This is a genomic window from Nocardioides sp. URHA0032, from assembly GCF_000620645.1.
In the GTDB taxonomy this organism is placed as follows: Bacteria; Actinomycetota; Actinomycetes; order Propionibacteriales; family Nocardioidaceae; genus Nocardioides.
Genome location: NZ_JIAV01000014.1, coordinates 280169 through 392962 on the forward strand (window position 1 = coordinate 280169; position 112794 = coordinate 392962).

The following is a 112794-nucleotide window of genomic DNA, read 5'->3' on the forward strand; positions in this document are numbered from 1 at the left end:
GGTGCGCAGCGGCGTCATCAGCGTCGGCAGCAGCGCGCCGACCAGCTCGTCGCGCTGGCCGGCCGGGAGGTCGGTCATCTCCGCTGGGTCGTCGGTCAGCCGGGCGAAGTAGTGGGTGGCGAGCTGCTTGGCCCGGAAGCCCGGCAGGCCGAGCTCCTTGACCCACTCGACCCGCTCGTCGGGTGTGCAGCCGGCCAGGTGCCGCGGCGGCTTCCGCCGCCCGACGGGCTCGTCGAAGACCAGGGGAAGGGGGGTGCGCTCGTCGTCGGACATCAGACGCCGATCATCCCATCCGGGGGGCGGTGCGCCCTAACTCTGGCGGTTGACCAGGTACCAGAGCACGAGACCCGCCACGCCGCCGATGACCAGGCCGGTCGTGACCATGCCGATCAGCATGTACGCCCCGAACCGCCGGGTGCGGGGTGCGATCACCAGCCCGAACGGGATCACCAGCGTCACGAGCACGAACGGGAAGAGGTCCTCGGCCGTGTGGGACTCGAAGACCAGGCCCAGCACCGCCGCGAACAGCCCCGGCACCACGATCACGAAGGCGAGGCCCGTGAAGAACCCGGTGAGCGCGGTGAACGTCGGGTGGTCGCGGTGCCACCAGTCCGGGGCACGCGCGTCATCGGTCGCGGCCTGCTCGGCGTTCTCCTGCTCGGTCGACATCACCTCGATGCTATGTGTCCCACCCCCGAGCGGCCGTCGCGGCATGCCGTCGGAGGTGCAAGGTGTGACCGATCACGCGACCTCGATGACGTCGGGCATCCGCAGCGCCGCCCAGCGGTCGAGGTCGGGCTCGGAGCCCGTCAGCTCCGCGGCAAGCAAGGTCCACGCCGTGCCGTGGCCGACCAGGACCAGGTCCTCGCCCGGGTGCTCGTCGATGAGACCCCGCACGACGGTCACCACCCGGTCCCGGGTGTGTGCCAGCGGCTCCCAGCCGTCGTGGGCCGGTACGCCTGGCTCGGCGAACGCGCGACGAACGGTCGTCTCGACGTCGTCCAGCCAGTCGGAGGTCTCCCGGACCTGCTCGCGCAGGCCGTCCACGATCGCCACGTCGTCGTCGGTCAGCAGCTGCGCGGTCGCGATCGCCTTGGCCTCGGGCGAGGTGAACCACCGGGCGCGCCGCGGCAGTCGGCCGGACTCGCGCAGCGCCCAGATGTCGTCGAACCCGGCCGGGTCGAGCTCCCAGGCGCTGGCCAGCAGTCCCTCGTCGACGACGGGTCGGCCGTGCCGCACGAGGTACAGCATCAGAACACGAGGTAGTGCAGCAGCAGCCAGATCGGCGCGACTGTCGCGAGCAGCGAGTCCAGCCGGTCCATCAGGCCGCCGTGGCCCGGGATCACCTGGCTCATGTCCTTGATGCCGAGGTCGCGCTTGATGACCGACTCGCAGAGGTCGCCCAGGGTCGCCATCACGACCGCGATCAGGCCCAGGAGGAGCCCGACCCACCAGTCGCCGTCGAGCAGGTAGACGACGAGCGCCCAGCCGGCGGCGAGGCAGAACACCACGGAGCCGGCGAAGCCCTCCCAGGACTTCTTCGGCGAGATGACCGGAGCCATCGGGTGCCGCCCGAACAGCACGCCGGCGACGTACCCGCCGATGTCGGAGGCGATCGTGACGACGATGAACGCGATGATCCCCTGCACGCCGGCGTCGTCGAGGCCGTGGCCGTTCACGCCCCCGCCCTCGGACAGCAGCAGCGCGACGAACGAGCCGAGGAACGGGACGTAGACCAGGCTGAACACCGACGCCGTGGCGTCCTGGACGTAGCCCTCGACGCCGCGCCGGAGCAGCCACAGCATCGTCACCAGCGCGGTGACGGCCGTCGCGGTCACGAGCGCGGGGGCGCCCCAGAAGTAGGCGACGACGACCATGACGACGCCGCCGAGCATCAGCGGCTGCTCGGGCAGGTCGATGCCCTTCGCGGAGAAGCCGCGACCGAGCTCCCAGATCGCGACGACCACCGCGGCCGCGACGATGAACATGAACGCCGTCTTCCAGAACAGCAGCGACACCGCGATCGCCACGAGCAGCACGATCGCGCTCGCGAAGGCAGCGCGCAGGTCACGACCGGCGCGGCCGTGGTTCTTCACCTCGGTCATGGGTGTCGAGCGGCTCAGACCTCGAGCAGCTCGGACTCCTTGTTCTTCAGCATCTCGTCGATGGCGTCGGTGTGCTTCTTGGTCATGCCGTCGAGGCGCTTCTCGGCGCCCGTGACGTCGTCCTTGCCGACCTCGCCGTCCTTCTCGAGCTTCTCGAGCTGCTGCTTCGCCGTACGCCGGAGGTTGCGGACCGCCACCCGGCCGTCCTCCGCCTTCCCCCTGGCGACCTTGATGTACTCCTTGCGGCGCTCCTCGGTGAGCTCGGGGAACACGCAGCGGATCACCTTGCCGTCGTCGGCCGGGTTCACGCCCAGGTCCGACTCGCGGATCGCCTTCTCGATGTTCTGCATGGAGCCCTGGTCGAACGGCGCGATCAGGATGACGCGCGCCTCGGGCGCCGTGAACGACGCGAGCTGCTGGATCGGGGTGGGCGAGCCGTAGTAGTCGACGACGATCTTGCTGAACATGCTCGGGTGTGCCCGGCCGGCCCGGATCGCCGCGAACTCCTCGCGCGTCGACTCGACCGACTTGTCCATCTTGCTGTCGGCCTCGTTGAGGATGTCGTTGATCACGGCTTCTCCTGCTCAGTCACGCTGGGTCGCTGGTTGCTGGCTCGGGCGCGGGTCAGCCGGCGCTGACGAGCGTGCCAATCTTCTCACCCTGCACGACGCGCAGGATGTTGCCCTCGGGCTCCATGCCGAAGACGACCATCGGCAGCTTGTTCTCGCCGCACAGGGCGAACGCCGTCTGGTCCATGATCCGCAATCCGCGGCCGATCGCCTCGGCGTACGTGAGCTCGTCGAACTTGGTCGCGGTCGGGTCGAGGTGCGGGTCGGCGGTGTAGACGCCGTCCACGCCGCTCTTGGCGACGAGCACGACGTCGCACCTGCTCTCCAGCGCCCGCTGGACGGCGACGGTGTCCGTGGAGAAGAACGGCATGCCCATGCCGGCACCGAAGATGACCACGCGACCCTTCTCCATGTGCCGGATCGCGCGCCGCGGGATGTACGGCTCGGCGACCTGGCCCATCGTGATCGCGGTCTGGACACGCGTCTCGACGCCCATCTTCTCCAGGAAGTCCTGCAGGGCCAAGCAGTTCATGACGATGCCCAGCATGCCCATGTAGTCCGCGCGGACCCGGTCCATGCCGCGCTGGTGGAGCTCGGCGCCGCGGAAGAAGTTGCCACCTCCGGTCACGACCGCGATCTGCACCCCGGCCCGCGCGACCGCTGCGATCTCGCGGGCGACCGTCTGGACGACGTCGGGATCGACCCCGACCTTGCCACCCCCGAAGACCTCGCCGGACAGCTTGAGCAGGACGCGGTGGTAACCGGTCACGGGCGGCTCCTTCGTGGAGTGGGGCGCGGTCGGGGGACGAAGAAGGCCGGTCCGATGATCAGGTCTGCTGTCATCGAACCGGCCTCCTCGTGTCGTCTGGCTAGAACCTATCCGGTCAGGCCCCGACCTCGAAACGGGCGAACCGCTTCAGGGTGGTGCCGGCCTCGTCGAGGACCGTCTTGACCGACTTCTTGTTCTCGGTGACCGACGGCTGCTCCAGGAGGACGACGTCCTTGAAGAAGCCGTTCAGGCGGCCCTCGGTGATCTTGGCGATCGCCTGCTCCGGCTTGCCCTCCTCGCGCGAGGTGGCCTCCGCGATCTCGCGCTCCTTGGCGACGATGTCGGCGGGCACCTCCTCGCGGGTGAGGTACTGCGGGCGCATCGCCGCGATCTGCATCGCGGCGCCGCGGGCGGCGTCGGCGTCACCGTCGTACTCGACGAGCACCCCGACGGCCGGCGGCAGGTCGGCCGCACGCTTGTGCATGTAGGCCACGACCGGGCCGTCGAAGTGGACGTACTGACCGAGCTCGATCTTCTCGCCGATCGACACGGCCAGGCCCTCGACCACGTCGCCGACGGTCTGGTCGTCGAGCGGGACCCGCTTGAGCGCCTCGATGTCGGCCGGCTTGGCCTCCGCAGCGGCGTCCGCGATCTTCTGCGCCGTCGCGACGAAGTCCTCGCCCTTGGCCACGAAGTCGGTCTCGCACCGCAGCTCGACGAGCACGCCCGCCGAGTGGGCGACGAGGCCGGCCGTGGCCTCACGCTCGGCACCGCGCTTGGCGGCCTTGGCGGCGCCCTTGACGCGGAGCAGCTCGACGGCCTTGTCGAAGTCGCCGTCGGACTCCTCCAGCGCCTTCTTGCAGTCCATCATGCCGGCGCCGGTCAGCTCACGGAGCTTCTTGACGTCGGCGGCGGAGAAGTTAGCCATGGTCCTTCTTCCTCGAAGTTCTAACCGATGTGCGGTGGGGGTGGCTCAGGCCTGCTCGGCGGCCTCGGCGACCTCGGCAGCAGCCGGGGCCTCCTCGGTCGCCTCGGCGGCGGGAGCCTCGGTGGCCTCGGCAGCAGCCGGAGCCTCCTCGGTGGCCTCGGCAGCGGGGGCCTCGGTCACCTCGGCGGCGGCCTCGGTGGCCTCGGCAGCCTCGGTCGACGCGCCGGTCGACTCGGCCGCGGGGGCCTCGGCGGCCGCGGCGTCGCCACCGGTGGCCTCGACGGCGGCCTTCTCGGCATCGCCGCCCAGCAGCTCGCGCTCCCACTCGGCCAGCGGCTCCTCGGCGCCCACGGCCTCCGTGCCCTCGCTCGGCTTGGCGCCGGAGCGGGCGATCAGGCCCTCGGCGACGGCGTCCGCGACCACCCGGGTCAGCAGGCCGACGGCGCGGATCGCGTCGTCGTTGCCCGGGATCGGGAAGTCGACGACGTCCGGGTCGCAGTTGGAGTCGAGGATGCCGACGATCGGGATGTGCAGCTTGCGCGCCTCCTCGACGGCGAGGTGCTCCTTGTTGGTGTCGACGATCCAGACCGCGGAGGGGGTCCGGGTCATCTCGCGGATACCGCCGAGCGACTTGTTCAGCTTGTCGCGCTCGCGGCGCATCTGCAGCAGCTCCTTCTTGGTGCGGCTGCTGCCGGCGACGTCGTCGAAGTCGATCTCGTCGAGCTCCTTGAGGCGGTTGATCCGCTGGTGCACCGTCTGGAAGTTGGTGAGCATGCCGCCGAGCCAGCGCTGGTTGACGTAGGGCATGCCGACGCGGGTCGCCTGCTCGGCGATCGCCTCCTGGGCCTGCTTCTTCGTGCCGACGAACATGATCGTGCCGCCCTTGGCGACCGTGTCCTTGATGAAGGCGTACGAGCGGTCGATGTAGGCCAGCGACTGCTGCAGGTCGATGATGTAGATGCCGTTGCGCTCGGTCATGATGAAGCGCTTCATCTTCGGGTTCCAGCGCCGGGTCTGGTGTCCGAAGTGCACGCCGCTCTCGAGAAGCTGGCGCATGGTCACGACTGCCATGTGGATCTCCTGGTTTCGCGGAGCACACCGCCGTTCGAGCCGTCCTTGAGGCAGGTCCGGCCGGAGGTGTGATCCTGTTGTTTTCAGTTGCTGCCCCCGGCGGGTGCCGACGGCCCTGACGCTCGCGCGCGACCCCACCGGCGCCCCCATGCATTGCTGGGAACCGGACTGAGGGTCGTCGCCCACGGGTGGTCGGGTCCTCGGAGCTCCAGGGCCCGTCGCGGTCAGCGAGCGTGCGTAGTCAATCCGCAAGGATTGCGTCGTCCAGAGTAGTCGACGGACGGCGGAGCGGGCTAATCGCCGGTTGTCGTCCACAGACAGCCTGCAGCTCCCCGGTTCTCCCCAGGCTCCTCATCATCGTCCCGCTCGTCCCCGGCGCGGGGCAGGGTCGACGCATGGCCATCCGTCCCGCCCCGCTCGTCACGCTCCTCCTGACGCTGCTGACGCTGCTGGCGCCGGCGTCCGCCTCGGCCACCGACGCCGATCCGGTCGGCGTCTGGCCGCTGGTGCCCGAGCCCGAGGTGGTCCGCGGGTTCGACCCGCCCGACGATCCCTGGGGCGCCGGTCACCGGGGCGTCGACCTGCTCGGCTCTCCCGGCCAGCCGGTCCGGTCGGCGCTGCCCGGGACGGTGCGCTGGGCCGGCGTGCTCGCCGGCCGCGGCGTCGTGGTGGTCGACCACCACAGCACGCGCACGACCTACGAGCCGGTCGAGGCCACGGTCGCGGTCGGCACGCGCGTCGACGCGGGCGACCGGATCGGCCGCCTCTCCCCCGTCGGGTCGCACTGCCTGCCGCGCGCGTGCCTGCACTGGGGCTGGATCCGGGGCGCCGAGGAGTACCTCGACCCGCTGCGGCTGGTCGGCGCCGGTCCCGTGCGGCTGCTGCCGCTCTGGCGGGGGGAGCCGATGCCGGTGCCCTACGCCCGGTGGGTGCCGCCGCTCATGCTCTGGGGTGTGCCTGCTGGTAGGCCCGCCGTAGCCGGTCCGTGGTGACGTGCGTGTACAGCTGGGTGGTCGCGAGCGAGGCGTGACCGAGCAGCTCCTGGACCGAGCGGAGGTCGGCACCGCCCTCGAGCAGGTGCGTGGCGGCGGTGTGCCGGAGGCCGTGCGGACCGATGTCCGGTGCCCCGGGGACGTCCGCGATCCGCTGGTGCACCATGGTCCGCACCGCGCGCTGGTCGATCCGCCCGCCGCGGGCGCCGAGGAACACCGCGGGCCCGCTGCCGGGGACCGCCAGCTGCAGGCGGCCGTGCTTCAGCCAGAAGTCCAGTGCCCGGGCCGCCGGCCGGCCGAACGGCACGCTGCGCTCCTTGCGCCCCTTGCCGAACACGCGGACCACGTTCCGCTCGCGGTCGATGTCGTCGACGTCGAGCCCGACGAGCTCGCCGACCCGGATCCCGGTGGCGTAGAGCAGCTCGAGCATCGCGACGTCGCGCAGCCCGACCGGGCTACCGTCGTCCGCCCGCTCCGCGGCCGCACGGATCAGGTCGCTCGCCTCGTCCGCTCGCAGCACCGGGGGCAGCGTCTTGTGCCGCTTCGGGGAACCGAGGCTGGCGCCGGCGTCCAGCGGCGTGCGACCCGTGCGGGCCAGCCAGGCGGTGAACACCCGGGCGGCGGTGGCTCGCCGGGCGATCGTGGTGCGCGACTTGCCGAGCGTCTGCTGCTTCGCGAGCCAGCTGCGCAACGTGCGCAGGTCGACCGTCTCGACGGTGGTGTGGCCGAGCCGGGCGGCGTGGTCGAGCAGACCGCCGACATCGGAGAGGTAGGCGCGCACGGTGTGCGGGGTCAGGTCGCGTTCGGCGGAGAGGTGCCGCTCGTACTCGCCGAGCACCCGCGCCATCGGCTCTGGCAGCGGGTCCGGCTGCTCGCTCTGCTCCTGGACGCCCACGCACCGAGTCTAGGAACCGATCGGCCCCTCACTCGTGAGCGAGCGCGGCGAGCCGCCAGCCACCCTGCTCCTGCTCGACGAGTCCCAGCTCGGCGAGGACAGCGAGCATGCCGCGCACGTCGGCAAGGCCCAGGCCGGCGGTCCGGGCGATCGACGCCTCCGGCGCCGGCCGGACGGCCGGCACTGCGTCGAGGACCTGCTGCTGGCGGGTGCTGAGCCGGTCGCGGGCGCGGTCCCGGCCGCGCGGCTCGGCCGCGAGGTGCTCCCCCACCGCGCCGACGGCCTCCAGCACCTCGGCACCGGACGTGACCAGGGTCGCCGCGCCCGAGCGGATCAGCTGGTGCACGCCCTGGGACGGCCCGCTGGTGACCGGTCCGGGCACGCCGAGCAGGTGCCGGTTGAGCCGCGACGCCCAGTTCGCGGTGTTGAGCGCGCCGCTGCGGACCGCCGCCTCGACGACCACGGTCCCGGTCGTGAGGCCGGCGATGAGCCGGTTGCGGGCCAGGAACCGCAGTCGTGTCGGTGCCCAGCCGGGCAGCGCCTCGGAGACGACCGCGCCGTGCGCGGCGATGTGCTCGATCAGCTGGAGGTGGGCGGCCGGGTACGCGCGGTCGGCGCCGCAGGCGAGCACGGCGATCGTCGTCCCGCCGCCGGCGAGCGCGCCCCGGTGGCCGGCCTGGTCGATGCCGAACGCGGCGCCGGAGACGACCGCGCGGCCGGTCTCGGCGACCGTGGCGGCGACGTCGGCAGCGACGTCCGCGCCGTACGTCGTCGCGGAGCGCGAGCCCACCACCGCCACCGACGAGACGAGCTCGTCGAGCCGCGCCGGACCGCGTACCCAGAGCCCCAGGGGGACGCCACCGCGACGCTGCAGGGGCGCCGCGGCGGCCAGGTCATCGAGCTGGACCGGCCACTCGGGATCGCCCGGCACGAGGAAGCGCAGGCCGAGCCGCGCGGCATCGGCCAGCGTCCGCTGCGGATCCGTGGCCGAGCGCCGCGCGGCGGGGTCGGTCTGCAGGTCGTCGATCCCGTGGTCGCCGAGCAGCCGGTCGTGCACCGCGAGGGCGCCGTGGGCGGTCACCAGGTCGGCGAGGCGTGGGTCGCCGGGCTCGCCCACCGCGGAGAGCGCGATCCGGGCGAGGCGGTCGTCGTCGGCCGCGGTCACCCGGTGCGCTCCAGCATCGAGAGCAGCAGCGGCTCACCGGTGCGCAGCCGCAGAGCGGTCTCGACCTCGTCGATGCCCGGCCGCTCGAGGCCGCGCAGGTCGGCGACCGTCCAGGCCAGCCGGTGCGCGCGGGTAGCGCCCCGGCGGCTGAGCTTGCCGTCGTAGAGCTGGTTGTCGACGGCCTGCTGGCCGGCCTTCGTGAGCGGCCAGCGCTCCCGGAGCACCGGTCCGGGCGCGTGGCCGTTGAGCCGCCAGCTCTCCTCGGCGTACCGCTCGGCCTGCCGGCCCCGGGCCGCCTCGACCCGGCCGCGCACCGTGGCCGAGGACTCGGGCGGCTCGAGGTCGACGACGCCGTCGTGCTTCCGGAGCGGGGGCAGGTGCCGCACGATGTCGACCCGGTCGGCCACCGGACCGGTGACCTTGTTCCTGTAGTCGCGCCGCTGGACCTCGCGACAGGTGCACCGGTTGAACCGCACGTCGCCGCTGTAGTCCCCACACGGGCACGGGTTGCAGGCGAGGACGACCATGCCGCGGGCCGGCAGCGTCACCGACTCGTCCCTGCGGGCCACCGTGACGTCGCCGCTCTCGAGGGGCTGGCGCAGCGCCTCGATGACGTCCGAGCGGAACAGCGGGAACTCGTCCAGGAACAGGACTCCGGTGTGGGCGCGGCTGACCTCACCCGGCCTGACGATCCCCGAGCCGCCACCGATCAGGCTGGCCTTGCTGGCGTCGTGGTGCGGTGCGGAGAACGGGGGTCGGGTGAGCATGCCGCCCGCCGGGTCGAGCGTGCCCGCGAGCGAGTGGATCGCGCTCAGCTCCAGCGACTCCGCACTGCTGAGGTCGGGCAGGATGCCGGGGATCCGCTCCGCGAGGCTCGTCTTGCCGGAGCCCTTCGGACCGGAGAGCAGGAGGTGGTGGCCGCCGGCGGCGGCGACCTCGACGGCGTACCGGGCGTCCGCGACCCCGAGCAGGTCCTCGAGATCGAGCTCCTCCAGCCGCTCCTGACCGCGCCAGGCGAGCACCCGGGCGCCGGACGCCGGCGCCACGGGCGGCGCGTCCGGGGGCTCCTCGCCGCACAGCACGGCTACCACCTGGCCCAGCGAGCGGACGCCGAGCACGCTCATGTCGGGCACCATCGCGGCCTCGGCCGCCTGCGGCTCGGGCACGAACACCGCGCGGATCCCCCGCTCGGCCGCGGCCAGCACCATCGGCAGCACTCCCGTGACCGAGCGGAGGTTGCCGTCGAGGGTGAGCTCGCCGACGAACGCCGTCTGCTCGAGCGACTCGGCCCGCACCGTGCCGGCGGCGGCGAGCACCGAGACCGCGATGGCCAGGTCGAAGTGCGTGCCGCGCTTGAGCAGGTCCGCGGGCGAGAGCAGGATCGTGATCCGGCGGGTCGCCGGCCAGTCGAGATGGCTGTTGATGATCGCCATCCGGCACCGGTCGCGGGCCTCGTTGATGGTGGTGTCGGCGCGGCCGACCATCGTGACACCGACCTGACCCGGCGAGACGTCGGTCTGCACGTCGATCAGGTGGCCGACGGCGCCGTGCAGGGACACGGTGTGGGCGGTGGCGAAGGGCATCAGCCGATCCCCCGCACGTGCTCGAGCAGCGAGGCGCCCCGCCGCGGCCGGACGATGCCGACCAGGTCGATGCGGATGTCACGGGCGGCGACGCCGCGCTCCTCCAGCCAGCGGATCGCCAGCCGGCGCAGCCGGGCGACCTTGATGTCGGTGACGGCCTCGTGCGGGGTGCCGTACAGGGTGCTGCTGCGGGTCTTCACCTCGCAGACCACCAGCACGTCGCCGTCGCGCAGCACCAGGTCGATCTCGCCGGTCTCGCACCGCCAGTTGCGGTCGAGCAGCACCATGCCCTGCTCGACCAGGTGCCGGGCGGCGAGGACCTCGCCGTACGCACCGAGTGCCTGCTTGATCGCACCAGTCGTCGTTCGCGTCATGGCGCCAGCGTCTCCGGCAGCGGCGACGGGTGGCGGCACGGACGGGCGAGCCTGTGGAGCTGGCCGTACGGAGCCGATCCTGTGGACGGAAAGCGGTGCAAGGGCTGCGACTCGCCCCGAGAAACCTCATCAACGCATGGCAATCGAACAGATGTTCGACTAGAATCGGAGCATGGAGCCACTCGTCACCGACGACCTCGACCCGGCTGCCACGCTGGCCGCCGCCGAGGCCGCGGTGATGGAGAGGCGGGCCGCCGACGTGAAGGACCTGCTGCTGGCGCTGCGCTGGGCGGACCTCCACGGCAGCGATCCCCAGGCGGAGCCCGGTGCGATCCCCGTCCGCTACGGCGGCGACCGGCTGGTCGAGATCGGCGGCGAGGGGACTCCGCCGGTGCGCGACCTCTGTGTCCACGAGCTCGCCATCGCCCGGCGCTGCCACTCCCTGGCGGCGCGCTCGACGATGGCCGACGCCCTGGACCTGCGGCACCGCCTGCCCCGCACCTGGGCCCAGGTGCAGGGGCTGTCCTGCGAGCCGTGGGTGGCGGGCAAGGTCGCCCGGATGACCCGCCGTCTGGACCGCGACCGGGCGGCCCTGGTCGACACGGCCGTTGCCGACGCCATCGGCGGGTGCTCCCCGGGCCGGGTGCTCGCCCTCGCCGAGGCCAAGGTGATCGAGGCCGACACGGCGGCGCACGCCGCCCGCCTCGAGGAGGCCCGCCGCGCACGCGGCGTGTGGGTCGGCGAGACCAACGCCGAGACCGGCAACCGCGACGTCTTCGCCCGCACGGATCCCGCTGACGCCGCCGGCGTCGACGTGCTGCTGGAGCAGGTCGTCGACGTCTTCCGCGCCCGGCCCGACCTGCTGCGCGCCCACCACCGCGACCTGCCGGCCGAGCTCGACGACCTCACCCACCACGAGCTGCGTGCGCTCGCCTTCGGCTGGCTCGCCCGCCCCGAGGACCTCCAGGCCCTGCTCAGCGCTGCCGCACAGCCGGGCGACGGCGAGACCACGGGTCGGAACTCCCGGCAGACGGGCCGTCAGCGAGCCGTGATCTACCTGCACCTGCACGAGAGCGCGGTCACCGGGACCACCGACGGGGTCGCCCGGGTCGAGCACCACGGGCCGATGATCCTCGAGCAGATCGTCCGGCTCCTCGGCCACGCCCGGGTCACCGTCAAGCCGGTCATCGACCTGGACGAGCACACGCGCGTCGACGCGTACGAGTTCCCCACCGCGGTCCGCGAACGCACGCGGCTGCGATGCGGCGGCGACGTCTTCCCCCACGCCACCAACACCTCGACGATCACCGGTCGCTTCGACGACGACCACCCCGTCGCCTACGACCCCACCGGGCCGCCCGGCCAGACCGGGGACCACAACGACGCTCCCCTGTCCCGCGGTCACCATCGGGCGAAGACGCACCGTCGCTATCGCGCCAGACAGCTGGATGACGGCAGCTACGTCTGGACCAGCCCCCATGGCCTGACCCGTCTCGTCGATCCCACCGGCACCCACGACCTCGCCGCCAGCGAGGCCTGGAGGTACGAGCACGCCGAAAGGATCGACGCCGCCATCGAGCGGCTCCACGAAGGCCAGCTGGCTCCGTAGGCCGGTCAGCCGCGCAGCGCAGGCGTGGTGCAGCTGGGGTGGTCGAGCAGCAGGACGTCGGCGCCCGAGGTGCGCAGCCCGGCGAGGTCGGAGAGCGGTCCGATGACGTTCGCGTTCAGGGCGGTGGCCAGCGGCTGCACGATCGAGGACGCCACGGCGTTCAGGACGGTCTTGACCTGGGCGAGCGTGAGCGTCACGAGACCGGCGCTCACACCGGCCGTCGGGGTGTCGACGGTGACCGGGGACAGCTGGGCCCGCGAGCCGCCGTTCGAGTACGCCGTGTCGTAGGCCTGCGACGGCACGGTGATCGTCACGTTGCCCGGCGTCCCCGACGGGGTGAGCGTCGCGCGGATCGTCCCGTCCACGTCGACCGACCCCAGCACCACCGTCACCTTGACCCGGACCGGGACCACCAGCTGGGCGGAGAGCAGCCCGCCGGTCGTGTCGACCGTCGCCGACTTGCTGGACGCGTTGCACGAGATCGCGTCGAGCGTGGAGGTCGCCGACGCCGTCGTGACCGTCAGCGTGGTCGGCGACCCCGTGGGCGAGCTCACCGAGACACCCAGCAGGTTGGTGATGCCACTGATCAGCGAGCTCGCGACGGTCTGGTTCGAGGTGAGGGTCGTGCTCGACGAGACCGACGCCTGGTTGCTGGAGTTCGGCGTCGAGCCGACGAACCCGCAGGCCGTGCGCGCGGCCTGGATCAGCCCGACGGACGACGTGAACGATCCGACTCCCGGGAGGCCGGAGCCGAGGTCGACCGTGACGGCCGAGTTCCCGTCGGCGACCAGGATCCCGCCCACGACCAGGTCCGCGAGGTCGAGGGCGGCCGAGAGCCCGGAGCCGGCCCCCGACGCGACCGAGAAGAGGTTGGCGAGGCCGACCGGCTTGCTGCCGAGGGTGCCGAGATCGGCCTTGATCGTGTTCAGCGCAGCGATCTGGCCCGAGCTCGCGCCGTTCGTGCCGATCACCTGCGCCGTCGCCGTGAGCAGTGCCGACAGCGTCACGGACGCGGTGCCCAGGGCCTCCGGTGACGCCAGCCCCAGCGCGGTCGCGAGGTCCGCGGCGTCCACGTGGGCACCGACCAGGCCCTGGTACGTCGCCGCGCCGACCGAGGCTCCGATGCCGTGGGCAGCGAGGGCGCGGTACAGCAGGTTCGCGTTCGCGGAGGTGGAGAGCCGGGCGCCCCACGACCCGAGCTTGTAGCAACCCTGGGCCCGCGCGACGGCGACCGCCGTGCGGCTCGCGCCGCCGCTGCCCGAGGTGAAGTGGAACGCGACGCTCGTCGCGGCCGTCACGCGTACGGCGTCGGGCACGGTCGTGTCGCTGACCGTGCTGAACACCCCGTCCGCGTCGAGGGTCCCCAGCTCCGGGGTGACCGCGACGTCGTCGCCCATCGCGTCGGGGTTGCGCGCGAGTGCCCGGTCGGCGGCCGCCTGCAGCGTCGGCGAGATGGCCGACGCGGCGCGGCCGTCGAGCTCGCGGGACAGGTCGAGAGCGACCACGTCGGCCACCGACTGCATGTCCGTGCGCGCCACGCGCTGGAGTCCGATGTCGACGGTGAACGCGGTCATCGCCACCAGCACGGTCAGCATGACCGCGACGATGGGCACCACCGCGCCGCGCTCGTCCCGGCTGCGCACTAGCTCACCCGCGCGACGGCCGAGTAGTGCAGCGAGTCGGGCAGCGGCACGAACGGGAAGTCCGGCAGCAGCGGGTGGTCGGCGTACGCGTAGTCCACGTCGACGGTCGCACAGTCCGCGGTCGCGTCGTTCGCGCACGCGGCGATCGTCAGCGAGCAGGTCCCCACGGTCGTGGCGCCCTTGAGCAGGCTGCCGGCCGAGCAGGAGACGCCGTACAGGTCGAGGCTGTCGTTCAGCGACGCGAGGGCAGCCGCGGTCCGGCTCGCGTCGTCGTCGGCGACCGACACGGCCGCCGCGCGCGCGCCCTCGGCCGCGCCCTGGCTCAGCGCCTGGCGGAAGCTGAGCAGGTAGCCGTAGCTGATGATCCCGAACAGGATCAGCAGCAGGAACGGTACGACGAGCGCGAACTCCACTGCCGCGGCGCCCCGCTCCCCTCTGCGAGTGCGCCGGGTCACCCCACCCCACATGGCAACGTCATACCCTGCCGGGGCCGGGCTGACGCGCTGGTCTGGTCCAGGCCGCGGGGTCCGGTCGCGCGGTCAGGCCTTGGGCGGGTCGATCTCCGCGGGGCTGAGCTCCTCGACGTTCACGTCCTTGAACGTGAGGACCTTGACGTTCTTGGCGAACCGGGCCGGGCGGTACATGTCCCACACCCAGGCGTCGGTCATGGACACCTCGAAGAACACGTCGCCGGCCTCGGTGCGGGCCTTCACGTCGACCTGGTTGCAGAGGTAGAAGCGGCGGTCGGTCTCCACGACGTACTTGAAGATCCCGACGACGTCCCGGTACTCCCGGTAGAGCGTCAGCTCCATCTCGGTCTCGTACTTCTCGAGGTCCTCGGCGCTCATGCTCGTTCGGGGTCCCCGCGGAAGCGTGCCTCCGCGCGCAGCGCCCCCATCGTGCGCTTTCGTGGGGTGTTCACGATGTTGACTCTATATCCGGCTGCAGCGGTTCGAGGCCCGCCGCACGGCGAACGTTCACGAACCGCATCCGGTGCACCGGCGACGGCCCGTGCTCGGTGAGTGCGGCCGCGTGGTCGTCGGTGATGTAGCCCTTGTGGGTCTTGAAGTCGTACGCCGGCCACTCGGCGTCGAGCTCGGTCATGATCCGGTCGCGGGTGACCTTCGCGAGCACCGAGGCGGCCGAGATGCAGGCCGCCACCCGGTCGCCCTTCCAGACCGCGAGCCCGGGCACGCCGAGGCCGTCCACCGGGAACCCGTCGGTGAGGACGTACGCCGGCGGCAGCTCGAGCAGCGCGACGGCCCGGCGCAGCGCCTCGACGTTCGCAACGTGCATGCCGAGCCGGTCGCATTCCTCGTGCGAGATGACCACCACCGACCAGGCCACCGCGCGCTTCACGACCTGCTCGTAGCAGCGCTCGCGGGCCCGCTCGGTGAGCAGCTTGGAGTCGGCCAGGCCGGGGACGATCCCGGCCTTGCCGGGCGGCAGGATCGCCGCGCCCGCGACCAGTGGTCCGGCACACGCGCCGCGGCCGGCCTCGTCGACCCCGGCGATCGGCTCGATCCCGTGCCGCCGGAGCGCTCGCTCGTAGCCGTAGAGGCCGGCGTCCTTCCGGACCGTGGACCCGCGGGGCAGCACACTCACGGCGATCGCCTCAGGACGCGTCCGGCACGTCCGCGAAGGTGTCCGGACGGTGCAGGAACGTGAAGTGGTCGCTGGGCCAGAGCAGCACGAACACCTTGCCGACCACGTCGTCGACGTCGACGTACGGGTTCTTCGTGCAGTCGCGGTCGGTCTTCAGGCACATGTGGACCGTCGAGTCCGCGGAGTTGTTGCGGTTGTCCCCCATCACGAACACGTGACCGGCCGGCACGGGACCGACCTGCCAGGAGCAGTGCGAGGTGCCGGAGGGCATCGGGCCGTAGCAGTCCGCGCCGCCGAGGCGGGCGTAGTCCTTCTCGTCGAGCGGCTGTCCGTTGACCATCAGCCGGCCCTGGCTGTCGCAGCACTTGATGGTGTCGCCGGCGACGCCGATGACCCGCTTCACCAGGTGGCCGCCCGAGGGGTAGAGCCCCACCTTGGACATCAGCTTCGCGACGCCGTTCGTCGGACCCGCCGACTCCTCGGCGTCGAGCCAGCCACCCGGGTCCTTGAAGACCACGACGTCACCGCGCTCGGGGCCGCCGCCGAACCAGTACGACATCTTCTGGACCAGGATCCGGTCGTTCTTGACCAGCCCCGGCTCCATCGACTGCGACGGGATGTAGAACGCCTGGACGAACAGCGCCTTGATGACGATGGCGAGCACCAGCGCGATCCCGAGCAGCAGGATCGTCTCCTGCCAGACCGGCAGGTGCTTCTTGGGCTTCCCGGCAGAGACGGACGACGACCGCGACACCGGCTCGTCGGGTTCAGCGACGGTGGTCGGGTCGCGGTCGTCGGAAGTCACGGGCAGAGGCTAACCACGAAGGCTGAGAAAGGCCCTCAGGCCTCCCGGCGCTCCTTGATCTTGGCCTTCTTGCCGCGGAGGTTGCGCAGGTAGTAGAGCTTCGCCCGGCGGACGTCGCCGCGGGTCACGACCTCGATCTCCTCGAAGATCGGGGAGTTCAGCGGGAAGGTCCGCTCGACGCCGACACCGAAGGAGACCTTGCGGACCGTGAAGCTGCGGCCGATGCCGGAGCCCTGGACGCGGATCACGACGCCCTGGAAGACCTGGATGCGGGAGCGGTTGCCCTCGACGACCTTGACGTGGACCTTGACGGTGTCGCCGGCGCGGAAGGCGGGGACGTCGTCGCGCTTGATGGCGTTGCCGAGCTCGGCAATGACGTTGCTCATTGTCTCTCCTCGCGAGTGCCACAGGTCAGCCGCGCTGCAGGAACTGGTGCGTTCGGTTGTGGGCCCAGCTGGTGTGGCCGGCGGCGCCGCGTTCCCCCTGTGGCAGGAAGCGGTGCGGGTCCCCTTCGGACGCGTCCTCGGGACGACCCTTGTTTGGCCGGCTGGGCCGAGGGTCAAGTCTGCCACAGCGGGGTCAGGGCCGACGAATCTGCTTGGTCATCCGCACGGTGCCCGGCGCGATCTCGCCGCGCAGCCGGTAGCCGGCCCTCTTGTACATCCGCTGGTTGCGCGCGCTCCCCGCGCCGGTGAACAGGGCGTACGTCGTCGCCTGCTCCGGCGCCAGCGCCTCGATCCGCTCGAGCAGCGTGCGTCCCAGGCCGCGCCCGGCCAGGTCGGGAGCGACCATCAGCCGGCCGACCTCCCACGACTCGCCGTCCAGCGACGCGCGCACCGCGCCGACCAGCCGGCCGGCGGACCGGGCCACGAGCACCGTGTCGCGCGCTGCCCAGGCGCGGGCGTCGTCGTACGTCTCGTGCAGCGCGGGGATCCGTATCCCGGGGTTGTCGTGCTGCTCCTGCACCCAGCAGGCGAGCTGGAGCACGTACAGCTCCCCTACGTCGGACGGCCGCACCGGGCGGATCTCGACGTCGTCCAGCAGGCTCGAGGCGGGCAGCAGGTCGGGTCGGCGCTCCGCCGTACGCCGGACCGCCCGGTCGTGACGCCACGACGCGATCGCGGCGTGGTCGCCGGACAGCAGCACGGGCGGCACGTCGTGGCCGCGCCAGGAGGCGGGCTTCGTGTAGACCGGGTACTCGAGCAGCCCGTCCTCGTGGGACTCCTCGACCAGCGAGTCGGCGTTGCCCATGAAGCCGGGCACGAGCCGCACCACGGCCTCGGTGATCGCCAGCGCGGCGACCTCGCCCCCGTTGAGCACGTAGTCACCGAGCGAGATCTCGTGCACCTCGGCACGCGCGGCCAGGTCGTCGAGGACCCGCTGGTCGATGCCCTCGTAGCGGCCGCACGCGAACACGATCCGCTCCCGGCTCGCGAGCTCGCGGGCGACGGCCTGGGTGAACGGCCGGCCGGACGGGGTCGTGAAGACCACCGTGACGGCCTCGGGGGCGTCCCGCAGCAGGTCGTCGAACGCCTCGCCCCACGGCTCGGGCTTCATCACCATGCCGGCGCCCCCGCCGTACGGCGTGTCGTCGACGGTGCGGTGGCGGTCGTGGGTCCACTGTCGGAGGTCGTGCACGCGGACGTCGATCAGGCCCTTGTCCCGTGCCTTGCCCGCGAGCGAGAGCTCCAGCGGGGCCAGGTAGTCGGGGAAGATGGTGACGACGTCGATCCTCACTCGTCGTCCTCCAGCGGCGTCACGAGCCCGGGTCGGTCCGCGACGACCACCCGGCGTCCGGGCAGGTCGACCTCGGGGACCAGCGCCTTGACGAACGGCACCAGTGCGTCCCGCCCGTCCGGGGTCCGGATCGTGAGCAGGTCCTGTGCACCGCCGTGCACGAGGCCGGTGACCGCGCCGAGGGCGCGGCCGTCGAGGTCGTACGCCGCGAGCCCGAGCAGCTGGTGGTCGTAGTACTCGTCGGGGTCGTCGGGCACGGCGTCGGCCGGGATGTCCGCGTGCAGCAGGATGCCGCGCGCCGCCTCGGCGGCGTTCCGGTCACCGATCTCCTCGAAGCGGACCAGCAGCGTGGACGTGTGCCACTTCGCGGCCGCGACGGTGAGGGTGCGCAGCGGCGAGTGGGATCCCCGCGGAGCCTCCACCCGGAGCACCGATCCGGCCGCGAACCGGCGGTCGGGCTCGTCGGTGCGGACGTCGACGGTCACCTCACCGCGGATGCCGTGCGGCTTGCCGATCCGCCCGACGAGGACCTCGATGGTCTCCACAGATCCCACTCTCTCGGAAATGACAGCAGGTCTCGACACACCGCTCGTCCCTCGCGGCCGGTCGACCAACGATGTCGTTGGTCGAGCAGCGATCGCGAGGGACGAGCGAACGCGTGTCGAGACCTAGCGGCGGCGGTCGGTGTCGACGAAGTCGACCCGCGCCCCGCCGCGGCCCGCGAGCGCGGAGACCACGGTGCGGAAGGCGGTCGCGGTGCGACCGTTCCGACCGATCACCTTCCCGAGGTCGTCGGGGTGGACCCTGACCTCGAGGATCGAGCCGCGACGAAGCTGCTTGTCGCGCACGCTCACGTCATCGGGGTGGTCGACGACTCCGCGCACCAGGTGCTCGAGCGCCTCGGCGAGCATGGCGCTCAGGACTCGGTCTTCTCCGCGTCGACCTGAGCGGTCTCCGCGGCCTCGGCCTGCTCGGCGGCGACCTCGGGGGTCTCGTCGGCGGGAACCGGAGCGGTCTCCTCGACAGGAGTCTCAGCAGGAGCCTCGGCGGCGGGGGCCTCCTCGGCGGGCGCCTCGACCTTCTTCTTCGCGGCGGCCTTCTTGGTCACGGCCTCGCCCCGGGGCTCGCTCTGCGCGTCCTTGAGGGCCTGGTTGAAGAGGTCGAGCTTGTCCGGCTTCGGAGTGGCGACCTTGAGGGTGCCCTCGGTGCCCGACATGCCCTTGAACTTCTGCCAGTCACCGGTGATCGTCAGGATCTTGGCGACCGCGTCGGACGGCTGTGCGCCGACGCCCAGCCAGTACTGCGCCCGCTCGGAGACGACGTCGATGTACGACGGGTCCTCCTTGGGGTGGTACTTGCCGATCTCCTCGATCACCCGGCCGTCGCGCTTCTTGCGCGAGTCGACGACGACGATGCGGTACTGCGGCACCCGGACCTTGCCCAGGCGCTTCAAACGGATCTTGACGGCCACGTCTGTGGTGTCTCCTCGAACTCGTGTGTGGGTGAAGTGTCCTGACCAGGTGGGGAAAGCACCGGCAGGGACCTTCGATGGGCACTGCGGCGTCCGGATGAGAGGGTCCGGGCGCGCAGGACTCAGCGGCCAAGTCTGCCAGACTCCCCGGCCGAGACCGAAATCGGGCAGAGTGGGCCCGTGAGCAGCGCTGCGCCACCCCCGCCGCCGCCCGGAGGCTACCCGGCGGCGTACCCGGCGCGGCCGCAGAAGTACCGCCCGAGCGGCTGGTGGTTCGTGCTCGGCAGTGGCCTGGTCGTCCTCGCCATCGGCATCGCGGTCGGGGTGTTCGTCTGGCTGCTGGCGGCGTTCCTGGACTTCGACGCGATCGTCGACGCCGACGGGCAGCCGCACAACGTCACGGTCGGCACCGACCGGGACCGGATGCTCTGGACCGACTCCACCGCCCAGAGCTGCCGGCTCATCGACCTCGACAGCGGGGAGCCGATCCCGCTGCACCGGGTGAGCGGCGACTTCTCCCGCTCCGACAGCCACGGAGACTTCGAGGGCTTCCTGCGCTTCTCACCGGGATCCGGGCACGTCGTGATCACCTGCGTGCAGACCGACGGCAGCTCCCCCGGCTCCGTGCTGATCGGGCCGATGCCCCGGATCGGCAGCCTCGTGGCCGGCGTGCTGATCGCGATCCTCGTGCCCGCGCTCCTCGGGCTGGCCGGACTGGTGATCATCATCGTCAACGGCATCCTCTGGTCCACGAGGCAGCCGAGGCCGAAGGGCGTCTGAGGGCCCGGGCCGTCGGCACCTGCTCGTCGCCCTCGGCGCACCGCCCGTCCGCGACCCCGGCCGGGCGCCGCCGGGCGCCGGACCGGGGTCGCGGTCGTGCGGGTCCTACAGGTGCGAGCGGATCAGGAAGTTGTCCTGCTGGGGAATCGGGAAGCCCTCGCCGAGCAGCTTGACCGAGCGGTAGTTGGCGTTGAAGTGCGTGAGCGCCACGTCGTGCCGGGCCAGCACCTCGAAGTAGTCGCCGATGAACGCCCCGCCGAGCAGGGGGTCAGCCTCGGTCTCGTTCGACACACGGGTGAGGCGCTGCCGGTCCACGACCCGGCCCTCCGGGGTCACCTCGGTGACCTCGACGTCCTGCCGGTTGTGGAACACCGGGTCGAAGCGGCTGGTGTACCAGGCGACCGCGAGATTCCGCCCGCCCTCGTTGGCCGAGATGGTCGGGAAGTAGTTGTCGCCGCCCGCGGACAACGTCCTCGTGCCGCTCCAGCTGACGCCCTGGTTGTCGGAGTACCGCATCCGGATCGCGGGCTCCTCGCAGACGCTGTCACCCAGTGCCCGTGCCCGGCACCCGTCCCAGACCACGAACACCCGTGTCTTCCCGTTCACGACCTTCACGTCGCTCTTCGGATACGTCGCCACCCGGAAGTCGTTGGCGTGCAGCGGTGCGATGCCGATGTTGAGAGGTTCCTCCGCCACCTGGCGCGGCGGGCCGAACGTGGTGCTGCCCGGCGGTGCGACCCGCAGCCAGAACGTCATGTGCTCCGGGGGCTCGAAACCGGTCTCCAGGTCGTTGTCCTGCTCCCACGTGATGTACGTCGACCCGTCGGGCGCGATCGTGACGTCGCCGAACTGGATGCTGGGCTGGTCACCGCTGATCAGCATCGGGTCGGTGCAGGCGAGGTCCAGGGTGCACCGGACCGCCATGATGCTGTTGGAGGTGTACACGCCGGTGCAGCCGACGTCGGGGCACCGGAACTCGCTGTAGACCACCCACACGTACTTGCCGTCGGTGTACGCCCACGGCTTGTCGAGCAGCACGTGCGGATCGGTCGACTGGGCCACGACCTCACGGTCGGGCCAGCACGACGGGTCGGTACCACCCGGGCAGCGGGCGAGCGTGGCCGCGTCCGAGCGGTAGATCCCGACGCCGTTGGGGAAGAAGTCCTCGGGGTCGTAGTTGAGGTCGACGGCGAGGAACGTGCAGTCGCGGGTCGAGATGTCGACCGGGTCGCCTCCGGACGGGACCATCGTGCCGCCGCCGAAGTCGATCGCCGGCAGGAGACCCTCGTTGCGCACGGACGACCCGCCGTTCGTCGAGAAGTGCCAGCCGGTGAAGTTCTCCTCCGGGTCGAGCAGTCCGCGGTAGTCGTTGGTACCGCCCAGGACGTTCTGCCCGTGGTGTCCGCAGGCAGCGATCGACTCCTCGTTCTGCGGCAGCCCCGTGTCGTCGTGGTTGAACACGGCCGACGACAGCGGCCCGGTCCCGGGACCGGAGCTCGTCGATGCCGCGCGGTGCTGCTCGATCAGCGCGCGCAGCTCCTCGTACCGTGGCCGGGCTCCTTCGGGCGCCGCTTCGGGATGCGCGATCAGGTAGCGGGTGACCGGAGCCGACGAGAGCTTGCCGGCCGCCGGTCCCAGCCCGTCGGGCGAGATGCTTCGCTGGTGCGGCGTCGCGCCCGCGAAGGGCGCGGCGACCAGCGCCACCACTGCTGCCAGGCCGACCGCCTTCGCGATCCGGGCCCGCCGTGACTGCCACACGAGAACCACCAACTCTCAAGCAGACGATGTGAGCGACGTCACGCTACGTCCGGCCGGTGGGGCTCGGCATGGTGCAGATTGGGGATGTCCGGTGCAGCTACGCCACGACGGCACCGCGCAGGACGACGGCCGACGGGCGCATCAGCACCGAGAGGTCCTCGAGCGGGTTGGCGTCGTAGACGACGAAGTCCGCGGGCGCCCCCTCCTCGAGGCCGGCGTTCCACCCGAGCCACTCCCGCGCGCGCCACGACGCAGCCCCGAGGGCGTACTCGGGCGGCATGCCGAACGCCGCCATCGCGACCACCTCACCGGCGATGTTGCCGTGCCGGCTGATGCCGCCGCCGTCGGAGCCGGCGTACAACGCCACCCCGGCCTCGTACGCCGCCATGATCGTGTCGCGCCGGCTCACGAACAGGTCGGTCATGGTGCGGCCGTAGTCGGGGAACTTCCCCGCGGCCGACGCCGCGTGCTCGGGGAACTTGTCGGTCTGCATGACGGTCGGCACCAGCGCCACCCCGCCCGCGACCATCGCCTCGACCTGGTCCTGGTGCAGGCCGGTGCCGTGCTCGATGCAGTCGATGCCGGCCTCGATGAGCCCGCTCAGCACCTCGTGACCGAAGCAGTGGGCGGTCACCCGGGCCCCGTGCTCGTGCGCGACCCGGATGGCCGCGGCGAACGCCTCGGGCGGGAACGACGGCCGGAGGTCCCCGTCCTCGCGCGAGATCCAGTCGCCGACCAGCTTCACCCAGCCGTCGCCGCGCTCGGCCTCCCGGGCGACGTACGCCGGGAGCTCGGCCGGTTCGACCTCGTGCGCGTAGCCGCGGATGTACCGCTTGGTCCGGGCGATGTGGCGGCCGGCCCGGATCAGCCGGGGCAGGTCGTCGCGATCGTGGATCCACGACGTGTCGGCGGCGGAGCCGCAGTCGCGGATCAGCAGCGCGCCGGCGTCGCGGTCCTCGATCGCCTGCTGCTCGGTCGCCTGGTCGGAGACCGCGCCGTCGTCGTCCAGGCCGAGGTGGCAGTGCGCGTCGACCAGTCCCGGGACGATCCAGCCGTCGACGCCACCCTCGGCCCCGGGCACGTGGTCGAAGGTGACGTGGCCGTCGGCGACGTACAGCGTGCGGGGCTCGCCGTCGGGCAGGACCGGACCGGAGAACCGCAGGGCGCGCATGTCCCCGGACGCTACCGGGTGCTGGTGCGCCCGCAGCCCGAGCCCGTACAGGTCCGCGGTCGAGTGCGATCGCGGATCCTCCGGGTCCATGCGGAAAGGCCGCTGGCGGAGCCGCCCATCCGTGCGAGGTCCGGATGAATCGGCGTACCGTCGCGGGATGCCGCACTCGAGCTCCCTGGAACGGCTCCGCGACGGCAACCGGCGCGCGATCACGGCGCTCCTCGCGGTGGAGGGACCGATGAGCCGCGCGAACCTGGTACGCGGCTCCGGGCTGTCCCGCACCACGGTCTCCAGCCTGGTCGGCGAGCTGATCGCGGCCGGTCACGTCGTCGAGACCAGCGACCGCGGCCGGCCGCACAAGGGCGGCAGCGGGCGGCCCCCGCTGCTCGTCGCGCTCGTGTCGCCCGGCGGCGGCGTCGCCGGGGTCGACATCGGGCACCGGCACGTCCGGGTCGCGGTCGCCGACCGGCGCGGCGTCGTGCTCACCGAGCAGAGCGAGGCGGTCGACGTCGACGAGGACGGGGTCGCGGCGCTGGACCGCGCGGCCCGGATGGTCCGCCAGGGCCTGCAGGCGGTCGGGCTGCCGGCGTCCGATCTCGCCGCCGCCGGCATGTGCGTACCGGCTCCGCTGGACCGGAGGTCCGCGCGCGTGCGCACCGGGATCCTGCCGGGCTGGCGGGAGATCTCGCCGGCCGAGGAGCTGCACCGCCGGCTCGGCGTGCCGGTGTTCGCCGACAACGACGCGAACCTCGGTGCGCTGGCGGAGCTCGGCCACGGCGCGGCCCGCGGCGCGAGCGACGTCGTCTACGTGAAGGTCGCGAGCGGCCTCGGCGCCGGCATCGTCCTCGGCGGCCGGCTGCACCGCGGCGCGAGCGGGATCGCCGGCGAGCTCGGGCACGTGCAGGTCGGCGAGGACGGCCAGGTGTGCCGGTGCGGCAACCGGGGCTGCCTCGAGACCCTGGTGTCGGCGCCCCGCCTGCTGGCCCTGCTGCAGCCGGCGTACGACGAGGAGCTGTCCGTCGAGCGGGTGCTCGAGCTCGAGCAGTCCGGTGACGCCGGGGTGCGCAGGGTGCTCTCGGACGGCGGCCGGGCGGTCGGCCGGGCGCTGGCCGACCTGTGCAACAGCCTCAACCCCGAGGTGGTGGTCGTGGGCGGCTCGCTCGGCGCGTCGGCGTCGCTCCACGACGGGATCCGCTCCTCGGTCGAGCGGTACGCCCAGCCCGACACCGCCGCCGTGCTCCGGATCGTGCCGGGCGAGCTCGGGGACCGGGCGGAGGTGGTCGGCGCCGTGTCGCTCGCCATCGCCCGGATCAGCGTCTAGAGGTGGTCGAGGAGCCAGGAGGGGCTGAGCGCCTGGGCACCCACGCCCCCGACCCGGGCCTGGAGCATCCGGTCCGCGGTGACCACGACGGTGCGCCCCTGCCCGGCAGCGACCCGGGCCTGCTCGACGATCGCCTCGTCGCCCTCGCCCTGCGCGTGCACGGTGCGGACATGGCCGTCGCGGCCGGCCCTGACCCCGCCCTTCGCCTGCCCCTCGAGCACCAGCACGACCTCGTCGTACGGCAGGTCGGCGACGAGCAGCTGCTCGTGCAGGCGCCGGGCCGCGCCGGCCCGGTCCTTCCACCACCCGTCCGGGCGGCTGCCGACGACGTTGGCGCCGTCGACGACGAGCGTCGTGGCCACTACTTCAGGAACTTGGAGAAGTCCTTCGGCAGGTTCAGCTGCGCGGCGGCCTTCTCGTAGTCGAGCTCCTCCTCGCCGGCTGGCTTGCCGAACGGGTTCGCCTTGGCGGCATCCGCCCGCTCCTTGTCCGCCGCGGCCTGCTGGGCGGCCTTCGCCGGGTTGCCGGAGACCCGCTTGCCCTTGCCCTTCTTGGGCGCCTGCTTGGCCTTGCCCCGCTTGCCCGTCCCCGGAATGCCCGGCATGCCGGGGATCCCGCCGCCCTGGGCGAAGGACATCATCATCTTCCGGGCCTCGAAGAACCGGTCGACGAGCTGGTTCACGTCAGACACCTGACGGCCGGAGCCGCGGGCGATGCGGGCCCGCCGGGAGCCGTCGATCAGCTTCGGGTTGGCCCGCTCGGCCGGCGTCATCGACTGGATGATCGCCTGGATCCGGTCGATCTCCCGCTCGTCGAAGTTCTCGAGCTGGTCGCGGAACTGGCCCATCCCGGGCAGCATCCCCATGATCTTCGACATCGAGCCGAGCTTGCGGACCTGCTGCATCTGCTCGAGGAAGTCGTCGAGGGTGAACTCGCCGCCCTGCCCGGTCAGCTTCGCCGCGGCCTTGGCCGCCTGCTCGGAGTCGAACGCCTTCTCGGCCTGCTCGATGAGCGTCATCACGTCGCCCATGTCGAGGATCCGCGAGGCCATCCGGTCGGGGTGGAACAGGTCGAAGTCGGTCAGCTTCTCGCCGTTCGAGGCGAACATGACCGGCTTGCCGGTGATCGAGGCGATCGAGAGCGCCGCACCACCGCGGGCGTCGCCGTCGAGCTTGGTGAGGACGACGCCGTCGTACCCCACCCCGTCGAGGAACGCCTGGGCGGTCGTGACCGCGTCCTGCCCGATCATCGCGTCGACCACGAACAGGATCTCGTCGGGCTGCACGGCATCGCGGATGTCCGCGGCCTGCTTCATCATCTCCGCGTCCACGCCCAGGCGGCCCGCGGTGTCGACGATGACGGTGTCGTGGAGGGTGCGCCGGGCCTCCTCGAGGGACTGGCGGGCCACCGCGACCGGGTCACCCACGCCGTTGCCCGGCTCCGGCGCGAACACCGGTACGCCGACGCGCTCGCCGTTGACCTGGAGCTGGTTGACGGCGTTGGGGCGCTGGAGGTCGGCGGCCACGAGCAGGGGCGTGCGGCCCTGCTCCTTGAGCCACAGCGCGAGCTTGGCGGCCAGCGTCGTCTTGCCGGCGCCCTGGAGGCCGGCGAGCATGATCACGGTCGGGCCGGTCTTGGCGTACCGCAGCCGGCGCGTCTCGCCACCGAGGATCGTGACGAGCTCCTCGTTGACGATCTTGACGACCTGCTGGGCGGGGTTCAGCGCCTGGCTGACCTCCTCGCCGCGGGCGCGCTCCTTGACCGCACCGACGAACTCCTTGACGACGGGCAGCGCGACGTCCGCCTCGAGCAGCGCGATCCGGATCTCGCGCGCGGTGGCGTCGATGTCGGCCTCGGAGAGCCGGCCCTTCCCCCGGAGGTTCTTGAAGGTGTCGGCGAGCCGGTCGGAGAGTGTGGCGAACAAGATCGTCCTCAGCAGTCGTTCGTGAGCGTCCGCCCAGCCTAACCGGGGGGCCTCGAACCACCCGAAAGCGCGGCGCGTACGGCGTGCGCGGCCTCGGCCGCCCGGGTGTCGGGGAGGGCACCGGCGCCCGGCTCCTGGAGGTAGAACACGTCCACGGCCTGCGGGCCGAGGGTGTCCACGTGCGCCGATCGGACGGCGACGTCGAGCGCGGCCAGTGCGGCGCAGACCAGGTAGACCACACCCGGCCGGTCCGCGGTCCGCACCTCCAGCACCGTCGCCTGGGCGGAGGCCTCGGGGCGTACGACGACCGTCGGCTCGAGCCCGGCGACGTCGGTCGGCCGCAGCCGCCGGCCCGCGTCGCGGCGGCCGTCGACCACCCCGTCGTACCGCTGCTTCAGCACGGCCGGGTCGAGCCCGGGCTCCCCCACCTCCCAGACGGACACGGCGTACTGGTCCTGCGACCACGCGCGCGCGGCACGCACGGGGATCCGCGCGAGCGCGAACGTCGCCGCGAGGTCGGCCAGCAGCCCGAGCCGGTCGAGCGCCACGACGGTGACCCGACAGCCGTCGGCAGCCGGTTCCACGGCGACCGAGGTGCCGCCCTGGCGGACCACCGTCGGCACCTCGACGTCGTCGGTCGCGATCGGCGGCAGCGTGGTGCCGGTGTCCAGCGCGACCCGCGCCCGGCGGGCCAGGTCGCGCACCAGCCCGGAGCGCCAGGAGGACCACGCCTTGGGCGCCGTGGCCCGCGCGTCGGCCTCGGTGAGCGCGAGCAGCAGGTCCAGGGCCTCGACCGACCCGAGCCGGGACACGACCAGGGCCACGGTCGCGGGGTCGTCGGGGTCCCGGGTGGTGGCGGTCTCGGCGAGCAGCAGGTGCCAGCGCACCAGGCTCGCCACGAGGTCCACCGCCTCCGCATCGAAGCCGATCCGGCGCGCGATCTCGCGGGCGATCGGCTCGCCCGCGACGCTGTGCTCGGTCAGGCCACCCTTGCCGATGTCGTGCAGCAGCGCGGCGACCATGAGCACGTCCGGCCGCCCGACCTGGCGGATCAGCGCGGACGCCTCGACGCAGGTCTCGACGACGTGCCGGTCGACGGTGAACCGGTGGATCGCGGACGCGTGCGGCAGCAGCCGGATCCGCTCCCACTCGGGCAGGACCGCCGGCAGCGCGCCGGTCTCCTCCAGTGTCTCCCAGACCGCCAGCAGCCCGCGACCGGAGGCGAGGAGCCGCACCAGCAGCCGCCGTGCCTCCGCGGGCCAGGGCTCAGGCATCGGTGCGGACTGGCGGGCCAGGCGGGCGGCCGTCGCGGGGGCGAGGACGACGTCGCGCTCGGCCGCCTCCGCGGCGGCGCGGAGCAGCAGCAGCGGGTCCTCGGCGGGCTTCGCGCGGGCGTCGAGGACGACCTCGCCCGCCGACAGCGCGACGCCGGGCGCCAGCGGCTCCAGCTGCGGGCGGCGCGGCCCGCGGAGCCGGGCCGGCTCGGCGAGCGCGGCGTCGGCCCGCCGCCAGGTCAGGTGGGAGAGGTGCGCGATCCGCCGGCCGAGCTCGCGGACGTGCACCTGGGCGGCGCGCGCGTCCGACAGGTAGAGCCGGTGCGCGACCTCGCTCCACAGCTCCGGGCCGATCCGGTCGGTCCCCCGCCCGGCCGCGACCTGCACGGCATCGCGCACGTCCAGCAGCGCCAGCCGGCTGCGCTCCAGCTCGACGTGCGGGACGTCGACCAGCCAGGTGGCGACCAGCGCCTTGAGCACGGTCGCGTCCCGGAGTCCGCCCTCGGCCTCCTTCACGTCCGGCACCGAGAGGTGGGCGAGCTCGCCGACCAGCTCGTGCCGGGTCCGCACCAGCTCACGCAGCGCCGGCAGCCGGTCGCGGGACCCGCGCCGCCAGTGCGCCAGCATCGTGGTCCGCAGCCGCATCGTCAGGCCGGTGTCACCGGCCAGGTGACGGGCGTCGAGCAGCCCGAGCGCCACCTTGAGGTCGGCATCCGCGGCCTCGACCATCTCGGCCATCGTCCGCACCGAGTGGTCGAGCCTGGTGCCCGAGTCCCACAGCGGGTACCAGACCTGCTGCGCGACCCCCGCCACGTCGACGCCGTCGTCGGAGACGAGCACGACGTCGAGGTCGGAGTACGGCGCGAGCTCGCCCCGGCCGTAGCCGCCCACGGCGACGAGGGCCGCGCCCGACTCCGGGCCGCCGCTCTGCTCGTAGGCCTTCGCGCACAGCGCGTCGGCGTCGGCCGTCCTGCTGGCCCGGTCGTCGGAGGTCATCGGGTGGTCAGATCGCCCTCTCGTCCCGGTCCCCCGTGCGGACCCGCACGACGGACGCCACCGGCGTGACCCAGACCTTGCCGTCGCCGATCTGGCCGGTGACGGCCGAGCGCACGATCGTGTCCACGATGTCCGCGGCGTCCTCGTCGGCGACCACGATCTCGATCCGGAGCTTCGGCACCAGGGTCACGTCGTACTCCGCCCCCCGGTAGACCTCCTTGTGGCCCTTCTGCCGCCCGTAGCCGTTGACCTCGCTGACGGTCATCCCGGACACGCCGGCGGCCTCGAGCGCCGTCCGGGCGTCCTCCCACTTGTGCGGCTTGATGACCGCGGTGACGAGCTTCATGGCCCGATCATGCCGGAGGGGCGCCGTGGCCCCGCCCCTGCGTGAGGAGCCGGGCCACGGTGTGCCCTCACAGCGCGGCGTCGTCCCGGTCGCCGGTGCGGACCCGCACCACGGTGTCGACGGGGCTGACCCACACCTTGCCGTCACCGATCCGGCCGGTCTGCGCGGTCTTCACCACGATGCCCACCACGTCGTCCGCGTCGTCGTCGCCGACGACGATCTCGATGCGGATCTTCGGCACCAGCGCGATGTCGTACTCCGCCCCGCGGTAGACCTCGGTGTGGCCCTTCTGCCGGCCGTAGCCGCTGACCTCGCTGACGGTCATGCCGGTGACGCCGAAGGTCTCCAGCGCCTCGCGCACGTCCTCCCACTTGTGCGGCTTGATCACCGCGGTCACGAGCTTCATGCGTTCACTCCTTCGGTCACGGTGCTCTTCGCGAGGATGGAACCGGCGCCGCCGGTGCTCCCGCCCAGGCCGGCGTGCAGGTCGTACGCCGACTCGCCGTGCTGGTCGGAGTCGATGCCCTCGACCTCGGCCTCCTCGCTGATCCGCCAGCCGAGCGTGAACTTGATGGCGTACGCGATGATCGTGGTCAGGACGCCGGTCCAGAGGATCGCCCACCCCGCCGCGGCCGCCTGGTCCCCGAGTGAACCGAGTCCGCCGCCGTAGAACAGGCCGTCGATGCCGCCGGGGGCGCTGGCGGTCGAGAAGAGGCCGATCAGCAGCGTGCCGACGAGGCCGCCGACGAGGTGCACACCGACGACGTCGAGCGAGTCGTCCATGCCGAGCTTGAACTTCAGGCCGACGGCCCAGGCGCAGAGCGCGCCGGCGACCAGGCCGATCACGATCGCGCCGGCGATGTCGACCGCGCCGCAGGAGGGTGTGATCGCGACCAGGCCGGCCACGATGCCGGACGCGGCGCCCAGCGAGGTGGCCTTGCCGTGCAGGACCCGCTCCATCACCAGCCAGGCCAGCATCGCGGCGCAGGTGGCGATCGTGGTGTTCAGGAACGTCACGCCGGTCTCGGACATGAACTGGGCGATGTCCTTCTCGCCGCCGTCACCCTCGAGGAAGACCATCGAGCCGACGTTGAAGCCGTACCAGCCGAACCACAGCAGGCCGGCCCCGATCATGGTCAGCGTCAGGTTGTGCGGCCGCATCGGCTCCTTGCCGAAGCCGACCCGCTTGCCGATCACCAGCGCGAGCACCAGGCCGGCGACGCCGGCGTTGATGTGCACGACCGTGCCACCGGCGTAGTCCTGCGCGCCGAAGTGCTTGGACACGAAGCCGACACCGGTGCTCCACACCTGGTGGGAGATCGGGAAGTAGCAGATCGTCACCCAGACCGGGACGAACACCACCCAGGCGGACAGCTTGACGCGGTCCGCGATCGCACCCGAGATCAGCGCCACCGTGATGGCCGCGAACGTCATCTGGAACATCACGCCGCCGATGTAGGACTCCCACGGCACGTCCTTGAGCGCCCAGGCGTCGAACGGGTTGCCGAACAGGCTGCCGACGTCGTCGCCGGCGAAGGCCATCGACCAGCCCCACAGCACGTAGACGATGCCGACGATGCCGAGCGCGACGTACGACATCATCATCATGTTCAGCACGGACTTGGAGCGGCTCATGCCGCCGTAGAACAGAGCCAGTGCCGGGGTCGTCATCATCAGGACGAGGGCGGTCGCCACGATCATCCAGGCGTAGTAGCCGTCCACTGAACCTCCAGGGATCACATCTCGGGAGGGCGAGCTCGGCCGCGACAGCGCTGTCGGCCCCGGGGTCCGCCCCATTGGGGAAGACCCTCGGCGGCGGAGGTTTCAGGACCGGTGGCCACTTGTTGCGGTCGTGCAACGAGTTCCCGCCGTGTGTAACTTCGGTGTTACGACAACCTCAAGGGCGTCCTCAGCCCAGGAGCGCGTCGACGAACGCACCGGCGTCGAACGGCGCCAGGTCGTCGGGACCCTCGCCGAGGCCGACCAGCTTCACGGGTACGCCGAGCTCACGCTGCACCTGCACCACGATGCCGCCCTTGGCGGAGCCGTCGAGCTTGGTGAGCACGATGCCGGTGACGTTCACGACCTCGCTGAAGACGCGTGCCTGGATCAGGCCGTTCTGGCCGGTGGTGGCGTCGAGGACGAGCAGCACCTCGGTGACCGGCGCCTGCTTCTCGATGACGCGCTTGACCTTGCCGAGCTCGTCCATCAGGCCGGCCTTGTTCTGCAGCCGGCCGGCGGTGTCGACGATGACGGTGTCGGCTCCGGTGGCGACGCCCTCCTTGACCGCCTCGAACGCGACGCTGGCGGGGTCGGTGCCCTCGGGGCCGCGGACCACGTCGACGCCCACGCGCTCGCCCCAGGTGGCGAGCTGCTCGACGGCGGCGGCGCGGAAGGTGTCGGCGGCGCCGAGCACGACCTTGCGGTCCTCCGCGACCAGGATCCGCGAGATCTTGCCGACGGTGGTGGTCTTGCCGGAGCCGTTCACGCCGACGACGAGGACGACGCCGGGGTTGCCGTCGGCACCGCTCACCTGCAGGCGTCGGTCCAGGTCCGGGCCGACCAGGTTCAGCAGCTCCTCGCGGAGCACCGTGCGGGCGTCCACGGGACCGCCCTCGACCCGCAGGCGGGTCCGCAGGTGCTCGACGAGCTCCTGGGTCGGCGCGACGCCGACGTCGGCGGTGAGCAGGGTGTCCTCGATCGACTCCCAGGTGTCCTCGTCGAGACGGTCGCGCGAGAGCAGCGCGAGCAGGCCGCGGCCGAGGCCACCCTGCGAGCCGGCCAGCCGCTGGCGCAGCCGGACCAGGCGGGACGCCGTACCCTCCGGGCGCTCGAGGACCGGCTCGGGTGCGGGCGCGACGGGCTCGACCTCGGTCGGCGCCTCGACCGCCACCGGCGGCGGCGGCGCGGCGACCTCGGCGGGCCCGCGGCCGCGCCGGGACGCGACCAGGCCGACGACGGACGCCACCGCGACGACCGCGATGGCGATGATCAGGTAGAGCCAGTCACCCATGGCTCAATCCAAGCAGAGCAGGGCTCAGAGGCGGTGCTCGGAGTCCTCGTACTCGAGCTCCAGGACCGGCACGGCGTCGGCCGCCCGGTTCATCATCTCGCCGAGCCACGGAGCGTTGGGGACCTCCTCGCCACGGTGCGGGAACGCAACGTAGACGACGACGAGTCCCGCCACGACCAGCACGACCAGCATGGCGACGACGACGAACAGCACGGACTACCTCCCGAGATCGGCTTCCTCCACCGTGCCACATACCCGGACGCGGACGAATTCAGGCACGCAGGAGCGGGGCGAGTGCGGCGCGCATCACGTCGGGGACGGGCGTCACGGGACGCGCGGGGTCGGTGTTGTCGACGTACACGTGCACGAAGGTGCCCTCGGCCGACGCCTCGTCGCCGTCCCCCTGGAAGATCCCGACCTTGTAGACGACCGAGGACCTGCCCAGGCGCTCGACGTACAGGCCGACGTCGACGGGGTCCGGGTAGCCGACCTCCGCGAAGTAGCGGCAGCCCACCTCGGCGACCACGGCGACGACCGGCAGCGTCCGGATGTCGACGCCCAGGGACCGGTCCATGTGGTTGTTGACGACGGTGTCGATGATCTCGAAGTAGCGGGCGTTGTTCATGTGCCCGTAGACGTCGATGTCGGCCCAGCGGGTGGTGACCCGTTCCCAGTGGACGTACCGGTCGCGGGTCGGTCGGTCGGCCGGCACTACGCCGGCTCGGCTTCCCTGAGCCGCTGGCTGATGACCGCGGACACGCCGTCGCCGCGCATCGTCACGCCGTACAGGGCGTCACCCACCTCCATGGTCCGCTTCTGGTGGGTGATGACGAGCAGCTGGGAGTTCTCGCGCAGCTCCTCGTAGATCTCCAGCAGCCGGCCCAGGTTCGTGTCGTCGAGCGCCGCCTCGACCTCGTCGAGGATGTAGAACGGCGACGGCCGCGCCTTGAACAGCGCCACCAGGAACGCCACCGCGACCAGCGACCGCTCACCGCCGGAGAGCAGCGAGAGGCGCTTGACCTTCTTGCCGGGCGGGCGGGCCTCGACCTCGACCCCGGTGGCGAGCATGTCGTCGGGGTCGGTGAGCACCAACCGGCCCTCACCTCCTGGGAACAGCCGAGCGAACGTTGCGTCGAACGCCTTGCTGACGTCGGCGTACGCCTCGGTGAAGACCTGCTCGACCCGCTGGTCGACCTCGCGGACGATGTCCAGGAGGTCCTTGCGGGTCTTGCGGAGGTCCTCGAGCTGCTCGGTGAGGAACTTGTGCCGCTCCTCCATCGCGGAGAACTCCTCGAGGGCGAGCGGGTTCACCCGGCCGAGCTCGCGCAGCGCACGCTCCGCGATCCGGAGCCGCTTCTGCTGCTCCTCGCGGACATAGGGCACGGGCTCCGGTGCCGCCTGGCCCTCCTCGGGCTCGCCACTGAACGGGACCAGCTGGTCGGGGCCGTAGTCGGCGACCAGCCCGTCGGCGTCCAGGCCGAGCTCCTCCAGCGCGCGCTCCTCGAGCTGCTCGATCCGCATCCGTTGCTGGGTGCGGGCCATCTCGTCGCGGTGGACGGAGTTGACCAGCTCGTCGTGCTCCTTGGCGAGGTCGCGCAGCGTGGCGCGGACGTCGCGGAGCTCCTGCTCGCGGCCGCTGCGCGACTGCTCGACCGCGGCGCGTGCCTCGGCGGCCCGGTGGACGGAGACCTCGAGCCGGGCCAGGACGAAGGCGACCGCGACGCCGACCGCCTCGGCGGCCCGGCCCTCGCGGACCAGCCGCTCCCGCCTCTCGGCCGCCCGGGCGCGGGCCTCCCGCTCGGCGTTCGCGGCGCGCACCAGCGCGTCGGCGCGGCCGTGCATCGCCCGGGCGCGCTCCTCCGACGTCCGCAGCGCGAGCCGGGCGTCGGTCTCGGACTGGCGCCCGTCCCGGGCCTCCTCGACCAGGCGCTCCCGGGTGCTGGTGTCGGGCTCCTCGTCGGGGGCGTCCTCCGCGGCGGCCAGCCGGGTCTCGAGGCCGGTGAGCCCGGCGACCGCCTGGGTGCGGGCCTCCTCGGCCTTCTCGATGGCCGCGGCGAGCCGGTCGGCCTCGCCGCGTGCGGCGCGGGCCTGGGAGCCGTACTGCCCGAGCTCCTCGGCGACCGCCGCGAGCGTGGCGTCGGACTCGTGCAGCTTGGCGAGTGCGACGTCGACCCGCTTCTGCGCGTCCAGCCGCTCCGCCTCGAGGCGCGACATGTCGAACCCGAGCCGCTCGGAGGAGGCGATCGCCTCGGCGAGCTGCTCCGCGGCCTCGTCGACCGCGGCCTGCACCTCGATCAGGCTGGGCTGGCTGGACGATCCGCCGGACGCGTAGTGGGCGCCGAGCACGTCGCCCTCGCGGGTCACCGCGGTGAGCGCCGGCAGGTCGCGGACCAGCGCCCGCGCGGCGTCGAGGTCGTCGACGACCGCGACCCGGTCCAGGAGGCGGGTCAGAGCCGGGAGCAGCGGCTCGGGGCACTCGACGACGTCGACGGCGTACGACGCGCCGGCGGGGAGGCCGGGCCAGTCGCGGTCGGCTCCGCCATTCAGGGGAGGGCCCGCGCCGAGGAGCATTCCGGCGCGGCCGAGGTCGTCGTCCTTGAGGTGGCCGATCGCGCGGACCGCGGCGTCGGCGTCGGTCACGGCGACGGCGTCCGCGGCCGCGCCCAGCGCCTGGGCGACGGCGGCCTCGAAGCCGCTGCGGACCGTGAGCAGGGCGGCGACCGACCCGAGCAGGCCGGAGACCTGGTCGGAGGCGGCCAGCAGCGCGCCGGCGCCGTCCTTGCGGTTGAGGCCCATCTCGAGGGCGTCCTTGCGGGCCGCGAGCGCGGTCCGGTCCCGGTCCGCCTGGCGTGCCTCGTCGCGGGCCTTGGCCAGCCGCTCCTCGACGTCGTCGAGGAGGGCGGTGGCGGCCTCGTGCTCCGCGTCGAGGCCCTCCTCGCCGGCGTCCAGGCCGGCGACCTTGGTCTCGAGCGCGGTGAAGTCGCGCTGGGCGCGGTCGGCTCGCGCGACCGCCTCCTCGCGGGCCAGGGTCAGGCGGCCCACCTCCTCGTCGGCGGCGGAGGCGCGGGACTTCATCGCGTTGACCTGGCCGTGCAGCCGGGCCAGCCCCTCGCGGCGATCGGCGGCGGCGCGCTGGAGGGCGACGATCTTCCGGTCCTCCTCCGCGGCGGCGTCCTCGGCGGCCCTGCGGGCCGTGACCGCGTGCTCGAGCGCCGTGCGGTGGGCGTCGACCTCGGCGGCGATCCGCTGCTCCTCCTCTCGGACCTGCGCCGCCTCGGCCTCGAGCTGCTCGGGGTCGCGGCCCGACCGGGCGGCCTCGACGTCGGCGGTGCCGGCGGCGTTGCGGACCCGCTCGGCGGCCAGCGACTGGGTGCCGCGCAGCCGCTCGCGCAGCCCGGAGAGCGCGAACCAGGTCTCCTGCGCCCGCGCCAGGGCCGGCAGGTCCTCACGGAGGGCCGCCTCGAGCTGCGCCTCGTGCTCACGGGCCGTCGCCGTCTGGGCCTCCACCTGCTCGCGGCGCGCGACCAGGATCGACTCGTCGGCCATCTCCTGCTCGAGCGCGGTGCGGGCGACGACCAGGTCGTCGGCCATCAGCCGGGCGCGGGCGTCGCGCACGTCGGCCTGCACGGTCTGCGCGCGGCGGGCCACCTCGGCCTGCCGGCCGAGCGGCTTGAGCTGGCGGCGGATCTCGCTGAGGAGGTCGTTGAGCCGGGTCAGGTTGCCCTCGGTGGAGTCGAGCTTGCGGAGCGCCTTCTCCTTGCGCTTGCGGTGCTTGAGGACGCCGGCGGCCTCCTCGATGAACCCGCGGCGGTCCTCGGGGGTCGCGTGCAGGATCGTGTCGAGCTGGCCCTGCCCGACGATCACGTGCATCTCCCGGCCGATGCCGGAGTCGGACAGGAGCTCCTGGACGTCGAGCAGCCGGCACGGGTTGCCGTTGATGGCGTACTCCGAGCCGCCGGAGCGGAACATGGTGCGGCTGATCGTGACCTCGGCGTACTCGATCGGCAGCGCGCCGTCGGCGTTGTCGATGGTCAGCACGACCTCGGCGCGGCCCAGCGGCGGGCGGCCCGAGGTGCCGGCGAAGATGACGTCCTCCATCTTGCCGCCGCGCAGCGACTTGGCGCCCTGCTCACCCATCACCCAGGCGAGCGCGTCGACGACGTTGGACTTGCCGGAGCCGTTCGGACCCACGATGCAGGTGATCCCGGGCTCGAGCTGCAGCGTGGTCGACGAGGCGAAGGACTTGAACCCCTTGAGGGTCAGGCTCTTCAGGTACAACGTGCGGCTCCCAGCTCATCGGTCGTCGGTTTCGTCACCGCTGAGGACGAAGGCTGCATCATCGCAGCAGGCCAAGGGGGAAGCTCAGCGAGCCTCACGATACCGGCAGCCACGCTCCAGGTGCCGCATCCGCGTCATCGCCGAGTCGTCCGGTACTTCAGGGCTCGCTCGCCTCGTCGGCGTGCGCGATGTGGGTGAGCTGCCCCCAGATCAGCACCACGAAGAGCGCGGAGCCGGCGAACGCGAACCAGAACGGAGCGGTCACGCCCCAGTGCTGGGCGAGCACGCCGCCGACGGCGGAGCCGATCACGAGGCCGCCGTACGTGCCGACCAGGTTCACGCTGCCGACCCGGCCCTGGAGCTCGGTCGGCACGGCGCGCTGGCGCACCGTCATCGACGTGGTCCCCCAGATGAACGCGTGGGCGCCGAACACGAAGAAGATGCCGAGCGCGACCCACGGGGTGCGGGTCAGCGCCAGGGCCAGGTGGGTGAAGGTCTCGAAGACGAGCCCGATCCGCATGATGTTGCCGAGGCTGAGCCGCCGGGTGATCCAGCCGTAGGAGAGGGTGCCGACCAGCCCGCCGACCGCCGAGAAGGTCGTGAGCAGGCCGAACCCGATCGCGCCCATCCCCAGCCGCTGCGTCGCGTAGAGGACGAGGATCGACCAGGCCGCGCCGAAGGTGATGTTGAAGACGAAGATCGTCAGGACCAGGGTCCGCACCGCCGCGTTGTGCAGCACCCAGCGGAACGCCTCGGCGATGTCACCGGACAGCGCGTGGCGCAGCTGCGTGTCGCGGGTCCGCTCGCGGCGGTGCGGCGGGAGGACCACTCTGGAGATGAGCACGGCGCCCAGTGCGACCACGCTCGCCTGGGCGGCGAACGGCACGGCGTGGCCGACCGCGAACAGCGCCGCCCCGATCGGCGGCCCGGCGAGCTGGTTGACGGTGATGAAGCCGGTCACCAGCCGCGAGTTCGCGATCGCCAGGTCGTCGCGGTGCACCAACATCGGCATCAGCGTCGAGGAGGTGTTGTCGGCGAACACCTCCGCCGTCCCGAGCAGGAACATCGCCAGGAGCACCAGCGCGATCGATGCGACGTCGGTGGCGACCGCGACGGTCAGCAGCACCAGGACGCCGGCGCGGAGCAGGTCGACGGTGACGATGATGAGCCGCCGGTCGAGCCGGTCGGCGAGCGCGCCCGCCAGGAGCCCGAAGACCAGCGGCGGCAGCCACTGGAGCAGCGCGCCGAGGGCGACGAGGAACGGGTCGTGCGTCATCGAGGCGACCAGCAGCGGGCCGGCGGCCAGCGCGATGCCGTCGCCGAGGTTCGAGACCCACGAGGACGCGAGCAGCCAGCGGAACCCGACGCCGAACCGGCGGGGCGCGACGATCTCGACCAGGCTGCTCACAAGGGAGCGAGACTAGTCGGCCGAGTCCTCGGGAGGCGACTCGATTTCGGGGATCAGGCGGGCTGCATCTCCTGGTGCATCGAGGCGGCCTCGATGTCGAGAAGCGTCGCGGCCTGTGCGGCCGTCAGCCTGTCGTTCTCCTCGCTGAGGCGCAGGACCAGCGCCTCGAGCTCGCCCACGCGCGCACGCAACCGGTCGTTCTCGGCTACGAGTCGGGCGGGGGTCCGCAGGTCGCTGTTCATGTATCCGATCAGCGCCTTGGCCATGGATGGACCTTCCGGGTCGTGAGGGGTCGCCCGCGGTGGCGGGCCGTCTTCAAGAGTCCCACCCGGGGCCCGCATGGTCAATCCGGGACGGCCGACGCCTCCGGGCGTGGCCGGCGCCGCCGCGGAGGGGGCTGGCAGACCGGGCAGAAGTACGACGAGCGGTTCATGAAGGCGACCCGCCGCACCGGTGCGCCGCACCGGTCGCACGGCTCTCCCTCACGGCCGTAGGCGTGTAGGGAGCGGTCGAAGTAGCCCGACTCACCGTTCACGTTCACGTACAGCGCGTCGAACGACGTCCCGCCCTCCCCCAGCGCGGCGACCATCACCGCGCGGGCGTGCCCGAGCAGCTCACGGACCTGGGTGGCGGTGAGCCGGTCGCCGGGCCGCTCGCCGTGCAGCCGGGCCCGCCAGAGCGCCTCGTCGGCGTAGATGTTGCCGACGCCGGACACGAGGTTCTGGTCGAGCAGCTGGCGCTTGATGCCGGAGGACCGCTTGCGGACCTTGCGGACGAAGAGGTCCTCGTCGAACTCCGGGTCGAGCGGGTCCCGGGCGATGTGTGCGATCTCCGGCGGCAGGTCGGCGCCGGCATCGGAGATCGAGAGCCCGCCGAACATGCGCTGGTCGACGAACCGCATCTCGCGGTCCTCGTCCGCCCCGTCGAGGGCGAACCGGACCCGGAGGTGCCGCTCGTCGGGAGCGTCGGCGGGCTGGACGAGGATCTGGCCGCTCATGCCGAGGTGGCCGAGCAGCGCGTCGCCGTTGTCGAGCGGGAGCCAGAGGTACTTGCCGCGCCGCCGGGCGGCCTCGACCCGGCGCCCGGCCAGGGCCGCGGCGAAGCCGTCGGGGCCGCGCAGGTCGCGACGCACCGGGCGCGGGTGGAGGACGTCGACGCGGGCGATCGTGGCGCCGACGACGTGGCGCTCGATGCCGGCCCGGACGACCTCGACCTCGGGCAGCTCAGGCACGGCGGCCGGGGATCAGCTCTTGCGGACGGCGTGGGCAGCGGCGTCGAGCGCCGGGTCCTCGACCCCGAGGTCCGTGGCGATCTCGCCGTACGCCGTCTCGGCGGCGGCCTGCTCGGCCTCCTTCTTGGAACGGCCCACGCCGTTGCCGTAGAGGCCGTCGCCGACCCGCACCTGCGCGGTGAACGTCTTCATGTGGTCGGGACCGTCGTCCTCGATGACGTACTCGGGGACACCGAGCCCGTGCTCGGCGGACAGCTCCTGGAGGGAGGTCTTCCAGTCGAGGCCGGCGCCCAGCGCGGACGCAGCCTCGATCAGGGGGTCGAAGAGGCGGTGGACGACGTCCGCGGAGGTCTCGAAGCCGCCGCTGAGGTGCACGGCGCCGATGACGGCCTCGACCGTGTCGGAGAGGATCGATGCCTTGTTGCGGCCGCCCGTCGACTCCTCGCCGCGGCCGAGCTTCACGTGGCCGCCGACGCCGATGTCACGACCGACCTCGGCCAGGGCACGAGCGTTCACGACGGCGGCGCGGAGCTTCGCGAGCCGACCCTCGGAGAGGTCCGGGTGGGTGCGGTACAGCGTCTCGGTGACGACCACGCCGAGCACGGAGTCCCCCAGGAACTCCAGCCGCTCGTTGGTCGGCAGGCCACCGTTCTCGTACGCGAAGGAACGGTGGGTGAGGGCACGCTCGAGGAGCTCGGGGTCCAGGACAGGATCCCCGAGCGCTGCTCGGAGCTCGGCGTAGTTGGTCAGCGGACCGGGTCCGGTCAGAGGACCTGACGACGGTCGGCGCGTGCGCCGTACTGACCGCACTCGCCGCACGCCCGGTGCGGCAGGTGCTTGGCACCGCAGGCGGGGTTCGCGCACGTCACCAGGGTCGGCGCGACGGCCTTCCAGGCCGAACGACGGTGGCGCGTGTTGCTGCGCGACATCTTCCGCTTCGGGACAGCCACTGTTTTCTCCTCTATCGAGACCGGGTCTCCGGTCCTGAACGTCAGTCTTGGTCCTGCTCGTCCTGCTTCAGGGCGGCCAGCCCTGCCCAACGGGGGTCCACCGGCTCCTCGTGCGAGTGGTCCGGGTCGTCCTTGAGCCGGGCCCCGCAGTCGGGGCACAGTCCGGGACAGTCGTCCTCGCACAAGGGCTGGAACGGTAGTGCGAGCACCACCGCGTCCCGCAGCAGGGTCTCGAGGTCGACCAGGTCTCCCTCGAGCATGCTGACCTCGTCGTCCTCCCCGGAGGAGTAGTCCTGGTCGTCGTACACGAACAGCTCCTGGAACCGGACCTCGATCTCGTCGTCGATCCGCTCCAGGCACCGCGCGCACTCACCGGCGAGCTCGGCCGAGGCCGAACCGGTGACCAGCACACCCTCCATGACCGCTTCCAGCCGCAGGTCGAGCTCGACCGGCGATCCTTCCGGGACATGGAGGACTTCGATGCCCAGATCTGCCGGTGCCGGAACCGTCCGCGTCACCTCGCGCTGGGACCCCGGGCGGCGGCCGAGCTCGCGGGTGTCGAGCACGAGCGGCGCTCTCGGGTCCAGGCTGCTCAGGTTTTCACTTCCGGATTCAGGCACAAACAGATCAGCGAGAAGCGTACCGGTCGGCCGGGCGCGCGGCCAAATGCGTCAGGACAGCCGCTCGAGCAGCCGGGTGTGCACGCCGGGCGGAACGAGGGCGGAGACGTCTCCACCGAGCGAGGCGACCTCCTTCACCAGGCTGGACGAGACGTACCCCCACGAGGCGTTCGTGGTGAGGAACACGGTCTCGACGCCGGTCAGGTGGGCGTTCATCTGGGCCATCGGCAGCTCGTACTCGTAGTCGCTGCCGCCGCGCAGGCCCTTCACGATCGCCTGGGCGCCGATCTCGCGGCAGAAGTCGACGATCAGGCCGCTGAAGCCGCTGACCGTCACGTTCGGGAGGCCGGAGCACACCTCGCGCAGCATCTCGAGCCGCTCGTCGGGCTGGAACAGCCGGGACTTGGACGGGTTCGTCCCCGTCGCGACGACGAGCTCGTCGAAGATCACGGCCGCGCGCCGGATGATGTCGAGGTGCCCGTTGGTCACCGGGTCGAAGGATCCGGGGCACACCGCGCGGGTCATGGCGTGGAGGCTATCGCTTCACGGAGTCGGACTCGGCGTACCACAGCGTCGTCTCGCCGTACCTCTTCGAGCGGGTGCCGGCGACGTGGGCCGGCCAGACCGGTTCCGGGCTCCGCGACGAGCGCTCGACGACCAGCATCGCGGCGGGCACCAGCCAGCCGCCGGCGGCCAGCCGGCCGAGGTCCTCCGCGACCGCGGCGTCGCCGAGCGGGTAGGGCGGGTCCATGAAGACCACGTCGTACGGCGCGGTCGGGGGCCGCGCCAGGGTGCTGCCGACGGGCGCGCACACGACGTCGGCCTTCGCGAACCCGAGCGTGCGGGCGTTGTCGGCGATCAGCGCGGCCGTGCGGCGGTCCGACTCGACCAACGTCACCACGCCCGCACCGCGCGACCAGGCTTCCAGGCCGATGGCGCCGGAGCCGGCGTACAGGTCGAGGAAGCGCAGGCCGTGCAGGGAACCGCACCACGACTCGATCGCCGAGAACAACGCCTCACGCACCCGGTCGCTGGTCGGACGGGTGGCCGCGCCTCGAGGCGTGTTGATGCGACGGCCACCGGCCGCTCCCCCGATGATGCGGGTCATGGCGTTCCGGCGTCCTCTGTCGGAACGGAGCCGAGCGAGCACGCGTCGGGCGGGATCACGACTTCTCCATGAAGCCGGACTGGACCGACTCCTCGAGGCGGGCCACCTCGGCGGCCAGGTCGGGCGCCTGGCGGAGCCGGGGGTCGGCGTCGAGGAGGGCGTTCGCGGCCTCGCGGGCCTGCAGGATCGTCTTCTCGTCACGTAGCACCCGGAGATTCTGCAACCCCGAGCGGTATCCCGACTGCGACTTCCCGAGAACGTCGCCCTCGCGGCGCTGCTCGAGGTCCACGCGGCTGAGCTCGAAGCCGTCGGTCGTCGCGGCGACGGCGTCCAGCCGGTCGCGTGCGGGCGAGCCGGGCTCGGCGTGGGAGACCAGCAGGCACAGGCCGGGCAGGCCGCCGCGTCCGACCCGGCCGCGGAGCTGGTGCAGCTGGGAGACGCCGAACCGCTCGGCGTCGAGCAGCACCATCGCGGTCGCGTTGGCGACGTCGACGCCGACCTCGATCACGGTCGTGGAGACCAGCACGTCGATCTCGCCGGCGGCGAACGCGCGCATCACGCGGTCCTTCTCGTCCGGCGGCATCCGGCCGTGCAGCTTCTCGACCCGCAGGCCGGCCAGCGGTCCCTCGGCGAGCTGGACCGCGACCTCCTCGACGGCGGCCAGTCCGCCGGCGGGGCTGGCGGCGGGCATGACGTCGCCGTCCTCGTCGAGGTCGAGCTGGTCGCTCTCGCCCTGCTCCTGCTCGTCGCCGGTGATCCGCGGGCACACGACGTACGCCTGGTGGCCCTTGCCGACCTCCTCGCGCACCCGCTCCCACACCCGGCCGAACCACGTGGGGCGCTCGGCCAGCGCCACGACGTTCGTCTGGATCGGTGCCCGGCCGGCCGGCAGCTCGGTGAGCGTCGAGGTCTCCAGGTCGCCGAAGACCGTCATCGCGACGGTGCGCGGGATCGGGGTCGCCGTCATCACGAGCACGTGCGGCGGGGTGCCGGCCTTGTCGGTGAGCGCGGCGCGCTGCTCGACGCCGAACCGGTGCTGCTCGTCGACGACCACCAGGCCGAGGTCGGCGAAGATCACCTTCTCCTCGAGCAGCGCGTGGGTGCCGATCACGATGCCGGCCTCGCCGGTGGCGATCCGCGACATCGGCCCGGTCCGCTGGGCCTTGGTCATCGAGCCGGTCAGCAGCTCGACGTTCGTGGCGTCGGCGGCGCCGCCGAGCATGCCCCCGGTGGCGAGGTCGCCGAGGAGCGCGGTGATCGAGCGGTGGTGCTGCTGGGCGAGCACCTCGGTGGGGGCGAGCAGTGCGGCCTGGCCCCCGGAGTCGACGACACGCAGCATCGCCCGGAGCGCGACCACGGTCTTGCCGGAGCCGACCTCGCCCTGGAGCAGGCGGTTCATCGGGTGCGGCTGCGCGAGGTCCTCCTCGAGCCGGGCCCCGATCTCGCGCTGGCCGTCGGTCAGCTCGAACGGCAGCCGCTCGTCGAAGGCGGCCAGCAGGCCGCCCTGGTCGCCGGTGCGTGCCCGAGCACCCTGCTCGCGCAGCACCCGGCGGCGCTTCGCGAGCACCAGCTGGGTGACCAGCGCCTCCTCGAACCGGAACCTCCGCTGCGCGCTGCTGATCTCGCCCTGGTCGTGCGGGTTGTGGACGCGCTCCAGCGCCGTGCGGACGTCGAGCAGGTCGTACTGCCGGCGTACTGCCTCCGGCACCACGTCGGGGACGTCCTCGAGGACCGTGAGCGCGAACGCGACCGCGCGCTGGAGGTCCCACGAGTCCACGCCCTTGGTCAGCGGGTAGATCGGGTAGAACTCGCCGATCGCGTCCAGCGAGAGCTGGGCCGCGTCCTCGTCCGGCGTCCCGAACAGCACGACCTGGGGGTGCGTGAGCTGCCACTCCCCCCGGAAGCTGCTGACCTTGCCGAGGAAGATGCCGCGCCGCCCCACCGGCATCCGCTGCTGCTGCTGCCAGCGGCCGACCTTCTCGTTCTTCGCGAACATCGAGATGCGGAACGACGGGCCGTCGGTGCGGACCGTGACGTCCACGCGGTACGCCGGGCGGCCGGTGCGGCGGTCCTTGTAGGTGGCCAGGTTGCTGCTGGCGATCTGGCCGACGACGGTGAGCACGTCGCCTTCGTGCAGCTCGTCGATGCGGGTCAGCTCGCCGGTCTTGACGTACCGGCGAGGGAAGTGGTGCAGCAGGTCGCCGACCGTGCGCAGGCCGAGCTTCTCCTCGATCGCCTCGCGCTTCTTCTTGTGGTCGCCGAGCACGGCGACCACCGGCGAGTCGAGATCGATCACCCCGTCACTCCGTCCGTCCGCTCACTCGACCGACACCAGGAGCGGGTACCGCTCCTGGCCACCGTCGTACACCACGACGTCGACAACGGGGTGGTGCTCCTCGACGTACGCCGCACACCGGGTGGCCAGCGAGCCCTCCGCGTCGTCCGCGCCGGCGACGACCGTGACCAGCTCGCCACCGCCCGCCAGCAGGCGGTCGAGCACGCTGGTCGCGACGTCGTAGAGCTCCTGCCCGACGACGACGAAGTCGCCCGACACCACCCCCAGCACGTCGCCGGGCTCGCACGGCCCGGCCATCGTCATCGCCTGCCGGGCGGCGACCGTCACCGCGCCCTGGCGGGCGTGCCGCGCGGTCGCGGTCATCTCGAGCACGTCCTGGTCGAACGCGCGCCCGGGCTCGTGCACGGCGACGGCGGCCAGGCCGGTGACCTGCGCGTGGGTCGGGATCACCGCGACCCGGATCGCGCCGCCGGAGTCGGCCTCCGCCGTCCGTGCCGCGATCTGCGCGACCCGCACCGTGTCCTGGTCGTTGGGCAGCACGATCACCTCCGCGGCGTTGCACGTGGTGATCGCCTCCAGGAGCTGCCCGGTGGACGGCCGTTGCCCGGGACCGCCGGTCACGACGACCGCACCGGCCTCCTCGAACAGCGCCGCGAGGCCGGGTCCGGCGGCGACCGCGACGACCCTGCGCCCGGTGCGGGTCGTGGTGCGGGGGCGCGCCTCGGCGACCTGCTCGGCGAAGTGGGTGACCCGGATCCGGTACGGCCGGCCGGCCGCGATGCCTGCCTCGACGGCTGCTCCGACGTCGTCGACGTGGACGTGGACGTTCCAGAGCCCCTCGCCGCCGACGACCACGAGGGAGTCGCCGAGGCCGGCGAGCGCCTCGCGGAGCGGGGGCACGGCGGAGTCCTCGGCGTCGAGGAGGTACATCACCTCGTAGGCGGGGCCTTCGGATGTGAGGTCTCCGCTCGGAGCGTGCGGGATCGGGATCTGATGGCTGCCGATGGGTGCCGTGACGGGCGTCGGACGGCGCCCGGTGAGGACGGTCTCCGCGGCGTCCAGGATCACGCAGACCCCGCGTCCCCCGGCGTCGACGACACCGGCGGCGCGGAGCGCGGGCAGCTGGTCCGGCGTCCGCGCCAGGGCCTCCCGGGCAGCTGCCGCAGCCCTGGTGAACACGTCCCGGGCGCGTGCGTCGGGCGCCTTCGCGGCCTCGGCTGCGGCCTCGGCCGCCGCGCGGCCGACCGTGAGCATGGTGCCCTCCACCGGGGTGCCGACCGCGGCGTAGCTGGCGTCGGAGGCGCGCCGGATCGCGTCGGCCATCACGTGGGCGTTCCGCTCCCCCGGATCCGCCTGCGCGATCCGCCGGCCGATCGCCCCGAGCATCTCGCTGAGGATCACGCCCGAGTTGCCCCGCGCCCCGAGGAGCGCACCGCGCGCGAACGCCGCCAGCGCCGTACCCGGGTCGGCGTCCGCGTCACCGCCCGCTGCGTCGCGGACGGCGTCCCGCGCGGCCGACATGGTCAGGTAGAGGTTCGTCCCCGTGTCGCCGTCCGGAACCGGGTAGACGTTCAGCGCGTCGATCTCCTCGCGCGCCGCGGCCAGCGCGTCCACCGCGATGTCGACGAACCGCAGCACGACCGCGAGCGTGATGCGTCCGCTGCGGGGAGTTTCCATCGTCGTCCTCGATCGGGGACACTGGCCGGGTGTTGATGAGTGCCACAGGCTAGTGGCTTCCGCTCGATTTCAGGCGGGGCGGGCGCATCGGATACTCTTGTGCGGTTGCCCGCCCTCGGGCCCCACGATTTCAGCTCAGTTCCCACATCATCGATTCGTTTCAGGAGTACACGGTGGCTGCCGTCTGCGACATCTGCGCCAAGAAGCCCGGCTTCGGCAACAACCGCCCGTGGTCGCGCAAGATCACGAAGCGCCGCTTCGACCCCAACATCCAGCGCGTCCGGGCCACCGTCAACGGCACCCCGAAGCGTCTGAACGTGTGCACCGGCTGCCTCAAGGCCGGCAAGGTCACCCGCTGACCCCACGCACTCTCCGCGGGGCCCCGACCTGGTGGTCGGGGTCTTCTGCATTTCGGGGTCCCGGCTCGGCTCAGAAGTGCGTCCAGCCCGTGGGCCCGTCGTACTCCGCACCGTCGACCGTGACTCCCGAGCCCTCCGCGACCGAGCCGACCACGGACCAGCCGTCGGGGACGGCGTCGAGGTCCTCGAACGTCGCGAGCAGGGCGTGGTCGTCTCCCCCGCCGAGGATGAACGAGATCGGCTCGGCCCCGGTGGCCGCGCCGACCGCCTCGAGCGGCTCCGGCACGTCGAAGGCCGCGGTGTGCACGTCGATCGCGACCCCGGAGCCCGACGCGAGGTGGCCGGCGTCGGCGAGCAGCCCGTCGGAGACGTCGATCATCGAGGTCGCGCCGGCCTCGGCGGCGATCGGGCCGGCGTCGTACGGCGGCTCGGGCCGGCGGTAGGCCTCGACCAGCACCCTCGGTGACCGGAAGCCGCGGCCGAGCACCGCAAGGCCGCCCGCGGCCCAGCCCTGCCGGCCGGTGATCGCCAGCACGTCGCCGGGCCGGGCGCCGGAGCGCAGCACCGGGGACCGGGTGCAGGCGCCGAGCACGGTCACCGCGATCACCACCTGGTCGGCGCGGGTCAGGTCGCCTCCGACGACCGAGGCGCCCACCAGGGCGCACTCCTCCGCGAACCCGCGCGCGAAGTCCAGCGCCCACTGCGCAGGGAGGTCGGCCGGCGCAGCCAGGCCGATCGTCAGCGACGTGGCGCGGCCGCCCATCGCGTTGATGTCGGAGAGGTTCTGCGCCGCGGCGCGGTGCCCCACGTCGGCCGCGCTGGCCCAGTCGCGGCGGAAGTGCCGGCCCTCGACGACGAGGTCGGTGGACACAACGACGTGCCCGGTCCGCACCCGCAGCACGGCCGCGTCGTCGCCCGGCCCGACGATCACCTGCTCGCCCTGCGGGAAGAGTCCGACGAGCTCGGCGATCAGTCCGAACTCGCCGACGTCGGCGAGCGTCGCATCTGGTGGGATCGGCATGGCCCCATCCCACCAGATGACGGGGTCTGTACCTCACGGTAGGTTGGCGCACGACACAGCCGCTGATCGCACGAGGAGACACTCGATGGTCGTCCAGGCGTACATCCTGATCCAGACCGATGTCGGCAAGGCCGCCGAGGTCGCTGCCGCCATCGCCCAGGTCAAGGGCGTGACCCTCGCCGAGGACGTCACCGGGCCCTACGACGTGATCGTCCGCGCCGAGGCCCGCAACGTCGACGAGCTCGGCAAGCTGGTGGTCTCGAAGGTGCAGAACCTCGACGGCATCACCCGCACGCTGACCTGCCCGGTCGTGCACATCTAGGTGCGTCCCGCAGTACGCCGGCGGCGCCCCGTGTCCCTGCGGACACGGGGCGTCGTCGCGTGCGCCCTCGTCCTGCTCGCCACCGGCTGCGACGACAGCTCGCCGGAGATCGACGCTCCCGACCTGTCCGCCGCCGATGCGAGCGCGTGCCGCGACCTCGTGGCCGCGCTGCCGAAGACGCTGGCCGGCCACGACGAGGTCGACGTCACCGGCGACGCGGGGTACGGCGCCGCCTGGGGAGATCCGGCGATCGTCCTGACCTGTGGCGTCGGCCGGCCCGACGGCTTCACCGACACCTCGACCTGCCTGCAGGTCGACAGCACGGGCTGGTTCGTGCCGGACATCGGCCGGGTCACCGACGACCAGGCGCTCGACGTCACGACGACCGAGCTGAACTACCGGCCCCGGGTGCAGCTGCTCGTCCCGGGCGAGTACCGCCCCGACGGCTTCACGAACGCCGTCGGGGAGATCGGCGCGGTGATCGCGCAGACGCTCCGGCGTACCGGGCACTGCGTCTAGCGCAGGCCGGTGTCCCGCTGCAGCGCGAGCTTCACGAGCCGGTCGACGAGCGCCGGGTAGTCGACCCCGGAGGCCGCCCACATCCGCGGGTACATCGAGGTCGGCGTGAAGCCCGGCATCGTGTTGATCTCGTTGACGACCACGCGGTCGCCCGGCAGCACGAAGAAGTCCACGCGCGCCAGGCCCTCGCCGCCGACCGCCTCGAACGCGCGCACCGACAGGTCGCGGATCTGCGCGGTCACGGCGTCCGGCAGCAGCGCCGGTACGTCGAGCTCGGTGTGCTCCTCGGGGAGGTACTTGGCCGCGAAGTCGTAGAACTCGTGGTCGCCGGAGATCCGGATCTCGGCGGGCACGCTGGTCTCGGGCGTGCCGTCCAGGGCCTGGAGCACGCCGCACTCGACCTCGCGGGCCTCCTCGGCGTACGCCTCGAGGAGCACCTTCGGGTCGTAGCGCATCGCCTCCTCGAGGGCGGCGGCGAGCTCGGTGTCGTCGTGCACCTTGGAGATGCCGATGCTGGAGCCGCCGCGGGCGGGCTTCGCGAACAGCGGGTAGCCGAGCCCCGCGGCGCGCTCGCGGCAGCCGACCTGGTCCTGCTCCCACTGGCGGGCGGTGACGGTCGTGGACGGCAGCACCGGGAGCCCCGCGGCCGCGAGCACGACCTTCATGTACGCCTTGTCCATGCTGACCGCGGAGGCGAGCACGCCCGCGCCGACGTAGCGCACCCCGGCCATCTCGAACATGCCCTGGATGGTGCCGTCCTCGCCCCACGGCCCGTGCAGGAGCGGGAAGACCACGTCCACCTCGCCGAGCGTGTGCGGCGGCCGGGACGGCTCCGTGACGACGAGATCCGTGGACGTCGCCTCGGGGGCGAGCGCGATCGTCGCGCGGTCGCCGTCGACCTGCGGCAGCCGGTCCGGTCCGGTGATGCGCAGCCGCTCCGGGTCGCCGGACTCCAGCACCCAGCGGCCGTCGGTGGCGATGCCGATCGGCACCACGTCGTAGGTGTCCCGGTCGATCGCGGCGAGCACGCTGCCCGCCGTCACGCACGAGATCGCGTGCTCGCTGGACTTGCCACCGAAGACGACGGCGACGCGGGGCTTCCGGCTGGGCTCGTTCATCGCGACGACCCTATCGGCCCTACGCTCGGGTCCATGAAGCCCGCCACCGTCGCCGTGACCGCCGGACGCCCGCCGCACGAGGTGGACCAGCCGCTGAGCGAGCCGATCACGATGGCCTCCACGTACGTCGCAGGCGGTGAGCGGGAGTACGGCCGCTACGCCAACCCGACCTGGGCGGCGTTCGAGGAGGCCCTCGGCGCCCTCGAGGGCGGCCGGGCGCTGGCGTTCTCGTCCGGGATGGCCGCGGTGACGACCGTGCTCGACCTGGTCGGCCACGACGGCCTGGTGGTCGCGCCCGCCCACTCCTACACCGGCACCCTGCTCCAGCTCGGCGACCTGGAGAGCCGTGGCCGCGTCCGCACCCGACTCGTGGACATCACCGACACCGAGGCCGTCGTCGCGGCGTGCGAGGACGCGGCGCTGGTGTGGTTCGAGTCGCCCACGAACCCCGCGCTCGAGGTCGCCGACATCCCCCGGATCGCCGCGGCCGCGCACGAGGCCGGGGCGTACGTCGTCGTCGACAACACCTTCGCCACTCCCCTGCTCCAGCAGCCCCTCGACCTCGGCGCGGACATCGTCGTGCACTCGGTGACGAAGTTCCTCGCCGGCCACAGCGACGTGCTGATGGGCGCGGTCGTGACGAACGACGACCAGCTGCACGGCGTGCTCAAGGGGCGGCGCGACCTGCTCGGGTCGACGCCGGGCACCCTCGAGGCGTGGCTGGCGCTGCGCGGCCTGCGCACTCTGCACCTGCGCGTCGAGCGGTCGCAGGCCAACGCCCAGGAGCTGGTACGCCGGCTGTCGACCCACCCCGCGATCGGCGAGGTCCGGTACCCCGGCTTCGGCGGGATCGTCTCGGTCGTGCTCGCCCAGGGTGCGATGGCCGCTGACCTCCTCGTGCACAAGACCAGCATCTGGGTGCACGCGACGTCCCTGGGCGGCGTGGAGTCGACCTTCGAGCGACGCCGGCGCTGGAAGGCCGAGCCCGCGACGATCCCGGACGGGCTCGTCCGGCTGTCCGTCGGCGTCGAGGACGTCGACGACCTCTGGGACGACCTGCGCGACGCCCTCTCCTCGCTGGTCGGGTAGCCGTCGCCGGCGCGGGTCCGGTCAGTCCGTCTCGGCCTTCGTCTCACGCGCGATGAAGGCGTCCATCATCTCGGGGGCCGTCATCCGGCCGGCGACGACCGCGTCGACGTGGTGCGCGATCGGCGCGTCCACGCCGGTCCGGTCGGCGAGCGCGAGCAGCGACGAACAGGACTTCGCGCCTTCGGCGACCTGCCTGGTCGTCGCGAGGATCTCGTCGGTCGACATGCCCCGCCCGAGCTTCTCGCCGAACGTGCGGTTCCGGGACAGCGGCGACGAGCAGGTGGCGACGAGGTCGCCGAGGCCGGCCAGGCCCATCAGCGTGAGGGGGTTCGCGCCGAGCGCGGTCGCGAGCCGGGCGGTCTCGGCCAGTCCGCGGGTGATCACCGACGCGGTGGTGTTGTCGCCGAAGCCCAGGCCGACGGCCATGCCGACCGCGAGGCCCACGACGTTCTTGTAGGCGCCGCCGAGCTCGCAGCCGAGCACGTCCGGGCTGGTGTAGGGCCGGAAGGCCGGCGAGTGGATCCGGCGCTGGATCTGCCGGGCGACGTCCTCGTCGGCGCAGGCGACGACCGACGCGGCGGGCTCACGCTTCGCGATCTCCTTGGCCAGGTTCGGCCCGCTGATCACCGCGATCCGCTCCGGTCCGGCTCCGGTGACCTCGCCGATGACCTGGCTCATCCGGTCCAGGGTGCCGAGCTCGACGCCCTTCATCAGCGAGACGAGCACCGAGCCCGGCTCGACGTACGGCGCCCACTCGGTGAGGTTCCCGCGCAGCGACTGCGACGGCGTGGCGAAGACGACCAGGTCGGCTCCGTGGGCGGCCTTCTCGACGTCGTGCGTCGCCGACACCTGCGGTGGCAGCTCGATGCCCGGGAGGTAGTCGGCGTTCTCGCGGCGCTCGTTGATCGCCTCCGCCACCTCCTCGCGGCGTGCCCAGACGGTGACGTCGTTGCCGGCGTCCGCGAGCACGATCGAGAACGCCGTGCCCCAGGATCCCGCGCCGAAGATCGCGACCTTGCCGTGGGATCCGCTCACTTCTTCCCCTCGCGCTTGTTCGGGTTGCCGATCTGCCGGACGCCAGCCTTCTTCATGTCGAAGCGCTGGCCGGGTGCGGGCTCGCCGCGCACGTCGGCGACCAGCGCCGTGATCGCGTCCATGATCCGGTCGGTCGCTTCCTGGATGACCGCGACCGTCCGAGGCTCCCGATCCGCGAGGTCGCCGAGGTCGACCGGCTTGCCGACCTTCATCGTCACGAGCTTGCGCGGGAACAGGTCGGGCCTCTTCGCGTACGGCGCGAGCAGCTGCTGCGCGCCCCACTGGCCGACGGGGACCACGGGGCAACCGGTCTCGAGGGCGATCCGCGCTGCCCCGGACTTCCCGGTCATCGGCCAGCCGTCCGGGTCGCGGGTGATGGTGCCCTCGGGGTAGACGACCACGCACTTGCCCTCGTGCACGGCCTGCACCGCAGCGTCGAAGGCGCCGACCGCGTTCTTGCTCAACCGCTCGACGGGGATCTGGCCGGCGGCGCGGAAGAAGGCTCCCAATGCCTTGTTCCTGAACAACCCCGACTTCGCGAGGTAGTGCGGCAACCGGCCGTGGTCGTAGACGAGGTGGGCGGCGGTCAGCGGGTCGACGTGCGACACGTGGTTGAGCACGATGATGCAGCCGCCGGTGGCGGGGATGTTCTCGCCGTCGATCCAGTCGTGCCGCGTGGTCGAGAGCAGGGCCGCCCGGACGATGGGCTCCGCGAGCCGCCACGCCCAGCTCTTCTTCTCCTGCATCCGTCGAACGACCACGTGCGCAGGCTACTCGGTCGACACCTGACAGGATCGGCGTGATGCCCGTGTCTTCGCAGCCTCCCCAGTACGTCGTCCTCGTGCCCGTCAAGCCGCCGGCGGTCGGCAAGTCCCGTCTGTCCGGGATCGCGACCGCGGACCGGCGCGCCCTCGCCGAGGCGTTCGCCGTGGACACGGTGGCGGCCTGCGTCGCGGCCGCGTCCGTGGCAGAGGTGCTGGTCGTCACCGACGATGCGCGATTCTCCGCACGGCTGACCGGGCTCGGCACCTCGGCGATCCCGGACGGCGTCGCCGGCGACCTCAACGGGACCCTGCGCCTGGCCGCGGCCGAGGCACACCGACGCTGGCCGGACCTGCGCCCGGTCGCGCTCTGCGCCGACCTGCCTGCGCTGCGGCCCGCCGACCTCGACGAGGTACTCGGGCGGGTCGGACCGCACCCGGCGTTCGTCCCGGACGCCGCCGGCGTGGGGACCACGCTCTACGTCGCGGGGTACGACGAGTTCACTCCTCGTTTCGGGCCGGGTTCGCGTGCGGCCCACCTGGACTCCGGTGCCCGGGAGCTCACGGGCGCCGCGCCGTCCGTGCGTCGCGACGTCGACGACCTGGCCGATCTGGACGACGCGATCTCGCTCGGCGTCGGCCGGGCCACCAGAGCCCTGACCTGACGCGAGCACGACGGGCCGCCACCCGCGAGGGTGACGGCCCGTCTGCCGTGGATCCGGACCGGGGTCAGGACTTCTTGGCGGTCTTCTTGGCCGGCGCCTTCTTGGCGGGTGCCTTCTTGGCAGCCGACTTCGCCGGTGCCTTCTTCGCAGGTGCCTTCTTGGCCGTCGTGGTCGTCTTCGCCGGGGCCTTCTTGGCGGGGGCCGTCTTCTTGGCCGGTGCCGCCTTCTTCGCCGGTGCCTTCTTGGCCGTCGTGGTCGTCTTCGCCGGGGCCTTCTTGGCGGGGGCCGTCTTCTTGGCCGGTGCCGCCTTCTTCGCCGGTGCCTTCTTGGCCGTCGTGGTCGTCTTCGCCGGGGCCTTCTTGGCGGGGGCCGTCTTCTTGGCCGGTGCCGCCTTCTTCGCCGGCGCCTTCTTGGCCGCGGTCTTCGCGGTCGTGGTCTTCTTTGCCGGCGTTGCCTTCTTCGCTGCGGCAGCAGCCGCCTTCCGCGCCGGCCCCGTCGCCTTCTTGGCGGCCGCCGGGCCTGCGGAGAGCGTCAACTTCGGCAGCTTCTTCGCACCCGAGACGACGTTCTTGAGGTCGGCTCCAGCGGTGAACTTCGGCACCGCGGTCTTCTTCGCCTTGATCCGCGCCCCGGTCTGCGGGTTGCGCACCCAGCGCGCCTCGCGGACGCGCTTCTCGAACGACCCGAAGCCGGTGATGGCGACCTTCTCACCCTTCGCGACCTCGCGGGTGATCGTGTCCAGAACGGACTCGAGGGCGTGCGAGGCAGCCTTCTTGTTCCCCTCGAAACGCGACGAGAGAGCGTCGATGAACTCAGACTTGTTCACTGTCTTCCCTTCCAATGAACGACAAGTGGTCGAGCCCGTGCTCGACTAACTTCCTCGCACGCTAGGTAAACGCGCCCGTACTCACAATCACCTGAGCCGCGTTTCTTGAAGTGTTTTTCGAGCGCCGAAGTGCGCAGAACCCTGTCAGCAGAGGGACTTTCGGCTGATTTCGCGCCCTTGGAGCCGATGGTTCTCGAAATGAAAAGATGGCGAATCCCCTGTGCCTGTTGGGGATTCGCCCTCTGCGAGGACAATTCAGCCGGCGTGCTGGGTCACCGGTTTCCAGCTCGGCCGCTGCGCTTCGTAGCTGGTGATCTCGTTCTCGTGCCCGAGTGTGATGCCGATGTCGTCGAGGCCTTCGAGCAGACGCCAACGCGTGTAGTCGTCGATGTCGAAGGAGTCCTCGATGGCGTCCGGGCCGTCACCGGCACGCACGGTGCGTGACTCCAGGTCGACGGTGACGGTCGCACCCGGGTTGGTCTCGAGGTGGTCCCACAGTCGCTGCACGACCTTCTCGTCGACGCGACCCGCGAGCAGCCCGGCCTTGCCCGAGTTGCCGCGGAAGATGTCACCGAAGCGCGGCGAGAGCACGGCCTTGAAGCCATAGTTCTGCAGCGCCCACACCGCGTGCTCCCGCGAGGAGCCGGTGCCGAAGTTGGGGCCGGCGACCAGCACCGAGCCCGCGGCGTACGCCGGCTGGTTCAGGACGAACGCCGGATCGTTGCGCCAGGCCGCGAACAGCCCGTCCTCGAAGCCGGTGCGCGTGACCCGCTTGAGGTACTCGGCCGGGATGATCTGGTCGGTGTCGACGTCGCTGCGCCGCAGCGGCACGCCGACGCCGGTGTGCGTCGTGAACTTCTCCATCTCAGTTGCTCCCCACGAGTTCCAGGTCGGCGGGCGAGGACAGCGTGCCGCGGACCGCGGTCGCCGCCGCGACCGGGACCGACACCAGGTGGGTGCGGCCGCCCTTGCCCTGCCGGCCCTCGAAGTTGCGGTTGGACGTCGATGCGCTGCGCTCGCCCGGTGAGAGCGTGTCGGCGTTCATGCCGAGACACATGGAGCAACCGGCGCCGCGCCACTCGGCACCCGCCTCCTTGAAGACGAGGTCGAGCCCCTCGGCCTCGGCCTCCAGCCGCACCCGGGCCGAGCCGGGGACGACGAGCATGCGGGTGCCGTCGGCGACCTTGTGGCCCTTGATCACCGCGGCCGCGGTGCGCAGGTCCTCGATCCGGCCGTTCGTGCACGAGCCGACGAAGACGGTGTCGACGTGGACCTCGCGCAGCGGGGTGCCGGCCGCGAGATCCATGTAGCGCAAGGCGTTCTCGGCGGCGACCCGGTCGGTCTCCTCCTCGAAGTCACCCGGCGCCGGCACGGTGCCGCCCAGGGGCGCGCCCTGTCCGGGGTTGGTGCCCCACGTCACCCACGGGGTCACCTCGGCTGCGTCGATGACGATCTCGTGGTCGAACTCCGCGTCGTCGTCGGTGCGCAGGCTCCGCCAGTGCTCGACGGCGGCATCCCACTCGGCACCCTTCGGGGCCTCCGGGCGGCCCTTCAGGTAGGCGAAGGTGACGTCGTCGGGCGCGATCAGGCCCGCCTTGGCGCCCCACTCGATGCTCATGTTGCAGACGGTCATCCGGCCCTCCATGGAGAGCTCTTCGATCGCCGCGCCGCGGTACTCGACGATGTAGCCCTGGCCACCGCCGGTGCCGGTCCGGGTGATCAGGTACAGGATCAGGTCCTTCGAGGTGACGCCCTCGGGCAGCGAGCCGTTCACGGTCACGGCCATCGTCCTCGGCCGGGCCTGCGGCAGCGTCTGGGTGGCGAGCACGTGCTCGACCTCCGACGTACCGATGCCGAACGCGATCGCGCCGAACGCGCCGTGCGTCGCCGTGTGCGAGTCCCCGCAGACGATGGTCATGCCGGGCTGGGTGAGGCCGAGCTGCGGCCCGACGACGTGCACGATGCCCTGCTCGACGTCGCCCAGCGGGTGGAGGCGGACGCCGAACTCCGCGCAGTTGGTGCGGAGCGTCTCGACCTGCGCGCGGGAGACGGGGTCCGCGATCGGCTTGTCCCAGTCGACGGTCGGGACGTTGTGGTCCTCGGTGGCGATCGTGAGGTCCGGCCGGCGTACTTGCCGGCCCGCGAGCCGGAGGCCGTCGAACGCCTGCGGCGAGGTGACCTCGTGGATGAGGTGGAGGTCGATGAAGAGGAGGTCGGGCTCCCCTTCGACCGACCGGACGACGTGCTCGTCCCAGACCTTCTCTGACAGGGTCTTGCCCATCCAGCTCTCTCCCTCACGTCCGCGTTTCGCCGTGCTAGGTCACAGACCTTACCGCTTGCATCCCATGATCTGAGACGTCAGTATTGCCATATGGACAACTCCAGTGGCGTCGGCGTCCTCGACAAGGCCGCCCTCGTGCTCACCGCCCTCGAGTCGGGACCGGCCACCCTCGCCGGCCTGGTCGCCGGCACCGGCCTGGCCCGCCCGACCGCGCACCGGCTGGCCGTCGCGCTCGAGCACCACCGCCTCGTCGCGCGCGACATGCAGGGCCGCTTCGTGCTCGGCCCCCGACTGTCCGAGCTGTCCGCCGCCGCCGGAGAGGACCGGTTGCTCGCCACGGCAGGGCCGGTGCTCGCGCGGCTGCGCGACATCACCGGCGAGTCCGCGCAGCTGTGGCGCCGCCAGGGCGAGCACCGCGTGTGCGTCGCCGCGGCCGAGCGACCCTCCGGCCTGCGCGACACGATCCCGGTCGGGTCGCAGCTCACCATGCGGGCCGGGTCGGCCGCCCAGGTGCTGCTCGCGTGGGAGGACCCCGAGCGCATGCACCGCGGACTCCAGAACGCCGCCTTCTCGGCCGCCGCCCTCTCCGGCATCCGCCGCCGTGGCTGGGCGCAGTCGGTCGGCGAGCGCGAGCAGGGTGTCGCCTCGGTGTCCGCACCCGTCCGCTCCCCCGGCGGCAAGATCATCGCCGCCGTCTCCGTCTCCGGCCCGCTGGAGCGCCTGTCGCGGCAGCCCGGTCGCATGCACGCGCCCGCCGTGCTGGCCGCCGCCGAGCGGCTCAGCGAGTCCTTGCGACGCGCCGCGGCGGAGTGAGCTGCCTCGGAGCGAGCTTGCTCGCGCCGAGATCAGCAGCCAGGTCGAGTAGCCGCGCGAGCGAGGAACGAGCTCGCGACCGGCGTATCGAGACCTCGGTAACCCGAATGGCAACGACGGGTCTCGATACACGCCGTCGCGCCCTCCTCGGTCGGTCGCGGGCGCTACTCGACCTGGCGCCCGCGTCTCGCCCGAGCAAGCTCGGGCGAGGGGCGCTCAGAACAAGGCATCCTGCTCGAGGGTGAGCAGGAGCTGCTTGCGGTCGAGGCCGCCGGCGTACCCGGTGAGCGTGCCGTTCGCGCCGATCACCCGGTGGCACGGGATCACGATCGGGATCGGGTTGCGGCCGTTGGCCAGTCCGACCGCGCGGGACGCGGCGTTCGTCATGCCGAGCCGGTGGGCGATCTCGCCGTACGACGCTGTCTCGCCCCATCCGATGCCGAGCAGCTCGGCCCACACGCGCTTCTGGAACGCGCTGCCCTCGGGAGCGAGAGGCAGGTCGAACTCCTTGAGGTCGCGGTCGAAGTAGGCCGTCAGCTGTCGCGTGGCCTCGACGAGCACGGGATCCGCGTCGTCACGGTCGCCGCGCGGACGACCGTCCGGGTCGCGGAACGGCGTGAACTCGATGGCGGTGATCGCACCGCCCTGCTCCACGAGCCGCAGCGGCCCGATCGGGGACTCCATCACGGTCCACATGTCACTTCTCCTTGTCCGAGGGGTCGAGGCTCTGCCAGAGGTGCAGCTGTGCGTAGGAGCGCCAGGGCGCCCAACCCGCGCTGAGCTGGGTCGCCGTCGCGGGGTCGCGGCCGAGGCCGACGAGCGCGTCGCGGACGCCGACGTCGGTCGGGAGGAAGACGTCGGGGTGGCCGAGCGCCCGCAGCGCGATGTAGTCGGCCGTCCACGGGCCGATGCCCGGGATGTCCAGGAGCCGCCGGCGCACGTCGTCGCGGTCCGGGCCGCGGTCGAGCGCCAGCTCGCCACTCGCCAGTGCGGCGCAGAGCGCCACGAGTGCGCGTCCGCGGGCGCGCGGCATCGGCAGGTCCTCGGGGTCGAGTGCGGCCAGCGTCGCGGCATCCGGGAAGAGGTGGGTCAGACCGTCGACCGGCTGGGGGAGCGGGCGGCCGTGCTCGGCCACCAGCCGGGCGGCGACCGTGCGCGCGCCGGCGACGCTGACCTGCTGGCCCAGCACCGCGCGGACGGCGATCTCGTGCCCGTCGACGTGGCCGGGGACGCGCAGGCCGGGGTTGGCCCGGACCAGCGGGCCGATCACGGGGTCGCCGGCGAACGCGTCGGCGACGGCCAACGGGTCACAGTCCGCGTCGAGCATGCGGCGCACCCGCTCCGTCGCCGCAGTGGTGTCGCGCAGGTCCTCCAGCGTGAACGTCGCGGTCGCGAACGCCGTCAGCCCGGGCTCCTCGACGTCGGGGACCTCGAGCCGGACCGTCCCGGTCCCGTGCGGAAGGGACAGGGTGCGCGCGTACCAGCCCGGGCCGGCCGCCTCGACGCCCGGCACCGCCCGCGTGGCGAGGAACGCCCGCAGGGCGCTGCCGAGGTACGGCGTGCGCACGGCCAGTCGCATCGTCACGGTGCCCGTGGCGGGCCGGCCGCCGCGCCGGCCGCGGAGGTCGGTCGGCGACGAGGCGTACACCTCGCGGATCGTGTCGTTGAACTGTCGGACGCTGGAGAAGCCCGAGGCGAACGCGATGTCGGCGTAGGTCAGCTCGGTGGTCTCGATGAGCACCCGCGCGGTCTGCGCCCGCCTGGCGCGCGCGAGAGCAAGGGGTCCGGCGCCGAGCTCGGAGGTGAGGATCCGGGTGAGGTGGCGGGGCGTGTAGCCGACCCGGCGGGCCAGGCCCTCGACGCCGTCGCGGTCGACGACCCCGTCCGCGATCAGCCGCATCGCCCGGCCGGCCGCCGTGGCGGCGACGTCCCAGTCGGGACTGCCGGGCGTCGCGTCGGGCAGGCAGCGCTTGCAGGCGCGGTAACCAGCGGCTTGGGCGGACGCGGCGCTCGGGTGGAAGGAGACGTTCTGGAACGCCGGTGTGCGCGCCGGGCAGGACGGACGGCAGTAGATGCCGGTCGTCCGGACCGCGGTGTAGAAGACGCCGTCGAAGCGTCGGTCCCGCGACTTCACCGCTCGGTAGCAGGACTCCGGGTCGATGCTGGTCATGACCCCATCCTGACCGACGCCACCGACACACTCTGGCGGAAATCGGACACGGCCGCGAGCCTAGCCCGTCTCTCACCCCTGGGGGGTGTGGTGGAGCCCTCTAGGGTTGACGGAGGATCTCGGGCATCCGGAGAGGAACTCGACCTTGCCCCAGGATCGACCGAGCGCCAAGCCGCGGCACCGCCTGGCGGTGCTGCGCGTGATCGTCGTCGCCGAGCTCGTGGTGGCGCTGCTGACCGGGGCGGGCGTGGTGTTCGCGTACAACCACGTCGACAAGAAGATCGACACCGGGGCCCCGATCGAGCACCTCAAGACCCGGAAGGCGCCACTGCCGTCGGGCGAGCTCAACATCCTGCTGATGGGCACCGACTCCCGCGACTGCGCCGGGTGCGACATCGACAACGAGGCGGGCGAGGGCGGGTCGGACACCACCATCCTGCTGCACATCGCGGACGGCCGGCGCTCGGCGTACGGCATCTCGATCCCGCGCGATGCGCTCGTGGACCGGCCGACCTGCAAGGCCCCGGACGGCACGTCGGTCCCCGCCGCGTCCGACGTGCCGTGGAACGTGGCGTACACCGTCGGCGGCGCGGCCTGCACGGCTCGCCAGGTCGAGGCGGTCACCGGGGTCTTCGTCGACTCCTACATCACGGTGAACTTCGGCGGCTTCAAGGACATGGTGGACGCGATCAACGGCGTCGAGGTCTGCATCCCCCAGCCCGTCGACGACAGCGTCGCGCACATCCACTTCGACGCCGGCACCCAGAAGCTCGACGGCGACCGGGCGCTGCAGTACGTCCGCGAGCGGCACTCGACCGCGAACTCCGACCTCGGCCGGATGAAGCGCCAGCAGGCGTTCATCGCCTCGATGATCAAGAAGGTGATGTCCGCCAACACGCTGACCCGACCGGACCGGCTGTACCGGTTCGCGAGCAGCCTCGCGGGCTCCCTGCAGGCGAGCCCCGACCTCGCCAGCGCCGGCAAGCTGGTGCAGCTCGCGGCATCGCTGCGGCACACCGACCTCGGCCACATCAAGTTCGTCACCGTGCCCACCACGGACTTCCCGATCGGCGACCCGAACTGGGGCCGGCTCCAGCTGGCACCCGCCGCGCAGGAGCTCTGGAAGAAGGTCCGGGACGACGAACCGCTCGGCAAGCTCGGCAAGGGCGCCGTGACCGGGAAGAACCCCAACGGCGGCAAGGCCACGGCCTTCGAGAACGGGCTGTGCGCCTGACCGGAACCAGCCGGACCCAGCCGGCACCGGTCGTCGTCCGATCCGACCAGCGGCGACCCACCGGCCTGTGCGGCCCGCCAAGCCGACCCGCGCCACCGCGCGCCACAATCATCGCCATGACAACGACGATCCTGCGGGGCGGCCAGGTCATCGATCCCGCGGCGGCCACGCAGACGGTGGCCGACGTCGTCGTCCGGGACGGCACCGTCACGGAGATCTCGACCGTCCCCGTCCTGGACGCCGGCGCGACGGTCGTCGACGTCAGCGGCCTCGTCGTCGGTCCCGGCTTCGTCGACCTGCACAGCCACGTGCACTCGATCGCCGGCCAGCGCCTGCAGGCCTTCGACGGCGTGACCACCAACCTCGACCTCGAGGCCGGGCTGATGCCCCTTGACCGGGCGTACGCCGAGGCCGCGGCCGCCGGACGGGTGCTGAACTACGGATTCTCCGCCTCGTGGGCCGACGCCCGCGGGCAGGTCCTGGCCGGGGTGGTCCCCACGGCACGCTTCGACGCCTCGACGGACCTCCTCGGCAACCCCGAGTGGCAGCGGACGTCCTCCCCCGCCGAGCTGGCGGCGTGGCTGGAGCTGCTGGAGCGCGAGCTCGCCGCCGGCGCCCTCGGGATCGGCGTACTGATCGGCTACGCACCTCGCTCGGACCCCGCGGAGTACGTCGCGGTCGCGCGACTCGCCGCGTCCGCCGGGGCTCCCACCTTCACCCACGTCCGAGAGCTGGTGGAGGCCGAGCCGACCACGCCGGTCGACGGCTCGACGGAGGTCGCGATCGCCGCCGCCGAGACCGGCGCCGCGATGCACCACTGCCACGTGAACAGCACGTCGCGCCGCCACGTCGACCGCGTGCTGGGCACCCTGGACGAGGCCCGCGCTGCCGGGTCCCGGGTCACCGTCGAGGCCTACCCCTACGGCATGGGCAGCACCAGCGTCGGGGCCTTCTTCCTCGCGCCCGACCGCCTGTCCGCCTGGGGCCTGACCCCCTCGAGCATCGTGATGCTCGGGACCGGCGAGCGGATCGCCGACGCACGCCGCCTGGCCGAGGTCCGTGAGCTCGATCCGGGCGCCACCTGCGTGATCGAGTTCCTCGACGAGCGGGACGAGGCGGACCGGGAGCTGCTCCGGCGCGCCCTCGCGTTCCCGGACGCGATCGTCGCCAGCGACGCGATGCCGCTGGAGTGGCCGGACCACCGCCACGACACCCGCGAGTGGCCGCTGCCGCCGGGAGCGTCCACCCACCCGCGCACGGCCGGGACGTTCGCCCGCAGCCTGCGGCTGATGGTGCGCGAGCACGCCCTGTGGACCTGGACCGAGGCGTTCCGTCGCTGCTCCTACCTGCCGGCCCGGGTCCTCGACGACGTGGCGCCCGCGATGCGGAGCAAGGGGCGCCTCGCACCCGGTGCCGACGCCGACCTGGTCGTGCTCGACCCGGAGGCGGTCACGGACCGGGCGACCGTCTCGGACCCGACCCGGCCCTCGCACGGCGTCCGCCACCTGATGGTCGGCGGCACCTTCGTGATCCGCGACGGCGCGCTCGACCTCGCCGCCTACCCCGGCCGCGCGGTGCGCGGCGAGCCGCGCTGACCGTACTGGCGATCTCCCGTCGAGTGACGGCAACTGGCTGCTTTTCCGGCTGATCTGCAGCCAGTTCACGTCACTCGACGATCCATGGCCGACCGCTGCCTGTGAACGCGCGCGCCGTGCCGTACGGCGCGGCACGCCAGCACGCAGAAAGGCCCCGATCCGTGGGACCGGGGCCTTGTGCCTGTGTACCCCCGACCGGATTCGAACCGGCGCTACCGCCTTGAGAGGGCGGCGTGCTAGGCCGCTACACAACGGGGGCATGTCGCCCAGCTGATGACTCAGCGAGCAACCTGCGAAACTCTAGCGAAAGCCGGAGTTCGCACAAAATCGCGGCCCCTCAGGACCGCGATCTTCGCTGGGATACTAGGACTCGAACCTAGACTAACTGGACCAGAACCAGTCGTGCTGCCAATTACACCATATCCCACTGACTTACTAGTTCATGCCCTCTCCGCCGAGGCGGTCGGGCACGGTGGAGAACACTACACGCGACCTCTCGGGGCCACCAAAACGCCCGGCCCTGCTGGGGTTTCGGTCATGTTCCGCAGCCGGATCCGGCGCGCCACCCACAGCACCAGGGCGAGATACACGAGCGACTGGGTGAGGGTCACGGGGATCGTCCACCAGCTGCCGCCGACGGGATTCAGTGTCGAGGCCATGTCGCCGAACGCGAGCGCGAGGCCGAACGCGAGCCAGTTGTTGAGCACGTGCATCGCGATGCCTGCCTCGAGCCCTCCGGTGAGGACGACGAGCAGGCCGGCGACGATGCCGAACGCGAACCGGTCGAAGAACACCGGCGGGCTCTGGGCGCCGTGCGCCGCCGCGAACAGCAGCGCCGGGAACAGCACCGCCGCCCACGGGCGCCCGCCCCAGCTGCCGAACAGGTTGCCCATCGCCTGGGTGAGGTAGCCGCGGAACGCGTACTCCTCCCCCGCGGCCTGCAGCGGCGTGAGCAGGACGACCACGAGCAGGAAGTTCCGCGTGGTCGACGTGAAGTCGTTGAGGTGACCGCTGACCTCGGCACTGTCCGCGGACGAGGGCACCAGGGCGGACACGAGCAGCGTGGCGAACAGCGACACGAAGGACAGCCCGAAGCAGATCAGCAGCCAGCGCCAGCGGATCCGCGGGACCACCGATGCCAGCCATCCGGGCCGCAGCCCGTGCAGCACCCGGGTGATCGCCCAGGTCACGGGGATCGCAGAGGCGAGGGCGAGGTTCAGGTACGCCAGCCCGAGCGGCGTCGGGTCGTCGAGCTCGAGCAGCCGGTCGAGCCCGTCCCCGACGTCCCTGCCGGCGAGCGCGAGCCCGATCGCGAACGGGATCTGCACCAGCACCGGAGCGACCACGACGAAGCAGGCGATGAGGGCGAGCACGCCGACGATCGGTCGCCAGGCACCTGGCCGACCACCACGCTGGATCAGCGGGTACGACAGGCCCTCGGCCGCTTCCCCGGGCATGGTCAGGACAGCGCGCTCTGCAGCCGGCCGAGGCTGCGCTCGCGACCGAGCAGCTCCATCGACTCGAACAGCGGCGGCGAGACCCGGCGACCGGTGACCGCGACGCGAACGGGTCCGAACGCGTTGCGCGGCTTCAGGCCCAGCTCGTCGACGAGCCTGGCCTGGAGCGCCTCCTGGATGGCGGCGGTGGACCAGGCCGACAGCCCCGAGAGGACGTCGTACGACGCCCGCACGACCGCCTTGCCGTCGTCGTCCAGCAGCTTCTCGGCGTCGGTGGGGTCGACCGCGAAGTCGGCGTCGGCGACGAACAGGAAGCCGAGCATGTCCACGGCCTCGGTGAGCTTGTTGATCCGCTCGGCCACCAGCGGCATCGCCTGCTCGAGCAGCTGCGCGTCCGCGTCGTCGACCGGGTCCGACAGGACGCCGCCGGCCTTGAGGAACGGCAGCACGCGGTCGGTCATCTCCTCCACCGACAGCAGCCGCATGTGGGCGGAGTTGATGGCCTCGGCCTTCTTGAGGTCGAAGCGGGCCGGGTTCGGGTTCACGTCGGCGATCTCGAACGCCTCGACCATCTCCTCGAGCGAGAAGACGTCGCGGTCGGCGGCGATCGCCCAGCCCAGCAGGGCCAGGTAGTTGAGCAGCCCCTCGGGCAGGAAGCCCTGGTCGCGGTACGCCAGCGCGTGCGCCTCGGGGTCGCGCTTGGAGAGCTTCTTGTTCCCCTCGCCCATGACGTACGGCAGGTGGCCGAACTCCGGCGTCACCTTGGCGATGCCGAGCTCCTTGAGCGCGTCGTACAGCGCGAGCTGGCGCGGGGTGCTGGAGAGCAGGTCCTCGCCCCGGAGCACGTGGGTGATCTCCATGTAGGCGTCGTCGACGGGGTTGACCAGCGTGTAGAGCGGGTCGCCGTTCGCGCGGCAGAGCGCGTAGTCGGGGACGAACCGCGCCTCGAACGTCACCTCCCCGCGGACCAGGTCGTTCCAGCCGATCGAGCCGTCGGGCATCCGGAACCGCACGACCGGCCTGCGCCCCTCGGCCTCGAACGCCGCGCGCTGCTCGGCGGAGAGGTCGCGGCAGAAGCCGTCGTACCCCATCACCTTCGAGCCGGAGGCCTTGCGTCGCGCCTCGATCTCGTCGTTGGTGCAGAAGCAGTCGTAGGTGTACGACGAGGCGGCCAGCCGCTCGAGTGCGTCGCGGTAGAGGTCGCCGCGCTCGCTCTGGAAGTACGGCGCGTGCGGACCGCCGACCTCCGGGCCCTCGTCCCAGTCGAGGCCGAGCCAGCGCATCAGGTCGATGATCGCGGCGTACGACTCCTGGGTGCTGCGCTCCTTGTCGGTGTCCTCGATGCGCATCACGAACGTGCCGCCGGCGTGCCGCGCGAAGGCCCAGTTGAAGAGGGCGGTGCGGACCAGGCCGACGTGGGGACTCCCGGTGGGGCTGGGAGCCATGCGGACGCGGACAGTCATCGGGAAGCCACCTTGTTCGTGAGGGTGCCGAGGCCGGCGATCGAGACCTCGACCTCGTCACCGACCTCCATGGGACCGACACCCTCGGGGGTGCCGGTGAGGATGACGTCGCCGGGCAGCAGCGTCATCACGCTGGAGACGTGCGCGATCAGCGTCGGGATGTCGAAGATCAGGTCCGCCGTGCTGCCGTCCTGCTTGAGCTCGCCGTTGAGGTGCGTCTGGACCTGCCTGCCCTCGGCGAAGGCCTGCGGGTCCAGGTCGGTCTCGATCCACGGCCCGAGCGGGCAGAACGAGTCGAAGCCCTTGGCCCGCGTGAACTGCACGTCGCTCTTCTGCAGGTCCCGCGCGGTGACGTCGTTCCCGATCGTGTAGCCGTGGATCACGTCAGTGGCCTGCTCCGGGGGTACGTCGCGGCAGATCCGGCCGATCACGACGGCGAGCTCGCCCTCGTAGTGGAGGTTCCGCGTCTGCGGCGGGTAGAAGATCGGGTCGCCCGGGCCGACCACGCTGGTGTTCGGCTTGAGGAACATCAGCGGCTCGGCCGGCACGTCGCTGCCCATCTCGGCGGCGTGGGCGGCGTAGTTGCGCCCGATGCCGACCACCTTGCTGCGCGGCAGCACCGGCGCGAGCAGCCGCACGTCCTCGAGCCGGTGCTCCTGGTCGAGCAGCTTCACGCCGACGTACAGGGGGTCGCCGGCCAGCGCGACGACGATGCTGTCGGGGTCCGGCTGGCCGAACTGGTCGAGCTCGCCCGTGACCACGCCGTACATCGGGTCCTCGCCGGTGGTGAATCTCGCGATGCGCACCGGACGAGCCTATCGAGCGAGCGTTGGTCAGCCTCCGGTGAGGTGCAGCGTCGTGATCAGCTGGGCCTTGATCTGGGCCGGCGTCCAGGGGAACCGCACCCAGCGCTCGTTCGAGAACATCCGGGTCTGGTCGTCCGACCACGGTGACGCGGGGTCCTCGTACTGGCTGTAGGTGAGGATCGTGCGCGCCTCGATGCCGGTCTTCCCGCGGAACGCGACCGCCTGGATGTACGACGAGCCGCGCGTGGCCGGGTCGAGGATCGCGTCGCCGATCGTGCTGCTGACCGCGTTGGCGTCGCCGGACAGGTCGCCGAGGCCGCCTCCGAGCGGCCAGCCCGCGGAGCCCCGGTCGCCGGAGCGGTGCAGCTCGCCGTACGTCTCGGACAGGTCGTAGCCCCGGTCGGTGACCCGCGTGATCGCGGCCGCCATGGCATCGACCACGTCCTGCGAGGTCGACAGCGTGCGCGGCGTGGTCAGCGGGTGGTCCTTGTCGAACGGGACGGCCCACAGGCTGACCTTGCGCGAGCTCGCGATCGAGACGAACTCCTCGAAGATCGCGGCGCCGGCGTTCGACGTCGGGTCGGAGTGGCCGTCCCAGTCGTGGAGGACCTGGCAGGCCGTCGTCAGGCCGGTGGCGTCGCACACGTCGTCGAGCCGGCCACCGGCGCGGGCCACCTCGGCGGCGTACACACGGTTGGCGTACTCGTGCGACCGCAGCGTCCTCGGGGTCTCCTTGCCCTTCCTCAGCTGGTCGCGGACGTAGGACATGACGACCTTGGTGCGCATCGTGCGCTGGCAGTCCTCGCAGCCGATGATCCGGGGATAGCCGGTCAGCTGGACCTTGTCGTTCGGCATCCAGTAGGAGTCGTTGGCGTTCATCACCCAGTCGCGGCGGAAGACCTCGGGCAGCTGCTTCGGCCCGAGGATGCCGGGACGCTCGGCGTCCGCGTCGCTGCCCCACCGACAGCTGGTCCCGGCGCGGGTGCCGTCGAGGCCGGGGAGCCCGGCGGCCGCGAAGATCAGCCCGCCGGCCGAGGTCATGCAGCGGCTGGCCATCGCGTTGGTGACGTTCGGGGTGACCGCGTGGTCGGCGTACAGGACCTCACCGGTGCGGTCCGCGGCGATGGTGTTCACCCACGGCATGCCACCGCCGTTGTCCTGGCGGTGGAGCAGGTCGTGGACGTTCTTCGCCATGTTCATCGAGAGGAACGTGTCGAAGGTGCGCAGGTGCTCTGCGTTGGCGTCGCGGAACGCCCAGACGCTGTCCTTGGTCCAGCCCATGAAGAGGCTGGGCGCGTTGAGGACGTAGCCCTCCGAGGTCCGCCAGAGCGTCCGGGTCACGGTCTCCACGCCGTCGTCGGTCAGGACCGGGACCTGCACGTCCCGTCGGTCGAGCTCGGCGGTGCCGCCGTCGGCGGTCCGGTAGCTCGTCGGCGTGCCGGCGGTGCGGTACTGGTACGGCGTGAAGCGGTAGCCCGTCGAGACCGTGTGGCTCCAGGCGACGTCCTTGTTGAAGCCGATGTTGATCGCCGGGAAGCCGGTGAGCGCGCCGCCGGCGACGTCGAGCCTGCCGGGCACGGTCAGGTGCATCTGGGTGAAGCGGTAGCGCCCCAACCACGGGAAGTGCGGGTTGCCGAGGATCATCCCGCTGCGGGTCGAGGTGTCGCCGCCGCCGACCGCCGTGGCGTTCGAGCCGAACTGGTCGTCGGTGCCGAACGCCGCGCGCAGCGCGGCGCGGGTCGGCCTCGGTGCCGGCCTGGTCGGGCCGGTCGGAGGCGTCGCGGTGGTGACCTGGGGCAGCAGCTGCGTCGTCGACGAGATCAGCTGCGCGAGGTAGAAGGCGTACCAGACGTCCGTCGTCGTGACGTTCGGCTGGATCCAGTCGTCGTCCGCGCACGCGGGGTCGGTGACCTGGTGGTCCGTCAGCCAGTCGTTGATGCCGGCGGTCTCCGCGACGACCATCGCCTTGGCGCGCTCGCTCGGGCCCGCGACCGGGTCCGTGAGGAGCTTCTCGACGACCTGGCGGTCGTGGATGTCGCGCACCAGCGTGTCCCACTGCAGGTTCGTGCCGGAGCCGCCGACGTTGTCCTTGTAGACGGCGTCCGGGCCGTCGTACAGGGATCGTTCGCCGCGCGCGGTCAGCAGGGTGTCCATCAGGTTGCAGGTCGCCTCGGCCGTGGTGATCCACCCGGCGCCGTACGCCATGCCCTCGAACGTGTCGGACGTGATGTGCGGGATGCCGTGCTCGGTGATCCGGATCGTCACGTCGTACGGCGCGGTGCGCTCGCCCGGGGGCGACGCGGCGTGGGCCGTGGTGACGGCCGCGGTCGCGGGGGTGAGCAGGAGCAGGGTGGCCAGGGCGATGCGCACGGCCCGAGTGTGGCGGTGGCGATACGGAGGATGCACGACCGGAACCTACTGGTCTCGTCCGGCTCTTGACGCGGATTCAGTGGATCAGCTGCGGTAGTCCCCGCCCGCGACGCCGAAGAACTCCTCGAGGGTGGTGGTGTGCGTGCGCCGGAGCTCCGCGGCCAGCGCGCGGCCGACGTACCGGAGGTGCCACGGCTCGGGCGAGTACCCGGTGACCGCGGCCGTCCCGGGGCCGTACCGCAGCACGAAGCCGAATCGCCAGGCATCGTGGGCGAGCCAACGCCCGCCCGGCGTGCTGGCGAAGCAGGCCTCGAAGTCGCAGGCCGGACTGGCGGGAGTGACGAGGTCGACGGCCAGGCCGGTCTGGTGCTCGCTGTAGCCGGGGCGGGCGGACACCCGGTCCGCCTCCTCCCGGCCGTCAGCGGCGACGAGGTCCCCGTAGACGCCCTCCTGGTAGCCGAAGGACCGGAACGCACTGGCGATCTTGAGGCCCAGCCCCTGCCGGTCGCTCGCGGCGAGGAGGGCGGTGAGCGGACCGGCGGCCGGCGTCGCCACCTGGTAGCCGCGGACCAGCGTGATCGCCGGCTCGTAGTCCAGCGGGTGGATCGGGTGTGACTTGTTCACGATCACCCACATGCTCGCGGGGTCGGTGGTCGAGTGCGCGGTCCGGTCGAACTCGTGGCGCGGCGCGCTCGTGGTGCGGACCGCCGCCGCGGTCGTGTCGACCGGGTCCGGGCCGGGAGCGGCCGCGGGTGGGTCCTGGGCGCTGCACGCCGTCCCGATCAGGGCGGCCACGACCGCCAGCGCCGTTCTCGTCCTCACGTCTGGTTGACGGGGGCGGACGGATCGGAGGTTGCATGCAACCCTTCGAGGAGCGACACCGGTCAGGGAGGTGAGAGGAGGCCCGTGCGAGACAGCGACCGATCAGCGGAGTTCGTGGCGTTCACCCGCGGCCACCGGGCCGACCTGGTGCGGACGGCGGCACTGCTGTGCGCCGGGGACGAAGCGCTCGGCGAGGACGTCGTGCAGACCACCCTGACCCGCCTGTACCTGGCCTGGCACCGGGTACGCAGGGCGGAGAGCCCGCTCGCGTACGCCCGGACGACGCTCACCCACGTGTTCTTCGACGAGGTCCGCCGGGCGCACCGGCGTCGCGAGACGACCGTCGCGGACCCGGCGCTGGCCGGCGAGCCGGCGTTCGCCCGGGACCCGGACGTCGACCTGCGCGCCGTGGTGCTGGCGGCCCTGGAGTCGCTCGGGCCACGCCAGCGCGCGGTAGTGGTGCTCCGGCACTGGCACGACCTGGACGTCGCCGAGACCGCACGGATCCTCCACTGCTCCACCGGCACCGTGAAGTCGCAGAACGCCCGGGCACTCGCCCACCTCCGCGACGTGCTCGGCGCCGCCCACCTGACGGCGGAGGTTCCCTGATGACCGAGCACGACCTGAAGCACGTCCTGGGTGTCGCCGCCGCTGCCGAGCGCCCCGACCCCGACCCGCTCGCCGACCTGGCGCGCGCCCACGCCGCCGCGTCCTCACGCCTCCGCCGCCGGGTCCGGGTCGGGCTCGCCGGTGCCGCCGTCGTGACGGTGCTCGGGCTGGGGTCGGGCGCAGTGCTGACCGACTCCCCCGCGCCGGCGCCCGAGCACGTCCGGCTCGTCGCGGCCCGGCTCGACGCGACGCCGTACACCTTCGACCTGACGCCGAAGGGCTGGTCGGTCCAGGCCCAGCAGCCGACGGCGGTCACGATCGCGCCCGACGACGGCTCGACGTCGGACGAGCCGGACGACTTCCGGGGCAAGCTCGTCATCCTGTTCGACGCCAACCCGCCCGACGGCCGGCCGGTGGACCGCGACGGTCGCCGCTTCTGGGTGTCGGGCGACTCGGGGTACACGACGATCGCCACCCGCACCGTCGCGGGCGAACCCGCTGGGGTGGTGCGGATCCAGTACCCGCTCGGAGCCGGGTGGGACGAGCAGTCCATGGTCGCGTTTCTCGCCAGCGTGCACGTAGGACCGGGCGCCCGGCAGGGCCTCGGCTGAGCGACCTACCCTTGGGCGACGTGGAGGTCATGGGTCGCGAGGAGTGGGAGCCGCGGGCCGCTGCGCACGCGGCCCGCGTCGACGAGCTCGTGGCGCCGCACCTGGCCCGGCGCGAGGCGCGGGTCAAGCACCCGGTGCACGACTTCCTGTTCACCTACTACTCCCAGCGGCCGGCCCAGCTGCGGCGCTGGCACCCGGGGTACGGCGTCCGGCTGGGCGACGCGCCGCCGTACGCCGGGTTGAAGGGGTACGACGACGGCGCGGTCACCGCGGCGTACGTCGCCTCCCAGCGGCCACTGCTGGTCGCCCTGCGCAGGCTGCTCGCGGCGACGGCGGCCCGGCCGGCGAACTTCGGGTGCTTCGGGATGCACGAGTGGGCGATGGTCTACCGGGCGGACGAGACCAGGCACGACCGGCCGCTGCGGCTCGGTGCCGCGGGCACGGACGCCGTCGTCGACTCCCACCGGATCGCCTGCTCGCACTTCGACGCCTACCGGTTCTTCACGCCGGCCGCCGCGCCGCTCAACTCGCTCTCGCCGTCGTCGTCCGACCGCGACGCCTTCGAGCAGCCGGCCTGTCTGCACGCCGGCATGGACCTCTACAAGCACGCGTTCCGGCTGACCCCGATGGTGAGCTCCGACCTGGTCGCGGACTGCTTCGAGCTGGCCCGCGACATCCGGGTGCTCGACATGCGCGCGGCGCCGTACGACCTGACGGACCTGGGCTTCACGCCGGTGCGCGTCGAGACCGCGGACGGCAAGGCGGCGTACGCCGCGGCGCAGCGCTCCTTCGCCGCGCGCGGCGCACCGCTGCGAGCGCGCCTGGTCGCCGAGTGTGATCGGCTCCTCAGCGTCAGGTGACTTCGGTCCCTAGGGCCAGGGGACCTCGAGTCCTAACGTCGATGACGTGAGGAAGCCCGTCGCGATGTGCCCGGTCCGGCCCGGCGATCCGTGCTCGCTGTGCGTACCCGGTGCCACGGGTCCCGAGGACTGCCCGCTGGTCGCCGAGGTCATGCGCGATGCCGAGCTCCGCGCTCGCCTCGCTGACCTGCGCCGCGATCTCCGACCGTCGAGTCGGGAGGTCTGATTCAACATGGCCCGGGGGTCAGGTGAGGGCGAGGACCAGGGCGTTGGAGAGGGAGGAGAGGGCGAACGCGAGGAGGAAGGCCCAGCCTCCGGTGAGCCGGCGCCGGGGGTCGCGCGGCGGCGGCAGGAGGCCGGTCGGACCGCTGAGCAGGAGGTACGCCGCGAGCCCCAGCGGCGTCGCGGCTCCCAGCAGCCAGAACCACGCCCATCGGGTGGCCCGCCACGGCTCGGGCTGCGTGATCAGCAGCAGGAGGGTGGCCACCCCTAGGGCGACGCTCACCGCCATGAGCCACCCCGACACCCGCCACCCCAGCACGGTCGAGGTCGCGTGGCCCCACTCGTGGTGGTCGATGGTGAGGCCGGGCTGCAGCTGCGTGAGGGCGGCGTCGACGTCGGGTACGGCGCGGGGATGCGTCCACCGCCGGACGGGCCGTGACTCCCTGACCGTCGTCCGGTAGCGGATGATCCCGTCCCGCCAGCTCACCTCCACGGGTCCGGAGCCCCGGGCATGCGGCGGCAGGCCCGGCGTGGTCGACACCTCGTGCACGTCACCGCTCGAGACGGCGTGCCGGAGGTCGGACCAGGACCCCTCGCGTTCGCCCGTCCCGACGGCGACGGCGAGCACCGCGACCCAGCCGGCGATCAGCGCCCAGCGCCACGCGAGCTCGAGCCGGGAGCGGACCCGGCTCTTCGGGAGCTCGTCCGAGGCCGTGGTCGTCACGCCGGGGAGTGTAGGTCGGGGACGGCCGCCCTGACAGGATCGCCGCGTGCATCCCGGCCACTCCGTGCTCCAGGTGCCGGTGCCGCCGCTGGAGGAGTTCGTCCGCGGCCGCACCGCGCACTACGACCCGTCGTACCTCGGCGCGGCCGGGTTCGGACACGCGCACGTCACCGCCCTCGGACCGTTCACGGACGAGCTGACCGCGGACATCGAGCGACGGCTGGCCGCGATCGCCGCGGAGACCGAGCCGTTCGGCTTCGTGCTGGAGCGGATCGGGCGGTTCGACGACGGCACGCTGCACCTGGTGCCGGAGCCGGACGAGGGGTTCCGGAAGCTGACCGCGCGGCTGGTCGCGGAGTTCCCGGGCTTCCCGCCGTACGCCGGGGCGTACGACGAGGTCTTCCCGCACCTCACGCTCGACCGGCTGTCCGACGACGTGACGGTCGAGTCGACGCTGGCGCTGCTGGACGGCGTGCTTCCCGCGCACTGCCGGGCGGAGCGGCTCGACCTCGCCTGGTACGAGCCGCGTCGCACCCGCCTCGTCACGTCCTGGCCGTTAGGTTGAGCGCATGCGTCGTCTCGGAGCGATCGTCCTCACCGTGCTGCTCGCGGCCGGGCTGGCCGCACCCGCCCGCGGGGCCGACCCCCGCTGGGTCTTCTACACCAAGGACCGGACCTACTACACGTCCCCGTGGTTCCAGGGCGCGCACCGGATCATGGTGCCGTTCGGCTGCACCGCGGCGCCCTACTACTCCCCCGACCCGCGCTGCCGGGACCACCACGGGTTCCACCACGGGATGGACATCGCGATGCCCTGCGGGACCCCCTTGTACGCCGCGGTCCGGGTCCGCGTCGTCCCGAACGACTCGCTCGGCCCGGCGTACGGCGACAACCCGGTGCTGCTGCGCAACCGCAAGAAGCACTTCGACCTGGTGATCGGGCACACGAAGAAGGTGTACGTGCGGGAGGGCGACATGGTCGCGAAGGGGACCATGTTCGCGCGCGCCAACGACCGCGGCGCGCCGGACGGCTGCCACCTGCACTTCGAGGAGCGTTCGGTCGGAGGTGGGCTGTCGACCGCCGGGTGGCCGCGAGCGCTGCTGCGCCTGACGCCGCGGGACCGGTCGTGACCGAGAAGGTGCTCAAGGCGTTCTTCGACGAGGACGGGACCCTGCACACGATCCCGAGCAAGCACGCCAAGCTGCTGGTCGTGCTCGACCGGCTCGCGCAGCAGTTCGAGCCCGGCCGGCGCTACGAGGAGGCCGAGGTCAACGTCATCCTCACGCGCGCACACCCCGACTACGCGGCCCTGCGGCGGTACCTGGTCGAGAACGGCTTCCTCACCCGCGAGGCCGGGGTCTACTGGCGCAGCGGCGGGACGTTCGATGTCTGAGGAGGTCCGCGGCCGGGACTGGTACGGCGAGGACCTCGGCGCGGTCGTCCACTCCGACGTCGTGTTCACCGACGTCGACCTCAGCGAGGTGATCACGAAGGGCGCGACGTTCGAGCGCTGCGTGTTCCACAACTGCCGGTTCAACGCGTCCACCCACGTCGCCACGGCGTTCGTGTCCTGCGACTTCCGGCGCTGCAACTTCTTCGACGCGATCCTCGACGGCTGCAAGCTGACCGGCTCGGAGTTCAGCGAGTGCACGCTGCGGCCGATCGCGGTGCGCGGCGGCCAGTGGCGCGGGGTCAGCATGCGCCGCGCGACGCTGACCCGGCTCGAGCTCGACGGCGTCGACCTCCGCGAGGCGGACCTGTCGATGTCCGACCTGTCCGGCACGTCCCTGCGCGGGGCGAACCTCGGGGGCGCGACCCTCCGCGAGACGAACCTGGCCGAGGCGGACCTGCGCGGCGCCCTCCTGGACGGCGTCGACCTCTCGACCGCGCGGCTGCGCCGGACCAGGCTCGACCTGGTCGGCGCCGTGCTGCTCGCCGAGGTGCACGGCGCCGTGGTCGAGGCCGGTTAGCCGGCCGCCTGCTCGACCAGCTGCTCGATCCGTCTCGCCTCGTCGTCGCCGACCCGGAGCAGGGCGTACTCGGTCGACCACATGTTGCCGTCGTCCAGCAGCGCGGGGTCGTTGAAGCCGAGGTTGGAGTACCGGTTGCCGAACTTCGACGCCGGCTTGAAGAAGCAGACGACCTTGCCGTCGCTGGCCCAGGCGGGCATGCCGTACCAGGTCTTCGGGTCGAGCTGCGGCGCGACCCGGGTGACGATCGCGTGGATGCGCTCGGCCATCACCCGCTCGTCGTCGGGCATCTCCGCGACCTTGGCCAGCAGCGCCTCGAGGTCGTCGGCCTTCTTGGCGCCCTTCCTGCCCTCGGCCTTGAGCTCCTCCGCGCGGGCCTTCATGGCGGCCCGCTCGGCCTCGGTGAATCCGGTGTTCTTCGTCGTCGTGGTCATGACGAGAACGCTACGGACGGCGTACGCCGGGGTGCTTCTCGATTCCTGACCGATCGCCGACCCGATCGCCGACCCGCTGCCGGATCCCGTCGACGACGATGCCGAGCCCCGTGGCGAAGTCCGACTCCGGGCGAGGGTCGCCGTCGATCGCGCCAGCGCTGCCGGCCTGGAGGTGGGTCTGCTCGTCACCGACGTGGCCGAAGACGTAGTGCAGGAGGGTGCGGGCCGCCGTGCCGGCCAGCGCCCGGTCGAGACCGGCGTCGCGACACGCAGCCACCAGCTCCTCCCCCGGTGCCGTGGCGCCGAGCCCGAAGGCGTGCACGGTCGCGACGACCTCGGCACCGTCGCGGTAGGCGAGCATTGCCTCGCGCAGCTCCGTGCAGACGACGGTGGCGCGGTCGTCCCAGGTCTCCGGACGCGGGCCGTGGGGGCCGCGCGCGAGGATCTCGTCGGCCACCGCCGCGAGCAGGGACTGCTTGTTGGCGAAGTGGTGGTACAGCGCGCTGGGCTGCACGCCGAGCTCCGCACCGAGGCGGCGCATGGTGAGATCCGCGAGCCCATAGGCGTCGAGGACGCCGAGCGCGTGCTCGACGACGTCGGCCCGGCGGTGGCCCATCGCACACTCCCCTTCACGTTGACCGCGAATCAGCCGAACCCTAACCTGAACACCGTTCACCTGACCACCGCTCTGCCGGGAGTGCCCATGACCACGTCGTTCGACCACCTCGCCGCCAGCATCCTCGACGGGAAGCCGGCGACCGAGGACGACGCCCTGGCGGTGCTGCGCGCCCGGGACGACGAGCTCCTCGACGTGGTGGCGGCGGCCGGGCGCCTGCGCCGCGAGTTCTTCGGCAACACCGTCAAGGTCAACTACCTCGTCAACCTCAAGTCGGGGCTGTGCCCCGAGAACTGCAACTACTGCTCCCAGGCGCTCGGGTCGACGGCCGACATCCTCAAGTACAAGTGGCTCGACACCGAGCAGGCGCTGGAGCAGGCGTCCGCGGGCCTGCGTGGCGGCGCCACCCGCGTCTGCATGGTCTCGAGCGGCCGCGGACCCACCAACAAGGACGTCGAGCGCGTCGCCGACATGGTCGGCACCATCAAGGCGGAGCACCCCGACGTCGAGATCTGCGCGTGCCTCGGCCTGCTCAAGGACGGTCAGGCCGAGCGGCTGCGCGAGGCCGGCGTCGACGCCTACAACCACAACATCAACACCGCCGAGTCCCACCACGACACCATCGTGCAGACCCACACGTACGCCGACCGGGTCGACACCGTGGGCAAGGCGAAGACCGCCGGGCTGTCGGCGTGCAGCGGCCTCATCGCCGGCCTGGGCGAGACCGACGAGCAGCTCGTCGAGGCGCTCTTCGCGCTGCGCGACCTCGGGTCCGACTCGATCCCGGTCAACTTCCTGATGCCGTTCGACGGCACGCCGTACGAGAACACCTGGGAGCTGTCCCCGACCCGCTGCGTCAAGATCCTGGCGATGGCGCGGTTCGTGTGCCCCGACCGGGAGATCCGGATCGCCGCCGGGCGGGAGATGCACCTGCGGTCGCTCCAGGCCCTCGCCCTGAACGTCGCCAACTCGATCTTCCTCGGTGACTACCTGACCTCCGAGGGGCAGGATGCCGCAGCGGACCTCGAGCTCATCCACGACAACGGCTTCGTGGTGCTCGGCGCCGACGAGGACCCCCGGCCGCTGCACACCGGGGGCCACGACCCGGCCAAGCGCCGCCGCGGCGCCGGCACCGCCGTGGCCCCGAACTCCTGACCCGGCTGCGCATGCTCTCCACGCACGACGACCTCCTCTCCTTCGACCGGGCCCACGTCTGGCACCCGTACACGTCGATGACCGACCCGACGCCGGTGCGCCGGGTGACCGCCGCGTCCGGGACCCGGCTGACCCTCGACGACGGCACCGAGCTGGTGGACGGCATGTCCTCGTGGTGGGCCGCGATCCACGGGTACCGGCACCCGCGACTGGACGCGGCACTGCGCGCCCAGGTCGGCGAGTTCGCGCACGTGATGTTCGGCGGGCTCACCCACGGACCTGCCGTCCGGCTCGCCGAGCGGCTCGTCGAGCTCGCCCCCGACGGGCTCGAGCACGTGTTCCTCGCGGACTCGGGATCGGTCAGCGTCGAGGTGGCGCTGAAGATGGTGCTGCAGTACCAGCGGGGCGCCGGGCGGCCCGAGCGCACCCGGATGCTGACGGTCCGCGGCGGCTACCACGGCGACACGTTCGGCTGCATGAGCGTGTGCGACCCGGTGGGTGGCATGCACTCGATGTTCGCGGGCGTGCTCCCCCAGCAGGTGTTCGCGCCACAGCCGCCGGCGGACGAGGCCGGCGTCCCGGCCTGGGCGAGCGCCTTCGAGGCGCTCGCCGGGCAGCACGCCGGTGAGCTCGCGGGGATCATCGTCGAGCCGCTCCTCCAGGGTGCGGGCGGCATGTGGACCTACCCGGCCGAGTGCCTGCGCGTGATGCGCGCGGTCGCCGACCGGCACGACCTGGTGCTCGTGTTCGACGAGATCGCCACCGGCTTCGGCCGCACCGGGACGCTGTTCGCCGCCGACGCGGCCGGCGTCTCCCCCGACGTGATGTGCGTCGGCAAGGCGCTGACCGGCGGCTACCTGACCCTCGCCGCGGCGTTGTGCACGAGGCGGGTGGCCGAGGGGCTCTCGCGGTCCGAGAGCGGTGTCCTCATGCACGGGCCGACGTACATGGGCAATCCCCTCGCCTGCGCCGTCGCCCTCGCCTCGCTCGACCTCTTGGTCGAGAACGACTGGCGGTCCCAGGTCGCCCGGGTCGGCGCGGGGCTCGCGGCCGGCCTGGAGCCGGTCGGGCGACAGGCCGGTGTCGCCGACGTCCGCACCATCGGCGCCGTCGGCGTCGTGCAGCTCGACCACCCCGTCGACGTGGTCAAGGCGACCGGGGCGGCGATCGAGCAGGGCGTCTGGCTGCGGCCGTTCCGCGACCTCGTCTACACGATGCCGCCGTACGTCTCGACCGACGACGACGTGGCGCGCATCTGTGCCGCCGTCGAGGCAGCGGCGGTGGTCGCGTGAGCTGGCACGAGTGGCTCGCGGCCCAGGCGGCCGCCCGCGAGGAGGCCGGGCTGACCCGGCGGCTCGTCGTACGACCCGCCGACGACCCGGTCCTCGACCTCGCGGGCAACGACTACCTGGGCCTCGCCCGCCACCCCGAGGTGATCGCCGGGGCCGAGGCCGCCGCGCGCGCGTACGGCGCCGGTGCGGGCGCCTCGCGCCTGGTGAGCGGCACGCTCCAGATCCACGCGACCCTCGAGCGCGAGCTGGCGGCGTACACCGGACAGCCCGGCGCGCTGGTGCTCTCGACCGGCTACCACGCGAACCTGTCGGTCGTCACCGCGCTCGCCGACCGTTCGGCGCTGGTCGTCTCCGATGCCCACATCCACGCCTCGCTGGTCGATGCGGCCCGGCTCTCGCGGGCGCGCCTGGTGGTCAACCCGCACAACGACGTCGCCGCCGTCGAGGCCGCGCTCGCCGCCGCGCCGGGCGAGCGGGTGCTGGTGCTCGCGGAGTCGGTCTACTCGGTGCTCAGCGACGCAGCGCCGCTGGCCGAGCTGGCCGAGGTGTGCGCGACGTACGGCGCCCTCCTGGTCGTCGACGAGGCGCACGGCCTCGGCGTGCACGGCCCAGGCCTGGTCGCCGCCGCCGGGCTGGCCGGAGCGCCGCACGTCGTGGTGACCGCGACCCTCTCCAAGTCGCTGGGCAGCCAGGGGGGCGCCGTGCTCGGCCCGCCGGCTCTGCTCGACCACCTGGTCAACCGGGCCCGCCCGTTCATCTTCGACACCGGGCTGGCGCCGGCCGCGGCCGGCGCCGCGCTCGCCGCGCTGCGGGTCCTGACCGCGACGCCGGAGCTCTCGACCCGGGTACGGCACCGGGTCACCGACCTCGCCGCGGCCCTCGGCGTCGAGCCACCGACCGGAGCCGTGCTCTCGGTGCCGATGCCCTCGCCGCGGGGGGCGCTGGCGGCGCAGGCCGCCGCGCTCGAGCAGGGCGTGCGGGTCGGCTGCTTCCGGCCGCCGTCGGTGCCGGACGGCGTCTCCCGCCTGCGGATCACGGCCTCGGCCGGGCCGTCGGACGAGCAGTGGGCGCGGGCCACCGAGGTGCTGGTCGCCGTCGTGAAGGAGTTCCGCGCGTGACCGGACGCGTCGTGGTCGTCACCGGTACGTCCACCGGCGTCGGCAAGACGGTCGCCACCGCGGCCCTCGCCCAGCGGTCTGCCGACCGCGGCTCGGTCGTGGTCGTGAAGCCCGTGCAGACCGGCGTCGTCGACGGCGACTCGGACGCCGAGGAGGTGCACCGGCTGACCGGGTGCGCCGTGCAGGAGTACACGACGCTGGACGACCCGCTCGCCCCGGACACCGCTGCCCGCCGGCAGGGCGTCGCGATCCCACCGGTCGCGGAGTACGCCGACCGGATCCGGGCGCTCGCCGAGCTCCATGACACCGTCGTCGTCGAGGGCGCGGGCGGCCTGCTGGTCCGCCTCGACGCCGACGGCGGGACGCTGCTCGACCTCGCGGCCGAGCTCGCGAAGTCCGTCCCGCTCGACCTGGTGGTCGTCGTGGGCCCGCAGCTCGGCACCCTCAACCACGCCGAGCTGACCGTCGCCGCCGTACGCGCCCGGGGCCTGGAGCCGGCCGGCCTCGTCATCGGTGCGTGGCCGGCCGAGCCCGGGCTGGCGGAGCGGTGCAACGCCGAGGACCTCCCCCACCACACGGGTCTGCCCGTGCTCGCGACGATCCCGGTCGGCGTCGGCGCGCTCGACCGCGACCAGTTCCTGGCTCAGGCGCCGGCCTGGTTCTCCTGAAGCCAGAGCCGGCCACGCGTCTTCGAGGCTCGTGACAGCCAGGCGTCCTGGATGATCTCGGCGAGCTCCTCGCGGCTGATCTCGTCGAGCCGGCTCGCGCGGACGAGCACCGACGGGTGGCCGTCGAAGTGCGGCGTGGTGAAGAACGGGCTCGACTCGTCCTGGAGCAGCGCCTCCTTCTCCTCCGGCGGGCACCAGAGCACGATCACGTCGTCGTACCGCTCCCCGGTCTCGGGATCGAACGCGTCCGGACGGGGCGTCCGGAAGAACACGAACGACTTCCCGCCGACCTGGTAGACGGGATTCTGTGCCCGCTCGCCGCGGACGACGGTGACGTGGGGCATCGCCAGCGCGAGCGCGTGCACGTCCTCGACCGTGGCCACCCGGCTACCGTAGCCGCGTGCGAGTCGCCGCGAACGGGATCGAGCTGGACGTCCGCGTCTCCGGCTCCGGACCGCCGCTCGTCCTCCTGCACGCACTCGGCGAGACGTCAGCGGACTGGGACGTGGTGCTGCCTGCGTTCGAGGAGCGCTTCACCGTGCACGCCGTCGACCTGCGCGGCCACGGCGGGTCCGACTGGCCGGGTGCGTACTCACTGGAGCTGATGCGCGACGACGTGCTCGCGCTGCTCGACGCGCTGGACCTGCCGGCCGTCGACCTGGTCGGGCACTCGCTCGGCGGGTTCGTCGCACACCTCGTGGCCCAGCAGGCGCCGTCGCGGGTTCGCCGGCTGGTGCTCGAGGACGTCCCGGCCCCGCTACCCCGGGAGGTGGCACCCCCGGTGCGGCCGGACGGCGCGCTGGCGTTCGACTGGGACGTAGTGGTCGGCGTACGTCCCGAGCTCGACGACCCCGACCCGGCCTGGCTCGACGGGCTCGCCCGGATCACCGCCGACACGCTGGTCGTGTGGGGCGGGACCGCGAGTCCGGTGCCGCCGGAGCGGGTCGAGGAGCTGGTACGCCGCGTCCCGTCGGCGTCGATGACGACGATCGAGGCCGGTCACCTGGTGCACGCGAAGGAACCCGCCGCGTTCACCGAGGTCGTGCTCGGCTTCCTTCAGCCCGAGTAGGGCACCTCGGTCCGCCAGCCGTCCTCGTCCTGACGGGCCGCGTCCCAGATCGCGTCGGCGACCAGGTCGGGTGTGAAGCGGTCGTCCTGGCCGAGCGTGCCGCGCACCGTCACGGAGACCGCACGGATCCCGTCGTCCACGAGCGTCGCGTCCAGGCTCCGGACGAGGTTGCGGAGGCCGGCCTTCTGCACGCCGAGGGACGCGGCCCGGTGCCACGGCTTGTCGGCCGCCATGCTCCCGGTCGCGGTGACCCGGCCGCCGGCCGACATGAACGGGCGGGCGGCCTGCACCGACGTGAGCAGCGCGCCGACGCCGAGCGTCACGTCCTCGAGCAGCTCGGGCACGGTGAGCTCGAGCGGGTCCTTCTCGCGGAACGCGCTCGGGTTGAAGTGCAGCACGTCGATCCGACCCGTGTGCTCCCCCATCCGCCGGATCGCCGCGGTCGTCGCATCGGCGTCGGTGATGTCGACGACGGCGTGGCCGACCTCGGCGCCGAGCTCCTCGAGCTCCGCCGCCAGCGCCCGGAGCGGCTCCTCCTCCCGACCCAGCAGGCCCACGTCGTACCCCTCGCGCGCGAAGCGTCGAGCCACCGACCCGCTCACGCCGGGACCCGCGGCGACGACCACCAGCACCGGCCTGCTCATGACGCCACCCTAGGCCGCCGCTCGCGTAGGTTGGCGCGGTGCCCTTCTTCGACTTCCTGCGCGACACCGAGCGCTACGCCTCCACCCCCGGCAGCGTCAAGCGGCTCAACACCCGCCACCGCTACCTGGTCAAGCCGTACGCCGCCGAGCTGGAGGGCAGCTCGGTCCTCGACCTGGCCTCGCACGACGGCCGCTGGTCGTACGCGCTGAGCGCGGCCGGCGCCCGGGAGGTCGTCGGGATCGAGGCGCGCGCCGAGTCCATCGCCGGGTTCGCGGCCTACCCGGACGGCCCGGTCAAGGACCGGATCGGCTTCATCCAGGGCGACGTGTACGAGGAGCTGCCACGGCTGGTCGCGGAGGGACGCCGCTTCGACGTGGTGGCGCTGCTCGGGCTCTTCTACCACGTGATGGACCACTACGGCCTGCTCAAGCTGATCGCCCGGCTCGAGCCCCGGCTGGTCATCGTCGACAGCGAGTTCGCCCTCAGCCCGGACCCGATCGTCCGGCTGATCCGGGAGAAGACCGACAACCGGCTCAACTCCATCGCCCACGTCCCCGACCAGGTGCGGGCACCGGCCGGCATCCCGAGCCGGTCGGCCATGGAGCTGATGGCCGCCACGCTCGGGTACGCCGTGGAGTGGGCCGACTGGGAGACGCTCCCGGAGGGCCGGCGGGCCGGGCTGCGGTCCTACTTCCGGGAGCCGCCGGAGATCAAGCGACGCAACACCTGCGCGCTGCGACCGCTCTGACCGTCACCAGCCGGGCGGCCTGCGGTCCGCCCACGGCGCGGCGGCTTCGACCTGGGCCGAGAGCGAGAGCAGCAGCTCCTCCTCGGCCGGCCGGGCCGCGAGCATCACGCCGACCGGCAGGCCGTCGCCGGTCCAGTGCAGCGGCAGCGAGACCGCCGGCATGCCGGTGACGTTCCACGCCGACGTCCACGGGGTGAACGCCTTCTGCGCCTCGAAGTCCGCCTCCGGATCATCGTCGTCGCGCATCGCACCCACCGGCAGCGGCGGGCTCGCGAGCGTCGGGGTGAGGACGGCGTCGTACGGCGCGAGCGCCTCGAGCGCGCCCGCGGCGTACCGTCGCAGCGCGCCGATGGCGAGCCCGAAGTCCGGGCCGCTCACCGCGCGGCCGCGCGCGGACAGCCACCGGGTCAGCGGCCGCAGCAGGTGCTCCCGCTCGGGCGGTACGACGGCCAGCGCGGTCAGCACCGCCCAGCAGGTCTCGAAGGTGGCGACCGCCTCCCGCGGCAGCGGCACCTCGACGTCGACCACCTCGTGGCCGAGCGACTCCAGCAGCCGGGACGCGTCCTCCCAGGCCCGCACGCACGCGGGGTCGACCGTCGTGTCGGTGATGACGGGGGTGCCGAAGCGCGCCACCCGGAGCCGGCCCGGCTCCCGGTCGCAGGCCGCCAGGAAGCTCTCGGAGGGAGGCGGCGCCCAGGCTGGGTCCCCCACCCCGCGACCGGCGAGTGCGTCGAGCATCGCCGCCGCGTCGCGCACGCTCCGGGCGATCGTCCCGGCGGTCGCCAGGCCCACGGGGTCGCCGTACGTCGGGCGACCGCTGATCCGCCCGCGCGTGGGCTTGAGGCCGACGAGTCCGCAGCAGGAGGCCGGGATCCGGATGGAGCCGCCGCCGTCGGAGCCCTGGGCGAGCGGCACCAGCCCCGCCGCGACGGCCGCGGCGGCCCCGCCGGAGGAGCCGCCGGCCGTGCGCGTCCGGTCCCACGGCGTGACGGCCGGCGGCGCGACGTCCGGCTCGGTGTAGCAGGGCGAGCCGAACTCCGGGGTGTTGGTCTTGCCGAGGCTGACCGTCCCGGCCGCCTCGAGCGCCAGCGTGACGCCGTCCGACACGTCGGGCACGAAGTCGGCGAACGCCGCCGACCCGAAGGTCGTGCGCACGCCGGCGGTGAGGTTGAGGTCCTTGATCGCGGTCGGCACGCCGAACAGCGGTGACCCGTCGGGCGCGCCGAGTGCGTCCGCCCGCGCACGGGCCAGGTCGGGCGTGAGCGTGACGAACGCGCCGACCGAGTCGAGCCGGTCGGCGCGTTCGAGGTAGTGGTCGACGAGCTCGCGCGGCGACACCTCGCCGCGGCGCACGAGCGCGCCCTGCTCCAGCGCGGTCAGGTCATGGAGTTCGGCCACGACCCGACCGTAGCCGGACCCGGGGTCAGGCCGCGGCGGTCGCCGGGTCGTACTCGACCAGGGTCTGCACCGCGCGGGTGAGCCGGCCGATCACGTCGGGGTCGGTCAGCACGTCGACCTCGATGGCCGACTGCGAGACGGTGACGTCCTCGACGACGGTCGCGCCGGCGATGCGCGCCGATCGGGCGGTGTCCTCGTGCGCCCACTTGCCGCCGAACGGCGTCGGGGTCGCGCCCACCACGCCGAACGGCTTGCCGACGATGGCGCCCGCGCCGTACGGACGGGACAGCCAGTCGATCGCGTTGTTGAGCACTGCCGGCATGGTGCCGTTGTACTCGGGCGTGACCGCGAGGACGCGGTCGGCGCTGCCGACCCGCTCACGCAGGGCGGCCGCGGAGGCGGGCACGTCGCTCGGGTTGTCGATGTCCTCGTTGTAGAACGGGATCTGGCCCAGGCCGTCGACGATGTCGACGGTGACGCCCTCGGGCGCCTGCTCGGCGAGGAGCTCGGCCAGCTTGCGGTTGACGGAGTCCGTCCGGAGGCTGCCGACCAGGACGGCGATGGTGGTTTCGGTCATGGTCCCAAAACGGACCACGGTCCGGTTTCATTCCCGCCGCGACCCGGCGATTTCGCGAGCGCTGCATCACGGCTCTCACTAGGGTGAACGCCGACATGTCCGAGCCGTCCCGGGAGCCCCAGCTGCTGCCCCTCCTCGGCGCTCCCCCGGCGGAGCGCCGCGACGCGGCGCGCAACCGGGAGCGGCTGCTGGACGCCGCGAAGGAGCTGGTCGAGCGGTGCGGCGCGGCCGCGACCACCATGGACGCGGTCGCCGCGGCCGCCGGGGTCGGGAAGGGGACGGTCTTCCGCCGCTTCGAGTCCCGTGAGGGCCTGATGGCCGCGATCCTCGACCACTCCGAGAGCGAGTGGCAGGCGCAGGTGATGTCCGGCGAGCCGCCGCTCGGCCCGGGCGCCGACCCGTGGGACCGGCTGCTCGCCTTCGGCCGCACCCGCCTCGAGACCACGCTCCTGCACGCCGAGCTGATCCGCGAGGCCGGACGGTCGGGCGCGCGGGCCTCGGGCGCGTACTCGTTCACGGCGACCCACGTGCGCTACCTGCTGAGCCAGCTCCAGGTGGACGGCGACGTGCCGCTCCTGGCCGTGGCGCTGCTGGCGCCCCTCGAGCTGCCGATCCTCGAGCAGGTGAGCCTCGACGGGTTCCCGGTGGACCGGGTCTACCACGGCTGGGTGGACCTGGCCCGCAGGATCACGCGCCGCCCGTAGCCGCCTCCTGGCGGCGCAGGCCGAAGGTCATGCCGTCGACGAGCGCTCCCCACGACGCCTCGATGACATTGGCGCCGACGCCGACGGTCACCCAGGACGACTCGCCGTCGCTGGTCTCGATCAGCACCCGGGTGATCGCGTCCGTGCCGTGGCCCTGGTCGAGGATGCGCACCTTGTAGTCGATCAGCTCGAACTTCGCGACCTCCGGGTACGCCCGCTCGATCGCGTGCCGCAGCGCCTGGTCCAGCGCGTTGACCGGGCCGTTGCCCTCACCCGTCACGACGTGCCGCACGTCGGCGGCCCTCAGCTTCACCGTCGCCTCGGACAGCGCGTCCTCGCCCGGGCGGGTCTCGGTGATCACCCGCCAGGACTCGACCTCGAAGTACGCCGGGCGCGCGCCCTCGACCTCCTCGACGAGGAGCAGCTCGAACGACGCGTCGGCCGCCTCGAACGTGTAGCCCCGGCTCTCGAGCACCTTGACCCGGTCGGTGATCCGGGTGACGAGCTCCCGGTCGCCCGAGAGGTCGAACCCGAGCTCGCGGCCCTTGAGCTCGATCGAGGCCCGGCCGGCCATGTCGGACACGAGCAGCCGCATGTCGTTGCCGACGCCGCCCGGGTCCATGTGCTGGTAGAGGTCGGGGTCGACCTTGATCGCGCTCGCGTGCAGGCCGGCCTTGTGGGTGAACGCCGAGGCGCCGACGTACGGCTGCCGCGACGCCGGCGGGAAGTTGGTGACCTCCGCGACCGCGTGCGCGATCCGGGTCGCCTCGCCGAGCAGCCCCTGGGGCAGCACCTCGCGGCCCAGCTTGAGCTCGAGGTTCGCCACGACCGAGACGAGGTCGGCGTTGCCGGTGCGCTCGCCGTACCCGTTGATCGTGCCCTGCACGTGCGTCGCCCCGGCGTCGACGGCGGCGAGCGTGTTCGCCACGGCACAGCCGGTGTCGTTGTGGCAGTGGATCCCGACCCGCACCTGCGCGCTCTCGCGGACGTCGTGGACCACGTCGGCCACCCAGCCGGGCAGCATGCCGCCGTTGGTGTCGCAGAGGGCGACCACCTCGGCGCCGGCGCCGTATGCCGTGCGCAGCACCTCGAGCGCGTAGTCGCGGTTCGCGCGGTACCCGTCGAAGAAGTGCTCGGCGTCGAGGAACACGGTCTGCCCCTCGGCGCGGAGGTGGCTGACGGTGTCGCGGATCATCTCGAGGTTCTCCTCGAGGGTGGTGCGCAGGGCGAGCTCGACGTGCCGGTCGTGGGACTTCGCGACCAGCGTGACGACGCCGGCTCCGCTGTCGCGCAGCGCCGCGACCAGCGGGTCGTCGGCGGCCTTGACGCCCGCGCGCCGGGTGGCGCCGAACGCCGCGAGCCGCGCGTGGCGCAGGTCCAGCTCGTCCGCGGCTCGGCGGAAGAACTCGGTGTCCTTGGGGTTCGCGCCCGGCCAGCCGCCCTCGATGTACCCGACCCCGAGGCCGTCGAGCTGGCGCGCGATGGACAGCTTGTCGGCGACCGAGAGGTTGAGGCCCTCCTGCTGCGCGCCGTCGCGCAGGGTGGTGTCGTAGACGTGGAACGCGCCGTGGAGATCCATCGGGCTCTCTCTCGTACAGGTTTCGGACACAAAAAAACCTCTCGGGGTACGAGAGGTCGGCGCGCCGGGTGCTCCACTCGGGAGCTCGGCGCGCTAGGAAATGATGATCTGCTGGTGCTGCACGTGCCCATCGTGCCACGGCGACCGGATCACGGACGCGGCATCTCGGCATGCGGGCGGTCGTTCGCGGGCGTCCACGTCGCGCCGGCGAGGTCCGCGCGGAAGCCCAGCACCGCGGCGACCGCGAGGACCACGAGCAGCGCGACCGTCCACCGCCGGAGGTCGGCGGCGAGCGGGTTCACGACCCGCCCGACCGGTCCGCGGACCCGGGACCCACCGGGTCCGAGCCACAGGGAGACGGCGAGCACGACGCCGCACACGAACAGCGCGAGGCCCAGGCCGGTCGCGATCGCGTAGCAGATCAGGGCCGCTGCGACCGCCAGCCCGAGGCTCCACAGGGCGAGCAGCACCGCACCCGGGACGGACTGCACGAGGTGCCAGGGTGCGGCGACCAGCAGCTGCACGCCGTCGTACCACTTGCGGCCGCGGTACTCCCGGCGCTGGTCCCGCGCCGACGCGGCGAGCGAGCCGCTCCGCAGCAGCCAGGCCAGGACCAGCATCAGCGCGGTCGTGAGCCAGGGGTACGCCGCGCACCCGGCACCGCACACCAGCGCGATCCCGGACAGCAGCACGCCCCGGCGGAACCGCTCGGCGGCCGGGACCTTCGCCACCGGCGGCTGGTACGACGTCAGTGCGAGCGTGAGCGGCTCCGCGGTCTCGTGGCCCGGCCAGACGTCGGTCTCGTCGTCGGCCGCCGCCTGGGCGGCGAGTGCGAGCGGGACGGTGTACGGGTCGTGCGGCGGCGCGCTGGGCGGCGGGGCCGCCGGCCGCTCGCCGCGACGGGTGGTCAGGGGTCGCAACCAGGTGAGCAGCTGGTCGAGCGTGGGGCGGTTCCGCGGCTCCGGGTCGAGGGCGGCCGCGACCACCTGGCGCAGGTCGTGGGGCAGGCCGTCGAGGTCGAACTGGCCGCGCCGGACGCGGTCCATGATCGCCATCGCGGGGCCGCGGCCGAACGGCGGGTGGCCGGTGCCGGCGTACGCCACCGTGGCCGCCCACGAGTGCACGTCCGAGGCGGGGATCGCGTCCTCGCCGTACAGGATCTCGGGCGCGAGGTAGCCCGGTGTGCCGAGCAGCCAGCCGGTGTGGGTCAGCTTCGGGTCGTCGGCGACGCGGGCCAGGCCGAAGTCGATGAGGATGGGCGTCCGACCCTCCATCAGCACGTTCGAGGGCTTCACGTCGCGGTGCAGGACGCCGACGGAGTGCACCGACGCCACACCCTCGGCGAGGCAGCCCGCCAGCCAGTAAAGATCGTCGCCCTCGATCGCCCCCTCCTCGACCACCAGGTCGTGGAGCGACAGGCCGGGCACGTAGCGGGTGGCGACGTACGGGACCTCCGCCCAGGGGTCGGCGTCCACGATCTCGGCCACCCACTGGCTCCGGATCCGCTGCAGGGACCCGACCTCACGCTCGAGCCTCCGGCGCGCCTCCTGGTCGCCGACGATGTGCGGGCGCAGCACCTTGAGCGCCACCCGCTGGCCCGCCGGGCCACGCCGGGCCAGGTGCACGACACCCATGCCCCCCTCGCCGAGCCGGGCCAGCAGGGTGTAGCCGCCCACCGTGCGGGCGGACGGCCCCTCGGCCGGCGGAGACGTCGTCACGCGCCGAGGCTACCCGCGCGGCGGGTCGCGATCGGGTAGGCGGCACCCCCTGCCCGCGGCGCCGGTCGGATTCACCGGCACACCTCCTGAGGCGAGGTCAGCGCAGCGCCCCGAGGTAGCTCCCCGTCGCCCGGAGGTCGCGCAACCGGCGTTCCCACGTCACGCCGACGACGGTGAGCAGCGTCCCCGCCGACCCGATCAGCGCCCACTGCGGCACCCCGGCGAGGTACGGCGCGAGCTCGCGCAGCACGACCGTCGCGCCGACGGCTGCCCCGACGACGAGCGGCGCGCTCCAGCGCAGCCGCGCGCCGAGGAGCACCAGGACGAGGCAGGCTGCCCCCAGCGTCGCCGCCCGCAGGCTGAGCGGGTCCTCGAGCACCCAGAGCAGGGACGGCACGGTCGCCAGCAGCAGGGCTGGTCCGAGCGCTCCCCAGGTGGGGGCCTCGGGGTGCCGGCGGAGGTGGACCACCCCGACCACGAGGAGCGCGACGGCGCTCGGCAGCGTGTACGGCTCCGGCGCCGTGACACCGACGTCCCACAGCCGCACCCAGGTGGCGACCGCGAGGAGAGCGCCCCCCAGCCAGCCGAGCGAGCGCCGCCCGGGCTGGAGCAGGGCGCTCACCGAGACCAGCACGCCGGCGACCGTGAGGTGCAGTGCCAGCGCGACGCTCGGGTCGTCGGCGTACCCGACCGCGAACGCCGCGGCCACGGTGGCGGCCGGCCCGGCGGTCGCCTCGATCTCCGGGCGGGGCCGGGCGATCGCGAGCACCCCCAGGATCACCAGGACAGGGACACCGCGGTGGCTCTCCTCGACGCCGGCGACCTCGCCGAGCACCCACACGAACCCGGCCACGGTCGCCGAGAGCAACAGGCCGCCGGCGAGCTGCTGGTCGACCCGGCCGAGGCGCCACAACGTGGCCGCGACCAGGACCAGCACGCCGAGCACCACCGCGGTGAGCACGTCGCTCGGCAGGGCCACGAGCAGGCCGAGCGCGCCCACAGCGACCCCGGCGACCGACTGGCCGAGGCCGTACGTGCCCTCGTGCCGGAGGGCGTCCGCGACCAGGGCGGCGCTCAGGAGGGCCAGCCCGGCGACCACCGTCCACACCGGGACCGGGCCGAGGGCGAGGGTCCCGATCAGCGCGAGGGCCAGCACGCCGGCCGGCAGCTGGGGGCGCGGGAGGCGTGGGAGCACCGCGAGGAGCGCGGCGAGCAGGCCCGCGGCGCCGAGCAGGAGCAGCACCGGCACGGCGACCGGGTCCGAGTCGCCCAGGCTCGTGGTCACCGAGCCCGTGAAGGGCGCATCGACGTCGATCGCGTTGCCGAGGGCCTGGACGGCGAGAGCCGTGGTCACCAGGCCGAGGGGCACGCCGGCCACGACGATCGGCGGCCACGCAACCGGACGCCAGGCAGCGGGCAGGACCAGCGAGACCAGGACCCAGGTCGCGAGCACGGCGAGCGCCACGAGCCCCACGACGGTGGCGCCCTCGTCGATCGCCGGCAGTGCGACGGTCACGGTGAGCAGCGTGAGGGTCACCGCGACGCACGCGCGGACGGCCGCGACGTTCCCGCGCAGGAAGGGGACCGGCAGCAGCGAGAGCAGCGTGGCGAGGAGGAGCGAGGCGCCGTGACCGTCGAGCCAGAGCGTCCGCAGGCTGGCGAGGTCGGCCGCCTCGGCCAGCCCGACGAGGAGCAACCCCAGCCACCAGCAGGACGCGCCGGCCGCCGCGGCGACCAGCAGCGGGGTGAGCCCACGAGCCCGTGCCAGGCCGGCCAGCACCGCGTGGCCGAGGATCACGGCGACCGTCACGGTGGTCAGGTGGCCGGTCGTCGCCACCAGTCCGGCGCCGAGCGCTCCCAGGCCGAGGACGGCGCCGGCCTGGGGCGAGATCAGCCGCGTGATGACGGCGAGCGCCAGGGCGGCGACCGTGACGGTCCCGCCGACCACGGCGAGCAGCTCCTCCGCCGCGAGGTCGCCCCACCAGCCCGCGTGGTCGGCGCCCACGACGTCGAGGACGAGCAGCCCGAGGCCGACGGTGGTGAGCGCCTCACCCGCGATCCGCAGGTCCCGTCGGCCCAGCCACGCACCCAGGCCGCCGGTGACCACGGTCAGCCCGGTGAGGACCGCCGTCCGGCCTCCGACGCCGAGCCACGACCAGGCCGCCACGAGGAACGCGACCGCGGCGACCAGGAGGCACAGTGCGCCGAGCCCGAGGAGGATCTTCGGCACCGAGAGTGCGGACATCTGGTGCCGCTGCGGCGGGCGAGTGACCGGCACGGGCGGCCGGAGCGGCACGGGTGCCGGCGCCCCCGCCGACTCGACCCGGAGCCGGGCGAGCAGCTGGTCGGCGGTGCGAAGGGCCTGCAGCAGCTCCCCGGCCAGGGGCACCCGCAGGAGCAGCCCGCACTCAGGGCACGCGGACGCATCGACGGGCAGCCGGGAGGAGCAGCTGGGGCACACGAACGGATCGGCGTACGGCATGCCGCAAGCCTTGCCGGGCGGCGCCCGGCGGGGAATCGGTACGGATACTCAGACGATGCGGTGCATCCAGCCGAACGGGTCCTCGGCGCGGCCGTACTGGATGTCGACCAGCGCCTGGCGGATCCGCATCGTCAGGTCGGTGCTCGCGGGCGCCGGGGCCGACCCGCCGTCCCACTTCAGCTCGCCCACCGGGGTCACGACCGCGGCGGTCCCGCACGCGAAGATCTCGGTGATCCGCCCGCTGGCCACGCCCTCGCGCCACTCGTCGATCGAGAACCGCCGCTCCTCCACCTGGTGGCCGAGCTTGCCGGCCAGCTCGATGATGCTGGAGCGGGTGATGCCCTCGAGGATGGTGCCGGTCTCGGGGGTGACGATGGTGCCGTCGTCGTGGACGAAGTACATGTTCATGCCGCCGAGCTCCTCGACGTACCGCCCGTGCTGGGCGTCGAGGAAGACCACCTGGTCGCAGCCGTGGCCGGTGGCCTCCTGCTGCGCGACCAGCGAGGACGCGTAGTTGCCGCCGGTCTTCGCGGCACCCATGCCACCCCGTCCGGCGCGGGTGTACTCCTCGGTGAGCCACAGGGTGACGGGCTTGACGCCGCCCTTGAAGTAGGCGCCGGCGGGGCTGGCGATCACCATGAACGTGACGTGCTGGCTCGGCCGGACGCCGAGGAACACCTCGGTCGCGATCATGAACGGCCGGACGTAGAGGCTCTTCTCCCCCGCCGGGTCAGGGACCCAGCGCTGGTCGGCCGCGACCAGGGCGTCGACGGCCTGCACGAAGTCGTCGACCGGGAGCTCGGGGAACGCGAGCCGGTGGCTGGAGCGCACCATCCGGGCGGCGTTCTCCTCCGGCCGGAACGACCAGATCGAGCCGTCGTCGTGGCGGTAGGCCTTCATGCCCTCGAACGTCTCCTGCGCGTAGTGCAGGACGGCGGTCGCCGGGTCGAGGGCGAGCGGGCCGTACGGCTCGATGCGCGCGGCGTGCCAGCCGGCGTCGGGGGTCCACTCGGCCGTGAACATGTGGTCGGTGAAGAACTGGCCGAAGCCCGGGTTCGCGAGGATCTCGGCGAGGCGCTCGTCGGAGACGGGGGCGCTCGACGACGTGGTGCTGATCTCCATGGGGGACAACTTAGTAGGCCTTCCGATGAAATGGAGACGGGTCGGATGCGTCGGGATACCCGGTGAGCCGGGGATCCCGACGCTTCACGGGCATTGCAACGGCCGAAAAGTGCAGGCATACCCGGCGAGCCGGGGATCCCGACGCTTCACGGGCATTGCAACGGCCCAAAAGTGCAGGCATACCCGGCGAGCCGGGGATCCCGACGGCCTCAGCCCACCAGACGCCCCGCGATCGCGTCGCCGACCTCGGGAGTACGGCGGGTGGTGCCCGGCTGACGGGCGGCGAGGTCGTCGATCACGGCGCTCTCGATGGCCGCGGCGGCGTCGGCGTACCCGAGGTGGTCGAGCAGCAACGACGCGGACAGGATGGCGGCGGTGGGGTCGGCCTTCTGCTGGCCCGCGATGTCGGGCGCCGAGCCGTGCACCGGCTCGAACATGGAGGGGGCCGTCCGGTCGGGGTTGACGTTGCCGGAGGCCGCCAGGCCGATGCCGCCGGTGATGGCGGCGGCGAGGTCGGTGATGATGTCGCCGAAGAGGTTGTCGGTGACGATCACGTCGAAGCGCGCGGGGTCGGTGGTCATGTGGATCATCGCCGCGTCGATGTGCATGTAGTCGGTCGTGACGTCGGGGTACTCCGCCGCCACCTGCTGGAACAGCCGCCACCACACGGCGCCGGCGTTCACGAGCACGTTGGTCTTGTGGACCAGCGTGAGCTTCTTGCGCGTCCGGCGCTGCGCGCGGGCGAACGCGTCGCGGACGACCCGCTCGACACCGAAGGCGGTGTTCACCGAGACCTCGGTGGCGATCTCGTGCGGCGTCCCCACGCGGAGCGCGCCGCCGTTGCCGGTGTAGGGACCCTCGGTGCCCTCGCGGACCACCACGAAGTCGACCTCGCCGGGGCTGGCGAGTGGTCCGGGGACGCCCGGGAAGATCCGGGACGGCCGGAGGTTCACGTAGTGGTCGAGCTCGAAGCGCAGCCGGAGCAGCAGGCCGCGCTCGAGGATGCCGGGCGGCAGGTTCGGGTCGTTGGGCCTGCCCCCGACGGCGCCGAGGAGGATCGCGTCGTGCTCGCGGATCTCGCGGAGCACGGAGTCGGGCAGCACCTCACCGGTGGCGAGGTAGCGCTCGGCGCCCAGGTCGTAGCGGGTCTGCTCGAACTTCACGCCGTCGGGGGACGCGACCTCGAGGACCTTGAGCGCCTCGGCGGTCACCTCCTGCCCGATCCCGTCGCCGGGGATGACGGCGAGCTGGAGGGTGCCTCCCGTGGTGCTGGAGTTCGAGGAAGTCATGCGCCGGAGACTAGTTGTCGTCCGGGCGCTGGCCGCCGTTGTCCCGCAGGTCGAGCGAGGCCTGCAGGGCGGCCTGGACGTTCTCGTGGCTGCGGGGGTTCTCGGGGTGGTGCTGGGCCGGACCCCAGTCGGGGTACATGTCGTACATCGCAGTGCTCTCTCTCGTGTGGGTTCGTTCCGTTGCATCAGGTGTCCGTGGTCCCGGTACACCTGGAACGAAGATGATCCGCTCGAGTGAGCGATCGGCTCGTGGATCACACGAGCTGAGGGAGAACCATCAGGAAGCGGGTCGCGCCGTGCTGCTGGACGCTCGTTCGCCGCGGAGACATCTTCGATCCAGATGTGCCCGAACCAGGTCGGGCGGAGAGACCGTCAACGCCGAACACCGCGGCGAGGTGGCCTCTCTCAGGCCCCGCCGCGGCAGTCGATGAGTACGAAGACGCTCCGCATGGTGCTCCGACCGTACGGTAGCCGGCCGCCACCGGCCACGAGATCGCACAGAGTGTTCGACATGCGAGACACAAGGTCCGAAATGGAAGACTCGGGGCCATGAGCGCCCCTCCCGAGCTTCCCGAGGTCGTCGCGCGTGCGTTCGACGTGTCCCGCAAGGCGGGGTACGCGTCGTTCTGCCGCAACGAGACCGGCCGCCTGCTGGCCACCCTGGCCGCGACCCGGGACGGGACGATGGCGGAGTTCGGCACCGGCTGCGGCGTCGGTACGGCGTGGCTGCGCTCGGGCGTCCGCGGCGACGCGCGGATCGTGACCGCCGAGCTGGACGCGAAGCTCGCCGATGCGGCTGCCGAGATCTTCGAGGACGACCCGCAGGTCGAGGTGCTGTCCGCGGACTGGTCGACGCTGCTCGACAAGGGCCCGTTCTCGCTGCTCTTCCTCGACTCCGGCGAGCCCACCGAGGTGAGCGTCGACTCGGTCGCCGACCTCGTCGAGGAGGGCGGCATCGTCGTGCTCGACGACTTCACGCCGTGCGAGCTCTGGCCGCCGCTCAGCTACGGGCGCGTCGACTCCCTGCGTGAGCAGTGGCTCACCGACGAGCGGTTCACGTCGGTCGAGGTGATGGTGGCACCGGACGCGTCGGCGCTGATCGCGACCAAGCGCTGACGTCCCCCAGGTCGACCGTGAAGGCCGGCAGCCACAGCTGGGTGAGCGGACCGATCGCCAGCGCGTAGAGCACCGTGCCGAGACCGATGGTGCCGCCGAGCAGGACACCGACGATGACCACGGCGACCTCGAGGCCGGTGCGCACCAGCCGGATCGAGCGGCCGGTCCGCCGCGCCAGCCCCGTCATCAGCCCGTCGCGGGGTCCGCGCCCGAGCTGGGCGCCGATGTAGAGGGCGCTGGCCAGGCCGCAGAGCAGGATGCCGCCGACCATCAGTGCGACCCGCAGGACGATCGCGTCCGGCTCGTCCAGCAGCGAGAGCGTCGCGTCGGCGGCGAACCCGACGACCAGCGCGTTGGAGATCGTCCCGAGACCCGGGGTCTCGCGGAGCGGGATCCAGAGCACCAGGACGACGAAGCTCATCAGCACCACGGCCTGGCCGATGGTGATCGGCAGGTGCCGGATCAGGCCGGAGTGGAGGACGTCCCAGGGCGCGAGGCCCAGGTCGCCGCGGTACATCAGCGCCAGTGAGACGCCGTACGCCACGAGCCCGACGTAGAGCTGCGGCAGCCGGCGCGCCAGGCGGCCGGCGCGGAGCTGGGCGATCGGGCCGAGGTCGACGAGGTTCACCCCACCATTCTGCTGCAGGATTGGCCTTCTCCTGAATAGCCAATCGTGCGAGAGTGGCCTGCATGACCCGCACGATCAGCGCTGCCAGGGTGGCCACCCTGGTCGGCGACTTCGACCGCTCCCCCGCGTACGCCGGGCTCGCCGACGCGCTGGTGCTGCTCATCGGCGACGGACGGATCACGCTCGACACCCGGCTGCCCAGCGAGCGCGAGCTCACCGAGGCGCTCGGGGTCTCGCGGACCACCGTGACCCGGGCGTACGCCGAGCTCCGCGACGCCGGGTACGCCCGCGCCCGGCAGGGTGCCGGCACGTTCACCCGGGTGCCGGGCGGCCGCGCACGGGCCCACGACCGGGCGCTGCTCCCCCGGGCCGGCGACTCCGACGCGATCGACCTCAACTGCGCCGCACCCTCGGCGCCTCCCGGCATCGCGGCCGCCTACGCCGCGGCGGTCGCCGACCTGCCGGCGTACCTCGGTGGCCACGGGTACTTCCCCGCCGGCCTGCCCGAGCTCCAGCGCGCGATCGCGGCGACGTACGACGACCGCGGGCTGCCGACCGACCCCGACCAGATCATGGTGACACCCGGCGCGCTGGCCGCGGCGTCGATCATCGCGCAGGCGTTCACCGGACCCGGCGAGCGGGTGCTCGTGGAGTCGCCGGTCTACCCGAACGCGACCGACGCGCTGCGGCACGGTGGCGCCCGCCTCGCGGCGTACCCCGTCGACCCGGACGGCTGGGACCTGGCCGCGGCCGCGGCGGCGCTGCGCCAGACCGCGCCGCGGATGGCGTACCTGATCCCCGACTTCCAGAACCCCACCGGTCACCTCATGACCGACGCGCAGCGCGAGGAGTACGCCGGGCACCTGCGCCGGACGCACACCACCGCGATCGTCGACGAGGCGCACCAGGCGCTGCCTCTCGAGGGCCAGGAGATGCCACGGCCGTTCGCGGCCCACGCGCCCGACACCATCACGATCGGCAGCGCGAGTAAGGCCTACTGGGGCGGGCTGCGGCTCGGCTGGATCCGGGCGCCGAAGGGCATGGGCGACCGGCTGACCCGGGCGCGGGTGAGCCTCGACCTCGGCGCTCCCGTGCTCGAGCAGCTGGTGCTGGTCCGGCTGCTCGCCGATCCCGAGATCCTCCCCGTCAACCGCGACCGGCTCCGGGGTCACCGCGACGCGCTGGTCGGCGCCGTGCGTGAGCAGCTGCCGGACTGGTCGTTCCACGTCCCGACCGGCGGGCTCGCGCTCTGGTGCCGGCTGCCGGGGTCCTTCGGCACGGCGGTCGCCGCCGAGGCCGAGGCGCGGGGCGCGATCGTCGCCCCCGGCCCGGTCTTCGCGGTCGAGGGCGGCCTGGACAGCTTCCTCCGCATCCCGTGGGGTCGCCCCGCCGACGAGCTCACCGCCGCGGTCGGCCGGCTGGCGGAGGCGTGGTCCGTCGTCCGTGAGCGCCCGTCCGGCCGCACGCCGACCGGGCGCGTGATGGTGGCCTGACGTACGGGGCTGGCTCTCGTGTCCAACCGCCGCGGATGGGCACCTATCAACGCGTGGTCAAGCAGGGTGAGCAGTCGTGGTGGCGCCCACGATCGCGTTCCGTAGCGGTACATGCTGATGAGCGAGCACTCGTGCCCGCCGTAGCAACTTCGCTCCCGTAGTTGCCTGGCCGCGAGTCAAGGCGGACTGGCCCGCTCGCCAGAGGCAGTACGCCTCGTCGTGCGGTCGGGGCAACTGGTGCCACTCGTTGGCAGCGCGGTTCCACCGGTCCACTGAGGGTTGACCAGCCAGGCGGGCGATCTCCGCCGCCCAGGTCGCTGCCAGAGCCTTGTTTGCTCCGAACGCCAGACTGGGCCGGAAAGGGTCTCTTGCGGTCGCATCGCGCAGGTCACGCAGGGTGTGGAGCAGGCGGTCCCGGTCGTGGTCGAGATCAGCCGAGATCTCCATCTTGTCGGCGGCCGCGCGTGCCGCAAGGCATAGCAGCGGACCGATGAACGCCGAAGCGTCCGTGCGCACCGCCCTGCGGATGACGATGAGGAGGCGGTCAAGTGCCATCTGCGGTCGGCCGGACCACAGGGAGGCTGCGGCGAACGCATCGGTCGACTCGATCAGGTTGGCGAGGCCGTCGAACTGGGACGGGTCAACCATCGCGTACCTCTCGATGGCCTCCGTGTCGAAACGCCCACGGAGAAGGTCGAGGAGGGCGCGTTCACTGTGTAGGCCGAAGATGCGTGGAACGGGGATCCCTTCGGTCATCGGGTCGATCAGCTCGGCAGCCCGGTCCACGTGACCGGCCAGGCGCAGGGCCTGTGCCACGTTGTACCGAAGGACCGCGACGATGTGGGCGTCGAAGCCCCAGGCCGTTGCTACATCCAGTGCTGGACGTGCGGCCGCGATCACCGAGTCGGGGTCAGCGGCAGCCCAGTTCAAGATCACGGTGTGCTCAATGGCGATGTGGACGTCGCCAGCCGGATCCGGCTGCGGGACCTGGATCCGAGCCGCCTCCCGGATCCGCGAGAGCGCGAGATCAAGGTCGCCGTCCTTGGCCGAATACGAGGCCAGGAGTGCCAGCAACCACCGATGCAGTTCAGGTGCCGCGATCAGGGCGCACATCTCAGCTCCCAACAGTGCGGTCGCGGCGCCCTCCTCCTCGCGACCAACAGACCAAAGCAGCCACTCCCGACGGATCAGAGCACGCACGTGGTCCGCTGAGGGTCCGAGCCCTTCGTAGATGTGGAGAGCCTTGTCCATCAGAAGCAGGGCGCTCTCCTGCTCGCCGAGGTTCCCTTGATACTCGGCCGCGCGCTGATAGATCGCTGCCGCGTCCGGACTCTCGGAGTCGGCCTGGTCTTCCATCGCCTCCTGGGCTACCGCTGCGGCGAGCAGAACGTCGACGGGGCCCAGTGCATCCATCAGCGCGAGATAGACGTCGCACTTACGGACGGGCGGCGAGCCGGCCAGCTCGTCGTCTCCGGGCCACAGCAGAAGGGCGCGCTGCCAGTGCGCCGCCGCTGCTCTCATCGCGAGTCGCTGGCCGGCAGCCTGGGCTGCGCGTATACGCCAGACGATCTCCTGGGCAGGGTCCTCGCCGAGCTGCCATTGCTCGGCGACCTCACCAGGGGATGGATCAGCAGTCCGGGCGAGTGCGGTCGCAAGCCGGCGATGTTCCTCGACGAGCTCGTGGGCCACCAGGTGCCGCCGCACGGCTTCAGCCAGCAGCGGGTGCCGCAACTCGACCTCGTGGCCCTTGGCCGAACGGAGCAACCTCCGAGCCTCCAACTCGTGGAGGCCGGCGACGAACGCGGTCGGCGGCAGCTGGGTCAGCTCCGACAACAACGAGTCGGTCAGGGAACGGTCAGCCGCGCCAAGGGCACTCACGATGGACCATGCCGGATCGCCGAGCCCTTGGATGCGCCGGTCGAGCAGGTCCGCGAGAAGTTCCGGGAGGGGCTGGCCGTCGTCGTGCGCCGCGAGCTGTTCGGTGAACAGGGGTTGCCCACGAGTACGGCGGTAGATCCTTTCCAACAGCTCAGCTGCCGGGCGATCGCCAGCCAGCAGTTCAAGCTGGACGGCCGTCTCCTCGCGGCTCAGCGGGCCCAGGACGAACGTCTCGACGCTCGGCATCCGTCGCACCCGAATACCCCAGTCGGCCGTGGCCACGGACGTGGCCGGATCCTCGAGACGCCACGTCCCCACCATTGGCACATCCACGCCGCGAGACACCAGATGCTCGAGCAGGTCCAGGGTCGAGGAGTCGGCCCAATGCAGGTCCTCCACCAGGACCGCGAGCGGCCGGACCGCGGCGAGCGAAGTCCAGGCCGCCGAGACCGCCGCGAACATCCGGTGCCGCCACCAGTCATCCGCCGACATCCCCGGCGTGTCGTCGGCCTCGCCGAGCTCGGGCAGCAGCCGACACAGCACCGCCCGCACGTACGGCGCGCACCCGGCGAGGCCCTCCTCGAGCCACCGGCCCTCGTCCACCTGGTACGCCGAGCGAAGGACGTCGGCGATCGGAAGCAGCGGCACCTGGGTCGACAACGGACGGCAGGTACCCCTGGCTACGAACATGTTGCGCCCAGAGCCAGCCGCGAACCCCGCCGCCGTGTCCACCAGCCGGGTCTTCCCCATCCCCGCCTCGCCGGTGACCAGCAACAGACCGCTGCCGGACTCGAGGTGCCGCCGGACCGTAGCCAGCTCGTCACGGCGCCCGGCGATCGGCGACCCCGGAGTCGAAGCGGGACCACTCGCGGCTAGCCACAACCTGCGGAACTCATCGACGTCACCGCCCATCGCCTCCACGACCAGCTCCAGCACCCCCCACGACGGCAGCTTGGGTGAAGAGAACACCGTGGCGACCGTTGTATGTGAGCAACCCGCCTCCCGGGCGAGCGCCCGCAGGCTCGGCCAGCCCGCCTCGTGGTGCAGCGCATGGAGCGAATCGACCAGGTCTCGTTGGGAACCCGGCTGGACCTCGGGACGTGCGAGCCGTCCTCCAGTACCTCCCACAGCACCTCCCGCGCGCACGACCGCTGGAATCCAGCATCCTCTCGTTGGCCAGTTCTGTCAGGCGGCGTAAAGCGGGCCCCGGACGGCTTGACGGTGGTGGTCCAACCTCACTGCAAGGAGCAGGGCCATGAACACGAACACCACCACGAAGATCATCGCCGCAACCACCATCACGATCTGCCTCGGCACCGCGTGGGCCAGCCCGGTCCACGCCACCACCAACCACCACGGGCAGACGATCGCTGTCCGGACCGAGCCGGACCCCGGCCAGCTGATCGGGCAGCGCAAGGCGCGGGCTGCCCACGACTTTGTCGCCTACGCCGCCGCCAGGGCGCGGTACGCCGCCCTCGCCCGGCCGGCCGTGGAGCCGAAGGATGACCGTCACCGCAACGACCCGCCGCGGCCGTGCACCAAGTTCCCAGACCTCTGCGGCATCACTCCGACGCAGTAGGGCACCCTGCACGGTGGCAGCCGACTCATGGCCGCACCCAAGTGGCCCTGGTCGACCGCACTCACTTGCCGCGATCAGCGAACTCTTCGACCCGCGTCTTACCGCGCAAGAGTTGCAGCGCCTCACGACTTTGAACGCGTTCGGCCTACGTCCGTCGGTGGAAGGTGACGTCGCCGTTGGGGTGGTAGTTCGTCTGGTACCTGGTGTCGTGGGCGCGGTTGTGGTGCCAGTGGCAGAGACTGACGCCGTCTGCGAGGTCGGTGTGGCCGCCGTCGATCCAACGGGTCTTGTGGTGGGCGTGCAGGCTGGCGCTCCGGTCGCAGCCCTCGGCGCGGCAGCCGCGATCCCGGACCAGCATCGCGGTGCGCTGGGCCTCGGTGAAGTAGCGGCGCTTGCGCCCGACGTCCAGCGGCTGGGAGTCCCCGCCCAGGACGACGGGGATGATCCCGGCCTCGCAGGCCAGCCGGCGGGCCACGCCGGGGGAGATCGTGCCGCCGGTGTCCAGCACGCAGGCCTTCTCCTCCAGGCGGCCGAGGAGGACGTCGAGGTCGATCAGGACCACCGTGGTCGCCGACACCCCACCGGTGCGGGGCAGGCGGTCGGCCGGGTACCGCTCGATGAGCTCGCACAACGCCTGTCCCATCGCCTCGGGGGTCGGCGGCCGGTCGGCGGCGGCGCCGGCGCCCTTGGTGGCGTTCTGGTGTTTGGACGCGGCGATCGCGGCCAGCATCTTCTTCAACGCCGCCCAGTGGTAGGAGGGCAGGGTGCCGGCGAAGTGGGCCTTGCCCTTGCCGTCGTCGTATCCGGACAGCCGGCATGCCTTCGCCGCCGCGTTCTCTTCTTTCGCCAGGAGCGCGGCTTCGCGGGCGTCGGCCTCGTCGGGGGCGATGACCTCGAACAGCCGCTTCCCCAGCCGGTTCAACGCGTGCGCGTCGTGGTGGCGGGCCTGCTCCAGCAGGGGGGCCTCGGCTCCTGTGACCTTCTCGGCCGGGACGGTGTCGGGCAGGTCGTCGATCCAGTGGACGATCACCCGCGCCTGCTCCACATGAAGGTGGCCGGCGGCCAGGGCGTCGCGGACCGCGGGATGCGCCTCCAGGTCCCGGCCCAACCGCACCGCCGCGTGGGCCGCCGCACGGGTGGTGTTCGTCTCGTGTGCCAACCACGCCGCCGCACTGGATGCGCCCTTGTCCTGGCCGACGTGCAGGTCGTCGGCGTGTGCGGCCACCCGGGCTCGCAGCTCGGTCGCCTGGTTGATCGCCCGGGTCAGCTCGACCAGGGTCGCGGCGGTCTCCTCAGCGTCCATGGACCACACCGACGCGTCGGCCACCGCGTCGGCCGCGGCGCGCATCTGCGCGGTCGCTGCCGACACCCGGTGCCGACGTGTGGCCATCGCTCTCATGACACCCACTCAAGCACCCGCCACCGACAGTGGACCGCCCAGAATCCCCTTGTTCACAGGGGTTCTGGTCACAATGAGGTCACGATCGACGACCTGTTTCCACAGGTGGCGACGGGTGGTTTCGAGGCTCGTCGTTGGCGCTCTTCGCACCTCAACCACCGCGCGGGCCGTGAGCCGGGAAGCGGCCGTCACCAGCCGCCCGCGTCCCCGTCGCTGCCTGTCGGTCGCAACCCCAACGGACCGGTGAGGTGCTGGCAGTCGACGTCGCCGCGCCCGCCGTACCGGGGTCTCGACAAGCTCGACCACCGGAGAGCCGGGAGGCCGGGTGATGGTGGCCCGAGCCGGACACGCCGACACAAGATGTGGTCCCACACTTCCCCGACCGTCCTACATATGGTGGCGGACGCAGCTGGTTCGGCGCCCCAGCCAGGGACGCCGAGGCAAGAGGGAACCCGGTGAGAGACCGGGACTGCCCCGCAGCGGTGAGTGGGAACGAGCGCCGTCATCAGCACTGGAGAGATCCGGGAAGCGACGGTCAGTAGGGGTCGAGATCGTTCGACGTGCCCACGAGTCCGAAGACCTGCCAGCGCACCCCGCCCGTCGGGCGGGGTGGTCCGAGGCCTCGTGGGACGGCCGACGGCACGTACGACGTACGCAGGTCCCCGGCTCGCCCGGACCCGCACTCGTACCTCCGTCCTCTCCTCACGACCCCGGACCGTCGGGACCGATCTCGCGAGGAGAGAGAAGTGACGGTCACAGCAGCATCCAGCCGAGCAGTGGGCAGGACCTCGATGCAGGTCCGCAAGCGCAACGGCGACAGCGAGCCCGTCGACGTCAACAAGATCGTGCGGGCGGTGGACCGCGTCAGCGGCGACCTGGCGGACGTCGACCCGATGCGGGTCGCGACCCGGACCATCAGCGGGCTCTACGACGGCGCCACGACCGCCGAGCTCGACCGCCTGTCGATCCAGACGGCCGCGGAGATGATCGGCGAGGAACCGCAGTACTCGCGGCTCGCGGCCCGGCTGCTGTCGGGCTACATCGACAAGGAGGTCCGCAACCAGGGCGTCGCGTCGTTCAGCCAGTCGGTCTCGCTCGGCCACGCCGAGGGCCTGATCGGCGACGAGACCGCGGCGTTCGTGAAGGACAACGCCCGCAAGCTCGACTTCGCGATCGACGACCGGGCCGATCGCCGCTTCGAGTACTTCGGCCTCCGGACCGTGTACGACCGCTACCTGCTGCGGCATCCCTCGACCCGGCTGGTGGTCGAGACCCCGCAGTACTTCCTCCTCCGGGTGGCGTGCGGCCTGGCGCAGAGCCCGGGCGAGGCGATCCGGTTCTACCGGCTGATGTCCTCGCTCGCCTACCTGCCGAGCAGCCCGACGCTCTTCAACTCCGGCACGCGGCACACCCAGATGTCCTCGTGCTACCTGGTGGACAGCCCCCGCGACGACCTCGACTCGATCTACGCGCGCTACGGACAGGTCGCGAAGCTGTCCAAGTTCGCCGGCGGCATCGGGATCGCGTTCTCCCGGGTCCGGTCGCGCGGCGCGCTGATCCGCGGCACCAACGGGCAGTCCAACGGGATCGTGCCGTTCCTGCGCACCCTCGACTCGTCGGTCGCGGCGGTCAACCAGGGCGGCCGCCGCAAGGGGGCCGCGTGCGTGTACCTCGAGCCGTGGCACCCCGATGTCGAGGAGTTCCTCGAGCTGCGGGACAACACCGGCGAGGACGCCCGGCGCGCCCACAACCTCAACCTGGCCAACTGGATCCCCGACGAGTTCATGCGGCGGGTCGAAGCCGACGAGGCCTGGTCCCTCATCGACCCCGACCAGGCCCCGGAGCTCCCGGACCTGTGGGGCGAGGCGTTCGACGCGGCGTACCGCCGGGCCGAGGAGGACGGTCGTCTCGTCCGCCAGGTGCGGGCCCGTGACCTCTACGCGAAGATGATGCGCACCCTCGCGCAGACCGGCAACGGCTGGATCACCTTCAAGGACGCGGCGAACCGCACCTGCAACCAGACCCGGGACACGCCGGGCGGACCGGTCGTGCACCTGTCGAACCTGTGCACCGAGATCATCGAGGTCTCCTCCGACGGGGAGACCGCCGTCTGCAACCTCGGCTCGATCAACCTGGCCCAGCACCTGCTCGCCGACGGGGTCGACTGGGACAAGCTCCGCGAGACCGTGCGCACGGCGGTGCCGCTGCTGGACCGGGTGATCGACATCAACTACTACCCGAGCGAGGAAGCGGCGGCGTCCAACCCGCGCTGGCGCCCGGTCGGGCTCGGGCTGATGGGCCTGCAGGACGTGTTCTTCGCGCTCAGGATGCCCTTCGACTCCCCCGAGGCCCGTGAGCTCTCGACCCGGATCCAGGAGGAGATCTACCTGACCGCGCTCGAGGTGTCGTGCGACCTCGCGAGGCGACACGGGCCGCACCCGTCGTACGACGAGACCCGAGCGGCCGCCGGCGTCCTGCAGCTCGACCACTGGGAGGCCACGCCGCACCAGACCGAGCGCTGGGAGGCGGTGCGAGCCGACATCGCCGCGCACGGACTGCGGAACTCGCTGCTCGTCGCGGTCGCACCGACGGCGACCATCGCCTCGATCGCGGGCTGCTACGAGTGCATCGAGCCCCAGGTCTCCAACCTGTTCAAGCGCGAGACGCTGTCCGGGGAGTTCCTCCAGGTCAACGCCGCCCTCACCCGTGAGCTGAAGGCGCGCGGGCTGTGGACACCCGAGGTGCGCGAGGCGATCAAGCGCGCCGAGGGCTCGGTGCAGGGCCTCACCGCGCTGCCGGAGGACGTGCGCGCGCTCTTCCGCACGGCGTGGGAGCTCCCGCAACGCGCGCTGGTCGACATGGCGGCCGACCGCTCGCCGTACGTCGACCAGAGCCAGTCGCTCAACCTCTTCATCGCCGGCCCGTCGATCGGGAAGCTCTCGTCGATGTACCTGCACGCCTGGAAGTCCGGGCTGAAGACGACGTACTACCTGCGCTCGCGGCCCGCGACGCGGATCCAGCAGACGACCGTGTCGGTGGCTGTCCCTGACGCGGCGTCCGACACCGCAGCCGTCGTCTGCTCCCTGGAGAACCCCGAGACCTGCGAGGCGTGCGAATGAACCAGATGCTGTTGGACCCCGGCATGAACCTGACCCTGCGGCCGATGCGCTACCCGCACTTCTACGACCGCTACCGGGACGCGATCAAGAACACCTGGACCGTCGAGGAGGTCGACCTGCACTCCGACCTCAAGGACCTCCAGCGGCTCAGCGACGCCGAGCGGCACCTGGTCTCGCGGCTGGTGGCGTTCTTCGCCACCGGCGACACGATCGTCGCCAACAACCTGGTGCTGAACCTCTACCAGCACATCAACTCGCCGGAGGGCCGGCTGTACCTCTCCCGCCAGCTGTTCGAGGAGGCGGTGCACGTGCAGTTCTACCTGACCCTGCTCGACACCTACGTCCCCGACGAGACCGAGCGACACGAGGCGTTCGCCGCGGTCGACAACATCCCCTCGATCAAGGCGAAGGCGGACTTCTGCTTCCGGTGGATCGACTCGGTCTTCGACCTCGACCGGCTCGAGACCCGGGAGCACCGGCGCAGGTTCCTGCTCAACCTGATCTGCTTCGCCGCCGTCATCGAGGGGCTCTTCTTCTACGGGGCGTTCGCCTACGTCTACTTCCTGCGCTCGCGGGGCTTCCTCAACGGCCTCGCCTCGGGGACGAACTGGGTGTTCCGCGACGAGTCCATGCACATGGCGTTCGCCTTCGACGTCGTCGACACCGTCCGTGCCGAGGAGCCCGAGCTCTTCGACGACGAGCTGGCTGCCCAGGTCCGGCAGATGCTGGTGGACGGAGTGGACGCCGAGGCGCAGTTCGCCGACGACCTCCTCGGCGGGGGTGTCGCCGGCCTGTCGACCGCCGACATGCGCTCCTACCTGGAGTACGTCGCCGACCGGCGCATGGAGCGCCTCGACCTGGAGCCGATCTACGGGTCCCGGAACCCGCTCGCGTTCATGGAGCTCCAGGACGTGCAGGAGCTCTCGAACTTCTTCGAGCGCAAGGTGTCCGCGTACCAGGTCGGCGTCACCGGGGTCGTCGGGTTCGACGAGGACTTCTGAGTGCGGCGGGCGGGGCAGCCGGGAACGGTTGCCCTGCCCGGCTCACCCGGACGAGCCGTCAGACCAGGTTGACGGCCCGGACGGAGCCGGCGTCGATCGCGTGCTGGATGTCGGCCAGGGCGTCGTGCGGGATGGCGGTGTCGACGGAGAGCGCGACGAGCGCATCGCCGCCGGGGGCGGTCCGGGAGACCTGCATGCTGCCGATGTTGATGCCGGCGTCCCCCAGGATGCCGCCGACCGTCCCGACCATCCCCGGGCGGTCCTGGTAGGTGAAGAACGCCAGGTGCTCGGCCGGCTCGATGTCGACGTCGAAGCCGTTCACCTCGACCAGCCGCTCCTTCTGGTTGATCCCGACGAGGGTCCCGCTGACCGAGACCTGCGAGCCGTCGGCGAGGGTGCCGCGGATCGTGATGAGGTTCCGGTGGTCGGGGCTCTCCGGGTCGGCGACCAGGCGTACGGCGCAGCCGCGCTCGGCCGCGAGCAGCGGCGCGTTCACGTAGGAGACCTGCTCCTCCACGATGTCGGCGAAGACGCCCTTGAGCGCGGCCAGCTCGAGCACCTTGACGTCGTACTCGGTGATCTCGCCGCGGACCTCGACGTCGACCTGCTGGGCGACCTCGCCGGCGAGGCCGGTGAAGACGCGGCCGAGCTTCTCGGTGAGGGGGATGCCGGGCCGGACGTCCTCGGCGATCACGCCGCCCTGGACGTTGACCGCGTCCGGGACCAGCTCTCCGGACAGGGCGAGGCGCACCGAACGGGCGACCGCGATGCCGGCCTTCTCCTGGGCCTCGTCGGTGGAGGCACCGAGGTGCGGGGTGGCCACGACGTTCTCGAGCTCGAACAGCGGGCTGTCCGTGCACGGCTCCTGGGCGAAGACGTCGAGACCGGCGGCCGCGACCCGCCCCTCCTTGAGGGCGGCGTACAGCGCGACCTCGTCGACGATGCCGCCACGCGCGGCATTCACCAGCACCAGGGACGGCTTCACCCGGGACAGCTGCTCTGCGCCGATGAGCCCGATGGTCTCCGGGGTCCTCGGCAGGTGCACGGACATGAAGTCGGCCTCGGCGAGCAGGACGTCCAGGTCGACGAGGCGGACGCCCATCTGGGCGGCGCGCCCGGCCTGGACGTAGGGGTCGTAGGCGATCACGTTCATGCCGAACGCCGAGAGACGCTGCGCGACGAGCACGCCGATCCGCCCGAGTCCGACGATGCCGACGGTCTTCTCGTAGAGCTCGGTGCCGGTGTAGCGCGAGCGCTTCCACTCGCCGTTCTTCAGCGCGGCGTGCGCCGGCGAGACGTGCCGGGCGGCGGCCAGCATCAGTGCGACCGCGAGCTCGGCAGCCGAGACGATGTTGGAGGTCGGGGCGTTGACGACCATCACGCCGGCCTGGGTGGCGGCCCGCACGTCGACGTTGTCGAGGCCGACGCCGGCGCGGGCGACCACCTTGAGCCGGGTCGCGGCGCCGAGCGCCTCGGCGTCGATGCGGGTGGCCGAGCGGACCAGGACGGCGTCCACGTCCACGATCGAGCGGAGCAGCTCGTCGCGGTCCGCACCGTTGCAATGGCGGATCTCGAACTCCGGCCCCAGGGCCTCGACGGTCGCCGGGCTGAGCTCCTCGGCGATGAGTACGACGGGCATGCTCACAGCGGTTGTCCTCGACGTGGTGCGGACAGGTGACGGCACGGCGCTGTGCTCCTCGTGACTGTACCCGACCGGTCCGCGTAATCGGCTGGCGTCCACGAGCGTGCCGACCTAGCCTTGCGCCCATGGAGCTGTGAGACGTCCCGTCCCTTCCCGACCTCTCCCAGGAGTCTCCATGTCCTCGACCGCCGCGGTCGTCTCCGCGTCCGGCCTCACCTTCACCTGGCCCGACGGCACCCCCGTCCTGCGCGACCTCGACCTGCTCGTCAGCCCGGGCCGCTCCGGGCTGGTCGGCGTCAACGGCGCCGGCAAGTCCACCCTGCTTCGCCTCGTCGCTGGCCTCCTGCGGCCCACCGCCGGGCACATCAGCGTGGCGGGCGAGATCGCCTACCTGGCCCAGGACCTCACCCTCGACGTGCACCAGCCGGTCGAGGAGTTCCTCGGCATCGGGGCGGTACGCCGCGCGATCCGCGCCGTCGAGTCCGGCGACGTCGACCCGTTCCACTTCGACACCATCGGCGACGACTGGGACGTCGAGGAGCGTGCGGTGGCGGAGCTGGCCCGGCTCGGCCTGCCCGGCGACGTGCTCGACCGGCGGCTCGGCGAGCTCTCCGGAGGTGAGGTCACCCAGCTCGGCCTGGCGCGGCTGCTGATCCGGCGGCCGGACGTGCTGCTGCTCGACGAGCCGACCAACAACCTCGACGCCGACGCCCGCCGCCGGTTGTACGACGTCGTCGAGGGCTGGAGCCGGTCGCTGCTCGTGGTCAGCCACGACCGCGAGCTGCTCGAGCGGATGGACCGGATCGGTGACCTGCGGGACGGCTCCGTGCGCTGGTACGGCGGCGGCTACTCCTCCTACGCCGCCCAGGTCCAGGCCGAGCAGGACGCCGCTGCCCAGGCGGTGTCGAGCGCTCGCTCGGACCTGCGCAAGCAGCGCAACGAGCGGGTCGAGGCCGAGCGGATGCTGGCGGGTCGCAGGCGCGCCGCCCACAAGGCCGAGCGCACCACGGGACTCGGCAAGGCCGTGATCAACGCCAAGAAGCAGCAGGCCGAGGAGTCGGCCGCGCGGCACCGGCGCGTGCAGGACGACCGCGTCGGCCAGGCCCGCGAGCGGCTCGACGAGGCCGAGACCCGGCTCCGGGAGGAGCGCGAGATCCGGATCGACCTGCCCGGCACCGAGGTGCCCCGGGGGCGGGTCGTGCTCGAGAGCGAGGACCTCCGGATCAACGGGCCCGACCGGATCGGCGTCGTGGGGCCGAACGGCTCCGGCAAGACGACGCTGCTGCACCGGCTGGTCGACCAGGCGCGGGTGCCGGTGGCGCTGCTCCCCCAGCGGCTCGACGTGCTCGACTCCGACGACACCGTCTACGGCAACGTCGCCCGTCGAGCACCCGGTGCGGACGCGAACACGGTCCGGGCCCGACTGGCACGCTTCCTGTTCCGCGGCGCGACCGCGGACCGCAGGGTGGGTGACCTGTCGGGCGGCGAGCGGTTCCGCGCGACCCTGGCCGCGCTGCTGCTGGCGGACCCGGCGCCGCAGCTGCTGCTGCTCGACGAGCCGACCAACAACCTCGACTTCGCGTCGTACGACGCCCTCGTCTCGGCGCTCGCGTCGTACCGGGGCGCTCTCGTGGTCGCGAGCCACGACCCGGCGTTCCTCGACGACGTCGGCGTGGACCGCGTGGTCGACCTCGGCTGACCCGGCCGGGCGCTAGGCGAACAGCGCCTGGCCGACGTACTCGCCCGCACCGATGCCGGGCGGCACGGCGAACAGGGCGGAGCCGGTGACCTTGACGTACTCCATCAGCGCGTCCACCTTCGCCATCCGGTTCTGCACCGGGATGAACTGGGTGTCCGGGTTGCGCATGAACGCGATGAAGAACAGGCCGGCGTTCAGCCCGCCGAGCGGGTCGCTGCCGTCGACGAAGTTGTAGCCGCGGCGCAGCATCCGGACGCCGTCGTTGAAGTCCGGGTGCACGACCCGGACGTGGGCGTCGCGCGGGATGACGGGGCCGTCGCTGCCGGGCATCGAGAAGTCCGGCTCGGTGAACTCGGTGCCGCCCGAGAGCGGAGCGCCGCTGGCCTTGGTGCGGCCGATGAAGTCCTCCTGGTCGCCGAGCGACTGGCGGTCCCAGATCTCGATGTTCATGTTGAAGCGGCGGGCGACGAGGTAGGAGCCGCCGGCCAGCCACGCGGCCTTCGCGTCGTCGCCGTCGGCGACCCAGACGTGCTGGGCGACGTCCGACGTCTCCTCCGCCTTGACGTTCGCGGTGCCGTCCTTGAAGCCGAACAGGTTGCGCGGCGTGGACTGCGAGGTCGAGGTGGTCGAGGTGCGGCCGAACCCGAGCTGCGACCAGCGCACGGCGACCGTGCCGAACCCGATCCGGGCCAGGTTGCGGATCGCGTGCACGGCGACCTGCGGGTCGTCGGCGCAGGCCTGCACGCACAGGTCGCCGTAGGACCGCTCGGGGTCGAGCACGTCGGCCGGGAAGTGCGGGAGCGTGCGGAGCGCCTCCGGCTGCCGGTCGGCGATGCCGAACCGGTCGCGGCCCCTGGCGTCGCGGAAGAGCGCGGGGCCGAAGCCGAACGTGATGGTCAGGCCGCTCGCGGACAGCCCGATCGCCTCGCCGGTGTCGTCCGGTGGCAGGTCGACGGCGCCTTCGGTGGGGCCGATCCGGCCGGCGGGCAGGCCGCGGGTCATCCGGTCGGCGGCCTCGGTCCACGCCTCGAGGAGCGCGATCAGCTGTGCCCGGGAACCGGTGGTGACGTCGAACGCCGCGAAGTGGAGGCGGTCCTGCGCGGGGGTCGTGATGCCGGCCTGGTGGGCGCCGCGGAAGGCGAAGGCGTCGCTGCCGGTGGCCCCCGGCGTCTCGTCGGCCGCGGTCGCCCGTCCCGCCGCGAACGCGCCGACGGCCAGGCCGGCGGCGACACCCCCGCCGACCAGGCCTCGGCGCGAGACGCTCGGCGTGCTCAGGAGACCACCACCGCCGTGAGCTCGGAGAGCGGCTCGGCCAGCGCGTTGACGGCGTTCGCGAGCTGCCGGACCTCGGCGTGGCTGAGCCGGTCGTAGGAGACGAACCCGTCGTCGGTCTTCTGCGCGTCGAGCAGCTTCTGGAGCGCGGCGAACCGCTCCTCCAGGGTCTGGGCGAGCTCGGGATCCTTGTGCTCAACGATCGGCTCGAGGCCTTCGTAGCCGACCCGGGCTCCGTCGACGTTCGCCTGGAAGTCCCAGAGGTCGGTGTGCGACCAGATCTCCTCCTCGCCGGTCACCTTGCCGCTGGCGACCTCCTCGAGCAGGCCGCGGGAGCCGTTGGCGATCTGGTCGACGGTGTAGGTGAGCTTCTGGACCCGGCCGTCGAGGGTCTCGATGTTGCCCAGCAGGTCATCGGCGTAGAACGCGCGCTGCTTCGTCGAGAGGGGGGTGTAGCCGGTGGCCGGCGGCCAGAGGTCCTTCTCGATCCGGTGCCAGCCGGTCCACTTCTGACCGGGCTCGAGGTCGGCCTCGCGCGCGTCGGTCTTGGGGTCGAGGTCACCGAAGGACTCGGCGACGGTCTCGATCCGCTCCCAGTGCACCCGGGCCTCGGGGTAGAGCGCGCGGGCGGCGTCGTCCTCGCCGTTCGTGTAGAGCTCGACGAACTGCCGGGTCTTGGCCACGAGCTGGTCGGACTGGTCCTGCACGTAGTCCTCGTAGCTCTCCAGGGCCTGGTCCACCTGCTGCTGGTCCCCGGCGGAGACGCTCGGCTCCTGGTCCGACCCGGTGACCGTGAAGTCGGCGCGGATGCCGTCGCCCTCCATGCCCGGCTTGCAGGCGGCGACGTAGTCACCCTCGGGGGCGCTCACGACCAGCTGGCGGGAGAGCTGCGGGCCGATGTTCTCGACCTCGCCGACGATCCGTTGCCCGTCCTCGCCGAGCAGGTAGAACTCGGTGACCTTCGAGCCGTCGTTGGTCACGTCGAAGGTCAGCGTGCCGGAGGGTGCCTGCGCGCTCGACAGCTCGCAGCCGTCGTCGGTCGAGGTGACCGAGACGGTGCGGGAGTCGCCGGAGTCGTCCGCGGCCTTGACGTTCTCGGTGCACGCGGCGAGCAGGGGCGTGGCCAGGAGCAGGGCCACAAGGGCAGGCTTGCGCATCGGGGTCTCTCTGTTCGCGTCAGTGGCTGACGGTGGTCGGGGCAGCGGGCGCGGCGGCCCGGGGAGGGGTACGGCGGCGGCGCGCGCCGAGCAGGAACAGGGTCATCACCGGGACGACGTACAGCACCCAGACCGTGGCCTCGAGGACGGTCGTCTCCGGCGAGAAGTTGAAGACGCCCTTGAGCAGCGTGGCGTACCACGTGGTCGGGTCGATCGTGTCCGAGACGTCCCAGGCCAGGTGGTGCAGGCCGGGCAGCACGCCGGCCTCCTGGAGGTCGTGCACGCCGTACGACAGGACGCCGCCGGCGACCAGGATCAGGAATGCACCGGTCCAGGTGAAGAACGTGCTCAGGTTGATCCGGATCGCGCCGCGGTAGAGGAGGTAGCCCAGGACCACGGCGGTGGCGATGCCGAGGGCGGCGCCGAGCAGCGGCTGCCAGGTCGCGTCGGTGTGGCGGGAGACCGCCTCGGTCGCGGACCACAGGAACAGCGCGGTCTCCAGGCCCTCGCGACCGACGGCGAGCACCGCGACGAGCACCAGCGCCCACCACGAGCCCTCGGCCGCGCTGTCGATCTGGCCGCGCAGCTCACCGCTCAGCGAGCGGGCGGCGCGGGCCATCCAGAAGATCATCCAGGTGACGAGGGCGACCGCGACGATCGAGAGGGTGCCGCCGATCGCCTCCTGCGCCTCGAAGGTCAGGCTGCGCGGCCCGTAGAAGAGCGCGAACCCGAACCCGAGCGCGACGACGACCGCGATGCCCACGCCGATCCAGATCCGCGGCAGCAGGTGCCGGCGGTCGGTCTTGACCAGGTAGGCGACGAGGATGCTGACCACGAGGGCCGCTTCGAGGCCCTCGCGCAGACCGATGAGGTAGTTCGCGAGCACGACCCGGATGCTACGCCAATTACTTAGGTTTGCCTAACCAAAGGTTGCCCATCTCACGTCCCGGCCGCCGAGCGGCCGGAGCTCAGATCGCGCAGCCGTCGGGGCCGCACGCCTCGGCGTCGCCGCCCACGGTCTGGAGCACGGGGTGCGAGGCCGCCCAGGCCTGGTCGAGCACCTGGGCGAAGACCTCCGCGGGCTGGGCGCCGGAGACGCCGTACGCCCGGTCCACGACGAAGAAGGGCACGCCGGTCGCGCCGTAGGCGCGGGCCTGCGCCACGTCGGCGGCCACCGCGTCGGCGTACTCGTCCCCCGCGAGGACGGCGCGCACGCGAGCCTCGTCGAGGCCGGTGCCGACCGCGACCCGGGTCAGGACCTCGTGGTCACCGACGTCCTGCGCCTGCTCGAAGTACGCCGAGAGGAGGGCCTCCTTGAGCTCGCGCTGGAGGGCCGGACCGCCCGCGTCGAGCGCGAGGTGCAGGAGCCGGTGGGCATCGACGGTGTTGGTGTGCACGGTCTCGAAGAGGCGGAGCGCCAGGCCCTCCTCGGCGGCGACGTCGATGAGCTGCTGCTGCAGCTGGCGCATCTCCGCCTCCGACCGGCCGTACTTGCGCGCGATCACACCGGTCGAGAGCTCGTGCCCGTGCGCGGGTGCGCTCGGGTCGAGCTCGAAGGAGCGGTAGACGACCTCGACCTCGTCCGCGTGCTCGAAGCCGGCGAGGGCGGTCTCCAGGCGGCGCTTGCCGACGAAGCACCACGGGCAGACGACGTCGCTCCAGATCTCGATGCGCATGACCGGTTGAACCGGCAACCAGACGGAGCTATTCCGGTCGGTGCTGGGCCGTGGGCAGCGTCACCGTGAACGTCGTGCCCTCGCCGAGCCGCGAGTGCACGCCGACGGTGGCTGCGTGCCGCTCGACGATCGTCGCGACGATCGCGAGCCCCAGACCGGTGCCGGGCTCGCGGAGGGCGTCCGGGTTGGTGGTGCGGAAGAAGGCGCTGAACAGCCCGATCTGGTCCTCCTCGGAGATGCCCAGCCCGTCGTCGGAGACCTGGAGGACGACGTCGTCGCCGCCGGAGGTGAGCGAGACCGCGACGGTGCCCCCGGCGGGCGTGTACTTGACGGCGTTGCTCACCAGGTTCCCGACCAGCCGGTCCAGCTCACTCTCGTCGCCGGGCACGACCAGGTCGCCGCCTCCGAGCTGGAGGCGCAGGTCGATCCCCTTGGCCCGGGCGGCGGAGTCGACGAGCGCGATCACGTCGGCGGTGACCGCACGGAGGTCGACGGACCGGCGCACCAGCGGGTACTGCGGGTTGCTGACCTGCGCCAGGAGCAGCAGGTCCTCGACCACGCGCTCCATCCGGGCGGTCCCGCGGGTCATCGCCTGGTGGTGTCGTACGGCGGTCTCGTCGAGATCCACCGCGCCCAGGAGCTCGAGGTTGCCGGCGATGACGGTGAGCGGGGTGCGCAGCTCGTGCGAGAGCGTGGCGATCAACTGGCTCCGGTAGTCGTCGAGCTGCTGCAGCTCGCGGACCAGGTTCCGCTCGCGCTCCAGCGCCCTCGCGGTCATCAGCGCCGCGCCGAGGTCGTGCCCGATCTGGAGCGCGGAGTCGATCTCGACCTGGGACCAGGGCGGGTCCTGGGAGCGCCGCGTCAGCGCGAGGAAGCCGACGCACTCGGTGCCGACGCCCAGCGCGACGGCGAGCACCGAGGACAGGTCGAGCTCCGCGAGCTCCTGGCGGACGTGCCGGGGCTGCTCGGGGTCCGCCGCCGAGACGAGGAGTGGACGCTCATCGGCCCACAGCCGGGGCGCGAGCTCCTCCGAGGTCCGGCGTACCCCGTCGGAGATGTGGACGGGGCTGCCGTCGTGGGAGCGGGCGTAGCCGGAGCCGTCGAGCAGCTGGATCCAGGAGCCGCTCGCCCCGAAGCCCTCGACGAGCGGGCGGTGCGTGTGCTCGAGCACCGCCTCCAGCGATGCCTGCGCGCGGGTCGAGGAGGACCGGATCAGCCGGCGCGCGGCCTCCGCGTGCTCGACCTGGTGGATCAGCTCCTCGCGCTCGAACGCGGTCAGCACCGCGCGCTCGGCCTGCGCGGCGTACCGCTCGAGGAGGCTGCGCTG

112 protein-coding genes, 2 tRNA genes, 1 pseudogene and 1 riboswitch (2 of these 116 only partly in view) are annotated in these 112794 nt (G+C 72.3%); of the genes and pseudogenes, 33 read left to right on the forward strand and 82 right to left on the reverse strand.

The features are described 5' to 3' along the window. The 8 genes from rlmN to rpsB all read right to left on the reverse strand — a co-directional run. Window positions 1-273 carry the start of a 23S rRNA (adenine(2503)-C(2))-methyltransferase RlmN gene (gene rlmN, locus N538_RS0103375; RefSeq protein ID WP_028636119.1) on the reverse strand. 858 nt of this gene lie to the left of the window's left edge, so 273 of the gene's 1131 nt are visible here — the first part of the coding sequence; it begins with the start codon at window positions 271-273; its stop codon lies off the left edge, out of view. 36 nt (window positions 274-309) lie between these two features. Next, on the reverse strand, window positions 310-669 hold the full coding sequence (locus tag N538_RS0103380; RefSeq protein ID WP_028636120.1) for a hypothetical protein: 360 nt from the start codon (window positions 667-669) through the stop codon (window positions 310-312). Between the two features lie 72 nt (window positions 670-741). Continuing rightward, window positions 742-1251 (reverse strand): histidine phosphatase family protein, encoded by a 510-nt coding sequence (locus N538_RS0103385; RefSeq protein WP_028636121.1) that lies wholly within the window; start codon window positions 1249-1251, stop codon window positions 742-744. Continuing rightward, window positions 1251-2105, reverse strand: a complete 855-nt coding sequence (locus N538_RS0103390) for a phosphatidate cytidylyltransferase (protein WP_028636122.1) — start codon at window positions 2103-2105, stop codon at window positions 1251-1253. The genes N538_RS0103385 and N538_RS0103390 overlap by 1 nt, the downstream gene beginning before the upstream one ends. A gap of 14 nt (window positions 2106-2119) precedes the next feature. Next, window positions 2120-2674: a ribosome recycling factor gene (gene frr, locus N538_RS0103395; RefSeq protein ID WP_197025233.1), complete on the reverse strand. Its 555-nt coding sequence runs from the start codon at window positions 2672-2674 to the stop codon at window positions 2120-2122. 55 nt (window positions 2675-2729) lie between these two features. Continuing rightward, window positions 2730-3443, reverse strand: coding sequence for a UMP kinase (pyrH, locus tag N538_RS0103400; RefSeq protein ID WP_028636124.1), 714 nt, complete (start codon window positions 3441-3443; stop codon window positions 2730-2732). A 115-nt stretch (window positions 3444-3558) separates the two neighbouring features. Continuing rightward, complete coding sequence (gene tsf / locus N538_RS0103405; RefSeq protein WP_028636125.1) at window positions 3559-4371, reverse strand: translation elongation factor Ts; 813 nt, start codon at window positions 4369-4371, stop codon at window positions 3559-3561. Between the two features lie 45 nt (window positions 4372-4416). Next, a complete protein-coding gene (gene rpsB, locus N538_RS0103410) occupies window positions 4417-5442 on the reverse strand; it encodes a 30S ribosomal protein S2 (RefSeq protein ID WP_028636126.1) in 1026 nt (341 codons plus the stop codon). Window positions 5443-5837: 395 nt separating this feature from the next. On the opposite strand from rpsB, the gene N538_RS23690 reads away from it, so the two are divergent. Further along, the gene (locus N538_RS23690; protein ID WP_081790253.1) at window positions 5838-6434 is read left to right on the forward strand and encodes a murein hydrolase activator EnvC family protein; all 597 of its coding nucleotides are present in this window, start codon (window positions 5838-5840) and stop codon (window positions 6432-6434) included. On the opposite strand, the gene N538_RS0103420 is transcribed toward N538_RS23690, so the two are convergent. The 4 genes from N538_RS0103420 to N538_RS0103435 form a co-directional block, all read right to left on the reverse strand. Next, a complete protein-coding gene (locus N538_RS0103420) occupies window positions 6382-7281 on the reverse strand; it encodes a tyrosine recombinase XerC (RefSeq protein ID WP_036569426.1) in 900 nt (299 codons plus the stop codon). The genes N538_RS23690 and N538_RS0103420 overlap by 53 nt on opposite strands. 76 nt (window positions 7282-7357) lie before the next feature. Beyond that, a complete protein-coding gene (gene dprA / locus N538_RS0103425; RefSeq protein ID WP_028636128.1) occupies window positions 7358-8494 on the reverse strand; it encodes a DNA-processing protein DprA in 1137 nt (378 codons plus the stop codon). Beyond that, on the reverse strand, window positions 8491-10077 hold the full coding sequence (locus tag N538_RS0103430; protein ID WP_028636129.1) for a YifB family Mg chelatase-like AAA ATPase: 1587 nt from the start codon (window positions 10075-10077) through the stop codon (window positions 8491-8493). Before N538_RS0103430 ends, dprA begins: the two co-directional genes overlap by 4 nt. Next, on the reverse strand, window positions 10077-10451 hold the full coding sequence (locus tag N538_RS0103435; RefSeq protein WP_028636130.1) for a YraN family protein: 375 nt from the start codon (window positions 10449-10451) through the stop codon (window positions 10077-10079). Before N538_RS0103435 ends, N538_RS0103430 begins: the two co-directional genes overlap by 1 nt. A gap of 172 nt (window positions 10452-10623) precedes the next feature. Between N538_RS0103435 and N538_RS0103440 the strand changes: the two genes are divergently transcribed. After that, window positions 10624-12060, forward strand: a complete 1437-nt coding sequence (locus N538_RS0103440) for a hypothetical protein (protein ID WP_028636131.1) — start codon at window positions 10624-10626, stop codon at window positions 12058-12060. Window positions 12061-12065: 5 nt separating this feature from the next. Here the strand turns inward: N538_RS0103440 and N538_RS0103445 are convergent, their stop codons facing one another. The 10 genes and pseudogenes from N538_RS0103445 to rpsP all read right to left on the reverse strand — a co-directional run. Next, complete coding sequence (locus N538_RS0103445; protein ID WP_028636132.1) at window positions 12066-13703, reverse strand: pilus assembly protein TadG-related protein; 1638 nt, start codon at window positions 13701-13703, stop codon at window positions 12066-12068. Further along, window positions 13703-14158 (reverse strand): TadE family protein, encoded by a 456-nt coding sequence (locus N538_RS0103450; RefSeq protein WP_197025223.1) that lies wholly within the window; start codon window positions 14156-14158, stop codon window positions 13703-13705. The genes N538_RS0103445 and N538_RS0103450 overlap by 1 nt, the downstream gene beginning before the upstream one ends. An 84-nt stretch (window positions 14159-14242) precedes the next feature. Then, on the reverse strand, window positions 14243-14551 hold the full coding sequence (locus N538_RS0103455) for a DUF2469 domain-containing protein (protein ID WP_028636134.1): 309 nt from the start codon (window positions 14549-14551) through the stop codon (window positions 14243-14245). 70 nt (window positions 14552-14621) lie between these two features. After that, window positions 14622-15308, reverse strand: a complete 687-nt coding sequence (locus tag N538_RS0103460; RefSeq protein WP_028636135.1) for a ribonuclease HII — start codon at window positions 15306-15308, stop codon at window positions 14622-14624. 10 nt (window positions 15309-15318) lie between these two features. Further along, window positions 15319-16113 carry a signal peptidase I gene (gene lepB / locus N538_RS0103465; protein ID WP_028636136.1) on the reverse strand — a complete coding sequence of 265 codons (795 nt, stop codon included), beginning with the start codon at window positions 16111-16113 and terminating at the stop codon, window positions 15319-15321. Between the two features lie 35 nt (window positions 16114-16148). Further along, the gene (gene rplS, locus N538_RS0103470) at window positions 16149-16499 is read right to left on the reverse strand and encodes a 50S ribosomal protein L19 (RefSeq protein WP_028636137.1); all 351 of its coding nucleotides are present in this window, start codon (window positions 16497-16499) and stop codon (window positions 16149-16151) included. 193 nt (window positions 16500-16692) lie between these two features. Continuing rightward, complete coding sequence (trmD, locus tag N538_RS0103475) at window positions 16693-17850, reverse strand: tRNA (guanosine(37)-N1)-methyltransferase TrmD (RefSeq protein ID WP_028636138.1); 1158 nt, start codon at window positions 17848-17850, stop codon at window positions 16693-16695. After that, on the reverse strand, window positions 17847-18395 hold the full coding sequence (gene rimM, locus N538_RS0103480) for a ribosome maturation factor RimM (RefSeq protein ID WP_197025224.1): 549 nt from the start codon (window positions 18393-18395) through the stop codon (window positions 17847-17849). The genes trmD and rimM overlap by 4 nt, the downstream gene beginning before the upstream one ends. A gap of 123 nt (window positions 18396-18518) precedes the next feature. Further along, entirely contained in the window at window positions 18519-18761 is a 243-nt protein-coding gene (locus tag N538_RS0103485; RefSeq protein WP_028636140.1) for an RNA-binding protein, read from the reverse strand. Between the two features lie 122 nt (window positions 18762-18883). After that, window positions 18884-19321: pseudogene (gene rpsP, locus N538_RS0103490) on the reverse strand (30S ribosomal protein S16); the annotation flags it as partial. 180 nt (window positions 19322-19501) lie between these two features. On the opposite strand from rpsP, the gene N538_RS0103495 reads away from it, so the two are divergent. Then, complete coding sequence (locus tag N538_RS0103495; RefSeq protein WP_028636142.1) at window positions 19502-20101, forward strand: hypothetical protein; 600 nt, start codon at window positions 19502-19504, stop codon at window positions 20099-20101. A 105-nt stretch (window positions 20102-20206) separates the two neighbouring features. Here the strand turns inward: N538_RS0103495 and N538_RS0103500 are convergent, their stop codons facing one another. Together N538_RS0103500 and N538_RS0103505 are read right to left on the reverse strand one after the other, a co-directional pair. Further along, entirely contained in the window at window positions 20207-21859 is a 1653-nt protein-coding gene (locus N538_RS0103500; RefSeq protein WP_155991946.1) for a hypothetical protein, read from the reverse strand. Between the two features lie 97 nt (window positions 21860-21956). After that, window positions 21957-23120, reverse strand: coding sequence for an amidohydrolase family protein (locus N538_RS0103505; protein WP_331279512.1), 1164 nt, complete (start codon window positions 23118-23120; stop codon window positions 21957-21959). A 67-nt stretch (window positions 23121-23187) separates the two neighbouring features. Here N538_RS0103505 and N538_RS0103510 point away from each other — a divergent pair, with 67 nt between their 5' ends. Continuing rightward, a complete protein-coding gene (locus N538_RS0103510; protein ID WP_028636145.1) occupies window positions 23188-24351 on the forward strand; it encodes an ROK family transcriptional regulator in 1164 nt (387 codons plus the stop codon). Here the strand turns inward: N538_RS0103510 and N538_RS0103515 are convergent. The 20 genes from N538_RS0103515 to N538_RS0103605 all read right to left on the reverse strand — a co-directional run bounded on the left by N538_RS0103515 (window position 24348) and on the right by N538_RS0103605 (window position 45472). Next, window positions 24348-24713, reverse strand: coding sequence for an NYN domain-containing protein (locus N538_RS0103515; RefSeq protein ID WP_028636146.1), 366 nt, complete (start codon window positions 24711-24713; stop codon window positions 24348-24350). The genes N538_RS0103510 and N538_RS0103515 overlap by 4 nt on opposite strands. Next, a complete protein-coding gene (gene ffh / locus N538_RS0103520; protein WP_028636147.1) occupies window positions 24713-26275 on the reverse strand; it encodes a signal recognition particle protein in 1563 nt (520 codons plus the stop codon). Before ffh ends, N538_RS0103515 begins: the two co-directional genes overlap by 1 nt. Before the next feature lie 38 nt (window positions 26276-26313). Next, complete coding sequence (locus tag N538_RS23695; protein WP_051548684.1) at window positions 26314-28545, reverse strand: [protein-PII] uridylyltransferase; 2232 nt, start codon at window positions 28543-28545, stop codon at window positions 26314-26316. Between the two features lie 7 nt (window positions 28546-28552). Next, a complete protein-coding gene (locus N538_RS0103530; RefSeq protein WP_028636148.1) occupies window positions 28553-28891 on the reverse strand; it encodes a P-II family nitrogen regulator in 339 nt (112 codons plus the stop codon). A gap of 67 nt (window positions 28892-28958) precedes the next feature. Continuing rightward, window positions 28959-29297 carry a P-II family nitrogen regulator gene (locus N538_RS0103535; protein WP_028636149.1) on the reverse strand — a complete coding sequence of 113 codons (339 nt, stop codon included), beginning with the start codon at window positions 29295-29297 and terminating at the stop codon, window positions 28959-28961. Continuing rightward, window positions 29294-30613, reverse strand: a complete 1320-nt coding sequence (locus N538_RS0103540; protein WP_231496124.1) for an ammonium transporter — start codon at window positions 30611-30613, stop codon at window positions 29294-29296. The genes N538_RS0103535 and N538_RS0103540 overlap by 4 nt, the downstream gene beginning before the upstream one ends. A 187-nt stretch (window positions 30614-30800) precedes the next feature. Continuing rightward, window positions 30801-31904, reverse strand: a complete 1104-nt coding sequence (gene ftsY / locus N538_RS0103545) for a signal recognition particle-docking protein FtsY (protein WP_028636151.1) — start codon at window positions 31902-31904, stop codon at window positions 30801-30803. A 24-nt stretch (window positions 31905-31928) separates the two neighbouring features. Beyond that, entirely contained in the window at window positions 31929-32117 is a 189-nt protein-coding gene (locus N538_RS0103550; RefSeq protein WP_028636152.1) for a hypothetical protein, read from the reverse strand. Between the two features lie 58 nt (window positions 32118-32175). Next, window positions 32176-32616, reverse strand: coding sequence for an acyl-CoA thioesterase (locus tag N538_RS0103555; protein WP_028636153.1), 441 nt, complete (start codon window positions 32614-32616; stop codon window positions 32176-32178). Beyond that, window positions 32616-36182 carry a chromosome segregation protein SMC gene (gene smc, locus N538_RS0103560; RefSeq protein ID WP_028636154.1) on the reverse strand — a complete coding sequence of 1189 codons (3567 nt, stop codon included), beginning with the start codon at window positions 36180-36182 and terminating at the stop codon, window positions 32616-32618. Before smc ends, N538_RS0103555 begins: the two co-directional genes overlap by 1 nt. Window positions 36183-36339: 157 nt before the next feature. Beyond that, on the reverse strand, window positions 36340-37590 hold the full coding sequence (locus N538_RS0103565) for an MFS transporter (protein WP_028636155.1): 1251 nt from the start codon (window positions 37588-37590) through the stop codon (window positions 36340-36342). 53 nt (window positions 37591-37643) lie between these two features. Then, on the reverse strand, window positions 37644-37856 hold the full coding sequence (locus N538_RS0103570; RefSeq protein ID WP_028636156.1) for a hypothetical protein: 213 nt from the start codon (window positions 37854-37856) through the stop codon (window positions 37644-37646). Between the two features lie 77 nt (window positions 37857-37933). Further along, window positions 37934-38821, reverse strand: coding sequence for a bifunctional DNA-formamidopyrimidine glycosylase/DNA-(apurinic or apyrimidinic site) lyase (gene mutM / locus N538_RS0103575; protein WP_028636157.1), 888 nt, complete (start codon window positions 38819-38821; stop codon window positions 37934-37936). Between the two features lie 12 nt (window positions 38822-38833). Beyond that, entirely contained in the window at window positions 38834-39631 is a 798-nt protein-coding gene (gene rnc, locus N538_RS23700; protein ID WP_081790256.1) for a ribonuclease III, read from the reverse strand. Then, the gene (rpmF, locus tag N538_RS27845) at window positions 39586-39771 is read right to left on the reverse strand and encodes a 50S ribosomal protein L32 (RefSeq protein WP_081790257.1); all 186 of its coding nucleotides are present in this window, start codon (window positions 39769-39771) and stop codon (window positions 39586-39588) included. Before rpmF ends, rnc begins: the two co-directional genes overlap by 46 nt. 41 nt (window positions 39772-39812) lie before the next feature. Next, complete coding sequence (locus N538_RS0103585; protein WP_231496125.1) at window positions 39813-40337, reverse strand: YceD family protein; 525 nt, start codon at window positions 40335-40337, stop codon at window positions 39813-39815. A gap of 105 nt (window positions 40338-40442) precedes the next feature. Beyond that, window positions 40443-40916, reverse strand: a complete 474-nt coding sequence (coaD, locus tag N538_RS0103590) for a pantetheine-phosphate adenylyltransferase (RefSeq protein WP_028636159.1) — start codon at window positions 40914-40916, stop codon at window positions 40443-40445. Between the two features lie 10 nt (window positions 40917-40926). After that, entirely contained in the window at window positions 40927-41499 is a 573-nt protein-coding gene (gene rsmD / locus N538_RS0103595; RefSeq protein ID WP_028636160.1) for a 16S rRNA (guanine(966)-N(2))-methyltransferase RsmD, read from the reverse strand. 55 nt (window positions 41500-41554) lie between these two features. After that, window positions 41555-43795, reverse strand: coding sequence for an ATP-dependent DNA helicase RecG (locus N538_RS0103600; RefSeq protein WP_028636161.1), 2241 nt, complete (start codon window positions 43793-43795; stop codon window positions 41555-41557). A gap of 21 nt (window positions 43796-43816) precedes the next feature. Further along, window positions 43817-45472 (reverse strand): DAK2 domain-containing protein, encoded by a 1656-nt coding sequence (locus N538_RS0103605; RefSeq protein WP_036569290.1) that lies wholly within the window; start codon window positions 45470-45472, stop codon window positions 43817-43819. A gap of 173 nt (window positions 45473-45645) precedes the next feature. Between N538_RS0103605 and rpmB the strand changes: the two genes are divergently transcribed. After that, window positions 45646-45831 carry a 50S ribosomal protein L28 gene (gene rpmB / locus N538_RS0103610; RefSeq protein ID WP_011756723.1) on the forward strand — a complete coding sequence of 62 codons (186 nt, stop codon included), beginning with the start codon at window positions 45646-45648 and terminating at the stop codon, window positions 45829-45831. A gap of 70 nt (window positions 45832-45901) precedes the next feature. On the opposite strand, the gene N538_RS0103615 is transcribed toward rpmB, so the two are convergent. Next, window positions 45902-46846 (reverse strand): thiamine-phosphate kinase, encoded by a 945-nt coding sequence (locus N538_RS0103615; RefSeq protein WP_231496131.1) that lies wholly within the window; start codon window positions 46844-46846, stop codon window positions 45902-45904. Window positions 46847-46937: 91 nt separating this feature from the next. On the opposite strand from N538_RS0103615, the gene N538_RS0103620 reads away from it, so the two are divergent. Both N538_RS0103620 and N538_RS27165 read left to right on the forward strand, forming a co-directional pair. Continuing rightward, a complete protein-coding gene (locus N538_RS0103620) occupies window positions 46938-47174 on the forward strand; it encodes an Lrp/AsnC ligand binding domain-containing protein (RefSeq protein ID WP_028636164.1) in 237 nt (78 codons plus the stop codon). Window positions 47175-47204: 30 nt separating this feature from the next. Further along, window positions 47205-47693 (forward strand): DUF3515 domain-containing protein, encoded by a 489-nt coding sequence (locus N538_RS27165; RefSeq protein WP_051548686.1) that lies wholly within the window; start codon window positions 47205-47207, stop codon window positions 47691-47693. Here the strand turns inward: N538_RS27165 and N538_RS0103630 are convergent. Continuing rightward, the gene (locus tag N538_RS0103630; RefSeq protein WP_028636165.1) at window positions 47690-48811 is read right to left on the reverse strand and encodes a D-alanine--D-alanine ligase family protein; all 1122 of its coding nucleotides are present in this window, start codon (window positions 48809-48811) and stop codon (window positions 47690-47692) included. The genes N538_RS27165 and N538_RS0103630 overlap by 4 nt on opposite strands. Before the next feature lie 33 nt (window positions 48812-48844). Between N538_RS0103630 and N538_RS0103635 the strand changes: the two genes are divergently transcribed. After that, a complete protein-coding gene (locus N538_RS0103635) occupies window positions 48845-49900 on the forward strand; it encodes a trans-sulfuration enzyme family protein (RefSeq protein ID WP_028636166.1) in 1056 nt (351 codons plus the stop codon). 21 nt (window positions 49901-49921) lie between these two features. On the opposite strand, the gene N538_RS0103640 is transcribed toward N538_RS0103635, so the two are convergent. Beyond that, window positions 49922-50935, reverse strand: a complete 1014-nt coding sequence (locus N538_RS0103640) for an NAD(P)H-dependent glycerol-3-phosphate dehydrogenase (RefSeq protein WP_028636167.1) — start codon at window positions 50933-50935, stop codon at window positions 49922-49924. After that, the gene (locus N538_RS0103645) at window positions 50932-51696 is read right to left on the reverse strand and encodes a lysophospholipid acyltransferase family protein (protein ID WP_028636168.1); all 765 of its coding nucleotides are present in this window, start codon (window positions 51694-51696) and stop codon (window positions 50932-50934) included. Before N538_RS0103645 ends, N538_RS0103640 begins: the two co-directional genes overlap by 4 nt. 41 nt (window positions 51697-51737) lie before the next feature. On the opposite strand from N538_RS0103645, the gene cofC reads away from it, so the two are divergent. Next, entirely contained in the window at window positions 51738-52361 is a 624-nt protein-coding gene (gene cofC / locus N538_RS0103650) for a 2-phospho-L-lactate guanylyltransferase (RefSeq protein ID WP_028636169.1), read from the forward strand. A 64-nt stretch (window positions 52362-52425) separates the two neighbouring features. On the opposite strand, the gene N538_RS0103655 is transcribed toward cofC, so the two are convergent. The 3 genes from N538_RS0103655 to leuC form a co-directional block, all read right to left on the reverse strand. Beyond that, the gene (locus N538_RS0103655; RefSeq protein WP_028636170.1) at window positions 52426-53187 is read right to left on the reverse strand and encodes an HU family DNA-binding protein; all 762 of its coding nucleotides are present in this window, start codon (window positions 53185-53187) and stop codon (window positions 52426-52428) included. A 255-nt stretch (window positions 53188-53442) separates the two neighbouring features. Then, window positions 53443-54051 (reverse strand): 3-isopropylmalate dehydratase small subunit, encoded by a 609-nt coding sequence (gene leuD, locus N538_RS0103660; RefSeq protein WP_028636171.1) that lies wholly within the window; start codon window positions 54049-54051, stop codon window positions 53443-53445. Window position 54052: 1 nt separating this feature from the next. Continuing rightward, the gene (gene leuC / locus N538_RS0103665; RefSeq protein ID WP_028636172.1) at window positions 54053-55468 is read right to left on the reverse strand and encodes a 3-isopropylmalate dehydratase large subunit; all 1416 of its coding nucleotides are present in this window, start codon (window positions 55466-55468) and stop codon (window positions 54053-54055) included. A 90-nt stretch (window positions 55469-55558) separates the two neighbouring features. Here leuC and N538_RS0103670 point away from each other — a divergent pair, with 90 nt between their 5' ends. After that, window positions 55559-56281, forward strand: coding sequence for an IclR family transcriptional regulator (locus N538_RS0103670; protein ID WP_028636173.1), 723 nt, complete (start codon window positions 55559-55561; stop codon window positions 56279-56281). A gap of 216 nt (window positions 56282-56497) precedes the next feature. On the opposite strand, the gene N538_RS0103675 is transcribed toward N538_RS0103670, so the two are convergent. Both N538_RS0103675 and N538_RS0103680 read right to left on the reverse strand, forming a co-directional pair. Further along, window positions 56498-56977 carry a methylated-DNA--[protein]-cysteine S-methyltransferase gene (locus tag N538_RS0103675; protein WP_028636174.1) on the reverse strand — a complete coding sequence of 160 codons (480 nt, stop codon included), beginning with the start codon at window positions 56975-56977 and terminating at the stop codon, window positions 56498-56500. Between the two features lies 1 nt (window position 56978). Further along, window positions 56979-58451 carry a DNA-3-methyladenine glycosylase 2 gene (locus N538_RS0103680; RefSeq protein ID WP_036569297.1) on the reverse strand — a complete coding sequence of 491 codons (1473 nt, stop codon included), beginning with the start codon at window positions 58449-58451 and terminating at the stop codon, window positions 56979-56981. A gap of 145 nt (window positions 58452-58596) precedes the next feature. On the opposite strand from N538_RS0103680, the gene N538_RS23710 reads away from it, so the two are divergent. Both N538_RS23710 and N538_RS0103690 read left to right on the forward strand, forming a co-directional pair. After that, the gene (locus tag N538_RS23710; RefSeq protein WP_155991947.1) at window positions 58597-59685 is read left to right on the forward strand and encodes an LCP family protein; all 1089 of its coding nucleotides are present in this window, start codon (window positions 58597-58599) and stop codon (window positions 59683-59685) included. A 116-nt stretch (window positions 59686-59801) separates the two neighbouring features. Further along, a complete protein-coding gene (locus N538_RS0103690) occupies window positions 59802-61280 on the forward strand; it encodes an amidohydrolase family protein (protein WP_036569299.1) in 1479 nt (492 codons plus the stop codon). A 186-nt stretch (window positions 61281-61466) separates the two neighbouring features. On the opposite strand, the gene N538_RS0103695 is transcribed toward N538_RS0103690, so the two are convergent. The 7 genes from N538_RS0103695 to N538_RS23715 form a co-directional block, all read right to left on the reverse strand. Next, window positions 61467-61539: transfer RNA gene (locus N538_RS0103695), tRNA-Glu, on the reverse strand. A 96-nt stretch (window positions 61540-61635) separates the two neighbouring features. Further along, window positions 61636-61707: transfer RNA gene (locus tag N538_RS0103700), tRNA-Gln, on the reverse strand. 55 nt (window positions 61708-61762) lie between these two features. Next, window positions 61763-62737, reverse strand: a complete 975-nt coding sequence (locus N538_RS0103705; RefSeq protein WP_036569301.1) for a CPBP family intramembrane glutamic endopeptidase — start codon at window positions 62735-62737, stop codon at window positions 61763-61765. 2 nt (window positions 62738-62739) lie between these two features. Further along, window positions 62740-64200 carry a glutamate--tRNA ligase gene (gene gltX, locus N538_RS0103710; RefSeq protein WP_028636177.1) on the reverse strand — a complete coding sequence of 487 codons (1461 nt, stop codon included), beginning with the start codon at window positions 64198-64200 and terminating at the stop codon, window positions 62740-62742. Further along, complete coding sequence (locus N538_RS0103715; protein WP_028636178.1) at window positions 64197-65006, reverse strand: fumarylacetoacetate hydrolase family protein; 810 nt, start codon at window positions 65004-65006, stop codon at window positions 64197-64199. The genes gltX and N538_RS0103715 overlap by 4 nt, the downstream gene beginning before the upstream one ends. A gap of 27 nt (window positions 65007-65033) precedes the next feature. Beyond that, a complete protein-coding gene (locus N538_RS0103720) occupies window positions 65034-67376 on the reverse strand; it encodes a penicillin acylase family protein (protein ID WP_028636179.1) in 2343 nt (780 codons plus the stop codon). Between the two features lie 84 nt (window positions 67377-67460). After that, complete coding sequence (locus N538_RS23715) at window positions 67461-68198, reverse strand: M15 family metallopeptidase (RefSeq protein WP_036569303.1); 738 nt, start codon at window positions 68196-68198, stop codon at window positions 67461-67463. Window positions 68199-68282: 84 nt separating this feature from the next. Here N538_RS23715 and N538_RS0103730 point away from each other — a divergent pair, with 84 nt between their 5' ends. The 4 genes from N538_RS0103730 to N538_RS28290 are packed head-to-tail and all read left to right on the forward strand — an operon-like array spanning window position 68283 to window position 70504. Continuing rightward, a complete protein-coding gene (locus N538_RS0103730; RefSeq protein WP_028636180.1) occupies window positions 68283-68807 on the forward strand; it encodes a SigE family RNA polymerase sigma factor in 525 nt (174 codons plus the stop codon). Further along, entirely contained in the window at window positions 68807-69418 is a 612-nt protein-coding gene (locus N538_RS0103735; protein ID WP_028636181.1) for a hypothetical protein, read from the forward strand. Before N538_RS0103730 ends, N538_RS0103735 begins: the two co-directional genes overlap by 1 nt. A 29-nt stretch (window positions 69419-69447) precedes the next feature. Beyond that, entirely contained in the window at window positions 69448-70278 is an 831-nt protein-coding gene (locus N538_RS0103740; protein ID WP_036569439.1) for a hypothetical protein, read from the forward strand. A gap of 46 nt (window positions 70279-70324) precedes the next feature. Further along, a complete protein-coding gene (locus tag N538_RS28290; RefSeq protein WP_028636183.1) occupies window positions 70325-70504 on the forward strand; it encodes a DUF6767 domain-containing protein in 180 nt (59 codons plus the stop codon). An 18-nt stretch (window positions 70505-70522) separates the two neighbouring features. Here the strand turns inward: N538_RS28290 and N538_RS28295 are convergent, their stop codons facing one another. Continuing rightward, window positions 70523-71224 (reverse strand): hypothetical protein, encoded by a 702-nt coding sequence (locus tag N538_RS28295; RefSeq protein ID WP_028636184.1) that lies wholly within the window; start codon window positions 71222-71224, stop codon window positions 70523-70525. A 46-nt stretch (window positions 71225-71270) separates the two neighbouring features. Between N538_RS28295 and N538_RS23720 the strand changes: the two genes are divergently transcribed. The 4 genes from N538_RS23720 to N538_RS29425 are packed head-to-tail and all read left to right on the forward strand — an operon-like array spanning window position 71271 to window position 73194. Further along, the gene (locus tag N538_RS23720; RefSeq protein WP_036569305.1) at window positions 71271-71789 is read left to right on the forward strand and encodes a 2'-5' RNA ligase family protein; all 519 of its coding nucleotides are present in this window, start codon (window positions 71271-71273) and stop codon (window positions 71787-71789) included. 4 nt (window positions 71790-71793) lie between these two features. Next, window positions 71794-72354 (forward strand): M23 family metallopeptidase, encoded by a 561-nt coding sequence (locus N538_RS0103760; RefSeq protein ID WP_028636185.1) that lies wholly within the window; start codon window positions 71794-71796, stop codon window positions 72352-72354. Further along, window positions 72351-72617 carry a DUF2087 domain-containing protein gene (locus N538_RS0103765; RefSeq protein ID WP_028636186.1) on the forward strand — a complete coding sequence of 89 codons (267 nt, stop codon included), beginning with the start codon at window positions 72351-72353 and terminating at the stop codon, window positions 72615-72617. The genes N538_RS0103760 and N538_RS0103765 overlap by 4 nt, the downstream gene beginning before the upstream one ends. Next, window positions 72610-73194 (forward strand): pentapeptide repeat-containing protein, encoded by a 585-nt coding sequence (locus N538_RS29425; protein ID WP_028636187.1) that lies wholly within the window; start codon window positions 72610-72612, stop codon window positions 73192-73194. The genes N538_RS0103765 and N538_RS29425 overlap by 8 nt, the downstream gene beginning before the upstream one ends. Here the strand turns inward: N538_RS29425 and N538_RS0103775 are convergent. Both N538_RS0103775 and N538_RS23725 read right to left on the reverse strand, forming a co-directional pair. Next, the gene (locus N538_RS0103775) at window positions 73191-73628 is read right to left on the reverse strand and encodes an iron chaperone (protein WP_028636188.1); all 438 of its coding nucleotides are present in this window, start codon (window positions 73626-73628) and stop codon (window positions 73191-73193) included. The genes N538_RS29425 and N538_RS0103775 overlap by 4 nt on opposite strands. 10 nt (window positions 73629-73638) lie before the next feature. Then, window positions 73639-74244 carry a TetR/AcrR family transcriptional regulator C-terminal domain-containing protein gene (locus tag N538_RS23725; RefSeq protein ID WP_051548692.1) on the reverse strand — a complete coding sequence of 202 codons (606 nt, stop codon included), beginning with the start codon at window positions 74242-74244 and terminating at the stop codon, window positions 73639-73641. Between the two features lie 87 nt (window positions 74245-74331). Between N538_RS23725 and bioB the strand changes: the two genes are divergently transcribed. Genes bioB through bioD form a run of 4 tightly spaced genes read left to right on the forward strand, consistent with a single transcriptional unit; the run spans window position 74332 to window position 78477 of the window. Next, complete coding sequence (gene bioB / locus N538_RS0103785; protein ID WP_028636189.1) at window positions 74332-75399, forward strand: biotin synthase BioB; 1068 nt, start codon at window positions 74332-74334, stop codon at window positions 75397-75399. Window positions 75400-75410: 11 nt separating this feature from the next. Beyond that, window positions 75411-76691 (forward strand): adenosylmethionine--8-amino-7-oxononanoate transaminase, encoded by a 1281-nt coding sequence (locus N538_RS0103790; protein ID WP_036569307.1) that lies wholly within the window; start codon window positions 75411-75413, stop codon window positions 76689-76691. After that, the gene (locus N538_RS0103795; protein WP_028636191.1) at window positions 76688-77809 is read left to right on the forward strand and encodes an aminotransferase class I/II-fold pyridoxal phosphate-dependent enzyme; all 1122 of its coding nucleotides are present in this window, start codon (window positions 76688-76690) and stop codon (window positions 77807-77809) included. The genes N538_RS0103790 and N538_RS0103795 overlap by 4 nt, the downstream gene beginning before the upstream one ends. Further along, window positions 77806-78477 (forward strand): dethiobiotin synthase, encoded by a 672-nt coding sequence (gene bioD, locus N538_RS23730; RefSeq protein ID WP_036569310.1) that lies wholly within the window; start codon window positions 77806-77808, stop codon window positions 78475-78477. The genes N538_RS0103795 and bioD overlap by 4 nt, the downstream gene beginning before the upstream one ends. On the opposite strand, the gene N538_RS0103805 is transcribed toward bioD, so the two are convergent. Then, the gene (locus N538_RS0103805) at window positions 78453-78860 is read right to left on the reverse strand and encodes an MmcQ/YjbR family DNA-binding protein (protein WP_028636192.1); all 408 of its coding nucleotides are present in this window, start codon (window positions 78858-78860) and stop codon (window positions 78453-78455) included. The two genes, bioD and N538_RS0103805, sit on opposite strands and share 25 nt — an antisense overlap. A gap of 17 nt (window positions 78861-78877) precedes the next feature. On the opposite strand from N538_RS0103805, the gene N538_RS23735 reads away from it, so the two are divergent. Continuing rightward, window positions 78878-79546, forward strand: a complete 669-nt coding sequence (locus N538_RS23735; protein WP_051548693.1) for an alpha/beta fold hydrolase — start codon at window positions 78878-78880, stop codon at window positions 79544-79546. Here N538_RS23735 and N538_RS0103815 read toward each other — a convergent pair. After that, the gene (locus N538_RS0103815) at window positions 79534-80190 is read right to left on the reverse strand and encodes an SDR family oxidoreductase (RefSeq protein WP_028636193.1); all 657 of its coding nucleotides are present in this window, start codon (window positions 80188-80190) and stop codon (window positions 79534-79536) included. The two genes, N538_RS23735 and N538_RS0103815, sit on opposite strands and share 13 nt — an antisense overlap. 38 nt (window positions 80191-80228) lie before the next feature. Here N538_RS0103815 and N538_RS0103820 point away from each other — a divergent pair, with 38 nt between their 5' ends. Then, window positions 80229-80939, forward strand: coding sequence for a class I SAM-dependent methyltransferase (locus tag N538_RS0103820; protein WP_028636194.1), 711 nt, complete (start codon window positions 80229-80231; stop codon window positions 80937-80939). Window positions 80940-80942: 3 nt separating this feature from the next. Here the strand turns inward: N538_RS0103820 and N538_RS0103825 are convergent, their stop codons facing one another. After that, the gene (locus N538_RS0103825) at window positions 80943-82337 is read right to left on the reverse strand and encodes an amidase (protein ID WP_028636195.1); all 1395 of its coding nucleotides are present in this window, start codon (window positions 82335-82337) and stop codon (window positions 80943-80945) included. A gap of 25 nt (window positions 82338-82362) precedes the next feature. Continuing rightward, a complete protein-coding gene (locus tag N538_RS0103830) occupies window positions 82363-82914 on the reverse strand; it encodes an NAD(P)H-dependent oxidoreductase (protein WP_028636196.1) in 552 nt (183 codons plus the stop codon). Between the two features lie 95 nt (window positions 82915-83009). On the opposite strand from N538_RS0103830, the gene N538_RS0103835 reads away from it, so the two are divergent. Then, a complete protein-coding gene (locus tag N538_RS0103835; RefSeq protein WP_028636197.1) occupies window positions 83010-83618 on the forward strand; it encodes a TetR/AcrR family transcriptional regulator in 609 nt (202 codons plus the stop codon). Here the strand turns inward: N538_RS0103835 and cimA are convergent. The 6 genes from cimA to N538_RS28300 all read right to left on the reverse strand — a co-directional run bounded on the left by cimA (window position 83602) and on the right by N538_RS28300 (window position 91956). Beyond that, a complete protein-coding gene (cimA, locus tag N538_RS0103840) occupies window positions 83602-85197 on the reverse strand; it encodes a citramalate synthase (protein WP_028636198.1) in 1596 nt (531 codons plus the stop codon). The two genes, N538_RS0103835 and cimA, sit on opposite strands and share 17 nt — an antisense overlap. 149 nt (window positions 85198-85346) lie before the next feature. Further along, on the reverse strand, window positions 85347-86915 hold the full coding sequence (locus N538_RS27170) for a serine/threonine-protein kinase (RefSeq protein WP_155991949.1): 1569 nt from the start codon (window positions 86913-86915) through the stop codon (window positions 85347-85349). Between the two features lie 97 nt (window positions 86916-87012). Continuing rightward, a complete protein-coding gene (locus tag N538_RS0103850; protein ID WP_028636200.1) occupies window positions 87013-89397 on the reverse strand; it encodes an SCO7613 C-terminal domain-containing membrane protein in 2385 nt (794 codons plus the stop codon). 48 nt (window positions 89398-89445) lie between these two features. Next, a complete protein-coding gene (locus N538_RS0103855) occupies window positions 89446-90519 on the reverse strand; it encodes a branched-chain amino acid aminotransferase (protein WP_028636201.1) in 1074 nt (357 codons plus the stop codon). A gap of 209 nt (window positions 90520-90728) precedes the next feature. Then, complete coding sequence (locus tag N538_RS0103860) at window positions 90729-91808, reverse strand: 3-isopropylmalate dehydrogenase (protein ID WP_028636202.1); 1080 nt, start codon at window positions 91806-91808, stop codon at window positions 90729-90731. Window positions 91809-91818: 10 nt separating this feature from the next. Further along, a complete protein-coding gene (locus N538_RS28300) occupies window positions 91819-91956 on the reverse strand; it encodes a hypothetical protein (RefSeq protein ID WP_155991950.1) in 138 nt (45 codons plus the stop codon). A 401-nt stretch (window positions 91957-92357) separates the two neighbouring features. Between N538_RS28300 and N538_RS0103870 the strand changes: the two genes are divergently transcribed. Continuing rightward, the gene (locus N538_RS0103870; protein WP_028636203.1) at window positions 92358-92924 is read left to right on the forward strand and encodes an O-methyltransferase; all 567 of its coding nucleotides are present in this window, start codon (window positions 92358-92360) and stop codon (window positions 92922-92924) included. Here N538_RS0103870 and yczE read toward each other — a convergent pair. Beyond that, window positions 92863-93552 (reverse strand): membrane protein YczE, encoded by a 690-nt coding sequence (gene yczE, locus N538_RS23745; RefSeq protein WP_081790263.1) that lies wholly within the window; start codon window positions 93550-93552, stop codon window positions 92863-92865. The genes N538_RS0103870 and yczE overlap by 62 nt on opposite strands. A 62-nt stretch (window positions 93553-93614) precedes the next feature. Between yczE and yczR the strand changes: the two genes are divergently transcribed. Then, on the forward strand, window positions 93615-95045 hold the full coding sequence (gene yczR / locus N538_RS0103880) for a MocR-like transcription factor YczR (protein ID WP_028636204.1): 1431 nt from the start codon (window positions 93615-93617) through the stop codon (window positions 95043-95045). A gap of 57 nt (window positions 95046-95102) precedes the next feature. On the opposite strand, the gene N538_RS0103885 is transcribed toward yczR, so the two are convergent. Further along, complete coding sequence (locus tag N538_RS0103885; protein ID WP_028636205.1) at window positions 95103-97859, reverse strand: ATP-binding protein; 2757 nt, start codon at window positions 97857-97859, stop codon at window positions 95103-95105. A gap of 319 nt (window positions 97860-98178) precedes the next feature. On the opposite strand from N538_RS0103885, the gene N538_RS0103890 reads away from it, so the two are divergent. Next, complete coding sequence (locus tag N538_RS0103890; protein WP_028636206.1) at window positions 98179-98502, forward strand: hypothetical protein; 324 nt, start codon at window positions 98179-98181, stop codon at window positions 98500-98502. 145 nt (window positions 98503-98647) lie between these two features. Here the strand turns inward: N538_RS0103890 and N538_RS27175 are convergent, their stop codons facing one another. Further along, complete coding sequence (locus N538_RS27175) at window positions 98648-99892, reverse strand: HNH endonuclease (protein ID WP_231496126.1); 1245 nt, start codon at window positions 99890-99892, stop codon at window positions 98648-98650. 402 nt (window positions 99893-100294) lie between these two features. After that, window positions 100295-100503: riboswitch (cobalamin riboswitch) on the forward strand. A gap of 144 nt (window positions 100504-100647) precedes the next feature. Between N538_RS27175 and N538_RS0103900 the strand changes: the two genes are divergently transcribed. Together N538_RS0103900 and N538_RS0103905 are read left to right on the forward strand one after the other, a co-directional pair. Continuing rightward, the gene (locus N538_RS0103900; protein WP_051548697.1) at window positions 100648-103020 is read left to right on the forward strand and encodes a ribonucleoside-diphosphate reductase subunit alpha; all 2373 of its coding nucleotides are present in this window, start codon (window positions 100648-100650) and stop codon (window positions 103018-103020) included. Then, window positions 103017-104021, forward strand: coding sequence for a ribonucleotide-diphosphate reductase subunit beta (locus N538_RS0103905; RefSeq protein WP_197025225.1), 1005 nt, complete (start codon window positions 103017-103019; stop codon window positions 104019-104021). The genes N538_RS0103900 and N538_RS0103905 overlap by 4 nt, the downstream gene beginning before the upstream one ends. A 58-nt stretch (window positions 104022-104079) precedes the next feature. Here N538_RS0103905 and serA read toward each other — a convergent pair whose 3' ends face one another. Next, window positions 104080-105660, reverse strand: coding sequence for a phosphoglycerate dehydrogenase (gene serA, locus N538_RS0103910; protein ID WP_081790277.1), 1581 nt, complete (start codon window positions 105658-105660; stop codon window positions 104080-104082). A 178-nt stretch (window positions 105661-105838) separates the two neighbouring features. On the opposite strand from serA, the gene N538_RS0103915 reads away from it, so the two are divergent. Further along, entirely contained in the window at window positions 105839-107362 is a 1524-nt protein-coding gene (locus N538_RS0103915) for an ABC-F family ATP-binding cassette domain-containing protein (protein ID WP_028636211.1), read from the forward strand. Window positions 107363-107374: 12 nt separating this feature from the next. Here N538_RS0103915 and efeB read toward each other — a convergent pair whose 3' ends face one another. The 5 genes from efeB to N538_RS0103940 all read right to left on the reverse strand — a co-directional run. Continuing rightward, window positions 107375-108637 (reverse strand): iron uptake transporter deferrochelatase/peroxidase subunit, encoded by a 1263-nt coding sequence (efeB, locus tag N538_RS0103920; RefSeq protein ID WP_028636212.1) that lies wholly within the window; start codon window positions 108635-108637, stop codon window positions 107375-107377. After that, window positions 108634-109791: an iron uptake system protein EfeO gene (efeO, locus tag N538_RS0103925; RefSeq protein WP_028636213.1), complete on the reverse strand. Its 1158-nt coding sequence runs from the start codon at window positions 109789-109791 to the stop codon at window positions 108634-108636. Before efeO ends, efeB begins: the two co-directional genes overlap by 4 nt. Window positions 109792-109810: 19 nt before the next feature. Continuing rightward, a complete protein-coding gene (gene efeU / locus N538_RS0103930; RefSeq protein ID WP_028636214.1) occupies window positions 109811-110677 on the reverse strand; it encodes an iron uptake transporter permease EfeU in 867 nt (288 codons plus the stop codon). An 82-nt stretch (window positions 110678-110759) separates the two neighbouring features. Continuing rightward, the gene (locus N538_RS0103935; protein WP_028636215.1) at window positions 110760-111467 is read right to left on the reverse strand and encodes a DsbA family oxidoreductase; all 708 of its coding nucleotides are present in this window, start codon (window positions 111465-111467) and stop codon (window positions 110760-110762) included. A 28-nt stretch (window positions 111468-111495) separates the two neighbouring features. After that, window positions 111496-112794, reverse strand: the 3' portion of a protein-coding gene (locus tag N538_RS0103940; protein ID WP_028636216.1) for a sensor histidine kinase. It continues 444 nt past the right edge of the window; the window shows 1299 of its 1743 coding nt (coding positions 445-1743); its start codon lies off the right edge, out of view — the gene reads right to left on this strand; its stop codon occupies window positions 111496-111498.

Excerpts from the sequence above, each read along its gene's own strand:
- N538_RS0103505 (WP_331279512.1), bottom strand. The coding sequence starts at position 23,120 with ATGGACCCGGAGGATCCGCGATCGCACTCGACCGCGGACCTGTACGGG.
- N538_RS0103435 (WP_028636130.1), bottom strand. The coding sequence starts at position 10,451 with ATGACGCGAACGACGACTGGTGCGATCAAGCAGGCACTCGGTGCGTAC.
- N538_RS0103760 (WP_028636185.1), top strand. The coding sequence starts at position 71,794 with ATGCGTCGTCTCGGAGCGATCGTCCTCACCGTGCTGCTCGCGGCCGGG.
- N538_RS0103530 (WP_028636148.1), bottom strand. The coding sequence starts at position 28,891 with ATGAAGCTCGTCACCGCGGTCATCAAGCCGCACAAGTGGGAGGACGCC.
- N538_RS0103935 (WP_028636215.1), bottom strand. The coding sequence starts at position 111,467 with ATGCGCATCGAGATCTGGAGCGACGTCGTCTGCCCGTGGTGCTTCGTC.
- ftsY (WP_028636151.1), bottom strand. The coding sequence starts at position 31,904 with ATGGGTGACTGGCTCTACCTGATCATCGCCATCGCGGTCGTCGCGGTG.
- N538_RS0103675 (WP_028636174.1), bottom strand. The coding sequence starts at position 56,977 with ATGTGGACCGTGATGGAGTCCCCGATCGGGCCGCTGCGGCTCGTGGAG.
- leuC (WP_028636172.1), bottom strand. The coding sequence starts at position 55,468 with ATGGGCAAGACCCTGTCAGAGAAGGTCTGGGACGAGCACGTCGTCCGG.
- N538_RS0103705 (WP_036569301.1), bottom strand. The coding sequence starts at position 62,737 with ATGCCCGGGGAAGCGGCCGAGGGCCTGTCGTACCCGCTGATCCAGCGT.
- rpsB (WP_028636126.1), bottom strand. The coding sequence starts at position 5,442 with ATGGCAGTCGTGACCATGCGCCAGCTTCTCGAGAGCGGCGTGCACTTC.
- N538_RS0103690 (WP_036569299.1), top strand. The coding sequence starts at position 59,802 with ATGACAACGACGATCCTGCGGGGCGGCCAGGTCATCGATCCCGCGGCG.
- rsmD (WP_028636160.1), bottom strand. The coding sequence starts at position 41,499 with ATGACCCGCATCATCGGGGGAGCGGCCGGTGGCCGTCGCATCAACACG.
- N538_RS0103870 (WP_028636203.1), top strand. The coding sequence starts at position 92,358 with ATGAGCGCCCCTCCCGAGCTTCCCGAGGTCGTCGCGCGTGCGTTCGAC.
- N538_RS0103535 (WP_028636149.1), bottom strand. The coding sequence starts at position 29,297 with ATGAAGCTCGTGACCGCGGTGATCAAGCCGCACAAGTGGGAGGACGTG.
- N538_RS0103440 (WP_028636131.1), top strand. The coding sequence starts at position 10,624 with ATGGAGCCACTCGTCACCGACGACCTCGACCCGGCTGCCACGCTGGCC.
- serA (WP_081790277.1), bottom strand. The coding sequence starts at position 105,660 with ATGCCCGTCGTACTCATCGCCGAGGAGCTCAGCCCGGCGACCGTCGAG.
- N538_RS0103830 (WP_028636196.1), bottom strand. The coding sequence starts at position 82,914 with ATGACCGAAACCACCATCGCCGTCCTGGTCGGCAGCCTCCGGACGGAC.
- N538_RS0103420 (WP_036569426.1), bottom strand. The coding sequence starts at position 7,281 with ATGGCGCGGGTGCTCGGCGAGTACGAGCGGCACCTCTCCGCCGAACGC.
- N538_RS0103850 (WP_028636200.1), bottom strand. The coding sequence starts at position 89,397 with ATGCCGTACGCCGATCCGTTCGTGTGCCCCAGCTGCTCCTCCCGGCTG.
- gltX (WP_028636177.1), bottom strand. The coding sequence starts at position 64,200 with ATGACTGTCCGCGTCCGCATGGCTCCCAGCCCCACCGGGAGTCCCCAC.
- N538_RS0103635 (WP_028636166.1), top strand. The coding sequence starts at position 48,845 with ATGAAGCCCGCCACCGTCGCCGTGACCGCCGGACGCCCGCCGCACGAG.
- N538_RS0103890 (WP_028636206.1), top strand. The coding sequence starts at position 98,179 with ATGAACACGAACACCACCACGAAGATCATCGCCGCAACCACCATCACG.
- N538_RS0103775 (WP_028636188.1), bottom strand. The coding sequence starts at position 73,628 with ATGACCACGACGACGAAGAACACCGGATTCACCGAGGCCGAGCGGGCC.
- N538_RS0103905 (WP_197025225.1), top strand. The coding sequence starts at position 103,017 with ATGAACCAGATGCTGTTGGACCCCGGCATGAACCTGACCCTGCGGCCG.
- N538_RS0103790 (WP_036569307.1), top strand. The coding sequence starts at position 75,411 with ATGCTCTCCACGCACGACGACCTCCTCTCCTTCGACCGGGCCCACGTC.
- N538_RS0103385 (WP_028636121.1), bottom strand. The coding sequence starts at position 1,251 with ATGCTGTACCTCGTGCGGCACGGCCGACCCGTCGTCGACGAGGGACTG.
- coaD (WP_028636159.1), bottom strand. The coding sequence starts at position 40,916 with ATGACCCGCGCGGTGTGCCCCGGATCCTTCGACCCGGTGACCAACGGG.
- N538_RS0103605 (WP_036569290.1), bottom strand. The coding sequence starts at position 45,472 with ATGGAAACTCCCCGCAGCGGACGCATCACGCTCGCGGTCGTGCTGCGG.
- N538_RS23695 (WP_051548684.1), bottom strand. The coding sequence starts at position 28,545 with ATGACCTCCGACGACCGGGCCAGCAGGACGGCCGACGCCGACGCGCTG.
- N538_RS0103570 (WP_028636156.1), bottom strand. The coding sequence starts at position 37,856 with ATGGCCAAGGCGCTGATCGGATACATGAACAGCGACCTGCGGACCCCC.
- N538_RS0103485 (WP_028636140.1), bottom strand. The coding sequence starts at position 18,761 with ATGCTCGCCGAGGCGCTCGAGCACCTGGTGCGCGGAGTCGTCGACCAC.
- tsf (WP_028636125.1), bottom strand. The coding sequence starts at position 4,371 with ATGGCTAACTTCTCCGCCGCCGACGTCAAGAAGCTCCGTGAGCTGACC.
- leuD (WP_028636171.1), bottom strand. The coding sequence starts at position 54,051 with ATGGAGAAGTTCACGACGCACACCGGCGTCGGCGTGCCGCTGCGGCGC.
- efeO (WP_028636213.1), bottom strand. The coding sequence starts at position 109,791 with ATGCGCAAGCCTGCCCTTGTGGCCCTGCTCCTGGCCACGCCCCTGCTC.
- N538_RS0103390 (WP_028636122.1), bottom strand. The coding sequence starts at position 2,105 with ATGACCGAGGTGAAGAACCACGGCCGCGCCGGTCGTGACCTGCGCGCT.
- N538_RS0103855 (WP_028636201.1), bottom strand. The coding sequence starts at position 90,519 with ATGGAGATCAGCACCACGTCGTCGAGCGCCCCCGTCTCCGACGAGCGC.
- cofC (WP_028636169.1), top strand. The coding sequence starts at position 51,738 with ATGCCCGTGTCTTCGCAGCCTCCCCAGTACGTCGTCCTCGTGCCCGTC.
- N538_RS29425 (WP_028636187.1), top strand. The coding sequence starts at position 72,610 with ATGTCTGAGGAGGTCCGCGGCCGGGACTGGTACGGCGAGGACCTCGGC.
- N538_RS0103915 (WP_028636211.1), top strand. The coding sequence starts at position 105,839 with ATGTCCTCGACCGCCGCGGTCGTCTCCGCGTCCGGCCTCACCTTCACC.
- N538_RS0103670 (WP_028636173.1), top strand. The coding sequence starts at position 55,559 with ATGGACAACTCCAGTGGCGTCGGCGTCCTCGACAAGGCCGCCCTCGTG.
- yczR (WP_028636204.1), top strand. The coding sequence starts at position 93,615 with ATGACCCGCACGATCAGCGCTGCCAGGGTGGCCACCCTGGTCGGCGAC.
- N538_RS23725 (WP_051548692.1), bottom strand. The coding sequence starts at position 74,244 with ATGGGCCACCGCCGGGCCGACGTCGTCGAGCACGCGCTCGGCGTCCTC.
- N538_RS0103680 (WP_036569297.1), bottom strand. The coding sequence starts at position 58,451 with ATGACCAGCATCGACCCGGAGTCCTGCTACCGAGCGGTGAAGTCGCGG.
- rplS (WP_028636137.1), bottom strand. The coding sequence starts at position 16,499 with ATGAGCAACGTCATTGCCGAGCTCGGCAACGCCATCAAGCGCGACGAC.
- N538_RS23690 (WP_081790253.1), top strand. The coding sequence starts at position 5,838 with ATGGCCATCCGTCCCGCCCCGCTCGTCACGCTCCTCCTGACGCTGCTG.
- N538_RS0103740 (WP_036569439.1), top strand. The coding sequence starts at position 69,448 with ATGGGTCGCGAGGAGTGGGAGCCGCGGGCCGCTGCGCACGCGGCCCGC.
- N538_RS27175 (WP_231496126.1), bottom strand. The coding sequence starts at position 99,892 with ATGGCCACACGTCGGCACCGGGTGTCGGCAGCGACCGCGCAGATGCGC.
- N538_RS0103380 (WP_028636120.1), bottom strand. The coding sequence starts at position 669 with ATGTCGACCGAGCAGGAGAACGCCGAGCAGGCCGCGACCGATGACGCG.
- N538_RS0103620 (WP_028636164.1), top strand. The coding sequence starts at position 46,938 with ATGGTCGTCCAGGCGTACATCCTGATCCAGACCGATGTCGGCAAGGCC.
- N538_RS0103835 (WP_028636197.1), top strand. The coding sequence starts at position 83,010 with ATGTCCGAGCCGTCCCGGGAGCCCCAGCTGCTGCCCCTCCTCGGCGCT.
- N538_RS0103735 (WP_028636181.1), top strand. The coding sequence starts at position 68,807 with ATGACCGAGCACGACCTGAAGCACGTCCTGGGTGTCGCCGCCGCTGCC.
- N538_RS0103510 (WP_028636145.1), top strand. The coding sequence starts at position 23,188 with ATGCCGCACTCGAGCTCCCTGGAACGGCTCCGCGACGGCAACCGGCGC.
- N538_RS0103815 (WP_028636193.1), bottom strand. The coding sequence starts at position 80,190 with ATGAGCAGGCCGGTGCTGGTGGTCGTCGCCGCGGGTCCCGGCGTGAGC.
- N538_RS28300 (WP_155991950.1), bottom strand. The coding sequence starts at position 91,956 with ATGTACGACATGTACCCCGACTGGGGTCCGGCCCAGCACCACCCCGAG.
- N538_RS0103630 (WP_028636165.1), bottom strand. The coding sequence starts at position 48,811 with ATGAACGAGCCCAGCCGGAAGCCCCGCGTCGCCGTCGTCTTCGGTGGC.
- cimA (WP_028636198.1), bottom strand. The coding sequence starts at position 85,197 with ATGGATCTCCACGGCGCGTTCCACGTCTACGACACCACCCTGCGCGAC.
- bioB (WP_028636189.1), top strand. The coding sequence starts at position 74,332 with ATGACCACGTCGTTCGACCACCTCGCCGCCAGCATCCTCGACGGGAAG.
- N538_RS0103430 (WP_028636129.1), bottom strand. The coding sequence starts at position 10,077 with ATGCCCTTCGCCACCGCCCACACCGTGTCCCTGCACGGCGCCGTCGGC.
- N538_RS0103455 (WP_028636134.1), bottom strand. The coding sequence starts at position 14,551 with ATGAGCGCCGAGGACCTCGAGAAGTACGAGACCGAGATGGAGCTGACG.
- N538_RS0103860 (WP_028636202.1), bottom strand. The coding sequence starts at position 91,808 with ATGACTTCCTCGAACTCCAGCACCACGGGAGGCACCCTCCAGCTCGCC.